The sequence below is a fragment of the Angustibacter speluncae genome (assembly GCF_054777815.1).
In genome coordinates this window covers 1-84,444 of the sequence record NZ_BAAHAF010000163.1, presented here as the reverse complement: position 1 = coordinate 84,444, position 84,444 = coordinate 1, and the positions used below count along the sequence as shown (strand labels likewise).

The following is an 84,444-nucleotide window of genomic DNA, read 5'->3' as shown; positions in this document are numbered from 1 at the left end:
CCGGCACCGCAGCCGGCCGCCCAGCCGGCACCGCAGCCGGTCGCCCAGCCCCAGCCGCAGCCCGCACCCCAGCCGCCGCAGCAGCGGCCGAGCGGGCCGACGGTGGTGGCGCGCATCCTGCTCGGGAGCGTCCCGTCGTCGACGGGGGAGGTGCTCGCCCCACTCGACCCCGCGACGGCCGGGCGGATGGCGAACGTCCCGCCGGTGCCGCAGCTGGTGCTGCCGGTGAACGGCGTCGACGTGGACCTCGGGGTGCACACCTCGCCCGTCCCGGCCGACGCGCTCGGCCCCGACCTCGGCGTCAGCCCGCTGCGGCAGACGCTGGAGCCGGCCGTCGCCGCCCACCGGGCGCACGTGAGCGTGACCGTCCCCGTCGGCGCCGACTGGCGGTCCTCGCTCACGGTCTTCGCGAACGTCGTCGCCCGGCTGCTCGACCGCGACGACGCCAAGGCCGTCTGGCTGCCGCAGCAGCGGCTGCTCACGACCGACGTGATGTTCCAGGGCGACGTGCACACCCGTCCCGAGCTCGTCTTCGCGCGCGTGCACGCGATGTGGGAGGCGGGCCAGGGTGGCCCGTCGATCGGGTTCACCCAGGGCCTGGCCGCGCTCGGCGGCACCGAGGTGCAGCTCGGCGCGAACGGGGTCGCCCCGGCGCAGCTGTTCGAGGACCTGCGTCGGGCCGTCGCCGACTCCCTCGCCGCCGGCACCCTCCCCTCGGCCGGCGGTCGCCTCACCGTCGCCGGCTACTCCCTCGGCCTCGTCCCCTCGACCAGCCGGGTCACCGGCGGACCGGTGCTCGAGCTCCGCGCCTGACCGATCACGGCGGGTCGGGGTCGGGCGCGCGCCAGCGTCGTCCGGTGGCGCGGGCGGCGCGGACGTCGTCGTGGAAGGTGTTGCGCAGCAGCGCCCCTGGTGGGTGGCCGTAATGGCGTGGTGGTCGGAGCACGGGTCGGCCGTCGCGGACCAGCAGCTGCCAGCCGTGCTCGGGTTGGGCGTGGATCTGGGTGTGGTGCCGGGTGCAGAGCAGCGCCAGGTTGTCGATCGTGGTGGGGCCGCCGCGTGACCACCAGATGACGTGGTGGGCCTCGCACAGCGCTGGGGGTGCGGTGCAGCCTGGCCACACGCACCCGCCGTCCCGAGCGGCCAGCGCAGCGCGCTGGCCCGGGGTGGCGAGCCGGCCGAGCGTGCTCATCGACACCACCCGCCCGCACGACAGCATCACCTTCTCCAGGATGGCGTCGCAGACCAGCCGCGCCAGCGTGCCGGGCGAGACCTCTTGCCCGGTCGTGGTGGTGGCGCTCTGCTGGTCGGCGTCGACGTGCACCACGACCCGCGGCACCGCGGCTCTGATCTGGTCGGCTCCGGGCACGGCCGTGGCGGCGAGCTCTGCCATGGTGACCAGGGCGTCGGCGCGGCGCTGCCCGCGGGTGCGCACGTCGGGGTCGCCGCCGGTGCGCAGGTCGTGGCGGTCCTGCTCGGCGATCGCGTCCAGGGTCGCGGTGAACGCCAGCCCGGCGGCGGGGTCGAGCTGGCCGCAGACCAGCACCATCCCGGTGGTGTCCGTGGTGACGGCGACGTGGCGGCGTTCGTGGGCGAACTCGTCGTACCGGTCGGCACCGTCGGGCAGCAACGTGTCGAGAAGGTGCTGCGCCAGCTTCTCGGCGGACTTGGGGTCCCACTCGGTCGCCCGCGTGGTCAGCTCGGCGTCGAGCTCGTCCCGCCGCTCCCGCACCAGCTGACGCGGCAGCCGCTGCAGGCACGCCCGCGCCACGGTGACGTGCTCACGGGTCACCTGCCCGGCCGTCCACGCGGCGCCGAGCCCGCGCAGGTCACCGGTCTCCGGACACGTCACCGCCGCGTTCTCCAGGTCGGCCTTCGCCCGTCCACCCGAGACCCGGCACCGGTCGGTCAGTACCGCCTTCGTGACGGCACCACGACGGCCGCGGGCGTCCGGTGCCTCCCTGGTCACTGACTCCCGCAGCAGCGCCGCCTTGGCCGCCGACAGCCGCGCCTCCTGCACCGTGATCGCCACGATCCGCTCGCGCACCTCGGCATCCGACAGCGACCACAACGGTGCACCGAGCAGGTCGTCGAGACCGTGGCGGACGAGGGTCAGCCCGACGTGCACCGCACTCTCGACCTGCCCACCCGCAGCCCCCACCGACATGCCTCAACTGTAGGTGGCACCACTGACAGTCGTTCTGCTGCAGCGGATCATGCAGTTGCGCAGACCACCCGGTCCTCGTCGGACCCGCCCGCGTCGCGGGTGGCCTGGGTGCCGCCGGAGTAGGCGTCCGACAGCCGCCGGTACGGCCGGCTGCACAGCGCGGCCACGGTCACGGCCAGACCGACCAGGCCGGCCAGGACGAAGACCAGTGCGATGCCGCGGTCGGCGCCGGTCCCGAACCAGCCGCCGATGAGCCGCGCCCCCGCGCCGTCGGTCATGAACGGGATGACGGCGAACTGGGTGACCGGCGCGATCAGGAACGCCGTCAGCGGCGACGCGGCCTGCTCGACGCTCTGGGCGAACCCGAACACCCTGCCCTGCCGCTCGAACGGGACGACCCGCTGCAGCACGGTCTGCTCGGCGGCCTCGGCGTACGGCATCACGAACATGAACACCAGCATGCAGACCGCCAGTAGCACGATCGACGAGCGCAGCGGGAAGACCACGCTCACCGTCCAGAGCAGCAGGTTCACCAGCAGCAGCGTCCGCACGGGGTTCGACCCGACGCCGGTGCGCGCCACCAGCAGCCCGCCGACGATCACGCCGGCCGACAGCACGCCCCACAGCAGCCCCCACGCCTGCACCGACACCAGCGACAGGCCGTAGGCGTCCATCAGCGCCATGAACGTCCCGCCCAGGAAGTTGTTGAAGCAGGAGAACACGATCAGCGCCATCAGCCCGGGGACGCCGCGCACGATGCGCAGCGTCCCGCGCAGGTCGACGCCGTGGCCGTCCTCACCCTTCGCCTGCGCGGCAACCGTCTCCGGGACGTCCAGCCGCGACACGTGCACGAACGACACCGCCAGCACGACGAGCGCGAGCAGCAGCGCCGACCGCATCCCGTCGTACGCGACCAGCAGGCCGCTCACCACCGACGTCACCAGGAAGGACACTCCGGAGGCCGTCCCCACGAGCCCGTTCGCCCTGTCGCGCAACGCCTCCGGGACGAGCAGCGTCACCATCGTGGGCAGCGCGATCGAGCGCAGGTTGCCGGCGATGACTCCGAGCATGAGCACCACGACGAACGTCCACAGCACCGGGCTGGCGGGGTCGCGGAACGTCGCCGGCGGCGCCACCAGGTAGATCGCCAGCGCGACCGCGTAGAAGGCCCCCGACACCACCGCCGACAGCTGCAGCACCCACTGCTTGCGGTGGTGGTCGACGACGCTGCCGAACCAGATGCCGGTCGAGGCCGTCGCGACCAGGAAGACACCGGCGATCAGGCCGGTGGCGAACACCGACCGGGTCTCGAGGTACACCCAGAACGTCACGGCGAACCAGACGGTGAAGTTCACGACCGACACGACGAGCGCGCTGGCCACGACGTGCGCGAACACGCGCTGGCTGCCGTGCCGCAGGTCGAGCCGGGCTCGCGGGGCGGTGCCGGTGGCGCTCATCGATGCTCCTCGGGGGCGTGCGGGTCGGACAGGAGGTGGACCGGGCGGCGCCGACGAACTCATCGGCGCCGCCCCGGCACCCCGTCGTCCGCACGCTAGGAGCTCGAGCCGACTTCAGGTCAAGCGACGGCGTGCTCCAGGTAGTGCACGTTGTGCATCACGCCGAGGACGTTGCCGAACGGGTCGACGAACGAGGCCGTGACGAAGCCGGGGCCGTGCTCGGTGCGCGGCAGCAGCGGCGTCGCGCCCGCAGCCGTGAGCGCGGCGATCGCCGCGTCCAGGTCGTCGACCGCCCAGTGCAGGACGACGCCGCCGGGCGTCGCGTCCGCCGGGAAGGGCGACCAGCGGCGGTCGATCAGGCCGAGCTCGGTCTCGCGGTCGCCGAACCGGAACTCGAGGTAGGCGGGGACGCCGTCGTCGCCGTCGCGGCGGTAGTACGGCTCGATCCCGAGCAGGTCGGCGTACCAACGGGCGGCGGCGGCGACGTCGTCGACGTACAGGTTCACGGTGGCGGGTCCACGCAGCATCGGAGGTGTCCTCTCGTCGGTGCGGCCCCGGCGGGGTCCGCGCTCGACACCCACGCAACCAGGCAAAGCGCTCACGTCCTGAGCACTTTGTCTGCCAGTCTCGGGACGTGCGCGCCGACCGTCTCGTCTCGACCGTCCTGCTGCTGCAGGCCCGCGGACGCGTGACGGCGGCCGAGGTGGCCGCCGAGCTCGAGGTCTCGGTGGCCACGGCGCGCCGCGACCTGGAGGCGCTGTCGTCGGCCGGCGTGCCGGTCTACCCCCAGCCGGGGCGCGGCGGCGGGTGGCAGCTCGTCGGCGGCGCCCGCACCGACCTCACCGGGCTGACCGCCGGCGAGGCCGAGGCGCTGCTGGCGCTCGTCGGACGCGCGACCGGAGCCGACCCGCAGGCCGTGTCCGCCGTCCGCAAGGTCGTGCGCGCCCTGCCCGCCACGTTCCGCGAGGTCGCCGAGGCGTCCGCCGACGCCGTGCTGGTCGACCCGGGTCGCTGGGGCGCCCGACCGGACGACGCGCCCGGCCCGCTCGCCGCGCTGCGCGCGGCCGTCGTCCACCGCCGCACCGTCCGGCTCGCGTACCGCTCGCGACAGGGCGCCCCGTCGACCCGCGAGGTCGACCCGCTCGGCCTGGTCGACAAGGACGGCACCTGGTGCTTGCTGGCGCGCACGGCGGACGGCCGCCGGACCTTCCGCGTCGACCGGATCGGCGAGGTCGTCGCCACCGGCGCGACCTTCGAGCCGCCGCGCGACCTCGACCTCGCCGAGGAGTGGACGGCGACGGTCACCGCGGTCGAGGCGCACCGGTCCGCCGTCCGCGCGCGGGTGCGGGCGCCCTCGCGGCTGCTGCCCGTGCTGCGCACCCACTTCGGCACCTACCTCGACGACGTCGAGGACGACGGCACGCACGTCCGCGCGAGCGTCGGCGCGCACTCGGTGACCGGCCTGGCCGAACAGCTCGCCGGCTGGGCGCTGCACGTCGAGGTGCTCGACCCACCCGAGGTGCGTGCCGAGCTCGCGCGCATCGGCGCCGCGCTCGTCGCGCGCCACGGACCGCCGCCCTCGTAGGGTGCGGCGCGTGGCCCTCATCCACCGCGCGACCCTCGACCCGTCCAAGCTGGACCTGCTGCGCGCCTGGCTGCCGTCGCGGCCGTGGTTCCCGGCCGGCGCCGAGGTCGAGCCCCTCGGCGCGTACCGGTTCGACGACCCCGACGGCGAGGTCGGGCTCGAGGCCTTCCTGCTGCGGGCCGGCGACGTCGTCCTGCACGTCCCGCTCACCTACCGGGCGTCCGCCCCGGACGTGCCCGACGAGCACCGGCTCGGCACCACCGAGCACTCCGTCCTCGGGACGCGCTGGGTGACCGACGGCTGCGCCGACCCGGTCTGGGTGCGCGAGCTGGTGCGCACGGTGCTCACCGGCGGCGCGCAGGCCGTCGAGGAGGTCGAGACCGACGGCGTCCTCGTCCCGCGCGACCCGAGCGCGACCGCCCGGGGGAGCGGCGCGCCGGGCACCCCGGTCCCAGACGTCACCGACGTCGTCGTCGAGGACGGCCCCGACTCCACCCGCGTGGTGGCCGGCGCGGCCGGCGTCTCGGTGGCGCGCGTAGTGGGCACGGCCCCGCCGGCGACGCGCACGCTGACCGCCACCTGGACCGGCGGGTCCGCGGTCGTGGCGGCGGTCGACGTCCCGGGCTGAGACGCGTCCGGCCTGCGACCGGTCCGACCTGCGGCCCGGCCGGGCCGTTCCTACGCTGCGGTAGCAGGCCCATCCCGACGAAGGAGACGACGTTGATCTTCATCACCGCCACGTTCCCCGTGCTGCCCGAGCACGCCGACGCCTGGCCCGAGATCTCGCGCGCGTTCACCGAGGCCACCCGCGCCGAGGAGGGGTGCCTGTGGTTCACCTGGTCGCGCGGCCTCGACGACCCCACCGAGTACGTGCTGGTCGAGGCGTTCCGCGACGGCGACGCCGGCGCGGCCCACGTCGGGAGCGACCACTTCCGGGCCGCGCAGGCCGAGCTGCCGCAGTACCTCGCGGCGACCCCGAGGATCGTCAGCCAGGAGGTCGACCAGGACGGCTGGTCCGAGCTCGGTGAGATGCGCGTCGAGCGCTGAGTCGGCGCTCAGTCCGCCAGGAGCCGCTCGACCGTCTGCACGAGCGTGCCTCGCTGGCCGGACGCGCTGAACGACGGGTCGGACGCGAGCCGGCCGAGGTAGCCGTCGAGCACGAGCAGCACCCACGCGGTGAGCGCCGTCGCCGACAGGTCGGTGCGCACCTGCCCGGCCCGCTGCGCCGCGAGCACGAACGGGCGCAGGCCCTGCGACTGCGCCCGCTCGTCGTCCGCCAGCGCCTCGGCGACGTCCGGCTCGGTCATCACCGCCCCGACCGCCCGGACGAACCCCGGCATCCGCGGGTCGGTGACGTCGTCCGCCGTCCGGCGCACCCAGTCGAGCACCACCGTGCGGGCGTCGTCGCGGCCCTGCTGCGCCTCGAACCACTCGCGCGTCTCGCGGGTGCCGAGCTCGAGCAGGCCGACCAGCACGGCGGCCTTGGTCGGGAAGTAGTGGAAGAAGGTGCCCGAGCCGATCCCGGCCGCTCGGCAGATCGCCGCCGTGGTGGTGCCGTCGTACCCGCGCTCGGCGAAGCAGGTGAAGGCGGCGTCGATGATCACCAGCCGCCGCATCGCATGCTTGGCGGGGTCGACCGTGCGGGCCATCGGGGCACCTCCTCCCCACGATCCTATTCCTAGAGCAGCCACTCGGGTAATGTGGTCGGCATGGCCGAGGTGGAGCGGTGGACGCTGGAGCGCGACGGGACCTCGCACGTCGTCGAGGTGACCCCGACGGGCCTCGGCCGCACGATCACCTGGCACCGTGGAAGCGAGGTCGTGCTCGAGCGCAGCACCTGGGACGACACGGTCCGGCTCGTCCCCGACGACCAGGGCGCCGGAGCGGTCCGGTTGCGGTTCGGTGCGTTCGGGCCGGCCCGGCGGGTCACCTGGTACGACGGGACGGGTGAGCTGGACGCCGCGACGTCCGCCGAGATCGGGGTGGGAGGTGTCGACCTGCTGCCCGAACCCGGGTCGCGGGCGGCCAGGCGCGACGAGTGGATCGACGCCCACCCGCGGCTGCACACCGCGCGGCGCACCGCGGTGGCGGTGGTGGGCGTGCTCGTGCCCCTGCTGGTGGTCTGGCTGCTCGGGCGGTTCGCGCTGCCTGCGATCCCGTGGCCCGACTGGGACCTGCCGCGCATCCCCTGGCCCGACCTGCCGAGCATCCCGTGGCCGCAGATCGACCTGCCGCAGCTCCCCTGGCCCGACTGGTCGCTGCCCGACTGGACGCTCCCGCCGTGGCTGGCGTGGGTGCGCGACCACGCGAGATACGTGACCCCGGTCGCGGTCGCGTTCGTGGTGGCCCAGGCCGAGGTGCGGCGCCGCCGCCGGCAGCGCGAGCAGCGCGAGTCGGCCGCGGCCACCGGTCGTGACGACGCGTCCGACCGCGTCGACCTGACGCACCGGTCGTGACGGACGGCGGGTCCGGACGGCGGGTCCGGCGCGGGTCAGACCACGCAGAGCTCGTCGCCCTCGGGGTCGGCGACCACGACGTGGTCGAGGTCGCCGTCGGGGCCGTCGTGGCGCGCCAGGACCGTCCCGCCCGCCGCGACGAGGCGGTCGACGTGCGCCTCGATCAGCCGCGTCCGCTCGGCGGGGTCGACCGTGCGGCCCCCGGACACCTTCACGTCGAGGTGGATGCGGTTCTTCGCCGTCTTCGGCTCGGGGACGCGCAGGAAGCTGATGCCCGGACCGCTGCCGGTGGGGTCCTGGATCGACTCGCCGCTGTCCCACTCGTCCTCGGGGACGCCCATGTCGCGCAGCCAGTCCTCCCAGGTCGTCCACCCGGTGGGTGGCGGCGCGGGTTCGTACCCCAGCGCGACGCACCAGAACGCCGCGAGCACAGCGGGTTCGGCGCAGTCGAAGGTCAGGCCGATCTCGGGACGGGTCACAGGAACGTCCTCCCCTCGCCGCGGTACGTCGGGACCGCGCCGACGTACCGGCGATCCTGCACCAGGTGCAGCTCGTCGACGCGCTCGCAGGCCTCACCGGCCTTGGCGTGCCGGAACCAGACCCGGTCGCCGACCCGCAGCGACGCGGCCGGCCGACCGCGGACGGGCGTCTGCACCTCGCCCGCGCCCTCGGTGCCGATCAGCCGGAGGCCCGGCGGCAGCACGGGCGTCGGCAGCCGGTCGCGCCCAGCCGGCCCGGACGCGATCCAGCCGCCGCCCGCCACCGTCACCACGTCCGGCGCCGGACGGCGGGTGACGTCGAGCCCGAGGAACATCGCCGGACGCGCGCGGAACGCGTCGTACCGGTCGAACAGCGTCGGCGCGTACAGCCCGGACCCGGCCGCGACCTCGGTGACGGCGTCCTCGGCCACGGTGGTCTCGATGCTGCCGGTGCCACCGCCGTTGACGAACCGCAGGTCGGCCACCTCGCGCACGGCCGCGACGACCGCCGCGCGACGCCCGGCGAGCTCGGTCACCGACCGCGCCTTCACCGCGCGCACCGCCGGCCCCCGCAGCGGCGCACCGGCGGGGCGGTCGGCCAGCCCGGCCACCTGCCCCTCGTACGCCATCAGCCCCACCAGCTCGAACCCCGGACGCGCCACGACGGCCTTGGCCAGCGCCACCGCCTCGTCGACCTCGTGGACGGGGGACCGCCGCGGCCCGAGGTGCACCCGCCCACCGAGCAGCCGCAGCGACGCGTCCAGGTCGAGGCACACCCGCACCCTCGCCCGGTCGGGCACGTCGGCGACCGCCCGATCGACCAGGTCGAGCTGCTCACGGCCGTCGACCATCACGGTCACCCGCGAGGCCGCGACCGGGTCGGACGCCAGCCGCCGCAGCGCCGCCCGCTCGGTCGAGGGGTAGGCGACCACCACGTCGGGCACCGACTCCGCGAGCCACAGCGCCTCGGCCACGGTGTACGCGAGCACCCCGGCGAAACCCGGGCGCGCCAGCACCCGGTCGAGCAGCGCCCGGCACCGCACCGACTTGCTCGCCACCCGCACCGGGGTGCCGGCGGCCCGGCGCACCAGCGCGTCGGCGTTCGCGTCGAAGGCGTCCAGGTCGACCGCCACCACAGGCGCGTCGAGGTGTCCGGTGGCGGCGTCCAGGTCCGCGCGGGAGATCACGCGCCCGACACTAGGGCGTGTCTCCCGATCCCTGGCCTGCTGCGCGACACCCGGCGGGCACCTCGCTGCGTTCTCGTCGGTCGCGATACAACACCGGTATCACTCCCTCCTCGGCCTTGCGATGCACTCCGCCGGGCGACGCTCGCGACGGCCACGGATCGAGAGACACACCCTAGGGGAAGACGGCGTTGACTTGGGCGATCGCCCAACTCCATCCTGGACGCCACCACGGAAGGGGGCGGTGTGGCCGCTCGGCAGGGATGGACGAACTGGAGCCGCACCGAGCGGGTCGACGACGTCGAGGTCGTGACCCCGCGCGACGTCGGCGAGGTTTCCGAGACGCTGCGGCGGGCCGCGGCCTCCGGCACCGGCGTGCGCCCCGTGGGCAGCGGGCACTCCTTCACCGGCCTCGCGACACCACGCCGGCCCGGCGACGTGCTGCTGCGGCTCGACCGGCTCGACGCACCGCTCGACGTCGACACCACGACGGGGCTGGTGACCGTGCAGGCCGGCATGCGCCTGCACGCGCTCAACCGCGGTCTGGCCGCCCGCGGGCTGGCGATGACGAACCTCGGCGACATCGAGGAGCAGACGGTCGCCGGGGCCATCGGCAGCGGGACCCACGGCACCGGAGCGCGTTTCGGCGGCCTGGCCACCCAGGTGCGCGGGCTGCAGCTCGTGCGTCCGGACGGCGAGGTGCTCGACTGCTCGCCGACGCAGCACCCCGAGGTGTACGACCTCGCGCGCATCGGGCTGGGTGCGCTCGGCGTCGTCACCGCGGTCACCCTGCAGACCGAGCCGCTGTTCGCGCTGCACGCCCGGGAGGGTGCCGCCCCGCTCGACGAGGTGCTCGAGCGGTTCGACGACGACTGCGCCGCAACCGATCACGTCGAGTTCTACTGGTTCCCCCACACCCGGCGGACGCTGACCAAGCACAACGTGCGACGTCCGCTGGAGGCCGGGCTCGACCCGCTCCCGCCGCTGCGGCACTGGTGGGACGACGAGCTGCTGTCGAACGTCGCGCTCGCCGCCCTCGTCGGCGCCGGTCGGCGGGTGCCCGCGCTCGTCCGCCCGTCGACCCGGTTCGCCGCCGTCGCGCTCGGCGCGCGCGAGTTCACCGACCTGTCGTACCGGGTGTTCACCTCCCGCCGCGCGGTGCGGTTCGAGGAGATGGAGTACGCGGTGCCGCGCGAGGCCCTGGTGCCGCTGCTGCGGGCGCTCGCCGACGCCGTCGACCGCAGCGACTGGCGGATCGCGCTGCCCGTCGAGGTGCGCGTCGCCGCCGCCGACGACGTCCCGCTCTCGACCGCCTACGGGCGCGACGTCGCGTACGTGGCGGTCCACGTCGCGCCCGGGTCTCCCGACCGCGCCGCGTACTTCGGGACGCTGGAACGGCTCGCGGGCGAGGTCGGCGGCCGGCCGCACTGGGGCAAGCTGCACGGCCTCGAGCACGAGCGGCTGCGCGAGCTGCACCCGCGCCTGGACGACGTCGTCGCGCTCCGCGAGCGGCACGACCCGCAGGGCGTGCTCGCCAACACCCACCTCGACCGGGTCCTCGGGCGGGTGCCGAGCACGGTGAGCGGGTGAGCACCGGGGCGGCCACGGCGGTCGGTGCGCCGCCAGTGACCCGCGGCTGGACGACCCGGTACGCGCTCGTCTGGCTCGGCGTCTGGCTCGCGCAGCTGGTGCCGGTGCAGCTGCTGCTGCCCGACCAGCTCACCGTGGTCGACCCCGCCGGTCGCGAGCAGGCGTTCGGCCTCATCAGCGGCGGCGTCGGGCTGCTGTCGGCGCTGGTGCTCCCCGTGATGGGAGCGCTGTGCGACCGCACCCGCTCGCCCTGGGGACCCCGGCGCAGCTGGGTCGCGGGCGGACTGCTGGTGCTGGCCCTCGGCCTGGTGCTGACCGGCCGGCAGGACACGGTCTCCGGCGTCGCCGCCTGCTGGGTGGTCGCCTCGCTCGGGTTCTGCGCGGCGACCACCGGGCTGACCGCCGTCGTCGCCGACCACGTCCCCGAGCGGCAGCGCGGCCTGGCGTCCGGGGCGATGTTCGGGCCGCAGGCGGTCGGCATCGTGCTCGGGCTCGTCGCCGTCGGGTTCGTCGAGGGCGCGCCCGCCCGCTACGCCCTCGTCGCGGGGCTGCTGCTCGTGCTCTCGGCCGCGTACGTGCTCGGCCCGCGCGAGGCCGAACCGGTGCTGCAGCCGCCGCCGCTGCTGGTGCAGCTCGCACCGCGGTCGGTGCTCGGCGGCCTGCTGGTCGACCCGCGCGAGCACCCCGACTTCGGCTGGGCGTTCGCGGGCCGGTTGCTCGTGCAGCTCGCCAACGCGCTCGGGACCACGTACCTGCTGTTCTTCCTGCGCGACGGCGTGCGGGTCGCCGACCCCGAGGGTGCGCTGCTGCAGCTCACCCTGCTGTACCTCGTGGCGACCGTCGCGGCGACCGTGGTGGGTGGCTGGGTCTCCGACCGCACCGGTCGCCGCCGGGTGTTCGTCGCCGTCGCGGCGGCGCTGCAGGGCAGTGCGGCGCTGCTGCTCGCCGTCGCACCGGTCTGGTCGGTCGCGCTGGTCGCGGCGGTGCTGCTGGGGCTCGGCTACGGCGCGTTCGTCTGCGTCGACCAGGCGCTGGTGACCGCGGTGCTGCCTGCCGCGTCCGACCGGGCCAAGGACCTCGCCACGATGAACGTCGGGTCGGTCGTGCCGCAGGCGGTGGGCGCGTTCCTCGCAGCGCTGCTGGTGACCCGGGTGGGTGGCTACCCCGCGCTGTTCGCCGCGGCCGGGCTGCTCTCGCTGGCCGGGGCCGTCCTGGTCTACCGGGTGCGGTCGGTGCCGTGAGCCGCGTGGGTGAGCAGCAGGTCGAGCAGCGTCGTGAGGGTCGCGCGCGCGGCGCCGGTGTCGCGGTCGGCGAGCCAGGTGGTCGTCACGCCGTCGGTGACCGTCACGACGAGACGCGCCAGGTCGGGGACGGGCACGGCCCACGCGCTGCCGCTGAGGTCGGCCACCTGCTGCAGCACCCACGCGGCCGCCTCGTGGTACATCGCGTACTGGGCGGCGGCCAGGTGCTCGAGGCCGGGGGACCGCAGCGCGAGGTGGTTCAGCTCGAACAGCACCTGCTCGTGCCCGGGGTGCGCCACGAGGTGCTGCAGGAACCCCTCGGCGGCGTCGGCCATCGTCGCGCGCAGGTCCTTGCCCGGTCCGAGCGCCTCGTCGACCGACAGCCGCTCGGACGCCGAGAGCCGTTGCACGACGAGGGCGATCATCTCGTCCCGCGAGGCGAAGCAGTAGTGGAACGTCGACACCCGCATGCCGGCCTCGGCCGCCACCGCGCGGGTCGTCGCCGCGGCGACGCCGTCGCGGGTCATCAGCCGGACGGCGGCGTCGAGCAGCCGCTCGCGCCGCTCGTCCGCACTCATCCGGCCCACGGGCCGCAACGTACCAGCGCCAGGGGAGGAGCGACGTGACCGACGAGTACCCCCAGCTGCCAACCGGTTTCGTGTTCGGGACGAGTACCGCCGCCTACCAGGTCGAGGGCTCGGTCGCCGCGGACGGGCGTCGTCCGAGCACCTGGGACGTGTTCGCCGCGCAGCCCGGCCGCGTCGTCGACGGGACGAGCGGCGAGGTCGCCTGCGACCACTACCGGCGCGTGGACGACGACGTGGCGCTGATGGCCGACCTCGGCGTCGGCGGGTACCGGTTCTCGGTGGCGTGGCCGCGGGTGGTCCCGGAGGGCACCGGCGCGGTGAACGGCGCCGGGCTCGACTTCTACGACCGGTTGGTCGACCTGCTGCTCGAGCGCGGCATCGCGCCGATGGCGACGCTGTACCACTGGGACCTGCCGCAGCCGCTGTCGGCGGCGGGTGGGTGGCTCGAGCGCTCCACCACCGACGCCTTCGCCCGCTACGCCGAGGCCGTGGCCGGGCGGCTGGCCGACCGGGTCGCGCACTGGTGCCCGGTGAACGAGCCCGTGATCCAGACCATCCAGGGCTACGCGCTCGGGGTGCACGCTCCGGGCGAGACCCTGCTGCTCGACGCGCTGCCCGCGCTGCACCACCTGCTGCTCGGGCACGGCCGGGCGGTCGAGGTGCTGCGGGCGGCAGGCGCCACGTCGGTCGGGACGGCGAACAACCACACGCCGGTCTGGGTGGCCGCGGACACCGACGACGACCGTGCCGCGGCCGAGCTCTACGACGTGCTGCACAACCGGCTGGTGTCCGACGCGCTGCTCACCGGTGCCTACCCGGCCGGCTGGGACGAGGCGCTGCCGGTGCGGGACGGCGACCTCGCGCTGGTCGGCGCCCCGCTCGACTTCTACGGCGTCAACTACTACAACCCCACACGCGTCGGCGTCGGCGGCCAGGAGTCGCGGTTCGGCGCCGGTGCGGGCCTCGACTCCGACGCGTCCGCGGCGCTGCCGTTCTCGGTCCTCGACGTCGAGGGCTACCCGCTGACCGACTTCGGCTGGCCGGTCGTGCCGGACGGGCTGCGCGAGGTGCTCGTCGGGCTGCGCGACCGGTACCCGGGGCTGCCGCCCGTCCACGTGACCGAGAACGGGTGCAGCGACGGCACGGGCCCGGGCGCCGACGGGGTCGTCGACGACCGGGCCCGGGTCGAGTTCCTGGACGGCCACCTGCGCGCCGTGGCGGCGGCGGTGGCCGAGGGCGTCGACGTCCGCGGCTACTGGACCTGGTCGCTGCTCGACAACTGGGAGTGGGCGGAGGGCTTCACCCAGCGGTTCGGGCTCGTGCACGTCGACTTCGGCACCCAGCTGCGGACGCCGAAGCGCTCCGCCGCCTGGTACCGGGCCTGCATCCGGGCCCAGGGGTGAACCTCAGCGCATGGTCGCGACGTCGATGACGAAGCGGAAGCGGACGTCGCTGCGGACCACGCGCTCGTAGGCCTCGTTGATCTGCTCGGCGCCGATCGTCTCGACGTCGGAGGCGATGCCGTGCTCGGCGGCGAAGTCGAGCATCTCCTGGGTCTCGGGGATGCCGCCGATCATCGAGCCGCTCACCGACACCCGCGGGTAGGTGAGGCTGCCGGCCTCGATCGACAGCGGGTTCTCCGGCAGGCCGACCTCGACGAAGGTGCCGTTGCGCGCCATCATCCGCAGGTAGCGGTCGAGGTCGAGGTTCGCCGACACGGTGTTGATCACCAGGTCGAAGCGGCGCGCGTTGCGCTCGAACGTCTCGTCGTCGCTCGTCGCGAAGTAGTCCGACGCGCCCATCGCGAGGCCGGCCTCCTTCTTCGACAGCGACTGGCTGAGCACGGTGACCTCGGCGCCCATCGCGGCGGCGAACTTCACGCCGAGGTGGCCGAGTCCGCCGAGGCCGATGACGGCGACCTGCGTGCCGGGACCCGCCTCCCAGTGCTTCAGCGGCGAGTACGTGGTGATGCCCGCGCACAGCAGCGGCGCGGCGACGTCGAGCCCGAGCGCGTCCGGGATGCGGTGCACGAAGTGCTCGTCGGTGACGATGCCCGTGCTGTAGCCGCCCTGGGTGACCTCGCCGCTCGGCAGCACCTCGTTGTAGGTGCCCGTCATGCCCTCGCGGCAGTAGTTCTCCTCGCCGTCGCGGCAGGCGTCGCACTGCCGGCACGAGTCGACGAGCACGCCGACGCCGACCCGGTCGCCGACCGAGAAGCGGGAGACCTCGGAGCCGACCTCGGTCACCGTCCCGGTGATCTCGTGGCCGGGGACGAGCGGGTAGTTCGCCGCGCCCCACTCGTCACGGACGGTGTGGATGTCGGAGTGGCAGATGCCGGCGTAGGCGATGTCGAGGGCGACGTCGCGCGGGCCGACGTCGCGCCGCTCGATGGTCGTGCGCTCCAGCGGGGCGCCGGCGGACGGGGCGGCCCAGGCGGTGACGGTGGTGGTCATGGGTCCATCCTCGCGGTCTACCGTCACCTCGTGCGAACCGGAGGGGTGGTCGCGGCCGCGGCCGCCCTCGCGCTGCTGGCCGCGTGCTCCGGGGGCTCCGGCGCCGGCGTGCAGGCGCCCCCTGCGCGTGGCGTGCTGAGCTACCAGCTCGCCGGCGGCTACGACCCGCCCGCCGGCACCGACCTGGTCGCCCGCGACAGCACCGACGAGCCCGCCGACGGGCTGTACTCGGTCTGCTACGTCAACGCGTTCCAGACCCAGCCCGGCGCCGACCTGGACGCCCTCGACCCCCTGCTGCTGCACGACGGCGACGAGCGGGTGGTCGACCCGGACTGGCCCGACGAGGTGCTGTACGACACCGGCACGCAGGAGCAGCGCGGTCGGATCGCCGACCTGGTCGACCGCACCTTCGCGACGTGCGCGGACAAGGGGTTCGACGCCGTCGACCTCGACAACCTCGACTCGTTCACCCGCTCCCGCGGGATGCTCGACCTCGACGACAACGCGGCGCTGGCGGGCCTGCTGGTGCAGCGGGCGCACGACCGCGGGCTGGCGGTCGGGCAGAAGAACGCCGCCGAGCACACCGCCCGGTTCCGCGAGACCGGCTTCGACTTCGCGCTCGTCGAGGAGTGCGCGCAGTACGACGAGTGCGGGGCCTACCTCGACGCCTACGACGGGCTCGTCTACGGCGTCGAGTACACCGACGCGCAGGGGACGCCCTTCGAGCAGGCGTGCGAGCGGTGGGGCGACCGGATCGGCCTGACCCTGCGCGACCGCGACCTGGAGCCGGCCGGCGCCGCCGAGCACGTCGAGCGCGGCTGCTGACCGCCGGCTACAGCCGGTCGGAGCGGCGCCAGATGTCGTGCATCGCCCACGGGACGCCGACCAGGGCGAGGACGACGACGCCGACCCAGCCGCCGGTGGCGAAGTGCTGGAGGAAGAACCAGAACGGCAGCAGCACGAGCAGGCTCATCACGATGCGGCCGCGCAGGCCGAAGGTGACGTCGGTGCTCGCGAACCGGCTCGTCGGGCGCGACGACTCCCGCCGGGTGCGGGCCTGCTCCGCCACGCTGGTGGTCTCGCGCCGCTCGGTGGCCAGGACGGACTCGGCGTCCGTCGGCGGCGCGAACCGCGCGTCGGTGACCGGGCGGTGGCACAGCGAGCACCACGCGGCCGACTCGGGCACGGCGGCGCCGCACTCGCACGTCGTCGTCACGTGCGAACCATCGGCGTCCGTCCGGGTGCGCTTGAGGGGAAAGGCGGGGACCTGTCCCGGTTCGCGCTGCCACGATGGTGCGGTGCTGCTGACCCTGACCTCGACCGCGACGGACGCGACGTCGATGGGCTTCCTGCTGCACAAGCACCCCGACAGGGTGCAGTCGTTCCGGCAGGCCGTCGGGACGGCGCACGTGTTCTACCCGGAGGCGACCGACGAGCGCTGCACCGCCGCCCTGCTCCTCGAGGTCGACCCGGTCGCGCTGGTGCGCGGCCGGCGTCCCGGTGAGGCGGGCGCCCTGTCGCAGTACGTCAACGACCGCCCGTACGCGGCGTCGTCGATGCTCGCGGTCGCGCTCGGGTCGGTCTTCCGCACCGCGCTGCAGGGCCGCTGCACGGCCCGCCCCGAGCTGGCCGGGCAGGCGCTGCCGCTCACGGTGCGGGTCCCGTCGCTGCCCGCGCGCGGCGGCCCCGACGCCGTCCGCCGCGCGTTCGAGCCGCTCGGCTGGACGGTCGAGGTCGTGCAGCCCGACCTCGACCCGCAGGTGCCCCGGTGGGGACCTGCGCGGCACCTCGACGTGACCCTCACCGGGACGCTCACCGTCGCCGCAGCGCTGTCGCACCTCTACGTCCTGCTGCCGGCGCTCGACGGCACCAAGCACTACTGGGTGAGCACCGACGAGGTCGACAAGCTCGTGCGCGCCGGCGGCACCTGGCTCGCCACCCACCCCGAGCGCGACGCCCTCACCCGCCGCTACCTCGCCCACCGCCGCGAGCTCGTGTCCGACGCGCTCGACCGGTTCGCCGAGCTCGACGACCGTCCCGCACCGGACGACGTGCCCGACGAGGACGTCGCGGCGCAGGCCGAGCGGCGGGAGCCCCTCGTGGCCCACCGCGTGCGCGCGGTCGTGCAGGCGCTCGACGACGTCGGCGCCCACCGCGTGGTCGACCTCGGCTGCGGCGAGGGCCGGCTGCTGCGCGAGCTCGTCCGCCACGCCCGCTTCAGCGAGCTCGTCGGGGTCGACGTGTCGGCCCGCGACCTCGAGCGGGCGGCCCGCCGGCTGCGGCTCGAGCGGATGGGAGACCGCCAGCGCGAACGGATCTCGCTGCGGCAGGGATCGGCGACCTACCGCGACCGCGGCCTCGAGGGCTACGACGCCGTCGTGCTGATGGAGGTCGTCGAGCACGTCGACGCCGAGCGGCTCCCCGCGCTCGAGCGGTCGGTCTTCGGCGCGGCCCGCCCGGGTGCTGTCGTCGTCACCACCCCGAACGTCGAGCACAACGTCGTCTACGACCTGCCGGACGGATCCCTGCGCCACCCCGACCACCGGTTCGAGTGGACGCGGGACGAGTTCTCGCAGTGGGCGTCCCGCGTGGCCGCGACCTACGGGTACGACGTCGAGCTGCGGGGCGTGGGCGAGGAGCACCCCGACCACGGGGCGCCGACCCAGCTCGCCGTCTTCCGGCGGACGGAGGTGCCCGCATGAGGCGGATCACGCTGCCCGACCTGTCGCTGGTCGCGCTCGTCGGCGTCTCCGGCGCCGGCAAGTCGACGTTCGCGCAGAAGCACTTCGGACGCTACGAGGTGCTCTCCAGCGACACCTACCGCGGCATGGTGAGCGACGACGAGAACAGCCAGGACGCCACGACCGCGGCGTTCGACGCGCTGCACCACGTCGCCGGCCTGCGCCTCGACGCCGGGCGGCTCACCGTGGTCGACGCCACCAACGTGACGCGCGAGGCGCGCCGGAGCCTGGTCGAGATGGCCCGCGCCCACGACGTGCTGCCGGTCGCGGTCGTCCTCGACGTCCCGGTCAAGGAGGCGGTGCGGCGCAACGCGTCCCGGCCCGACCGCGACTTCGGCGAGCGCGTCGTGCGACGCCACCACGACCTGCTGCGGCGGTCGCTGCGCGGCCTCGCCCGCGAGGGCTTCCGCCGCGTGCACGTGCTCACCGGCGACGAGATCGACGACGTCGAGGTGGTGCGGGAGCCGCTGCTGACCGACCGGCGCGACCAGCACGGCCCGTTCGACGTGGTCGGCGACGTGCACGGCTGCCTGCCCGAGCTGCTCACGCTGCTCGACCGGCTCGGCTACGCCGTGGTCCGCGACGGCGAGGGGCGTGCGGTCGACGCCGTCCCGCCGGACGGCCGGCGCGCCGTCTTCGTGGGTGACCTCGTCGACCGCGGCCCCGACAGCCCCGGCGTGCTGCGGCTCGTCATGGGCATGCACGCGGGCGACCACGCGCTCGTCGTCCCCGGCAACCACGAGCACAAGCTCGTGCGCGCGCTCGACGGTCGCAAGGTCACCGTGTCGCACGGCCTGGAGACCACGCTCGCCCAGCTCGAGGCCGAGCCCGAGGAGTTCCGCACCGCGGTGCGCGACTGGTGCCGCGACCTCGTCTCGCACCTGGTGCTCGACGACGGCCGGCTCGTCGTCGCGCACGCCGGGCTCAAGGAGGCCTACCACAACCGCTCGTCCGGACGGGTGCGCGCGTTCGCGCTCTACGGCGACACCACCGGCGAGACCGACGAGTACGGGCTGCCCGTCCGCTACCCGTGGGCGACCGAGTACCGCGGGCGCGCCACGGTGCTCTACGGCCACACGCCGACGCCGGTGCCGGAGTGGGTGAACGGCACGATGTGCCTCGACACCGGGTGCGTGTTCGGCGGTCACCTCACCGCGCTCCGTTACCCCGAGCGCGAGCTCGTGCAGGTCGAGGCGGAGCGGGTCTGGTACGAGCCGGCGCGCCCGTTCCCGACCGCCGGCGAGGCGGTGGCGTCCGACCGCCCCGACGACCAGCTCGACCTCGACGACGTGCTCGGCCGGCGGTCGGTCGAGACCGCGCACCACGGCCGCGTCACCGTCCGGGAGGAGAACGCGGCCGGCGCGCTCGAGGTGATGAGCCGGTTCGCGCTCGACCCGCGCTGGCTCGCCTACCTCCCGCCGACGATGGCGCCGGTGGCGACCTCGGTGCGCGACGGCGTGCTCGAGCACCCGGACGAGGCGTTCTCGTCCTACGCGGCCGGCGGCGTCGAGGAGGTCGTCTGCGAGGAGAAGCACATGGGCTCGCGCGCCGTCGCGCTGGTGTGCCGCGACAGCGAGACGGCGGCAACGCGTTTCGGCGACGGATCGCGCACCGGGGTCGTGCACACCCGCACCGGCCGCTCCTTCCTCGACGACGCCCTCACCGAGGAGCTGCTGGCGCGGCTGCGCGGCGCCGCCGACCGGGCCGGGCTGTGGGACGAGCTGGCCACCGACTGGCTGCTGCTCGACGCCGAGCTGCTGCCCTGGTCGGCCAAGGCCGACGGCCTGCTGCGCGAGCAGTACGCGGCGGTCGGCGCCGCGGCCCGCGCCGCGCTGCCCCCCGCCGTCGCCGCGCTCGAGCAGGCGTCCGCCCGGGGCCTGGACGTGGCCGACCTGCTGGGCCGCACCCGCGAGAGGGCTGCGGACGCCGAGGCGTTCGTCGACGCGTACCGCCGCTACGTCTGGGACACCGACGGCCTCGACGGCGTGCAGCTCGCGCCATTCCAGCTGCTCGCGACCCAGGGTGCGACGCACCACGACCGCGACCACCTGTGGCACCTCGCGCTCGCGGACCGGCTGGTCGAGGCCGACCCGGTGACCGTGCGCACCACCCGCCGGCTGGTCGTGCGCACCGGCGACCCCGCCTCGTGCGCCGAGGGCGTCGCCTGGTGGGACGACCTCACCGCCGCCGGTGGCGAGGGCATGGTGGTCAAGCCGGTCGCCGGGACGGTCCGCGGGCCGAAGGGCCTCGTGCAGCCGGGCCTGAAGGTGCGCGGGCGCGAGTACCTGCGGATCGTGTACGGGCCCGACTACACCCGTCCGGAGCACCTGTCGCGGCTGCGCGAGCGGCGGCTCGGGCACAAGCGCTCGCTGGCGCTGCGCGAGCACGCGCTCGGGCTCGAGGCGCTGGAGCGGCGGGCCGCGGGCGAGCCGCTGTGGCGCGTCCACGAGGCGGTCTTCGCCGTGCTCGCCCTGGAGTCCGAGCCGGTCGACCCGCGGCTCTGAGTCACGTCCACAGCTGCACGAGCACGAACGCCGCGATGCCGACGCCGGCGACCGCGAACGGGCCGCCGGCCCAGGCCAGGCCCCGCTGGACGCCCTCCGTGGCGCCCGCGCGCTCGAGGTCCTCGCGGACGTCGCGGTAGGCGCTCACCCTGCTCGGCACCGCGGCGAAGGCGACGGTGGCGTACGGCAGCAGCGGGAGCGAGCCGAGCACGGCCCCGAGCACCGGCCCGCCGAGCCGCTCGCCGCCGGTGGCCAGCACCGCGCTGAGGACGAAGACCACGGCGACCGCCGCGACCTGGGTGCCGGCGCCGAGCAGCGCCGCCGCCCACCACCGGCCGCCGCTGGCACGCACCTGCGCCGCCTGCAGCGGTCGCACCCGGTCGAGCGTGACCCACACGAACACCAGCACGGCCACGACCGTGAGCACCAGCCCGACGCGCACGCGCCCTCCCCTCGTCGGCGCCGATCCTCCCGCAGCGGTCGGCGTCCGCTGCGCCAGGCGTGGGGACGGGTGTGACGCAGCCCTCCCCGAAACGATTCGCCGGACACGCTCAGGTCACCTCCCGGAAACGTCGATGCACCACCCTGGGACGACCTGCACGCTGAGCGGGGAGCACGACCCGGGGAGGGACCATGACCGAGATGCACGTGCCGGCGCGCCAGATCAGGCCGTCGGACCACCTGCCGCCGCAGCGCGCGCTGCACGCCACCCGCTACCAGCGCGAGGGGTTCACCGTCGGCCCGCAGGAGTCGGACGTCTCCACCTTCGCCGTGCTGAGCGGGCGGATGGTGCTGCAGGGTCCGCAGGGCCGGCTGACCAGCGTCCCGGCCGACGCCGTCGTGCTGGTGCACCGCCACCAGTAGGACGCGTGGGTCAGCGGGACCGGTGGAGGTCCCGCAGCACGAGCACCTCGGCGCCGTGGTGGATCACCTCGCGCGAGATGTGCAGCACGAGCGCCGCGTAGGGCAGCGGCGCGAACGGGCCCTCGGCCTCGCCGACGGGCGTCCACAGCCGGTCGCCGAGCGCGGCCACCCCCTGCACCCAGTGCTCGTAGCCCGCGTCGAGCTGGGCCAGCGCCTCGTCGGCCGTCCCGGCGTACGCGAAGTCGTCGTAGGCGATCGGCGGGCCGTCGAAGTGGCTGCGGTTGCGCTCGCCGAAGATGCCGACCACCAGGTGCCCGAGCCGCCAGGCGATCGTGGTGACCGGCGGCGGCACGGGCTCGGGCAGCGCGAAGTCGACCAGCCAGTCGCCGCCCCCGGCCGTGATGGGCGCCGACGACGTCCCGCGCGGCCGCACGCCCCAGCAGCCCTCGACGGGCTCCCAGTGGTACTCGTCGTCGGTCAGGCCGTCCAGGCGCGGCCGCAGGTGGTGGTCCCAGTGCCAGGTGAGCTGCTCGAGCAGCTGGGCGCCGACGTCGGTGGGGTTCTCGCGGTCGACAGGGGTCTCGTGGTCCATGGGACCCATCGTCGAACCGAACGCGGACCGTTCCGGTCCGCAACCCGTGCCACCCTGGACGCGTGGGCGAGACGACGCAGCGGGTCCTGACCCTGCTCAGCCTGCTCCAGTCGCGGCCGACCTGGACCGGCCCCGAGCTGGCCGAGCGGCTAGGCGTCACCACCCGGTGCGTGCGCCGCGACGTGCAGCGGCTGCGCGACCTGGGCTACCCGGTGCACGCCACCCAGGGTGTCGCCGGCGGCTACCGGCTCGGCGCCGGCCAGGCGCTGCCGCCGCTGCTGCTCGACGACGACGAGGCGGTCGCGATCGCGGTCAGCCTGCGGCTCGCCACCGAGCTGTCGGCCGAGATGGGCGAGGTCGGGGTGCGGGCGCTCGCCAAGCTCGACCAGGTGCTGCCGGCCCGGCTGCGGGGCCAGGTGCGCGACGTGCACGCGTCCACCGCCTCGATCGAGGTGCCGGCCGCCGACGGCGGGCTCGACGTCCTGCTCGAGCTGTCGCGCGCCTGCGCGGCGGGCGAGCGCGTCCGGTTCGGCTACCGCGCGGGCGACGGCGCCGACAGCGAGCGCCGGGTCGAGCCGTACCGGGTCGTGCGGGCGGCCCGCCGCTGGTACCTCGTCGCGTTCGACCTCGACCGGGACGACTGGCGCACCTTCCGGCTCGACCGCGTGCACGACCTGGAGCGCACGCGCTGGCGGTTCACCCCGCGCGAGGCCCCCGACCCCGTCGAGTACGTGCGGTCCTCGCTCGCGGTCTCGCCGTACCGGTTCGTGCTGCGGGCCCGCGTGCACGCCCCCGCCGAGGAGGTCCGTCGCTCGGTGCCGGCGGCCACGGTCACGGTCACCGCGGACGGCCCGGACGCCTGCCTGCTCGAGTCCGGCGGCGACGACCCCGACCTGATGGCGCTGCACCTCGCCCGGATGCCGTTCGCGCTGGAGGTGCTCGGCCCGGACGCGGTGCGGGACGCCGCCGGTCGTCTGGCTCGCAGGTGCGCCGAGCTCGCCGCGCCTACGGTGGGCGCATGAAGAGCCCCGAGCAGGCCCTCGGCCACCGACGGCGCCTGCTCGACGGGTTCGTCGGGGCCGTCGTCGCGCTCGTCCTGCTCGCCGTGCTCGTGCTCGGCCTGCTCTGGTGGTGGGGACGCTCCGCGGACGCGCCGTCCGTGCCCGACCCGGGCGCCGCGCCGCCGGCGGCGTCCGCGCCGGACGACCTCGGCCCGGACGAGACGTGGCTCGCCGACGTGCAGCTCGGCAGCGGCGACCTGCGCACCCCCGAGGGCGCGCTCGCGGACGTGACGGCCACCGGCACCGACGTGCGGTTCGGCCCGGACGGCATGGTGGCCGGCCGGCTCGACGTCGAGGCGACGGTGCCGTTCGACCGGGTCGCGGCCGGGGTCGGCGACGGCGTCGTGATCGCGCCGGCCGAGGACGGCCAGGCCTCGCTCAGCCGCACCGTCGAGCTGCTCGGCCGCCAGGTCGGCGTCGTCGCCACCGGCACCGTGCGCGCCGAGGACGGCCTGCTGGTGCTCGAGCCCAGCTCGATCGACGTCGGTGGGCCGGACCTGCTCGCGCGCGCCGCCGCCGGCGTCGTCAACGCCCTGGTGACGATCCGCCAGCCGGTCGAGGGGCTGCCGGAGGGGCTCGTGCTGCAGGACGTCGCGGTGGTCGACACCGGTTTCCGCGCCACGCTGGCGGGCGAGGGCGTGCGCCTCGGCGGCTGACGCCGGCTGTCCACAGGCCCCCGGCGGGGGTGCCGCGCGCTCGGGCAGGATGGCGGCGACGAGGGGAGGGCGCAGGTGGCGTTCCGGTACGAGAAGGGCGCGCTGCGGCAGGCGGCGACCAGGCTCGACGACCTGCAGGGCTGGGTCGGCGAGGCGCTGGCGTACGCCGAGGACCACCTGCCCGTGCACGTGCTCGACGAGGGCGTGCTGAACACGATGATGTTCACGCACTCCAGCGTCGAGTCCACGACCACCGACTACCTGCGCGACCTGCAGACGCTGGTCGGCGAGATCGCCACCGCGTTCCGGCAGACCGACCGCACCTACCGCACCGTCGACACCGACCGGGCGCGCGTGCTCGACCACCTGGCCGGGGCGCTGCCTGCCGGCGAGGTCGAGCGGTCCAGGGCCGAGACCGACTTCGTCCCCGACTACTACTGGACGATCACGAACTGGACCGACCCCTCGGTCCACCTCACCGAGCCCGACGACGACCCCGACGTCGGCGGGCCCGACTGGTGGGACCTGCTGAGCCCCACCGCGATCATCAACGACGCCGTCTGGGGCGTCACCGAGTTCGCGGCGACGATCGGCCTGATCGACCACCCGGTGAACATCATCGAGGAGCTCTGCAAGCCGATCTCGGGCGACTGGAACGCGTTCGACCGCGCGGGCGACGCGCTGCGCCACCTCGGCTACTTCCTCGACGGCGCGAAGACCTGCTTCCGCGGCACCGGCAACTCCCTCGACACCGCGTGGGAGGGCAACGCCTCCGACCACGCCCGCGACTACCTCTACGACCTCGCGGCCGACGTCGACAAGGCGGCCGACGAGATGCGCAAGGCGGCCGACGGGTACGAGGACGCCGCCGAGTCGGCCAAGGACTACGCCGACGCGCTCGGCGAGGCGGTCGAGGTCTGCCTCGACACCGCCTCCGCCGCGCTCATCGCCGCCGGCGCCGCCGGCGCCGCCGGGGCCACGGGGTTCGGGCTCCCCATCGCGCTCATCGCCGGTGCGTACGGCCTGTCGAAGATCAAGAAGGTCGTCTCCGCCGTGAAGGCCGCCTTCTCCGCCTACGAGACGTTCAAGGGCGTGAAGTCGGCCTACGACGCCGCCACCAGCGGGTTCGGCGTCGTCAGCGGGTACCTGCCGCTGCCGCCCGTCGGGCAGTCCGACGTGCCGGTGGTGAAGCCGTGAGCGTCCTGCGTGGTCCGGGTCACGACCCCGGGCGCGCCGACCGCGAGCGCGAGCAGGCGGTGCAGGACCGCGTCGAGCAGATGCTGTCCTCGCCCGAGGCGCTCGAGGAGGGCATCGCCCGCAGCGAGGCGGGCGAGTACGCGGGCCCGGACGCCGACGCCCGCTTCGCCCGATTCCTGCGCGAGCAGCCGGACGAGCGCCTGGCCGCGCTCGGCCGCGCCCTCGAGCGCGGCGAGCGGCCGTCGGCCCTGCTCGCGTCCGAGGAGTTCGCCCCGGTCGCGGCCGCGGGGGTGCGCGCGCTGCGCGAGACCGACGGCCGCGAGCTGGTGCGCACCATCGCCGAGCACGACCGCACGCTGCGCCGCGGCTGACCGGCACCGGTGGCGGGCGCCCCCGCGCGGCCGCACCCTGGCCGCATGACGACGACCACCGCTCCCGCACGCCCGACCTCCGCCGACCGGGTGCGCCAGGTCGGCGTCACCGTCGCCAAGGTGCTCTGCGTGCTCGGCACCCTGGTGGGGGTCGGGGTGCTGGGCGAGCGGGTCGAGGAGTCGTCGGGAGGGGCGCTGGCGGCCGACGCGACGCTGCTGGCGCCGGCCGGTCCGGCCTTCTCCATCTGGTCCGTGGTCTACGCCGGTCTGCTCGCGTACACCGTCTGGCAGTGGCTGCCGGGCCAGGCGGCCGCCGAGCGGCACCGCCGCGCCGGCTGGCTCGCCGCCGCGTCGATGCTGCTGAACGCCGGGTGGCTGTTGGTCACCCAGCAGGGCTGGTTGTGGGCGAGCGTCGTCGTCATCCTCGCCCTGCTGGCCGTGCTGACCCGGATCATGCTGCTGCTCACCCGGCACCCGGCTCCCGGCGCGGTCGAGCGGGTGCTCGTCGACGGCACGTTCGGCCTCTACCTCGGCTGGGTGGCGGTCGCCACGTGCGCGAACGTCACCGCGACGCTCGTCGCGTCCGGGGTCGAGCCCGGACGACCGGTGTCGGACGTGGTCGCCGTGGTCGTGCTCGTCGTGGTCGGCGCGGTCGGCGCGCTGCTCGCCCGGGCGCTCGGCGGGCGCCTCGCGGTCGCGGCGGCGATCGCGTGGGGGCTGGCCTGGATCGCCGTCGGGCGGACGTCCGACTCGCCCTCGTCCACCGCGACCGCCGTGGCGGCCGTGGTCGTGGCCCTCGTCGTGCTCGTGGCGACCGGGCTGGCCCGCCGCGACCGGTCCGTGCCGGCCGCGCGGGCGGTGCCGGCCGCCGGTTGACGCCCATCTCGTAGCACTGTTACAACAGCGCTGTGACATCTGAGCACGGCTACGCGCCCGGGCGCTGGAGCCCCGTCTTCGCGCTGCTGCGCGCGATGGACGACGAGATCGCCGCGGTCTACGTCGCCTGGGGCCTGGCCGACGTCCGGCCGCGGTTCGCGCCCGCGGTGCTCGAGCTGCGCGCCCGTGGGCCGCGCACCATCCGCGACCTCGCGGCGGCGGTCGGCGTCACGCACTCGGCGATGAGCCAGACCGTCACCGCGATGCGCGGCGCCGGGCTCGTCGAGTCCGTCCCCGGCCCGGACGCGCGCACCCGCGTGGTCCGGCTCACCGACCGCGGCACCGAGGTGTCCGCGCGGGTGCGGGCGGAGTGGGACGCGACCGAGGCGGCGCTCGCCGCGCTCGAGGCCGAGGTCGACCACCCGCTGACCCGCGCCGCGGCCGATGTCGCGGCCGCTCTGGAGCGCCGGCCGTTCCGCGACCGCATCGCCCAGCACCTCGACGCCCAGCACCTCGACCACCGGCACCTCGACCAGCAGCCCGGATGAGGGGCGCGTTCCTCGACCTGACCCCGCTGCGCGTCCACCCGGTGTGGCGCCGGCTGTGGGTCGGCACGTCCGCGTCCGTGCTGGGGTCGACGATGTCGGCGTTCGCGGTCGCCTGGGTGGTGTGGGAGACGACCCGGTCGACCGCCTGGGTCGGCGTCACGGCGCTGGTGCAGGCGGTACCCCTGGTGGTCTTCGCGCTGGTGGGTGGCACGGTCGCCGACGCCGTCGACCGGCGCCGCCTGGTGCTCGGCGCGCGGGTCGGGCAGCTGGCCTGCGCGCTCGGGCTGGCGGGCGTCGTGCTCGCCGGGCCGTCGTCGATCTGGCCCCTGCTCGTCCTGGTCGGGCTGCAGTCGACCGCCGGCGCGCTCGGCGCCCCGGCCGCGCGCACCTTCGCGCCGCGGCTGCTGCCGCCGGAGCACCTGCCGGCAGGCCTCGCCCTGCAGCACGTCTCCTTCCAGGTCGGGATGCTCGTCGGGCCGGCGGTCGCCGGGCTGCTCACCGGGCTGTGGGGGGTCGCGGTGTGCTTCGTCGTCGACGCCGCCACGTTCGTCGTCGCCCTCTACGGCGTGTGGGGCCTGCCCCCGATGCGGCCGCTCGACGAGGGCGCCGGAGCCCCGGCCCGGCCGGGCGCCCGCGCGGTGCTCGACGGCGTGCGGCTCGTGCGCCGCACCCCGGTGCTCGGCGGCGCGTTCGCGACCGACCTGGCGGCGACCCTGCTGGCGATGCCGGTGTCGCTGTTCCCGGCCGTGAACGCCGAGCGGCTCGGTGGGGCGCCGCAGACGCTCGGCCTGCTCACCAGCGCGCTGGCGGTCGGCGGGGTGTCGGCCTCGGTCCTGTCCGGCCGGTTCACCCGCGCACCCCACCCGGGACGGGTGATGGCGGCGTCGGCGGCCACCTGGGGGCTCGCGCTCGCGGTCTTCGGTGTCGCGCAGCACCTCTGGCTCGTGCTGCTGGCGCTCGCCGTCGCCGGTGCGGCTGACACGGTCAGCGTGGTCACCCGCGCGACCCTGGTGCAGGTCGCCACCCCGGACGTCTACCGCGGGCGCGTCAGCGCGATGGACCACCTGGTCGGCGCCGGCGGGCCCGACCTGGGCAACCTGCGCGGCGGTCTGGTGGCCTCGGTCACCTCGACCGGGGTCGCGGCGGCGTCCGGCGGGCTGCTGGCGGCCGCGCTGGTGGCGCTGGTGGCGTGGCGGGTGCCCGAGGTCCGGCGCTTCCGGATGCCGGGGTCCTCGCCGGCGACCTAACGTGGACGGGTGCCGGAGGGGGACAGCGTCTACCGCGTGGCCGCCCGGCTGCAGGCCCGGTTGACCGGGGAGACGGTGCGGCGCAGCGACGTCCGCGTCCCCCAGCACGCCACCGCCGACCTGCGCGGTGCCCGCGTGCTCGGCACGGTGCCGAGGGGCAAGCACCTGCTGACCCGGTTCGACCTCGCCGGCGAGGCGCTCACCCTGCACACCCACCTGCGGATGGACGGGGAGTGGTCCGTCGTCGGCGCGGGCAAGCAGCTGCCCCGGCGGCTGCTGCCCGACGTGCGGGTGCTGCTCGCCACCGACGGCCCGACCGCGTACGCCCTGCGGATGCCGGTCGTCGAGCTGCTGCGCACCGCCGACGAGCACACCGTCGTCGGCCACCTCGGACCCGACCTGCTCGACACCGCCACGCCCGTCGACGAGCTCGTCGCGCGGGCCGTGGAGCGGCTCGCCGCGCAGCCCGACCGCACGATCGCCGCCGCCCTGCTCGACCAGCGCAACCTCGCCGGGCTCGGCAACCTGTGGGTGAACGAGCTCTGCTTCCTGCGCGGCCACCTCCCGTGGACGCCGGTGCGCGACGTCCCGCTCGAGCCGCTGGTGCGGCTCGCCGTCCGGGCGCTGCGGTTCTCCGTCGACCCGCGCGGCGCCGCGCAGGTGACCACGGGCGACACCCGGCGCGGCGAGCAGCACTGGGTGTCGGGACGGGCGGGCCGGCCGTGCCGGCGCTGCGGCACCCGGGTCGAGGTGCGCCCCGAGGTGCCGGGCGACCCCGAGCGGCGCCGCACCTGGTGGTGCCCGTCCTGCCAGCGCTGACGCATGCCCGGGCCGGCACCGGGTACCGCACCGCCGTGCTCACCTCCCTGCCCGCCCGCGGCGCCGGCGTCCTGCTCGGCGGCCTGTCGGGTGCCGTCGCCCTGGTCCGCCCCGCCGGCCGCACCCTGCACCCGCGCGGCCGCGTGCTGCGGGCGACCCTGCGACGCGACGGTGCGCGTCCGCCCACCGGGGTGCCCTGGCTCGACGGGACCGGGACCGACGAGGTGCTGGTGCGGGTGTCGCGCTCGCTCGGGCTCCCGGAACCGCTGCCGGACGTGGCGGGCCTGGCGCTGCGGGTCCCGCTCGGGACGGCGCGGCACGCGGACCTGCTGCTGTCGGCGTCCGGCACCGACGTGGTCACCCGGCACCTGCTGCGGCCGGGCACCGGCACCCGGGTGCCGATGAGCACGCTGTGGCCGTCGCCGTCGCCCACCGGACCGCTGCTGCTCGGCGTGGTGCCGGCGGGCGACGACGCGTTCACGCTGCGCGTCAGCCGCGTTGGCGGCGGCTGGCGCGACGTCGGTCGGCTCGACCTGCTCGACGACGCCGGGCCCGAGCACCAGGGCATCCGGTTCGACCCGTTCGGCCACGTGCTGCCGGGCCTGCCGACGCCGGCGTGGGAGCGGGCGCTGCGCGAGCCGGCGTACCGCGCCGCGCGGCAGGTGGCCGGCCGGGGTTACTGACCCGGCGGCTGCAGCTCGAGGAGTCCCGCGTTGGTGGGCGTGAAACCGCAGGCGCCCCAGTAGAAGTCGCGCAGCTCGTCGTCGAAGTCGACGTGCAGGTACTCGCACCCGGCCCGCGCCGCGCCGTCGCGCACCTCGGCGACCACGCGGGTGGCGATCCCGCGGCGGCGGGCGCTCGCGGCGACCATGACGTCCTGCACCCAGGCGTGCACCAGTCCGTCCGACACCACGTTCGCGAACCCGACCAGCGCGCCCGCCGCGTCGCGCGCGGTGACCCAGCCGAGGCTGTGCCGGTCGAGCAGCGCCCGCCAGTCCCACTCCTCGTCGGTGAACACCCGCGTCGAGAACGCCTCCGCGTGCAGGGTGTTCACCTCGGTGCTCGTCACCTCGCCGCGCCACTCGTACGTCGCGGTGGCCGTCCCGTCGCTCGTCACGGGCCCAGCATGCGTGCTGGGATGGTCCGGTGACCACGTCGTTGTCGCCCCGCCTCGCCGCCGTCGTCGCCGCGCTGCCGCTGCGGCCAGGCCTGCGGGTGGTCGAGATCGGGGGCGCCCCGGGCGCCGCCGCCCGCGAGGTGGCCGGACGAGTGGCGCCGGGCGGGCACGTGCTCGTCGTCGACCGCTCCGCGAAGGGCGTCGCGCTGGTCGAACGCACCTGCGCCGACGAGATCGCCGCGGGCCTGCTGTCGGTGCGCTGCGTCGCCGTCGACGACCTCGCGCTCGAGCCGGGAGAGGCGCCGTACGACCTCGCCCTCGCCTGCCGCGTGGGCGTGCTCGACGGACGGCACCCGGGCGGCCGGGCGCGTGCCGCGGTCGCGTCCGTCCTCGTCCCCGGTGGGCGGCTGTACGTCGACACCGGGACGCCGCTGACCGAGGTCGACCCGACCGCGGGGTGACCGCGGTGCCACGGATCGGGCGTCCCGCGCGTAGGGAGGGTGTGGAGCAGACCCTGCAGGCGCCCGCCGGCACCGACGACTTCGCGTCGTTCGTGGCCGCGCGCGGCGCCGCGCTGCAGCGGTTCGCGTACCTGGTGACGGGGTCGCGCAGCGAGGCGCCCGACCTGGTCCAGGACGCCCTCGAGCGCGCCTACCCGCGGTGGTCGTCGTTGTCGGCGGCGACCGCGGAGGCGTACGTGCGGCGCAGCATCGTCAACGGCTCGGTCTCGCGCTGGCGCAAGCGGCGCCGGCTCGTGGTCGTCGACGACCCCGACCCACTGCGCCGCGAGCACGCGCCGGACCACGGTCCCGCCGTCGACGACGCCGACGAGGCGTGGCGGCTGTGCCGCGAGCTCCCCGCCCGCCAGCGCGCGGCCGTGGTGCTGCGGTTCTACGAGGACCGCTCGTTCGCCGAGGTCGGCGACCTCCTCGGCTGCAGCGAGGCCACCGCCCGCTCGCTCGTGCACCGCGCCGTACGGGCGCTGCGCGAGCGCCTCGACACCCCCGATGACCCCTCCCGGAGGTCCTGATGGACGACGACACCCGCGCCGAGACCGCGCTGCGGCGGGCGCTCACCCGCGAGGCCGACGCCTTCGAGCCCGTCCCCCTGGAGCCGCGCACCGACCGACGCCGCCGGGGCTGGCTGGTCCCCGTGGCCGCCGCCGCGGCGGCGGTGCTGGTCGTGGGCGGCGGGCTGGTCGCCACCGGCGTGCTCGGCGACGACGACCCCGCCGACGGGACGGACGGGAACGCCGTCGCCGTCGCGGGCGAGGACCTGCGCACGGTCTGGTGGCGCGACGTCGCCGTCGACGTGCCGGCCGACTGGCAGGACGGTGCCGAGCCGGGTCCGGCCTGGTGCGCGGGCGGCGCGAGCACGGCGACCGGGCCGTACGTCGCGCGAGGGACCGGTGGCGTCACCCCGGCGATCGCGTGCCCACCGCAGGAGGACGGCCGGCCGGAGGCGTTCGGCCCGGCACCCCAGGACCTCTGGGCGCCGCACGTCACCTTCGCCGACGCCGAGGGGGTCGATGCGCTCGCCGACGGCGAGGAGGTCTTCGACGGGTGGACGCTCGCCGTGCGCACCCTGGGCGACGTCCAGCTGCGGGTGTGGTCGGACGCCGCCACGGCGGGCGTCGCCGAGCAGGTGCTCGCGTCGGCGCGGACGTTCGACGTCGACCCGAACGGCTGCGACGTGCGCTCACCCGCGCAGGCCGAGCAGCCGGTCCGCCCGGCCGCCGCCTTCGACGTCGGCGAGGTCGACGCGGTGGACGCGATCGCGGTCTGCCAGTACGACCGGCACCGCGGCGACGGAGCGGGGCTCGTCGCCTCGCGGAAGGTCGTCGGGGACGACGCGGCGACCCTGCTGGACGGCATCCGCTCGGCGCCCGTCGGTGGGGGCCCGGACCGGCCGGAGGAGTGCCTGCAGACGATGTCGGGCGACGCGTCGCTGGTGGTCCGGCTGCAGCGCGGCGACCGGGTCGACGACGTGTACGTGTACTACGACTGGTGCTCGGGCAACGGGCTGGATGACGGCACGAACCGGCGTGAGCTCACCGCCGCCAGCTGCGCGCCGCTGTTCGGCGGGCCGGTGCAGGCGTTCTCCTACAGCTCGTTCCTCACCGGACGCTGCGACTGAGACCCGCCGGCTGTCAGGGGTCGGCGCCACGCTGGCGAGGTGCTGCTCCACGCCGACGCCGACGCGTTCTTCGCCTCGGTCGAGGCGCGCGACCGTCCCGACCTGCGCGGCCGTCCCTTCGCCGTGGTGGCGGGCGTGGTCTGCTGCGCCAGCTACGAGGCCCGCGCGCTCGGCGTCACCGCCGGGTCGTCGTCGGCCGTGGTGGCGCGGCGCTGGCCCCAGGTCGAGCTGGTCGAGCTGCGGCCCGGCGCCTACGAGCCGGTGGGCGAGCAGCTGTTCGCCCTGTTCCACGACCTGGCCGGGCGGGTCGAGCCGGGGTCGGTCGAGGAGGCGTTCCTCGGGCCGGACGACGACGCCGACCCGGCGGCCGTGGCGCGCGCCCGCGAGGTGGCGGTCGGGCTGCGCCGCCGGGCCCGCGACGAGGTCGGCCTGCCGGTGAGCGTCGGCGTCGGCCGCACCAAGCTGATGGCCAAGCTGGCGAGCCGGCGTGCGAAGCCCGACGGCCTGGTGGTCGTCGACCCGATCGACGAGGCCGAGCTGCGTCCGCGCCTGCGGCTCGACGAGCTCTGGGGCGTCGGCCCGGCGACCGTCGAGGCGCTGCACGCCGCCGGGTTCCGCACCGTCGCCGACGTCGCGCCCCTCGGCGTCGACGGGCTGCGCCGCCACCTCGGCACCGCGATGGCGCGGCGCGTGGCGGCGGTCGCCGACGGCACCGACGACCTGGAGGTGCGTCCCCGCGGGCCGCGGATGTCGGCGTCCGCCGAGCGCAGCCTGCCGCGCGGCACCCGGTCGGCCAGCACGGTGCACGAGGTGCTGGCCGGCCGGGTGGCGACAGCGCTCGCGCGGGTCCCGGACGACGGCCGGGTGCCGAGCTGGGTCGAGGTGGTCGTCCGCTACGACGACGGCACCGACGACGTGCGCCGCCGACCGCTGCGGGTCGACGGCACCGACGTCGCCGGTGCCGTGTCCGTGCTCGCGCACGACCTGCTGGAGGCCACCGGCTTCGACGTCGACGGCCGCGCGGTCGCCCTGGTGGGCGTCGCGCTCACGCTGCCGACGCCGCGCGGCGTCGAGGGGCAGCTGCTGCTGCCCGGGCTGGCGCCCTGAGCGCTCGGATCCGGAGAGCGATCAGACCTCGAGCGAGCGCGGGACCGAGCGGTTCGCGACGCGGTTCTCGGCGTCGAGCATCCAGGCCAGCTGCTCGAGCCGCTCGAGCACGGTGTGCAGGATGTCGGCGCTGGTGGGGTCCTCGGCGTCGACGTCGTCGTGGATGCGCCGCGCGGTGCCGGTGACGGCGTAGAGCGCCTGCACGACCAGGTCGACCGTGTCGGTGGTGTCGACCTCGCCGGCCGGGAACGGCGCGATGCTGGTCTGCGCGGCGACGGTCTGCACGCGGCCGTCCGGCGCGACGTACACGGCGCGCATCCGCTCGGCGATCGTGTCGGTGAACTCGCGCGCGGCGTCGACGACCTCGTCGAGGGCGAGGTGCAGGTCACGGAAGTTGCGCCCCACCACGTTCCAGTGGGCCTGCTTGCCCACGAGGTGCAGGTCGGTGAGGTCGACCAGCAGCTGCTGCAGGTGCGCCCCGAGGCGCTCGGACGCCCGGAACGACGGGTGGGCGGTGTGGGTGGTGAGCGTGTCGGTCACGGCTCGGCTCCTTCGCTCGGACGGTGGTCTCGGACGCCTCCGACCTTACTCGTTTTCTGGAACAGTTCCAGTAAAGGAAGGCTGGCCTGAGCCCCGCCCGTGCCGTGCGACCCGAGAGGGAGCGGCCGGATGGTCCTGCGGGCGGATGCGGACGGCGTCGCGCCCTGGTGGGGTGGAGCGGTCCGCACGACCGAGGGGAAGGACCACGATGACGATCGCGAGCGAGCTGCTGCTGCTGGCCCTGGACGACGAGACGGGGAAGACCCTCGTCGACACCACCACCCTCGACTCGGCCCTGGCGGGCACCGCGGTGCTCGAGCTGGTGCTCGACGGCACCCTCGAGGTGGTCGAGGTCGACGGTGGGCCGGTGAAGAAGGGCCGGCTCCGGCGCACCGGGCAGCACGAGCCGTCCGACCCGCTGCTCGTCGACATCGCCGACGTCTGCGACGGCAAGAAGCCCAAGGACGCGATCTCGTACCTGGTCTCGTGGACCTGGACGAACAAGGGCACCAAGCTGCGCGAGCAGCTGCTCGAGGAGCTCGTCGCCCGCGGGGTGCTCACCCACGACCGCAGCAAGGTGTGGGGCCTGTTCACGCGCGAGCGCTGGCCCGAGGCCGACCCCGCCGTCGAGGCGCAGGTGCGCGAGCGCCTCGGGGCGGTCCTGGTCGACGGGCAGCAGCCCGACCAGCGCACCGCAGCCCTGGTGTCGATGGTGTCGGTGACGAAGCTGGCGCCGAAGCTGTTCCCCGACCGCGACGGCAAGGAGCTGCAGCGCCGGGCCGACGAGGTGCGCGAGAGCGACTGGGCCGCGACGGCGGTCAAGCAGTCGATCGACGAGCTGATGACCACGATGCTCGTCGCGGTGATGATCCCGGCGATCACGACCGCCACCTCCAGCGGGTCCTGACCCGCTGGCAGACTGCGCCCCGTGCCGAGGACCGTCGACGTCGCGCAGCGGCGCGCGCGGCTGGCCCGCCGCCAGCTGCTGCTGCCCGACGACCGCACCGACGACCTGCCCGCGATCGCGGACGACCTCGTCGTGCTGCACTCCTCCGACCCCGTGACGGTGTACCTGTCGCTCCTGGTGCGGATGCGCACGCCGTCGCTGGTAGCCGTCGAGCGTGCGCTGTACGAGGACCGCTCGCTGGTCCGGCACCACGCGATGCGCCGGACGCTGTGGGTCGGCACGCCCGAGGTGGTCCGGACGGTGCACGCGGCCGCGACCCGCGCGGTCGCCGCCGCGGAGCGACGTCGCAACCTCGGCTTCCTCGCCCAGAGCGGGTTCGACGACCCCGAGCGGTGGCTCGACGACGCGACCGCGCAGGTGCTCGCCACCCTGCGCGAGCACGGCCCGATGACCGCCCGCGAGCTGGGCCGGCGCGTGCCCGCCCTGACCGAGAAGGTGGTGCTCGGACGCGGGTCGCCGAACGAGGCCCAGGTGGCCGCCCACACCCGGGTGCTGCTGCAGCTCGGGTTCGACGGCGCGCTCGTCCGCACCCGCCCCACCGGTACCTGGGTCAACGGGCAGTACACGTGGGCGGCCATGGACGACTGGCTCGAGGGCGGCGTGGGCGACCTCGACGAGGCGGCGGCGAGCGCCGACCTGGCCGACCGGTGGCTGCGCCGGTTCGGGCCCGGCACCGCCGACGACCTGCGCTGGTGGGCCGGCTGGACGGTGGCGCGGACCCGGCGGGCGCTGGCGGACGCGGCTGCGGTGGAGGTCGACCTCGACGGCGTCCCCGGGTGGGTGGCCGCCGGCGACGACGAGCCCGTCGACGACCCCGGCCCCTGGACGGCCCTGCTGCCCGGCCTCGACCCGACGGTGATGGGGTGGAAGCAGCGCGACTGGTACCTGCCCGAGCACGCGGCCGACGCGTTCGACCGCAACGGCAACGGCGGTCCCACCATCTGGGTCGACGGCCGCGTCGTCGGCTACTGGGCCCAGCGCGCCGACGGCACGATCGGCCTGCACTGGTTCGAGCCCGTGCCGGCACCCCGTCGGCGGGAGGTCGAGGAGCGCGCCGACCAGGTGCGCGAGTGGCTCGGCGCGACCCGGTTCTCGGTCCGCTTCCCCGGACGCGTCCACGCGGAAGTCCGGGGCTGACGACCCCGCGACCGTGGCACGATCCGCTGCGTGGGCAGACCGCCGGAAGGGTTCGAGTACGAGGAGCGCGGGGACGACGTCGTGGTGCTGCACCACGGTCGCCGCGCCGCGACGCTGCGCGGTGCACGCGCGCGGGAGTTCCTGGCCGCGGTCGCCTCGGGCGACCCGCAGCTGCTGATGGCGAGGGTCACGGGCAGCTACAAGCACGGCAACGAGCGCGCCGCCCGGCAGCACCCGCGCAACGCCGGTCGCTGAGGCCTACCCCCGGCCGGCCTGGCGCCGCGCCCGGTCGCGGGCGTTCTGCGCCTCGCGCTCGTGCCGCTCGAGGTCCTTGACCCGGGCCTGCGCGGCCGTGCGGAGCGCCGTGGCCGACGCCAGGTCGCGCTCGGCGCGGGCGAGCGCCGTCGCCGCGACCGGCTCGGCCGCCGGTGCGGCGGGGCGGTCGCGCACCTGCGCCTCGAGGCCGTCGAGGAACAGCTGCAGGCCCACCTCGAAGTCGTCGACCGCGTCGCCCTCGCCGGGCGGGTCGCCGGTGTAGCCGCCGACCAGGAACACCGGCGCCAGGTCGGGGAACCGCTCGACCGTCACGACCTCGGCGAGCATCGCGATCGTGGCCGGGGAGATGTCCGCGTCCGCGGCGGACTCGCGGGTGTCGCGCTCGAGCTGGCCGTAGCTGCGCACGAACATGCTGAGCGACAGCAGCACCGACTGCTTGAGGCCGTCGTCGGCCGGCAGCGTGCGCATGGCGCGGTACGCGGCGTCGGCCATCTTCATGTTGTTCGGCATGAGCACGTTGAGCAGTGACAGCGGCACGTCGAGCACCCACGGGTGGTGGTCGTACACAGTCCGCTGCGCCGCGGCGAAGTCGCGCAGCCCCTGCCGCCAGTCGCGCTCGTCGACCGGCACGACCTCGGGCTCGCGCGCCACGGCGTCCTGCATCAGGACGATGAGCTCGGTCTTGCTGGAGACGTAGCGGTACAGCGACATCGTGGTGAACCCGACCGCCTCGGCGACCTTCGCCATCGTCACCGCCGCGAGCCCGCCCGCGTCGGCCAGGCCGATCGCGGCCTCGACGATCGCCTCGTGGCTGAGCTCGCGACGCGGCCCGCGGGCGGGCGCCTCGTGCATGCCCCACGCGACGGCGAGCACGCGCGGGACGACGCCCTCGTCGTCGGGGACCTGAGCCACGCCGACAGGCTATCGGACAGTGTACGGCGCAAACTGTGTACATGACAAACTGTGTATGCCACACTCTGCGTATGACGCACACAGTGATCTCCCTCGAGGGGCTGCGGAAGTCCTACGGCTCGCAGGTGGTGCTCGACCACCTCGACCTCGCCGTCGGCGCGGGCGTGCTCGCGCTGCTCGGCCCCAACGGCGCGGGCAAGACCACCCTGGTCAACGTCCTCGCCACACTCACCCGCCCGGACGCGGGCACGGCCCGCGTGCTCGGCCACGACGTCGTCCGCGAGCCGGGGGCGGTGCGCCGGCTGATCGGCGTCACCGGCCAGTACGCCGCGGTCGACGAGGTGCTCACCGGGCTCGAGAACCTGGTGATGGTGGCGCGGCTGCAGGGCCTGCGGCCCGCCGCGGCGCGGCGCCGGGCGTCCGGGCTGCTCGAGCGGTTCGACCTCGCGGACGCGGGCCGCCGTCGGGTCGGCACCTACTCCGGCGGCATGCGCCGGCGGCTCGACCTGGCGATGAGCCTGGTGCGCTCGCCGCGGGTGGTGTTCCTCGACGAACCGACCACGGGTCTGGACGCCCGGAGCCGCCAGACGCTGTGGGACGAGGTGCGCTCGCTCGCCGCCGAGGGCAGCTCGGTGCTGCTGACCACCCAGTACCTCGACGAGGCCGACGCGCTCGCCGACCGCGTCGTGGTGCTCGACCACGGCCGGGTCGTGGCCGACGGCTCGCCCGACCGGCTCAAGGCGCAGGTGGGCGCGGAGGTCGTCGAGCTGCTCGACGCGGACGGCCGGGTCGAGCGGACCCTCGAGACCGACGGGACGGCGTCCGACGTCGCCCGGGTGCTGGCCGGGCTGCCGCCGGACGCCCGGGTCGCCGTCCGCCGCCCGACGATGGACGAGGTCTTCCTCGCCCTCACAGGCCGCGAGGAGGTGGCGGCATGAGCGCCGTGACCACCGCCGTCACCGCGAGCGGCGTGTTCGTCGGTCGCAGCGTGCGGCACTCGCTGCGCGACACCGAGGTGCTCCTGATGGCCATCACGCTGCCGGTGGTGCTGATGCTGCTGTTCACCTACGTCTTCGGCGGGGCGATCTCCGACGACCAGGGCGCCTACGCCGCCTACGTCACGCCCGGGATCATCCTGCTGTGCGCCGGGTTCGGCGCCTCCTCGTCCGGCGTGTACGTCGCCCGCGACCTGGCGACCGGGACGATCGAGCGGCTCCGGACGATGCCGATCCCGGCCGCGACCGTGCTCGTCGGGCACGTGGTGGCGAGCCTGCTGCGCAACCTGGTCGCGACCGCGGTCGTCGTGGCGGTCGGCGTCCTCATCGGCTACCGGCCGGACGCCGGCGTCGGCGGCTGGCTGGCGGCTGTCGGCCTGATCACCCTGTGGATCCTCGCGATCACCACGCTGTTCGCCGTCATCGGCCTCGGCGCCGGCACGCCCGAGGCGGCCTCCGGCTACGGCTTCGTCGTGCTCTTCCTGCCGTACGTCTCGACCGCGTTCGTCCCCGCCGAGACGCTCCCGACGTGGCTGCGCGGCTTCGCCGAGCACCAGCCGATCACGCCGGTCATCGAGTCGATCCGGGCGCTGCTCGGGGGCGGCGCGCTCGACGGCGCCGTGCTGGCGGCGGCGGTCATCTGGGCGCTCGGCATCCTCGTGGTGGCCGCGGCCGCCGTGGCGTGGCTGTTCCCCCGGCGGGCGCTGCGCCGGGCTGGCTGACCCTCAGCGCAGGGGCGTGTGCGCCTCGGGCACCCGCTCGTCCGGACGCACGGGACCGGGCGGGGTGCCGTCGCCGAACGGCCTGCCGCCCAACGACTCCCGCCCGTGCGGGGTGAGCCAGCCGGACAGGTCCGGACCCTTCGGCACGACCTGGGTCGGGTTGATGTCGGTGTGCACCACGTAGTAGTGCTGCTTGATCTGGGCGAAGTCGGTGGTGTCGCCGAAGCCGGGGGTCTGGAACAGGTCGCGCGCGTAGCCCCACAGCGCAGGCAGCTCGCTGAGCTTGGACCGGTTGCACTTGAAGTGGCCGTGGTAGACGGGGTCGAACCGCGCCAGCGTGGTGAACAGCCGCACGTCGGCCTCGGTGATCGTGTCGCCGACGAGGTAGCGGCGGGTGGTGAGCCGGTCCTCGAGCCAGTCGAGCGCGGTCCAGAGCCGGTCGTACGCCTTCTCGTAGGCATCCTGGGTGCCGGCGAACCCGCACCGGTACACGCCGTTGTTCACCTCGGTGTAGACGCGCTTCGCGACCTCGTCGATCTCGTCGCGGTGCCGCTCGGGGTAGAGCTCGGGCGCGCCGTCGCGGTGGTGCGCGGTCCACTGCAGCGAGAAGTCGATCGTGATCTGCGGGAAGTCGTTGGTGACGAGCTTGCCGCTCGGGACGTCGACCACCGCCGGGACGGTGATGCCCTTGGGGTAGTCGGGGAACCGCGCGAAGAACGCCTCCTGGAGCCGCTCGTACCCGAGCACCGGGTCGCGCCCGTCCGGGTCGAGGTCGAAGGTCCACGAGCGCTCGTCGTGGGTGGGACCGGGCATGCCGAGCGAGATGGCGTCCTCGAGACCGAGCAGGCGGCGGACGATGATCGTGCGGTTCGCCCACGGGCACGCCCGCGCCGCGACCAGACGGTAGCGGCCGGCCTCGACCGGCCAGTGCCGCGCGCCGTCGCCGGCCGGGACGCCGAGGCCGTCGTCGCCGATCGCACCGTCGGTCGTGATGCGGTCGGTGACGTAGTCGGTGTCGCGGTCGAAGTCGCCGCTGCCGGAGACGTACCCGCCCTGCTGCTCAGCCATGCCTGATCGTTGCACGCTCAACGAGTCGTCGCAGGTCCGGGCCGATGAGCCGCGGCCGCGGCCGGGGTCGTTCCTGCATGACGACGATCATCGTGACCGGGTGGCTGCGGGTGGATCCCGCCGAGCGCGACGCGTACGTGGACGGCTGCCGCGCCGTCGTCGAGCAGGCGCGGGCCACCGAGGGGTGCCTCGACCTCGCGATCACCGCCTGCTCCGTCGACCCCGGACGCGTCGTGGTCGTCGAGCGCTGGACCTCGCGCGAGGCGCTGGACGCGTTCCGCGGCAGCGGGGTGGACGGTGAGCAGGCCGCGCAGATCCGGGAGGCCGCCGTCGACGAGTACGAGGCCGGGGACGGCACCCGGCTCTAGGCGGCCACCGGGCGGCGGCCGAGGAAGGCCATCGTCCGGGTGGTCTCGTCGGCGTCGGAGGGCGACTCGACCTCGGCGCCGAAACCGCCCGGGGACCGGGCCATGTCGGCCATCTGCTCGACCAGGCCGCGTGCCCACGCGAGCTGGTCGGACGGCACGTCGTTCGGCAGACCGGCCGCCTGGGTCAGGTCCCAGCCGTGCACGACGAGGTCGACGCAGTGGAACAGGCCGAGCGTGCCCTCGAGGGTGCCTCTGCCCGTCCGGCCCTCGACCTCGCGGCCGGCCCGGGCGGGGTCGTCGAGCAGGGCCTGCACGCCGTCGCGGGTCGCCGTCCACGCCCCGACGGGGTCGCGGTCGGCGTCGGGCGCGGGCGGCAGCGTCTCGCCGGCGCCCTCGACGTACCCGCGCTGGGACCCCACCACGTGCGCCACGACGTCGCGGGCCGTCCAGTCCTCGCACGGGCTCGGCGAGCCCCAGCGGTCGTCGCGCACCGCCTCGACGAAGCCGGTGAACCGCTCGGCCAGCAGGCGGTAGCGGTCGGCGGGGGACAGGTCGGCGACGTCGGTGCTCATGCCCCGATCCTGCACCCGACCCCCGTCAGGAGGTCTTGGACGAAGGCGACGCGTCCTGCTCGACCGGCTCCGACGGGTCGGCGGGCACGTCCAGCGGGTGCGCGAGCTCGTCCGCGGGCAGCCGCGCCCACAGGATCGCGACGACCGCGATCACGGGCGGGACGAGGCCGGCCACCAGGAAGGTCGCCTGCAGCCCGATCGCCGTGCTGACCGGGCCGGCGAGCGCCATCGACACCGGCATGAACGCCAGCGAGACGAAGAAGTCGAGGCTGGAGACGCGCCCGAGCAGGTGCGGGGGGACCCGTCGCTGCAGGAGGGTGCCCCAGATGACCGTGCCCACCTGGAAACCCGCGCCGACGACGAACGCCGCGGCGACCATCGGCCAGACCGACGTCGCCGTGCCGAGCACGACGAGCGGGACGCAGGACAGGCCCCAGACCAGGTTCATGACGGTCAGGTAGCGCCGCGGCAGCCGCAGCGAGGCCATGGCCAGCGAACCCAGGGCGCCACCGATGCCGAACGCCGCGAGCACCCAGGCGTGCTCGGCGGGGCCGCCGCCGGCACGGTCCTTGATCGCGAACGGGCCGAGCACCTCGAACGGGCCGAGGAAGACCAGGCACATCAGGCTCGCGAACACGAGCGTCGCGAGCAGCCACGGCGTGCGGGCCATGTAGACGAACCCGTCGCGGACGTCGACGAGCACCTGGCGCACCGGGTGGGTGCCGTCGTCGACCTGCTCACGCCGCACCGGCGTCAGCGGCATGCCGAGCACGAACGCGCCGGCGGCCAGGGCGCACAGGGCCGCCCCCGCGAGCGCCACCGCGGGCGACCAGGTCGCCACCAGCGCCGCCGCGACCGCGGGACCGCCGGCCTGCATGAGCGCCGGGCGCAGCGTCCCCTCGATGCCGTTGGCCGCGAGCAGGTCCTGCGCGGGCAGCAGCGACGGCAGCACCGCCGAGTACGCGGGGTAGTACAGCCCGGCTGCGAGGCCGGTGAGCAGCGACGCGGCGGCCAGCTGCCAGACCCGGAGCGCACCGGCGAACGCGAGGGCGGCGACGAGCCCCAGCACGGCGGCGTTCACCAGCTCGACAGCCAGCAGGATGCGCTTCTGCGGCACGCGGTCGGCCAGCGCGCCGCCGAGCAGCGTCGTCGCGACCAGCCCGAGACCCGTGGCCGTCAGGACGAACGAGACCTGGCCCGGCCCGCCGCCGAGCTCGACGATCTGCCAGAACATCGCGATGACCACCAGGCCGGAGCCCAGCACGGACGACACCAGCGACCCGAAGAGCCACCGGTAGGCCGGCGTGCGCAGCGGAACGAGGGCCTTGGGGAGTGCGGGCACGTCCCTAGTCTCGCCCCCGCGCGCGGCGGCCTCGGGCGAGCTCGGTGCCGAGCGCGTCGAGGCGCTGCTCCCAGAAGCCGCTGAACTGCCGCACCCAGGCGTCGACCTGCTGCAGGCCGCTGCCGTCGACGGCGTACAGCCGGCGGGTGCCCTCGGCGCGCACCGTCGCGAAACCGTTCTCGCGCAGCACCTTCAGGTGCTGCGACACCGCGGGCTGGGAGATGCCGAACTCGTCGCGGACGACGTCGGCCACCTCGCCGGCCGATCGCTCGCCATCGGCCAGCAGCTCCAGGACGCGGCGCCGCACCGGGTCACCGAGGACGTCGAACGCGTGCACCGTCGACGCTCAGGCGTCGGCGGGGACGCCGGTGTAGAAGGCGGTGGTGGCGGCCTCGGCGGCGCGGGCGGCCTGCTCGTCGGTGCCGTCGGCGATCGACGCGTCGGCCCAGCCGCGGCTGCTCGTCGCCATCACCGCGCGCCCCTCGTCCGAGCCGGTCCAGGCCTCGCCGTGGTCCTTCGTCACGTCCTGGCCGGAGGCCAGGTGGAGGTGCAGGCCGAGCAGCGACAGGTCCCAGCCGGTCCCGACGGCGCCGGGGCCGTAGGTGCCCCAGAACTCCTCGGGGACGTGGGCGGTGTGCACCAGCCGCAGCCGCGTCCCGTCGCCCTCGGGCTCGAGCGTCACCTCGACCCACGACGTCCCCTGCATCTCCCAGGTCAGCGAGAACGCGTGCGGCGGCTCGCAGGTGAGCACCTCCCCGCCCGCGTTGCCCTCGACCTGGTAGCGGCCGCCGACGCGCAGGTCGCCGGTGACCGGGGAGAACCAGCGCGGGATGCGCTCGGGGGAGGTGAGGGCGTCCCAGACGTCCTCGACCGGGGACGGGTACGAGCGCGAGGCCCGGACGACCTTCGCCTCCTGCCCGTCGCGGCTGGTGGTGCTGACGGTGCGGTCGATGCCGCCGACGATCTCGATGGGGGAGGTCATGGCGGCAATCTTTCAGCCAACACTTAAATAAGTCAAGACCGAATCCGGTTAGGGTGTGCAGCGTGGACAGCCTCGCCGAACTGACCTGGACCGCCGTCCTCGTGCTGGCGTTCGCCGTGTTCCTCCTGTTCGAGCAGGTGCTCAGGCTGCGGCGCAGGGTGCAGCAGCTCGAGCGGGCGACCCGGCCGACCCTGCCCGCGTCTGCCGGCGAGCTGCCCGCGGAGCTGCAGGAGCAGGTCTGGCGACTGGTGCAGCGGGGCAAGAAGATCGAGGCGATCCGGGTGGTGCGCGACCGCACCGGACTCGGCCTCAAGGAGGCCAAGGAGCTCGTGGAGCGGCTCTAGGCTCAGCCGCGCTGCTGGGCGTCGCGCCAGGCGACCCACTTCCGGACGGTCGACAGGTCGTACTCCGGACCGCCCGTGCCGACGGTGAACAGGCTGACGCCGAGGTCGAGCAGGCGCTGGCCGGTCTCGGCCGGGTCGCCCTCGACGCCCACCGAGCGCTCGATCTCGGCGGGGTCGCGGGCGACGTCGGCGCAGTGGCCGTCCAGGATCTTCACCTTCCGCTCGACCACGTCGGCGTCGCCGAAGCCGTGCCAGATGTCGGCGTGCTGCGCGACCATCTTCAGCGTCTTCTTCTCGCCGCCGCCGCCGATGAGCACCGGGATGTCGCGGGTCGGCGCCGGGTTCAGCTTGCCGAGGCGCGACTCGATGCGCGGGAGCGCCTCACCGAGGGCGTCCAGGCGGCCGCCGGCGGTCCCGAACTCGTAGCCGTACTCGTCGTAGTCCTTCTCGAACCAGCCCGACCCGATACCCAGGATCAGCCGGCCGTCGCTGACGTGGTCGACGGTGCGGGCCATGTCGGCCAGCAGCTCGGGGTTGCGGTAGCTGTTGCAGGTCACCAGGGCGCCGATCTCGACGCGCGAGGTCTGCTCGGCCCAGGCGGCGAGCATCGTCCAGCACTCGAAGTGCTCGCCCTCGGGCTCGCCGTAGAGCGGGTAGAAGTGGTCCCAGTTGAAGACGACGTCGACGCCGAGCTCCTCGGCCTCGGCCACCGCGCGCCGGATGCCGGCGTAGTCGGAGTGCTGCGGCTGGATCTGGACGCCCACGCGGATCGTTCGAGAGGTCATGACCGCCACGCTAGGACGGCCCGCCTGCCCCCGCGCGCCCGGTGGGGCAGGCTGTCGCCGGTGAGGACACCGACGACGCCCGGCGTCACCGACGCCGACCGGCTGCGCGCCCTGCGCCGGATGCAGGCGGTCGCCCTCGGCCTGCTGCTGCTCGCCGCCCTGGTCTACGTGCTCACGTTCGAGCGGGACGGCTTCCTCGGGTACGTCAACGCCGGCGCCGAGGCGTCGATGGTCGGTGCGGTGGCCGACTGGTTCGCCGTCACCGCGATCTTCCGCCGCCCGCTGGGCCTGCCGATCCCGCACACCGCGCTCATCCCGCAGCGCAAGGACGCGCTCGGCGCGAGCCTGGAGCAGTTCGTCACCGAGAACTTCCTCACCGCGGACGTCGCCCGCGGCCGCGTGCTCGCCGCCGAGCCGGCGCTGCGGGTCGGTCGCTGGCTCGCCGTCCCCGCGAACGCCGAGCGGGTGGTGCGGGAGGTCGCGCCGGCGCTCGGCCGCGGCCTGCGCGCGCTCGACGAGGACGAGGTGCGCGCGTTCGTCGAGCAGGCGCTGCTGCCGCGGCTCGCGTCCGAGGACCTGGCGCCCGTCGCCGGGCACCTGCTCGAGGGCGTCGTCGAGGACGGCGCGCACCGGGCGCTGGTCGACCTGCTCGTCGCGGAGGCGCACGACTGGCTGCTCGACAACGAGGACGCGGTGCAGCGCATCGTCCGCGACCGGGCGCCGTGGTGGTCCCCGTCGTGGCTCGACGACCGGGTCGTCGACAAGGTGCACGACGAGGCGGTGCGCTGGGTGCGCGACGTGCGCGACCACCCGAACCACCGGGTGCGGCTCGCGCTCGACTCGCTGCTCACCCAGCTCGCCCGCGACCTGCAGCACGACGAGGCGACCCGCGAGCGGGCCGAGGCGCTCAAGGTGCGGGTGCTGTCGAACCCCGGGACGGCCGACGCCGCCACCGCCGTCGCCGAGTCGGTGCGCTCGGCGGTGGTGGAGTCGCTGCTGTCGCCCGGTGGCCCGCTGCACGAGCGCGCGGCCGCCGCGCTGGGGGACGTCGGACGACGGCTCGTCGACGACGCCGAGCTGCGGGCGCGCGTCGACGCCCGGACGGCCGACGCGGTGGTGTTCGCGGTCGAGACCTACGGCTCCGAGCTGGCGTCCGCCATCTCGCACACCGTGCAGCAGTGGGACGGGCAGGACGCCGCGCGCCGGATCGAGCTGCACGTCGGGCGCGACCTGCAGTTCGTGCGGATCAACGGCACCGTCGTCGGCGGGCTCGTGGGCGTGACGATCCACGCGGTGTCGCAGCTGCTCTGAGGGGCCGTCTCACTCAGCGACGTCGGCGAAGACGCCCTCGCCCGGGCGCCAGCACATCCACACGCGCTCCGACGTCTCGGTGGCAGGCACGTCGAGCAGGGCGATCTCGGGACCCCCGAGCTCGCACGCTGCGGGGCGCACCACGAGCTCCCCGGCCTCGAACCGCAGCACCAGCCCGGACTCGGACGACTCGGTGGTGGATGTCACGGGGTGCCCGATGAGGCTGCAGAGCACGTCTCGGTACCCGGGGTCCCCGAAACGCGAGATTCCGGTGCCGGTCACCACGACCGGCCACACCAGCAGCGTCAACCGCCCGGCGTCGAGGTCGAGCTGGAGGTAGTCGCGGACGAACACGACCGAGCCCAGGTCGGACCCGATGAGACGGTCGAGCACCGAGTGGTCCATGGCAGCACCGTTCCACACTCACGGCGGGTCGGGGTCGGGCGCGCGCCAGCGTCGTCCGGTGGCGCGCGCGGCGCGGACGTCGTCGTGGAAGGTGTTGCCCAGCAGCGTGCCTGGTGGGTGGCCGTGGTGTGCGGGTGGGCGGAACACCGGTCGACCGTCACGGACCAGCATCACCCAGCCGTGCTCGGGTTGGGCGTGGATCTGGGTGTGGTGCCGGGTGCAGAGCAGCGCCAGGTTCTCGATCGTGGTGGGACCGCCGCGGGACCACCAGATCACGTGGTGGGCCTCGCAGAGACTGGGTGGTGCGGTGCAGCCTGGCCACACGCACCCGCCGTCCCGTGCGGCCAGCGCAGCGCGCTGGGCTGGGGTGGCGAGCCGGCCGAGCGTGCTCATCGACACCACCCGGCCGCACGACAGCATCACCTTCTCCAGGATCGCGTCGCAGACCAGCCGCGCCAGCGTGCCGGGCGAGACCTGTTGACCGGTCGTGGTGGTGGCGGCCTGCTGGTCGGCGTCGACGTGCACCACGACCCGCGGCACCGCCGTCTTCACCCCGTCCTCGTGCGGCAGACGCAGGTGCGCGCCGGCGAGCTCGGCCATGGTGACCAGGGCGTCGGCGCGGCGCTGCCCGCGGGTGCGCACGTCGGGGTCGCCGCCGGCGCGCAGGTCGTGGCGATCCTGCTCGGCGATCGCGTCCAGGGTCGCGGTGAAGGCCAGCCCGGCGGCGGCGTCGAGCTGCCCGGAGACCAGCACCATCCCGGTGGAGTCCGTGGTGACAGCGACGTGGCGCCGTTTGTGGGCGAACTCGTCGAACCGGTCGCTACCGTCGGGCAGCAACGTGTCGAGCAGGTGCTGCGCCAGCACCTCCGCGGACTTCGGGTCCCACTCGCGCGCCCGCGTGGTCAGCTCGGCGTCGACCTCGTCCCGCCGCTCCCGCACCAGCTGACGCGGCAACCGACCCAGGCACGCCCTCGCGACCGTCACGTGCTCACGGGTCACCTCGCCGGCTCCCCACGCCGCCCCCAGCGCGCGAAGGTCCCCGGACTGCGGGCACGTGACCGCCGCGTTCTCCAGGTCGGCCTTCGCCCGTCCACCGCTGACCCGGCACCGGTCGGTCAGCACCGCCTTCGTGACCGCACCACGACGCCCACGGGCGTCCGGTGCCTCCCTGGACACCGACTCCCGCAGCAGCGCCGCCTTGGCCGCCGACAGCCGCGCCTCCTGCACCGTGATCGCGACGATCCGCTCGCGCACCTGCGCGTCCGACAGCGACCACAACGGGGCACCGAGCAGGTCGTCGACACCCTGCTCGACGAGCGCGAGACCACCCGCACCCTGCCCACCCACGGCCCCCACCGACATGCTCCGACCCTAGACGCCACCACTGACAGTCGTTGTCCTGCAACCGCACAGAGGAGTAGCGTCCGGCGGCATGACCGACCAACCGGCACCACCGCGCGACGCGCAGCAACGACGCGACGACACGCTGCGGCTGCTCGCCGCCGAGGTCGATTGCTGGGTCGCGACCGCCGGCCCTGGCGGTTCGCCGTGGATGGTGCCGCTGTCGTTCCTGTGGCACGACGGCGAGCTCGTCCTCGCGACGAACGCGTGCAGCCCCACCGCGCGCAACTGGGCGGGCGGTGCGCCGGTGCGGATCGGGCTCGGCCAGGTGCGCGACGTCGTCCTCGTCGAGGGGACGGTCCGGCTGGTGCCGGCCGCCGAGGTCGACCGGGACCTCGGCGACGCGTTCGCCGCGAAGTCGGGCTTCGACCCGCGGGTGCTGCGGACGCCGTACGTCTACGCGTTCGTCCGGCCGACCCTGGTGCAGGCGTGGCGCGAGGAGAACGAGCTCGCCGACCGCGACCTGCTGCGCGACGGCCACTGGCTCGGAGGACCCGGCGAGGCGTGAACGAGCGCGCGGTGCCCGTGGAGGCCACCGGTGCGGGACCCGTGGTCGATGAGGGTGGCGAGACGGTGCTGCGGCTGATCGGGGCCGGCCTGCCGCGCACCGGCACGTCGTCGCTGCGGGAAGCGCTGCGCCACCTGCTGGGTGCGCCCGTCCACCACATGAGCGAGGTGATGGCGCACCCCGAGCAGGCGAGCACCTGGGCCGCCGCGATCACCGGCGACCCTCCGGTGTGGGACGAGTTTCTCTCCGGCTACGCGGCCGGCGTCGACGCGCCCTTCTCGACCTGCTGGCGCGAGCTGGCCGCCACGTACCCCGACGCACCGGTGCTGCTGTCGCTGCGCGCCGACCCGCAGGTGTGGCTGCAGAGCATGCAGGCGACGGTCCTGCCCCGGACGCGCGAGATCCTGGCGGGCGACCCCCGTGACCCGCTGGTGCCGCTGTTCGAGGTGCTGTTCCGCGACCTCGGCGACCTCGGCGACCTCGACGACCTGGACGGGCTCCTGGCCGGCTACCGGCGGCGCGCGGACGAGGTGCGGGCCGAGGTCCCGCCGGACCGCCTGGTCGAGTGGCAGCCCGGCGACGGCTGGGAGCCGTTGTGCCGCGCGCTCGGCCTGCCTGTGCCGGATCTGCCCTTCCCGCACGAGAACAGCACCGCCGACTACCTCGCCCGTCGCGCGACGCGGCTGGAGCGCGACGCACGACGACGGGCCCGACCCGGGACGTCCGCACCAGGGCAGGATGTCGTCCCTTGACCCTCGAGCAGGTCGAGACAGGAGGGTGCTCGACGTGGAGAACGAGCTGCTCGGCATCGGCCGGCTGGCGAGCCTGAGCGGGCTGCCCGTCAGCGCGCTGCGCTTCTACGACGGGGCGGGGGTGCTGCCGCCGTCGGTGGTCGACCCCTCGTCCGGGTACCGGTACTACGCGCCGGACCAGGTCGTCGACGCGCGGCTCGTGGCGCACCTGCGCCGGGTCAGCCTGCCGCTGGAGGAGATCCGGCGGGTCCTGACGGACCCGTCGGCCGCGGGGCCCGTCCTGGCCGCGCACCTCCGCCGGCTCGAGGCCGGCCTGGCCGACGCCCGCAGGGAGATCTCCCACGTCCACCGCCTGCTCGAGCACCCGGAGACCACCATGCACCGCTGCACCCTGCCCGCCGCCGACCTCCTGCGCGCCCTGCGCGACGTCCGCTTCGCGATGTGCGACGACCCCGACCAGCCCCGCCTGCACGGCGTCCTGCTCGACGGCGGACGCGACCGCGTCCGGGTGGTCGCGACCGACCGGTACCGGCTGGCGACCAGCGCGGTCGCGACGCCCGCGCCGACCGGGCTGCACGTCGTCGTGCCCGCCGGGGCGGTCGACGAGCTGCTCGCGGCCGACCTCGCCGGCTCCGTCGAGGTCACGGTGGCCGACGGCACGGTCACGTTCACCAGCGGCGCGACGACCGTCCACGCGGAGGTCCCCGACGTCGACTTCCCCTCGTACGAGGTGCTGCTCGACCACGGTCACCGCACCGTGCCCGTCGACGCCGGCGCGCTGCGGGCGGCGCTGCGCGCCGGCGCGACGGAGCCGCACGTCCGCGAGGACGACGGCGTCACCTACGACGTCAGCCGGATCAGCATCGGGGCGGACGGCGTGCGCGTCGGACCCAGCGAGGACCCGGACGCGGTCGTCGTCGCCGTCAACCGCGACTTCCTGCTGCAGGCGCTGCAGGACGGCGACCAGCTCACCCTCGGCCTCGACGACCCGATCGCGCCGCTGGCGATCCGCGACCCCGCCCGGGTCGGCACGATGTCGGTCCTGATGCCCGTCCGGCTCGACCAGCCCGCCTGACCGGTGGCCGGAGGCTGCCCGGCAGTCCGTGGACGGGCGTCCCGGTCGAGGAGCAGGCTGGCCACCCCACCACCACCCCGAGGTCGGAGGCGACCATGGCCCGTCGGACCATCAGCACCCCGGACGCCCCGCAGTCGCCGCTGTTCGCGCAGGGCGTCCGCGTCGGGAACCAGATCCACGTGTCGGGCATGACCGGGCTCGACACCGCCACGGGCGAGATGGCGGGTCCGGGGGTGGTCGAGCAGGCCCTGCAGGCGATGCGGAACTGCGAGCGGGTGGTCGCCGCCGGCGGCGGCACGCACGACGACGTCGTCGAGGTGGGTGTGCTGCTCGCGAGGCCGGACGACTTCGCCGGCCTGAACGAGGCGTTCGCGCAGCACTTCCCGGTCGACCCGCCGGCCCGGTACGTGGCCCGCCTCGGACCGGAGATCCCCGGCGTGCTCGTGTCGGTGCGGATGACCGCGATCGTCGGCTGAGGGCCTGGCTCAGCCCTGCGGGACCTCCTGGAAGGCACGGACCTCGATTCGGCCGCCGAGCGCCTTCGACGCGCGCGCGGCCCAGTCGAGGGCGGTCGCCTCGTCGGCGACGTCGATCACCCAGAAGCCGCCGAGGTACTCGGAGGCCTCGGTGAAGGGTGCGTGCACGGTGGACAGCGCGTCGCCGGTGGCGTCGACGGTGATCGCGGACGACGGCGGCATCAGGCCGCCGGCGAACACCATCGCGCCGGACGCGCTGAGCTCGGCGATGATCGCGCCCGTGGCGGCCAGAGCCGCCTCGAGCTCGGCCGGGTCCATGGTGGCCATGGTCGGCTCCTCGTCGGAGTCGTGGGGGACGGAGAGCAGGTACTGGGTCATGCAGGTCGGACCGTGCCCCGCTCCCGGACCCATCGGTGCCGGGAACACGGCCCAGGGCACCAGGGTTGGCAGGGGCATGAGCGCAGTCCCGCAGGACCTGGTCGACCTGCTCGAGCGCCCGCTGTTCGCGGCGCTCGGCACGGTGCGGCCCGACAGCACGGTGCAGGTGAACCCGATGTGGTTCGAGTACGACGGCGAGCACCTGCTGTTCACCCACACCACCTACCGGGCCAAGTACCGCAACCTGCAGGCGAACCCGTCGATGAGCCTGCTCGTGGTCGACCCGGACGACCCGATGCGGTTCGTCGAGGTCCGCGGCGCGCTGGTCGAGACGCGGCCCGACCCGACGGGGGCGTTCTACGTCCGGCTCGGGCAGCGCTACGGCGACCCGGACCAGCAGCCGCCGCCCGACAGCGCGGACCGCGTGATCCTGGTGATGAGCGTCGACAAGGTCACCCGCAAGTAGCCGACCCGTCCGCGGGTAGCGTTCGGGCGTGGTCACCAACTGGGCCGGCAACGTCACCTTCGCCGCCGAGCGCGTCGTGCGTCCCGCGGACGTCGACGAGCTCCGCCGGATCGTCTCGTCGTACAGCCACGTGCACGCGCTCGGCACCGGGCACTCGTTCTCGACCGTCGCCGACACCCGCGGCCTGCTCGTCTCGGTGGCCGACCTGCCGCACGAGGTCGAGGTCGTCGACGGCGGCGACGCGGTGCGCGTCTCGGCCGGCACGACCTTCGGCGAGCTCGCCCTCGCGCTCGACCCGCACGACCTCGCGCTCGCGAACACCGGGTCGCTGCCGCACATCTCGGTGGCCGGCGCCGCCGCGACGGGCACCCACGGATCGGGCGACCACAACCAGTGCATCGCGGCCACCGTCCGCGAGGCCGAGCTGGTCACCGCGTCCGGCGACCTGGTCACCGTGCGCCGCGGCGACGACGGCTTCGAGGGCACGGTGCTCTCTCTCGGCGCGCTCGGCGTGCTCACCCACCTGACGCTCGACACCCGGCCCACGTTCGACGTCCGCCAGACGGTGTTCGACGGCGTCGGCTGGGACGTGCTGCTCGACCGCGACGGCCTCGACCGCGTGATGGGGTCCGGCTACAGCGTCAGCGTCTTCACCCTCTACGGCGACGAGGTCGGCGACGTCTGGGTCAAGCAGCGCGTCGGCGACCCCGACGACGACCTGGGCTGGGCCGGCGGCCGTCCCGTCGACGGCGCCCGGCACCCGATCCCCGGCCTGAAGGGCGAGACCTGCACCGTGCAGGGCGGGGTGCCCGGACGCTGGCACGAGCGGCTGCCGCACTTCCGGATGGAGTTCACGCCGAGCAGCGGCGACGAGCTGCAGACCGAGTACTACGTCGACCGCGAGCACGGCGCGGCCGCGGTCGCCGCCGTCCGCGCCGTGGCCGACGACGTGCGGCCGGTGCTGCAGGTGTCGGAGCTGCGCACGGTCGCCGCCGACGACCTGTGGCTGAGCCCGACGCGCGGGCAGGACCTGCTCGGCCTGCACTTCACCTTCGCGCCGGACGCCGTGGGCGTCGCGCGCGCCACCGCCGCGCTCGAGCAGGCGCTGGCGCCGTTCGAGGCGCGGCCGCACTGGGGCAAGGTGTTCTCGCTCGACCCGGCCGTCGTGGCCGACCTCTACCCGCGTCTCGGCGACTTCCGCTCGCTCGCAACGCGTCTCGACCCGGACGGTGTCTTCACCAACGACTTCGTCGAGACCTACGTCCGCCGCTAGCCGAGGTCAGGTCGGCGCCGCCAGCCACGACAGCACCCGTCCGCGCGACCAGCACCGGCCGACCACCTCGACCTGCGGGCCGCCCGCGTCGACCAGTGCGACCGCGACGATCGAGTGCCCCGAGGCCGGCCGGTCTCCGAGCGTCGGCACCGAGGGCGCGACGCCGACCCCCTCGACCGACACCCACGCGAGCGGACGGGACGACGCGGCGTCGCGCAGCGCCGCGAGGAACGCCTCCCGCCGCGCCGGCCGCAGCCGCGACAGCGCCCACGTGCTCGTCACCACCGGCAGCGCCCCGGCGGGCACGGCGTCGACCACGGCGTCGACGACGTCGACCTCGGCCGCCGCCCGCGCGACCACCGGCGGCAGCGGGTGCCCGGGCAGGCGCCCGGGACCCACGACCCGCGACACGACCTGCACGTCGGCGTCCGGGTCGCCGAGCACCGGCCCGTCGCCGTACCGGACGCCGACGCGGTCGAGCTCGAGGTCGAGGCCGACCGGTGCCCCGAGCGACACCAGCCCGACGGCGTCGGCGCCCGCCCGGTGCGCGGCGTGCGCCACGGCCGGACGCAGCACCGCGCACCGCGGCGCGTCGGACGACTGCTCGAGCGCCTCGCGCCGTGACGTCACGGGGTCCAGTCGGGGCGCAGCGGGAACTCCGTCTCGCCGCGCGGACCGACCTTCGAGGCGAGCACCTGGTGCAGCTGCAGCCCGTTCGTCTCGAAGGCGAGCCGCGACCCGGCCATGTACAGGCCCCACACCTTGGCGGTCGCCTCGCCGACCTCGGCCACGCACTCGTCCCAGCGCTCGACCAGGTTGCGGTTCCACGCGGCGAGGGTGTGCGCGTAGTGCAGCCGCAGGTTCTCGTCGTGGTGCACCTCGAAGCCGGCGTCGTGCACCTCGGTGACCACGCGCCCCGGCGAAGCGAGCTCGCCGTCGGGGAAGACGTACCGGTCGGTGAACGGCTCGGTGCGTGCGCCGACCCGGCCGTGGGGTCGCGTGATGGTGTGGTTGAGCAGGCGCCCGCCCTCGCGGAGCCGGCTGCGCAGGAACCGGAAGTAGGCGGGGTACCTGCGCACCCCGATGTGCTCGGTGAGACCGATGGAGGAGACCGCGTCGAACTCCTCGGCCGGGGCCGCGCGGTAGTCGAGGTGGCGCACCTCGGCCAGGTGCGAGAGCCCCTCGCGCTCGATCGCGGCCTGCGCCCACGCCGCCTGCTCGGCCGACAACGTCACCCCGAGCGCGCGCACGCCGTGCTCGCGGGCCGCGTGCCGGACCATCCCGCCCCACCCGCACCCGACGTCGAGCAGCCGCATGCCGGGACGCAGCGCGAGCTTGCCCGCCACCAGCTCGTACTTGCGCGCCTGCGCCTGCTCGAGGGAGTCGTCCGGCGTGTCGAAGACGGCGCAGGTGTAGGTCATCGACGGGCCGAGCACGTGCTCGTAGAAGGCGTTGCCGACGTCGTAGTGGTGGTGGATCGCCTCGCCGGCACGCTGCGCGCGGCTCGCCCGCTCGCGCAGCTGGTGCGCCGTGCGCCGCCAGCGGGCCGGCGCCTCCTGCGGCGGGGGTGGCGGTGGGCGCAGGAAACCGGCACCGAAGGTGCGGGTCAGACCCCGTGCCAGACGGGCGATCTCACCGGCGGTGGGACGATGCGTGCGCACCTGCCGCAGCGTCTCGAACAGCGGGTACGGGTCGCCCGGGTGCACGCCGTCGACGCGCAGGTTGTCGGTGAGGTAGGCGCGGGCGAGACCCAGGTCGCCCGGCGCCGTCACGACGTACTGCAGTCCCTGCGGCGTCCGCACGTCGAGCACGATGCCCGACCCGTCGTTGCCCGTCTCGGAACCGTCGAACGCCCTCACCCGCAACGGGATCGGACCCTCGACCACTGCCTGCACCAGGTCGGCCACCCGCACGGGTGCCTCTCCGGTGCCCTGGTCGGTCTTCAGCAACCCGGTCACCCCCGGCCCACCACCTTCTCGAACAGACCCGGCAGCCGCTGCTGCGGGTCGTACCTCTCCTTGACCGCCCGGTGGTGCGACCCCCCGTACAGGCGGTCGAACTCGTCCCGGTCGTAGTACGCGTCGGAGTAGAGCGACTTGTGGCCGCCCACCCGCGTGACCTCCCGCTCGACCAGCCGGTTCACGTCGCCGTCGGTGCGCGGCGGCACGACGGGCACCGTGCCCCAGAACCCGACGTTCACATAGGTGCGGTCGGGTTCGAGCGGGTACAGCGGCCAGCTGCGGGCGGCCGCACCGCCGCGCAACCGCAACGGGCACAGCCAGATCGGCGCGATCGGCACCTCGCGCAGGAACCAGCGCAGGAAGTCGGCGGTGCGCTCGACCGGCACCTCGACGTCCTGCACGACCCGCTCGCGCGCAGGCAGCCCCCGCCACCGGTCGACCGCGGCCGCCACGTGGTGGCGGTGCTCGAACCCCACCAGGCGGTGGTAGACGTCGCTGCGCCGGTACCGCCGCGGCCACAGGCGCCGGACGACGGGGTGCTGCGCGCCGAACGCCCGTGAGCACCAGAACCAGTCGGTGTCCCAGCGCCAGAGGTAGTCGTACGCCGTCAGCCGGTCGGTCTCGCGCACCTGCAGCGAGCGGTAGTAGGGCACCTGCCCCGTCCAGTCGCTCGGCGGGCCGAGCCGGCGGGCCTCGTCGAGATCCGCGGACCGGCCGACCACCAGGTACGACTCGTCGGCCGAGAACACCACGCCGTCGAGGAAGTCGACCGGCTCGCCGTCCCACACGGGGTCGTCGACGAGGGCGCCGACCGCGGTCTGCAGGTCGTCGAGCGAGGTGAAGCGGACGTTGCGGGTGAGCACCGCCGGCCCCACCTCGTGCAGCTCGATCCGCAGCCGGGTCGCGTACCCGAGCGTGCCGTAGGAGTTGGGGAACGCGGCGAACAGGTCGGCGTGCTCGCCGTCGGGGGTGGCGCGCACGACCTCGCCGGCGCCGGTGAGCACGTCCATCTCGAGCACCGACTCGTGCGGCAGGCCGTGCCGGTACGAGGTGGACTCGATGCCGAGCCCGGTGACCGCCCCGCCGAGGGTGATCGTGCGCAGCTGCGGGACGACCAGGGGCGCCAGGCCGTGGGGGAGGGTGGCGTCGACGAGGTCCTCGTAGGTGCACACGCCCTGCACGTCGGCGGTGCGCGCGACCGGGTCGACGCCGAGCACCCCGCCCAGACCGGACACGTCGAGCCCGGGCCGCGTCGCGGCGCCGCGCGGGCGGAACAGGTTGGAGGTGCGCTTGGCGAGCCGCACCTGCTCGCCGGGCGGCACGGCCGCGTAGGAGGCGAGCAGCCGGTCGACCGCGTCGTCGTGGCGGGTGCGGACCGCGGGGTCGAGGACCACCATGCCGTCACTGTGGCACCCGCCACCGACGACGGTCACCCCCGTTCGGGCGGATCAGGCGGGGACGCCGCCCCGGGCGGTGCGGGGGGCGGGGACGCCCGGACCGGGCCCGCGGATCAGCGACGCCAGCTCCGACGCCGGCACCGGCCGGCTCCACAGGTAGCCCTGCCCGAGGTCGCACGACGCGCGCCGGAGCCACTCGTGCTGCTCGACCTGCTCGACGCCCTCGGCGACGACCACGAGCCCGAGCCGGCGACCCATCTCGATGACGGTCTCGGTGATGGAGGCTCCCCCGCCGTCGGGCGAGGTCACCTGGTCGACGAAGGACTTGTCGACCTTGAGCACGTCGACCGGCAGGTCGGACAGGTACTGCAGCGAGCTGTAGCCCGTCCCGAAGTCGTCGATCGCCACGCGCACGCCGTGCTCGCGCAGCGCCGCCAGGCGCGGTGCGGCGGAGGACAGGTCGCCCACCAGGACGCTCTCGGTGAGCTCGACCACGAGCCGCTGCGGGGGCAGCCCGGTCGCGGCCAGCACCCCGAGCACCTCCTGCACGAACGCGGGCTGCAGCAGCTGCTGCGCCGCGACGTTCACCGACACCGTCAGCGGGCCGTGCTCCTGCAGCTCCGCGCCCACCCGGCACGCCTCGCGCAGCACCCACGACCCCAGCCGCCCGATCAGCCCGGTCTGCTCGGCCAGCGGCACGAACTCGCCGGGCGGCACGAGCCCGCGCTCGGGGTGCTGCCAGCGCACGAGCGCCTCGACGCCGGTGACGGCGCCGCCGCGGATGTCGACGGTCGGCTGGAAGTGCAGCACCAGCTGGTCCTCGTCGAGGGCCCGGTGCAGCTCCGAGCGCAGCTCGAGCCGGCGGACCGCGTCGACGTGCATCGACTCCTCGTACGCGACGACGGTCGAGCGTCCGAGCGCCTTGCCGGACGACTTGGCCCGGTACATCGCGAGGTCGGCGTCACGCAGGAGGCCGGCGCCGTCGCGTCCGCTGCCCGCCGTGGTCGCGACCCCGATGCTCAGCTGCAGCGGGACGGTGGTGTCGCCGGCCCGTGCGGGCCGGCTCATCGCGTCGACGAGCGCGGTGGCGAGCTCGGCCGCGGTGGCGGGGTCGGTGTCCTCGAGCAGCACGGCGAACTCGTCGCCGCCGAGACGTGCCGTGGTGTCGCCCGGTCGCACCGCGTCGCGCAGCCGCTCGCCGACGGTCGCGAGGAGCGCGTCGCCGGCGCCGTGGCCGAGGCTGTCGTTGACGGTCTTGAAGTCGTCGAGGTCGCAGAACAGCACGGCCACCTCGCGCCCCAGCGCGAGCGCGTGCTCGAGCCGGTCGGTGAACAGCTGGCGGTTGGCGAGCCCGGTGAGGCCGTCGTAGAAGGCCTGGTGCGCGAGGCGCTCCTGCAGCGCGTGCCTCTCGGTGACGTCGCGCAGGCTCAGCACCAGCCCGCCCACCGCGGGCTCGTCGAGCAGGTTGGTCAGCGTCCCCTCGAGCACCCGGACGCCGCGGTCGGCGTCCTGCACCCGGGTCTGCACCTGGCCCACCTCGCCGGGGCCGAGCCGTGACAGCGCCGCGACGAGCGCGGGGGCGTCGTCCGCGACGAGCAGGTCGGGCACGCTGCGGCCGAGGACCTCCTCGGGCGCGAGCCCCAGCACGACCCGCGACGACGGGCTGACGAACGTCGCACCGCCGCCGGCGTCGAGCACCATCACCAGGTCGGTGCCGTTCTGGACGAGCGCGAGCAGGCGACGCTCGCCGACCGCCGACGCCTCCTGCTCGGTCACCCGCTGCTGCAGGGCGCGGTGACGCGCGACGAGACGGCGGAACCAGAAGAACCAACCGATCGAGACCACGACGAGCAGCACCACGTAGACCGCGGCCGCCTGGCCGTCGACCCGCTCGCTGCGGGCGGCGAGACCGGCACCGACCTCGCGGCCCGCCTCGCGCCCTGCCGCGACGCGACCGTCCGCCACGTCGTCGACGGCGCGCTCGAGCGCCTCGACGTCGTCGGCCGCCAGCCCGGCGGCGGCGAGCCCCTCGACCTGCGCCCGGGCGCGGTCGGACCACGCCGCGTCCTCGTCGCCGGTGGCCGACTCCAGCGCCCCCTGCAGCGCGGCGTGCACGACGCGCTGCTCGCGCACGTCGTCGCCGCGGTGGTAGACGGCCTGCAGCAGCAGGAACTCCCCGGCCACGAGCAGCACGGTGAGCACCGCCGTGAGGGCGACGCGCCACCACGGCCGTGCGGCGCGGGTGCGCTCGCTGGGCGCCATGCAGCCTCCTGCCGGGTCGGTGCGCTCGGACGGTCCACCCTGTGTGTCGGCGCGCGAGGAGGCCGCCTTGACCGGTTCCCCCGTTGTTCACCTGCAGCGAGCAGGATGGGCGGTATGCGCCCACCGCTCCGCCGCCCGCTCACCGTCCTGGCCGCGGCCGCCCTCGCCGTGCCGCTGACCGCCCTCGCCGTGCTCCCCGCGAGCGCCGACGACGCCGAGCGGGCGGGTCCCCCGCGGCACGACCCCGTGCGGTTCGCGACCTTCAACGCGTCCCTCAACCGCGCCGCCGCCGGCCAGCTGGTGAGCGACCTGTCGACGCCGGGCAACGCCCAGGCGCGCACGGTGGCCGAGATCGTGCAGCGGATGGACGCCGACGTGCTGCTGGTGAACGAGTTCGACTACGTCCCCGGCGGCGTCGCGGCCGACCTGTTCCGCGACAACTACCTCGAGGTCTCGCAGAACGGGGCCGCGCCGGTCGAGTACCCCTACGCGTACGTGGCGCCGTCCAACACCGGTGTGCCGTCGGGCTTCGACCTCGACAACAGCGGGACGGTCGGCGGCGGCAACGACGCGTTCGGGTTCGGCGAGTTCGAGGGCCAGTACGGGATGCTCGTGCTGTCGAAGCTGCCGATCGACACCGACGCCGTGCGCACCTTCCAGACCTTCCGGTGGGCCGACATGCCGGGTGCCCTGCTGCCGGACGACCCCGCCACGCCGGCCCCCGCCGACTGGTACTCGGCCGACGAGCTCGAGGTGGTGCGGCTGTCGAGCAAGTCGCACTGGGACGTGCCCGTGCTCGTCGGTGCCGACCGCGACGGCGAGGGCGGCACCCCGGTGCACTTCCTGGTGTCGCACCCCACGCCGCCCACCTTCGACGGGCCCGAGGACCGCAACGGCACCCGCAACCACGACGAGATCCGGTTCTGGGCCGACTACGTGCGCGGCGGGCGCCACGCGCGGTACGTGTACGACGACGCCGGGACGCGCGGCGGGCTGCCCCGCGGCGAGCACTTCGTGATCGCGGGCGACCAGAACAGCGACCCGGTCGACGGCGACTCGGTCGACGGCGCGATCCAGCAGCTGCTCGACCACCCGCGGATCCAGGACCCGCTGCCCACCTCGGCAGGGGCCGTCGAGGCGTCCGCGCTGCAGGGCGGGGCGAACGCCTCGCACCAGGGCGACCCGCGGTACGACACCGCCGACTTCGCCGACACCCAGCCCGGGAACCTGCGCGCCGACTACGTCCTGCCCTCGCGCGACCTGCGGGTGAAGGGCGCCGGCGTGTTCTGGCCGGTGCAGGCCGACCCGCTCTCGCGCCTCACCGGCGTCTTCCCGTTCCCCTCGTCCGACCACCGCGCGGTGTGGGTGGACGTGCGCGCCCGCCGCTGACCACTGTCCGTTCACCACGTTCAGTTGGTGACCGCCACCTGGACGTGGCGTGCGGGCCTCGCGAAGCAGCCGCTCGCCTCGCTCAGATGCCGTGTTGCGATACATAGGCTATCTATATAGACTGCCGATATGATCGATGGCCTCGGGGACGCCCTGCTGCGCACCACCGCGCGGCTCACCCGCTGGGCGTCGCAGCGGGCGCGGTTCGACGTCCCCCCGGCGCAGGCGCGGCTGCTCGCCCTGGTCGACGAGCTGGGCCCGGCCCGCGTGGGCGACCTCGCCGTCGCCGACCACACCAGCCAGCCGTCGATGAGCGCCCAGCTCGCCCGGGTCGAGGAGCACGGGTGGGTCACCCGTGCCGCCGACCCCGCCGACTCCCGCGCCTGGCTCATCTCGCTCGCGCCCGCGGGTGCGGACGCCCTCGCCCGCGTCCGCGCGGCACGCGCCGAGGTGCTCGCCCCGGTGCTCGACGGGCTGGACGACGACGAGCGCGCCCGCCTCGCCGAGGCCGTCGACGTGCTCGAGGGCCTCCTGGCCCGGGCCGCGTCCGTCCCCACCCACGCCTGACACCCGTTCTCCAGCAGAGGAAGTGACCGCCCCGTGTGGCGCCAGTCCCGTACCGTCTACGCCGTCGCGTTCGCCTGCGTCGTCGCCTTCATGGGCATCGGCCTGGTCGACCCGATCCTGCAGCCGATCGCCGAGGAGATGGGCGCCGGCCCGTCCGAGGTCTCGCTGCTGTTCACCAGCTACATGGCGGTGATGGGCGTCGCGATGCTCGGCACCGGCTGGCTCTCCAGCCGGATCGGCGCCAAGTGGACGCTGCTCGCCGGGCTCGCCGTCATCATCGTCGGCGCCACCCTCGCCGGGACGCAGGACTCGGTCGCCGGCATCGTCGCCTTCCGCGCGCTCTGGGGCCTCGGCAACGCGATGTTCATCGCCACGGCGCTCGCGACCATCGTCCAGGCGGCGAAGGGCTCTGTGGGACAGGCGATCATCCTCTACGAGGCCGCGCTCGGCCTCGGCATCGCCGCCGGCCCGCTGCTGGGCGGGGCGCTCGGCTCGGTGTCGTGGCGCTGGCCGTTCTTCGGCGTCGGCGCGCTGATGGCGGTGGCGCTCGTCGTGACCGCGTTCTCGCTGCCGGCCACCCCGCGTCCGGCGCACCCGACCCCGCTGTCGGCGCCGCTGCGCGCGCTCGGCCACCGCGGCCTGCTGTCGGTCGGCCTGGTCGCACTGCTCTACAACTTCGGCTTCTTCACGCTGCTCGCGTTCACCCCGTTCCCGCTGGACATGTCGGCCGGCGGCATCGGCCTGGTGTTCTTCGGCTGGGGCGTGCTGCTCGCGTTCGCGTCCGTCGTGGTCGCGCCGCGGGTCCAGCGCGCCGTCGGAACGGTCACCGGGACGGCGCTCGCGCTCACCGGGTTCGCCCTCACCCTGGTCGCGATGGCGGTCTGGACGGACCACAAGCCGGTGCTCGTCGTCGGCGTCGTGCTGGCCGGCGGGTTCCTGGGGGTGAACAACACGCTCATCACCGAGACCGTCATGCGGGTGTCACCGGTCGAGCGCGGGACGGCCTCGGCCGCGTACTCGTTCGTCCGGTTCTCCGGTGGTGCGGTCGCCCCCTGGCTCGCCGGGACGCTGGGCGAGCGCAACCTGCACCTGCCGTTCTGGGTGGGAGCATCGGCGGTCGTGGCCGCCGTCCTGCTCCTGCTCGCCGCCCGCCCGCTGCTGCGCGGCGCCGAGGGCGAGGACGCCCACGCGCCCGTCCCGGCGCGCACCGAGGCCGAGGCCGTCACGGTCGGCGATGCCTGACGCGCGGGTGCTCGCCGTCAGCAGCGACGGCGAGCACCGGTTCAGCAAGGTCGTCCGCCCGGTCGTCGAGCTGGTCGAGGGGCTCGGTGTGCGAGGCGACGCCCACCTCGGCGAGACCGTGCGGCACCGGTCGCGGGTGCGTCGCGACCCCACCGTCCCGAACCTGCGGCAGGTGCACCTCGTGGCCCGTGAGTTCCTCGACGAGGCGCGCGAGGCAGGGTTCGAGGTCGGCCCCGGCGAGCTGGGCGAGAACGTCCTCACCGAGGGCCTCGACCTGCTCCGCCTCCCGCGCGGCACCCGGCTGCGGCTCGGCCCCGACGCCGTCGTCCGGGTCACCGGCCTGCGCAACCCGTGCGTGCAGATCGACCGGTTCCGGCCGGGTCTGCTGAAGGTGGCGGTGCGTCCCGGTCCCGACGGGCCCGACCTGCGGGCCGGGGTGATGTCGGTCGTCGAGACCGGCGGCGAGGTGCGCGCCGGCGACGGCGTCACGGTCGAGCTCCCGGACGGCCCGCACGTCCGCCTCGAGGTGGTCTGACCCGCGACGGATGTGGAGTACCGGGGCGTCCGCAGGCCCCGTTCGCCCCTGTACTGCGCATGCGCGAACGAGGTCGCCAGCGGCGGCGATCGGGCGTCCGTCCGCCCGGCTCGCCCGACCACGGCGGTCCGGGCGGCGATGAGTTCCGCGGGCGGCGCCGGTCGGTCCTGCATGAGCGGAACCCGGTACGTCCTGGTGCCCGGCGGCGGCGGCAGCGCCCACGACTGGCACCGCGTGGTGCCCCTTCTCGAGGCCCGCGGGCACGAGGTCGCAGCGGTGCAGCTGCCCGCGGCCGACCCCGCAGCCGGCCTGCAGGCGTACGCCGACCTGGTGGCCGAGGCGGTCGGCGACCACCCGCACGTCGTGGTCGTCGCGCACTCGATGGGAGCGCTGTCGGCGCCGCTCGCCTGCGCGCGGCGTCCGGTCGACCTGCTGGTGCTGCTCGCGCCGATGGTGCCCGTACCCGGGGAGTCGGGCTCGGACTGGTGGGACGCGGTCGGGCAGCCGGAGGCGGCGGCCGCGCTCGCGCGCGAGCAGGGCCGCGACCCCGGGGTCTTCGACGAGGACGCGCTGTTCTGGCACGACGTCCCGCCCGAGGTCGTCGCCGAGGCGCTCGCGCACGCGTCCGACGAGGTGGGCGCCTTCGACGAGCCGTGGCCCCTCGACGCCTGGCCCGACGTGCCCACCCGCGTGGTCGCCTGCCGCGACGACCGGCTGCTGCCGCTCGACCTGGTCCGCCGGTACACGCGCGACCGGCTCGGCATCCACCCGGACGAGACCGCCGGCGGCCACATGGCCGCGCTGTCGCACCCGGACGAGCTCGTCGCCGTCCTGGAGTGGGTGCGCTGGCAGGAGGGCCGGGCCGCCGGACGCCCTGGGCACCGTCGGGGGGACGGTCTAGGGTCGGCGGCGACGTCGAAGGAGGCGCCCGCATGACCGAAGTCGCACCCGCCGAGGGCACCGTCGCGGTGGACCAGCCCGACCCGCGCGAGGGCGGCCCCCAGCAGCTCGAGCGCTACCGGCGCGAGCTCACCGGCTACTGCTACCGCATGCTCGGCTCGTCGTTCGACGCCGAGGACGCCGTGCAGGACACGATGGTCCGGGCCTGGAAGGCGTGGGACAAGTTCGAGGGACGCTCGTCCGTCCGCTCCTGGATCTACCGGATCGCCACCAACGTCTGCCTGACCATGCTCGAGCAGTCGGGCCGCCGGGCCGTGCCGATGGAGTTCGGCGGTCCGTCCGAGCCGGTCGTGGGCTCGCTCGGCGAGCCGGCGCCCGAGGCCACCTGGGTCACCCCGGTGCCGGACGGCCGCATCGACCTCACCGCCGCCGACCCGGCCGACGTCGCCGTCGCCCGCGACTCCGTGCGGATGGCGTTCGTCGCCGCCCTGCAGCACCTGCCGGCCCGCCAGCGCGCGGTGCTGATCCTGCGCGAGGTGCTGCGCTGGAAGGCCGACGAGGTGGCCGCCCTGCTCGACACCACCGTCGCGTCGGTGAACAGCGCCCTGCAGCGCGCCCGCGCCACCATCGGCGAGACCGGGCTCGGCGAGACCCCGCTCGACCCGCTCGACGAGGCGCACGAGGAGCTGCTCACGCGCTACGTCTCGGCCTTCGAGCGGTACGACATGCAGGCGCTGGTGCAGCTGCTCGCCGACGACGTCACGCAGAACATGCCGCCGTTCTCGCTGTGGCTCGAGGGTCCCGACGACGTCACCGCGTGGATGGTCGGCCCCGGTGCCGCCTGCCGCGGCTCGAAGCTGGTGCCGGTGATGGTGAACGGGCGTCCGGGCTTCGCGCAGTACAAGCCGTCGGCGAACGGCGGCTACGAGCCGTGGGCGATCCAGTCGCTCGAGGTGTCGGGCGGGCGCATCACCGGCATGACGTTCTTCCTCGACACCCGGCTGTTCGCCGAGTTCGGCGTCCCGTCCCGCCTCGACTGACCGCGCGGCGCCGGGACGCTCAGGCGTCCTGGCGCCGGCGCACCGAGACCAGCGCCGCCGTCTCCAGCCCGGGGTTGTGCAGCTCGGTGACGTCGAGCCCGGTGAGCCACAGCAGGTCGCGGGCCGCGAACGTGCGCCGCACGCCCGAGGCCAGCCGCACCTCGACCACGCCCTCGCGCACGACCACGATCGCGCCGCGCCACTGCGCCGGGTCGTAGACCAGCGAGTCGCCGGGCGGCAGCTCGGTGACCCGGCGCACGAACGCCGCGGGCAGCTGCGGGGCGGCTGCCAGGCGGGCGAGCAGGTCCTCGGTCACGCAGGTACGACCGGCGGCCGACCCGCGACTCATCGCAACGGGACGAACCGGTAGCTGCCGTGCTCCTCGACCTCGGTCCCGGACGCCGTGCGCGCCACCCGCAGCAGCCGCCCGTCGACCGGGCACACCATCACCCCGCCCACGACGAGCTGCGCCACCAGGTCGGCGGGCAGCTCGCGCGCCGCCGCCGACACCAGCACCCGGTCGAACGGGGCCAGGTCCGGCCGCCCGAGCACCCCGGGCACCGCCTGCTCGAGCACCGCCCACGGCACGTCGGCCGCCTCGAGGTTCGCCGCTCCCCAGCGGGCCAGGTCGGGCTCGAGCTCGACGCCGACGACCTCGCCGGTGGGTCCGACCAGGTGCGCCAGCAGCGCCGTCGTCCACCCCGACCCCGCACCGACGTCGAGCACCCGCGCGTCCGGGTGCACGTCGAGCAGCGTCAGCATGTCGACCACCGTGCGCGGCTGCGAGCTGGTCTGCCCGTGCCCGATCGGCAGCGGCCGGTCGGCGTCGGCGAGCGGGCGCTGGTCGGGCGGGAGGAAGCGGTGCCGCGGCGCGAGCCGCAGCGCGGAGTCGACCGACGTGGGGTCGGTCCCGGGGCCGTGCGGTGCCGCGGGCACGGAACCCAGTGTGCTCCGGGCGCCCCGGCACGGCACCCTGCCGCCATGAGCGAGCGTCCCCTCGACCTGTCCGCGCTGCGTCCGCAGCCCGAGCTCGCGACCGAGCGCCTGCGGCTCGTGCAGCACGGACCCGAGCACCTCGACCACGCCTGGGCGGGCCTGCAGGACGCGGAGGGCATGCGGCACACCGGCACCCACGCCACCTTCACCCGCGAGCAGGTGCTCGCGTTCCTCACCCGCCTGCCGGACGCCGACGACCGCGCCGACTGGGCGGTGCTGCGGGCCGACGACGGCGCCTACCTCGGCGAGGTCGTGCTGAACGAGCTCGACCCCGACAACCGCTCGATGGGCTTCCGGATCGCGCTGGGGAGCCCGCTGGTGCGCGGGCAGGGCTACGGGACGGAGGCCACCCGCGCGGTCGTCGCGTTCGGCCTCGACGTGGTCGGGCTGCACCGGATCGAGCTCGAGGTGCACGCGAGCAACCCGCGCGGCCGCCGGGTCTACGAGAAGGCCGGTTTCGTGCTCGAGGGGACGCGCCGCGACGCCCTGCGCTGGGACGGCGCCTACGAGGACGTGCACACGATGGCGGTGCTGGCGAGCGACCCGCGCCCCTGAGAGGGGGGGCGACTCCGCGAGGCGAGCACGCACTCCACGGGGCCCACACGCCACGTTCGGTAGGCGATCGCCACCTGAACGTGGTGAACGGACGAGCGCAAGATGAGAGCCGTCTCATCGAGCCCTCATCATGGGTTCATGCCGCCCGCCCACGCTGCCGCGGTGACCACCGCGCAGGCCCCCGGCACGGCCACCAGGAGCACGGGCACCACGAGCACGGGCACCACGAGCGACCTCGAGCTGCTCACCGGACCGTCGGCGCACGACCTGCTCGCGGCGGCGGTGACCACCGGCGGCGGCGAGCTGGTGCGCTGGCGGGTGCGCCAGGTCGACCACCGCCCGGGCCGCAGCGTCACCGCCTCGTACACCGCCCGGGTCCGCTGGGGCGCGCACGAGCAGGACGAGACGCTCGGGGCGAGCACGGGCACGTTCCCCGGCCCGGCGCCGAGCGCGCCCGACGGCGTCCTCACCCTGTCGGACGGCGTGCGGGACGTGCAGGTCTGGCGGCTGCCGCTCGACCCGGCGCTGCCCGGGCTCGCCGCCGCCTGCGACCCGGTGGCCGTGGCGGCCGCCCTGTCGCGGTTCGGCGCCGCGTGCGCGCCCGACCAGGTGCGGCTGACGATGCGCGCGTACCGCCCGCGCCGCGGCGCGGTCGTGCAGGCCGACGTGCCCGGCGGGCGGCTGTTCCTCAAGGTGCTGCGCCCGCACCGGTCGGCCGAGCTGCACGACCGGCACCGGCTGCTGCACGGCGCCGGGCTGCCGGTCCCGCGCAGCCTCGGCCACACCCCGGACGGCGTCGTCGTGCTCGAGCCGCTGCTCGGCGAGCCGATGCGGCCCCGGCTGCTGTCCGGGGGCCCGGTGCCGTCCGGCCGCGCGCTCGTCGACCTGGTCGACCGCCTCCCCCGCGCAGTGCTCGACCTGCCCCAGCGGCGGTCGTGGAGCCACGGTGCGGCCCACTACGCCGGCGTCGTCGCCGCCGCGCTGCCCGAGGCGGGCGACCGCGTGCGGGCCGTGGCCGACGCCGTGCTCGACGCCGTCCGCGACGTCCCCGCCGACGAGCCCTGCCACGGCGACCTCTACGAGGGGCAGCTGCTGCTCGACGGGCCGCGGGTGAGCGGCCTGCTCGACGTCGACTCCGTCGGCCCCGGGCGGCGCGCCGACGACCTGGCCTGCCTGCTCGCGCACGCCCACGTGCTCGGGCTGATGCGCCCGCGCCGCGAGGAGCGGCTCGCCGCCGTGCGCGCCGACTGGCTCGCCGCCGCCGACGCCGTGCTCGACCCGGCCGAGGTGCGGGTGCGCACGGCAGGTGTGCTGCTCTCGCTCACCACCGGCCCGCACCGCGTGCAGGAGGACGGCTGGCAGGAGGCCACGCTCGCCCGGGTCGCGGCCTGCGAGCGCTGGCTCGGGGCCGCCGGGTGAGCGAGGAGGCCACCCGCCGCCGGCGCTGGACCGTCCGCGCCAAGGTGCTCGCGTCGGTGCTGCTCGTGACCGCCGCCGGCACGACCGTCACCGGCGCCACCGTCTACGTGCTGCAGCTGCAGCGGCTCGACCGCGACATCCGCGGGGCGCTGGTGCAGGAGGTCGAGGAGTTCCAGACGCTCGCCGAGCAGGGCGTCGACCCCGAGACCGGGCGGCCGTTCGACAGCGTCGAGCAGCTGCTGCGGGTCGCCCTGGCGCGCAACGTCCCGTCGGCGAACGAGACCAGCCTGACCCTCGTCGGCGGCGAGGTGTACGCCCTGCCCGGCGGCGACCGCCCGCTGCGCCTCGAGGACGAGCCGGCGGCGATGGCCGCGATCACGGCCGTGGCGCCCGACTCGCCGTCGCGCTTCCGCGACGTGCAGACCAGCGCGGGCCTGGTGCGCCTCGTGATCGTCCAGGTCGGCGTCGCCGGGACGCCGACCACCGGCACCTACGTCGTCGCCTACGTCGTCGACCAGCCGCGCACCGAGCTGAACGAGCTGATGCGCCTCTACGCGCTGGTCGCCGCCGGCACGCTGCTGCTCGTCGCGCTGGTCGGGTGGGTCGTGGCCGGGCGCCTCCTCGGTCCGCTCCGCGCCCTGCGCGAGGCGGCCGGCCGCATCGACGAGCACGACCTGACCGAACGCATCCCCGAGCGCGGGGACGACGACGTGACCGAGCTGACCCGCTCCTACAACGCGATGCTCGACCGCCTGCAGACGGCGTTCGAGAGCCAGCGACAGTTCCTCGACGACGCCGGCCACGAGCTCCGCACGCCGGTGACGATCCTGTCCGGCCACCTGCAGGTGCTCGACGCGAACGACCCCGCGTCGGTCGAGGAGACCCGGGCGCTGCTGCTCGACGAGACCGACCGGATGGCACGGCTCGTCGAGGACCTCATCCTGCTGGCGAAGTCGAGGCGCCCCGACTTCGTCCGCCCCGGCGCGGTCGACCTGGCCGGACTCACCGACGAGGTGCTCGACAAGGCCCGCGCCCTCGGCGACCGGGCCTGGCACCTCGACGCGCTCGCCGACGCGCGCGTGCGCGGCGACGAGCAGCGCCTCACCCAGGCCGTGCTCCAGCTCTGCCACAACGCGGTGAAGTTCTCCGAGCCCGGCAGCACCGTCGGCATCGGCAGCCAGGTCGTCACCGCGGCCGACGGGACGCGCGAGGCGCACGTGTGGGTGCGCGACAGCGGGGTCGGCATCGCCGCCGAGGACGCAGACCGCGTCTTCGAGCGGTTCGCGCGCGCCGAGACCGGCCGGGGCGTCGAGGGTTCCGGGCTGGGGCTCGCGATCGTCGCCGCCATCGCCGACGCGCACGGCGGCCGCGTCGACGTCGACTCCGACCCCGGACGCGGCTCCACCTTCACCCTCGTCCTCCCGGTCGACGCACCGGGCGACGGGACCACCGAGCCCGAGGAGGACGTCCCGTGAACCGCATCCTGATCGCCGAGGACGAGCAGCGCATCGCCTCGTTCGTCGAGAAGGGCCTGCGCTCCAACGGTTTCACCCCGACCGTCGTGGCCGACGGACGCACGGCCTACGACTACGCGTCGTCGGGCGAGTTCGACCTGCTGGTGCTCGACCTCGGCCTGCCGCTGCTCGACGGGCACGCCGTGCTGCGCCGGCTGCGGGAGGACGGCAACGCGATCCCCGTGGTCGTCCTCACCGCCCGGGTCGGCCTGGAGGACACCCTGCAGGTGCTCGAGGGCGGTGCCGACGACTACATGGCCAAGCCCTTCCGCTTCGACGAGCTGCTCGCACGGATCCGGCTGCGGCTCAAGGCGGATCGCGCGCCCGAGAGCACGGTGCTGGCGGTCGACGGGCTGCAGCTCGACCTGCGCACCCGGCGGGCCGACGTCGACGGCGCCACGGTCGAGCTGTCGGCGCGCGAGTTCGCGCTGGCCGAGACGTTCCTGCGCAACCCCGACCAGGTGCTGACCCGCGAGCAGCTGCTCAGCCACGTGTGGGGGTACGACTTCGACCCCGGCTCCAACGTCGTCGACGTGTACGTGCGCTACCTGCGCCGCAAGGTCGGCGCCGAGCGGATCGAGACCGTGCGCGGCGTCGGCTACCGGCTGCGGGCCGGACGATGAGCGTCCTCTCACGGTCGTCTCCTGGTGACCTCATCCGGGCCCGCGAACGTGGTTCCCACGACGGCAGGACGCCGGACCGGGACCCCGACCCGGCGGCGACGACCAGAGGAGGAACGCGATGAACGTCCGCAGGCAGTGGATGACCGTGGGTGCGGTGGCGGCCCTGGGGGTGAGCGGTGCCGTGGGCAGCGCGGCCCTCGCGCTCGACGGCACCGACGACCGCGACGCCGGCGCCGCGGTGGTGCTGGCCAGCGGGTCGGACGACACCACGTCGGCCACCGACACCAGCCCCGAGAGCGCGGACTCGCCGACCGAGTCGGCCACCGAGTCGGCGGACTCGCCGAACGACAGCCCCGGCGACCCGGGCTGGGTGGACCCCTCGCCCGAGAGCGCGGACTCGCCGAACGAGTCGGCCACCGACTCGGCCGAGTCGGCCTCGGACAGCGCCGGCGACCCGGGCTGGGTCGACCCCTCGCCCGAGAGCGCGGACTCGCCGAACGCCTCGGCCGCGGACTCTCCGGCCCCTGCCCCGGCCCCCGCGCCGGCGCCCGCCCCCGCGCCTGCCCCGGCCCAGGTCGACTCCGCGCCGAGCGCGGCGTCGGCGCCGAGCGCCCCCTCGGCCGCCAGCGGCAGCTCGGCCGACTCCGGCGACTGACCGGACCCCGAGCGGTGGTGCCGGCGGGACCCCCGACCCGTCGGCACCACCACCACCCACCCACCCGTCCCGACCGAAGGGAGCACACGATGAGACCCCCGCCCTCCTGGGTCGTGGTGACCGCGACGGCGACCTTCGGCCTCGGGCTGACGATGTCGGCCGTGACCCTCGCGAGCAGCCTGCTCGACCGGCCGGCCGACGGGGCCGACCTCGGCCCGGTGCTGCTCGACCCGGCGCTGGTCGGGTCGGCGGGCGCCCCGGTCGTCGACGACGGCACCGTGCCGGCGGTCCCCGTCCCGGCCCCCGCACCCGCGCCCGCCCCGGCTCCCGCTCCGGCGCCCGCTCCGGCCCCGGCTCCCGCTCCGGCTCCCGCCCCCGTCCCGGCCCCCGCCCCGGTGGTCGTCGGCGACGACGACGGCGACGACAGCCCGGACGAGCCGGACGACGACGACGCCGAGCCCGACGACGACTGACCGGGTCGCCGGTCGGGTTCGACAGCGCAGGTTAGGGAAGGCTAACTTGGGTCGCGTGACCGTCACCGAGACCGCCGAGACCACCACCGTCCCCGAGGCGCAGCCGTGGCGGCTGTTCGGGGTGCAGGTGCGCGCCGTGCGGCGGCTGAGCCCGTCCTACGTCCGGATCACCTTCACCGGCCCGGACCTCGACCGGTTCGCCGACCCGGGCCTGGACCAGCGGATCAAGCTGGTGCTGCCGGCCGAGGGTCGCGACGGCTTCGACGGCGTCCCGATGGACCGCGGCTGGGCCGGGCTCTACGAGCTCCCCGACGAGGTCCGCCCGCGCATCCGCACCTACACCACCCGCGCCCTGCGGCCGCAGGCCCGCGAGCTCGACGTCGACCTGGTGCTGCACGGCGACGGCGGCCCGGCGTCCCGGTTCGCGGGGTCGGCCGCCCCCGGCGACGTCGTGGCCTTCCTCGGCCCGAACGCCGACTTCGGCGGCGACCCGGGCGGCCTGGAGTTCCGCTGCCCGGAGAGCACGCCGGTGCTGCTCGTCGGCGACGAGACCGCGCTGCCGGCGATCGCCCGCATCCTCGAGGAGCTGCCCGCCGGTGCCACCGGGGAGGCCGTCGTCGAGGTGCCCACCGGCGGCGACCGGCTCGACCTGCGCCGGCCGGAGGGCGTCCGGGTCACCTGGCTGCCCCGCGACGAGGCCGGCCTCGACCCGCACGAGCCGGCCGGCAGCCTGCTGCAGGCGGCCGTCGTCGACGCGCTCGCCCGCACCTGGCCGTCGCTGATCGGCGCCGCCCACACCGGTGAGGACGTGCCCGAGAACGACGAGGAGCTCCCCTGGGACGTGCCGCAGGCCGTCGTCGGTGAGGACCTCTACGCCTGGATGGCCGGCGAGTCCGGCGCGATCACCCGGCTGCGGCGCTACCTGGTCCGCGACCTCGGCATCGACCGCACCAAGATCGCGTTCATGGGCTACTGGAAGCACGGCCGCGTCCTCGACTGACGCCCGACCGGTCGCCCTCAGGTCGCTCCGCGCAGGTGCGCCGCCATCCGGTCCATCAGCGCCTCGGCCCGGGTGAGGTCGCCGTCCAGCACGTAGTGGTCGGCCCCGGGCACGACGACGTGCTGGACGTCGACGCCCGCCTCGACCAAGCGGGCGGCGTACGCGTCGCCCTCGTGCCGCAGCGTGTCGCGCCCGGCCGTGACGACCATCGTCGGCGGCAGGCCGGACAGGTCCGTCGCACGCAGCGGTGACGCGTACGGTTCGCCGCGGCGCCCGGCGTCGCGGAAGTACGTCGACCGGACCAGGCGCAGCAGCCGGACGTCGACCATGCCGCCCGGCGAGCGCGCCGCCTTGGTCCGCGGGTCCTCGGCCACGTCCAGGCTGGGGACGACGAGCAGCTGCGCGTGCGGCACCACCGAGCCCAGGTCGCGCGCCTGCAGGCAGGCCGCCGCGGCCAGGTTGCCGCCGGCGCTGAACCCGCCGACCGTGGTGCGGGCCGCGTCCACGCGCAGCTGGCGGTGGTGGCGCGCGACCCAGGTGAGCACGTCGTGCGCCTGCTCCTGCGCGACGGGGTAGCGGGCCTGCGGTGCGACGTCGTAGTCGACCGCGACCACGGCGAGTCCGGCGCGGGCGGCGACGAAGCGGGCGAAGAAGTCGTCCATCCGCGGGTACCGCATCACGAACGCCCCGCCGTGCAGGTGCACGTAGGTGCCCACCGGCTCCGCGTCCGGCCGGTACACCTCGCACCGCACGTCCCCCCGCCGGGTCGGGACGACGAGCGGCACGGGTTCAGGGAGGTCGGCGCCCGCGAGCAGCAGCCGGTCGCCGTAGCGGGCGGTGCGCGGCGCGCTGCGCTGCACCGCGCGGGCGGTCAGGTCGGCGAGCAGGCCCATGGCAGGGGTTCGGCGCCCGACCACCCGCGGTTCGCTCAGGCGGGCAGCACCCAGGTGCGGCGCTCGCGGGCGTCCCAGCGCCGGACGGCGACGACCGTCCCGTCCAGGTCGTCGAGGGTGCCGAGCGCGGTGACCGCCGTCCCCACCTGGTCGGGCGCGAGCCCGCGCGCGAGCGTGACGTGCGGCGTCCAGGTGCCCGGCGACAGGTGGGGGGCCGAGGACCCGCACCCGGCGAGCGCGTCGTCGACGCGCGCGTGCGCGTCCAGCAGGCCGGACGACGGGACGACCGCCAGCGCGAGCACGCACCGCCGCCGCGCGAACACCAGCAGCCCGCCGAGCCGGACGGGCAGCGGCAAGGGGCCGACCGCCTGGCCGAGGGCGCCGTCGAGGTCGCCCGGGACCTCCTGGCGCACCGCGAGGGTCACGTGCGGCGCGTTCGAGTCGCCGCTGTGCCGGGCCTGGCTCGGCAGTCCGGCGGCGGCGAGGGCGTCCCAAAGCGCGCGGACGCGGTCGTCGGTCGCGGGGTCGAGCAGTGCCTCGACCGACTGGACGGGACCGTTCATCCCGCCTTCGCCGCGGCCTTGGCCGCCTTCTTGTACTCGCGCACCTTCAGCCGGGACGCGTCGTCGGTGACGTCGGCGATCGAGCGGAAGCCCTCGGTGCCGTAGTCGCCCGCGGCCTGCTCCCACCCAGGGGGACGGACGCCGTAGCGCTTGCCGAGCAGCGCGGTGAAGATCTTCGCCTTCTGCGCCCCGAAGCCGGGCAGGCTCGCCATCCGGCGGACGACCTCCTCGCCGGTCGCGGCGTCGTCCCACACCCGCTCGGCGCGGCCGTCGAACCGGTCGACCAGCGCCTGGCACAGGGCCTGGGTGCGCTCGGCCATCGAGCCCGGGAACCGGTGCAGCGCAGGGGGAGTGCGGAAGACCTCGAGCAGGGCCTCCGGGTCGTACGACGCGATCTGCGCGGCGTCGAGCCGCTCGACGCCCAGCCGCTCGGCGAGCACGTGCGGGCTGGTGAACGCCTTCTCCATCGGGATCTGCTGGTCGAGCAGCATGCCGAGCAGCAGGGCCAGCGGGTCGCGCTCGAGCAGCGCGTTCGCGTCGGGGGTGGAGGCGAGGTGCAGGGCCATGCCGACAGTCTGCCGCAGCGGGCTGTCGGGGGCCCTGGGCAGGATGGGGCCGTGAGCACCATCGTCTTCGTCCACGCCCACCCCGACGACGAGGCCAGCCAGACCTCCGGGTCGATGGCCCGCGCGAGCGCCGAGGGGCACCGTGTCGTCGTCGTGTTCGCCACCAACGGCGACCACGGCGAGGCCCCCGGGGACCTCGCGCCCGGCGAGACCGTGGTCGAGCGGCGGCGGGCCGAGGCGGCGGCGTCGGCCGCGGCCACCGGCACCGCGCGCGTCGCCTGGCTCGGGTACGCCGACTCGGGGATGACGGGGTGGGAGCAGAACGGCCACCCGGACTCGTTCCACTCCGCCGACGTCGACGAGGCCGCGCGCCGCCTCGCCGACCTGCTCGACGACGAGGACGCCGACGTCGTCGTCGGGTACGACTGGCACGGCGGCTACGGCCACCCCGACCACGTGAAGGTGCACCAGGTGCTGCACCGCGCGGCCGGGCTGGCCCGGCGGCGTCCCCGGCTGCTGGAGTCGACGATGAACCGCGACGCCATGCGCCGCGCGTACGAGCAGGCGAAGGCGGCCGGCCAGGCGGCCGACGACTGGGACCCCGACGCGCCCGCCGACGACGGCAACCCGCTCGGCACCCCGGAGGCCGAGCTGCACTGGCAGGTCGACGTGGCGGCGCAGCTGCCGCAGCGTCGGGCCGCGCTCGAGGCCCACCGCAGCCAGACCAGCGACGTCGGCATGATGCTCGCCATGCCGGAGGAGGTGTTCGCGCAGTTCTTCGGCACCGAGTACTACGTCGAGCCCGGACGCCCCGCCGGCATGGTGACCGGCTGGTGGCTCGAGGACGGGGCCGGCCGGTGACCACCACGGCCACGGTCGTCACCGACCTCGCGCGGGCGATCGACGGCCGCGACTGGGACGCCCTCGAGGCGCTGCTCGCCACCGACTTCACCTGCCGCTACGTGCACACCGGCGAGGTGCTCGACCGCGCCGGGTACGTCGCGCTGAACCGCGACTACCCCGGTGCGTGGCGGTTCGAGCCCGTCGACGAGGTGGTGTCGGGCGAGCGCGCGTGCGCGCTCGCGCGGGTCAGCGACGGCGACGAGATCCACCACGTCGCGATGTTCCTCACCCTCCGCGACGGGCTGGTGGGCGAGCTGGTCGAGGTGTGGGCCGAGCTCGTCGAGCCGCCGGCCGACCGCCGCCCCGCTCCGTCCGACGGGTAGCCCGACGGCAGAGGGCTACGGTGGGCGGGTGCCGAGCCACTCTGCGACCGACAACCCGCGCGTCGCGGTCTACATCGACTTCGACAACGTCGTGATCTCCCGGTACGACCAGGTGCACGCGACCGGCTCGCGCGACGCGTGGCGGTCCGACAACGCCTGGCGGCACGGCGGTCCCGGCGACGAGGACCACCCGGTGACCGCCAAGATCGACCAGGCGCGGGTCGACGTCGGCGCCCTGCTCGACTACGCGGCCTCGTTCGGACGGGTCGCCATGGCCCGGGCCTACGCCGACTGGTCGGTGCCCGCCAACGCCACGTACCGGCACCAGCTGGTCGACCGGGCCGTCGACCTCACCCAGCTCTTCCCGGTCAGCGGGACGAAGAACGGCGCCGACATCCGGCTCGCCGTCGACGCCGTCGCCGACCTGATGCAGTACGACGACCTCACCCACGTGGTGCTCGTCGCCGGCGACTCCGACTACGTCGCGCTGGCGCAGCGGTGCAAGCGCCTCGGCCGGTACGTCGTCGGCATCGGCGTCAGCGGCTCCACCGGCCGCGCCCTGGTGGCTGCGTGCGACGAGTTCACCTCCTACGACGCGGTTCCCGGCATCAGCGAACCGCCGGCGCTGATCCCGACGTTCTCGTTCGGCGCCGAGCACGACACGGTGGCGCCGGTGGCGCGCCGGACCTCGAAGCGCACGTCGAAGCGCGCGGCGGCCGTCGAGCCCGAGGTGGTCGCGCCGGAGCCGGCGGCGGAGCCCGACGACGTGCCGGAGCCCGCGGTCGAGCCCGCCACGTCGGGGCGGGCGACGAAGAAGGCCGCGGCGAAGAAGACGACCGCCAAGAAGGCGACCGCGAAGAAGGCGGCGGCGAAGAAGGCCGCAGCGCCCGAGCCCGACGAGCCGCCGGAGCAGCAGGCCGCCACGAGCCTGCTGGTGCGCGCCCTGCAGATCGTGCAGGACCGCGCCGACAACGCCGACGACTGGCTGAACGGCGGCGGCGTGAAGAGCCAGATGCAGCGCATGGACGCCGGGTTCAAGGAGAAGGCCCTGGGGTTCAAGACCTTCACGGCGTTCGTCGAGTCCCGCGCCGAGGTCGTGGAGTCGAGCGTCGAGTCCGGCGGCCAGCTCCGGCTGCGGCTGCGCTGACCCCTACCGGGAGAGGTGCGCGAGCACCCGCTCCACGTGCGCGCCCGCGTCCCCCACGTTGTCGACGAGCAGCCGCTCGTCGGTGAACGGCTCGAACCCGGCGTTGCGCACGGCCTCCCACGTCGGCGGCTCGTGGCCGGGCCAGTCGCCGGTGCGGCCCTCGACCCGGCGGCGGTGCTCGTCCTCGTCGGTGCAGACGACCTCGACCCAGCGCAGCCGCGCGCCGGTGCCGGCAGCCAGGCGGCGCCACCCCTCGCGGGCGAGGTCGACGGCGTTGACCGCGTCGACCACCACGTCGCGCCCGGAGACCAGCTGGTCGTGCGCGACCTGCGCGGCGGCGACGTAGCCGACGGGACTGCCACCCACCGGCGCGAGCCACGTCTGCACGGCCGACTCGATCGTGTCCACGCGCAGGAAGGTCGCTCCGAGCCGGTCGGCCACCGCGCGCGAGACGGTGGTCTTGCCGGAGCCGGGAAGGCCGGCGAACACCACCAGGAGCGCCGTCACGCGCGTCCGGTCCAGTCGAGGACGTCGTCGACGTCCCACGTGGTGAGGATGCGGTCCCACGGCACGCCCAGCCGCTCGGCCCGCTCCGCGCCGTAGGCCTTCATCTCGAGCTGACCGGGGGCGTGCGCGTCCGAGTCGATGGTGAACGTGCAGCCGAGCTCGAGGGCCAGCTGGACCAGCTCGTCGGGCGGGTCGCACCGCTCGGGGCGGGAGTTGATCTCGACCGCGGTGCCGTGCTCGGCGCAGGCCTCGAACACGGCGCGGGCGTCGAACTGGCTCTGCGGTCGCGTGCCCCGGCCACCGGTGACCAGCCGGCCGGTGCAGTGGCCGAGCACGTCGACCCGGGGGTTCTTCACCGCGTTCACCATCCGCCGGGTCATCGCCGTGCGCTCCATCTTCAGCTTCGAGTGCACGCTGGCCGTCACGACGTCGAGCCGGTCGAGCATCTCGTCGGTCTGGTCGAGCGAGCCGTCGTCGAGGATGTCGACCTCGATGCCCTTCAGCAGCCGGAACCGCCCGTCGACGCGCTCGTTCAGGCGGTCGACCAGCGCGAGCTGCTTCTTCAGCCGCGCCGCGGTGAGGCCGTTGGCGACCTTGAGGCGCGGCGAGTGGTCGGTGAGGGCGGTCCAGGTCTGGCCGACCTCCATCGCGGTCACGAGCATCTCCTCGACGGGCGAGCCGCCGTCGCTCCAGTCGGAGTGCATGTGCAGGTCGCCCCGGATCGCGGCGAACAGCTCCTCACCCCCCTCGACCAGCGGCCCCGCGGCGTCCTGCAGCTCGGCGAGGCGGGAGGGCACCTTGCCGGCGACGGCCTGCTCGACCGCCGTCGCGGTGGAGCGGCCGATGCCCGGCAGCTCGGTGAGGGCCTTGCGCTGCGCCCGGCTCGCCACCTCGTCGGGCGACAGCTTGGCCAGGGTGGCGCACGCCTTGCGGTACGCCTCGACCTTGTACGAGCTCTCCCGGGCGCGCTCGAGCAGGAAGCCGATGCGCCGCAGCGCGGCGAGCGGCGAGACGGGCGCCTCCAGCGGCTCCAGCGCGTGCACCCGCCCACCCTGCCACGGCCGCGTGCGCACACCGAGGGGAGTCGGCGCTGCGATAGGGCCCGATCCGGCTCCCGCGGCCACGGACTCCCCTCCGCGTGCACATGTCAACATCCGTTGACAGGCGGCCGATGTCAACCTACGTTGACGTCGTGGAGGTGGACGAGATGGTGACGTTGGTGCGGCAGGCGTCCGACGACGACCCGTGGGCGGGCCTGCGGGCTGCGGCCAGGCTGCGGTCGGAGGCGGACCGGCTCGAGGGGGTGCAGGTGCGGCGGGCCAGGGTGCGAGGGCTGTCGTGGGCCGAGATCGCCGGCCAGCTCGGCGTCAGCCGGCAGGCCGTGCACCGCAAGTACAGGGACGGGAGCCGGCGGTGAACCCTCGCGGGGCCACCGTCGCCGACCTGCGCCGGTTCGCCGAGCGGCTGCCCGAGGTCGAGACCGGCACGTCCTGGGACGCCGAGGCCTACCTCGTCCGCGGCAAGGCGTTCGTCGTGTTCCGCACCCCGCGGCCGGACGCGCTGGGCGACGACGGCGAGCGGCTCACCGACGTGATCGTGCTCTCCACGCCGGACGTCGAGGCCAAGCGGGCGCTGGTCGACGACCCCGGCACGCCGTTCTTCACCACCCCGCACTTCGACGGCTACAAGGGCGTGCTGGTGCGCGGCGCCCACCTGCACCAGCTCAGCCCGGACGAGCTGGAGGAGGTCGTGGTCGAGGCCTGGCTCGCCCGCGCACCGAAGCGGCTGGCGAAGGAGTGGCTCGCCGACGAGGGGTGAGGCGCGGGCGCCTACCCTCGTCCTGTGCCCGATCCGTCCCTCGAACCGCAGCCGGTGCCCGTCCCCCTCGTCGACGGGCGGATCGCCCCGGACGACCTGGCGCACGCCCTGGCGGTGCTCGCCCGCGTCGAGGACCTGCCGGCCGAGCACCCCGACGCGGTCACGATCCGGCGCGGCACCGCGAGCATCTACAAGGCGTACAAGCGCAACCGGCGCGACGAGCGGCGGATGGCGCGGCAGGAGGCCGACGCGGCCGTGGTCGCCGCCACCGCCACCGGGTCGCCCCAGCGCATCGACGACGAGACCGCCGGCATCGCGCTGGTGAGCAACGCGCGGGGCGCGACGGCGGGCGAGTACCTGCAGCCGCGGCCCTGCTACATCTGCAAGCAGCCCTACACGGTCGTCGACGCGTTCTACCACCAGCTCTGTCCCGACTGCGCCGCGACGAGCCACGAGAAGCGCCACGCCCGAGTCGATCTCACTGGACGCCGCGCGCTGCTCACCGGCGGTCGCGCCAAGATCGGCATGTACATCGCGCTCAAGCTGCTGCGCGACGGCGCCCACACCACGATCACCACGCGGTTCCCGAACGACGCCGCCCGCCGGTTCGCCCAGCTCGAGGACGCCCACGAGTGGATCGACCGGCTGCACATCGTCGGCATCGACCTGCGCGACCCGGCGCAGGTGGTCGCGCTCGCCGACAGCGTGGCCGAGGCCGGGCCGCTCGACGTCCTGATCAACAACGCGGCGCAGACCGTGCGCCGCTCGCCCGGTGCGTACGCGCCGCTGATCGCGGCCGAGTCCGAACCGCTGCCCGACGGCCCGCTGCCCGAGATCCTGACCTTCGACCGGATCAGCGAGGCCCACCCCGCCGCACTCGCCGGCTCGCTGTCGCACCACCCGGTGCCGCACCTGCCGGCGGGGTTGTCCGGCAACGAGATCAGCCGGATGTCGCTCATGGCCGGGCACGCCTCGCTCGAGCGGCACCAGTCGGGGACGGCGATCGACGCCGGCGGCCTGCTGCCCGACATCGCCACCGCCAACTCCTGGACCCAGGTCGTGCACGAGGTCGACCCGATGGAGCTGCTCGAGGTGCAGCTGTGCAACCAGACGGCGCCCTTCATCCTGATCAGCCGGCTGCGCGCGTCGATGGCGGCGAGCCCGCACCGGCGCACCTACGTTGTCAACGTGTCGGCGATGGAGGGCGTGTTCGGCCGCGGCTACAAGGGCCCCGGTCACCCGCACACGAACATGGCCAAGGCCGCGCTGAACATGCTGACCCGCACCAGCGCCGGCGAGATGCTGGCCAGCGACGGCATCCTGATGACCGCCGTCGACACCGGCTGGATCACCGACGAGCGCCCGCACGTCACCAAGCTCCGGCTCGCCGAGGAGGGCTTCCACGCCCCGCTCGACCTGGTCGACGGCGCTGCCCGCGTCTACGACCCGATCGTCCAGGGCGAGGCCGGCGTCGACCTGCACGGCGTCTATCTCAAGGACTTCCAGCCGTACCGCTGGTGACCGGCCGACTTCGCGAGGCGAGCACCCACTTCGCGAGGCCCGCCCACCACGTTCAGGTGGCGACCACCAACTGAACGTGGTGAACGAACAGGGGCCTCAGAGGGCGACGGTGCCCTCGACGCAGGTGACGGTGGCGCCGCCGATCCACAGGTCGTCGCCGTCGGCGTCGACGTGGACGCGCCCGGCCCGCCCGATCGCCGTCCCCTGCGCGGCGACGTAGGGGGCGGCCAGCCGCCCGGACGAGGTGAGCCACTGCGCCACACCGGCGTTCAGGCTGCCGGTGACGGGGTCCTCGGTGGTGGCGTCGCCGACGGGGAAGAACGCGCGCACCTCGACCGCGCACTCCGAGCCCTCGGGGTGCAGCCCGACCACCCCGATGTCGAGGCCGTCGAGCGGGCCGGGCTCGACGGCGAGCACGGCGTCGGCGTCGCGCAGCAGCACCGCGACCCACCCCGGTCCGTTGTCGGCCCAGGCGGCGTCGAGCACGTCGCCGCGGTCGAGCCGCAGCACCCGCAGCACCCGCTCGAGGTCGGCGTCGTCGACCGGGCCGGACCGGCGCAGCGGCGGCGCCCGGAAGGCGAGCCGGTCGTCCGAGCGGCGGACGGGCACGAGCCCGGCGTCGCACTCCTGGACGACGACCTCGTCGTCGCACGGGTTCGCCCCGAGCCAGGCGTGGCAGGTGCCGAGCGTGGGGTGCCCGGCGAACGGCAGCTCGGTCGAGGGCGTGAAGATTCGGACGCGGTAGTGCGCGCCCGGCCGCGTCGGGGGCAGCACGAACGTGGTCTCGGACAGGTTCGTCCAGGTGGCGAAGCCCTGCATCTGCTCGGTCGTGAGCCCCTCGGCGTCGAGGACCACCGCCACCGGGTTCCCCCGGTACGCCTCGCCGCCGAACACGTCCACCTGCCGGAATGCGCGTCCCATGCCGGCGATCATGCCGGACGCGCCTAGAGGGACGAGAGCTGCTTCTGCAGCTCGATCGCGCACAGCACGACGAACAGCAGCCCGGCGGCGACGAGCAGCGTGTTGCTGAGCCACCGGTTGCGCCACTCCCGCGGCACCCGCGACGAGTTCAGCAACCAGATCAGCGTGAGCGCGAGGAACGGCATGAAGAACGCGCCCAGCGCACCGTAGGCGATCACCAGCGCGAACGGCCGGTCGATCAGCAGCAGCAGCATCGGCGGGAACGTCAGCCACAGCGCGTAGCCCCGGAACGCCCACGACTTCTCGGCGGCCAGCGCCTCCCGGGTGGCGTCACCGGACTCGGACCGGCCGCGCAGGTTCGACACGAAGTCGGCGAACATCAGCGAGACGCCCTGCCACACACCGAGCACCGACGTGAACGCGGTGGCGAGGAAGCCGACCAGGAAGACGGTCGAGACGAACCCGCCGAACCGCTCCTCGAGCACCGCGTCGAGGTCGAGCAGGCCGCGGTCGCCCTCGGCGAGCGCGATCTGCGCGGAGTAGAGCACCTCGGCGCCGACGACCAGCATGGCGATCACGAAGACGCCGGTGGTGACGTAGGCGACCTGGTTGTCGAGGCGCATCACCTTCATCCAGGACGAGTCGCTCCAGCCCTTGGCGTTCACCCAGTACCCGTAGGCCGCCATCGTGATCGTGCCGCCCACGCCGCCGATCAGGCCGAGGGTGTAGACGACGGACCCGTCCGGGACGGACGGCACCAGCCCCGCGAGCATGGCCGGGACGTCGGGCACGAGCATCACGGCGAGGCCGACGACGGTGACGAACATGATGCCGACCAGCGCCGTCATGACCTTCTCGAAGACCGCGTACCTGCCGAACCACACGAACGCCAGGCCGGCGAGGCCGGCCAGCACCGCGAACACGTTGAGCGGGACGGACGGGAAGAGCGCGTTGAGCGGCAGCGCCGTCGCCGTCATCGCGGTGGCGCCGAAGACGAAACCCCAGACCACGACGTAGATCGCGAAGTAGACGGTGGTCCAGCGACCGAGCGAGCGCCAGCCCTCGAAGATCGTCTTCCCGGTCGCGAGGTGCCACCGCCCGGTGGCCTCGGCCAGCGCGATCTTCACGACGCAGCCGATGACCGCCGCCCACAGCAGCGTGTACCCGTACTTCGAGCCCGCGACCAGCGTGGCGACGAGGTCGCCGGCGCCGACACCCGTTGCGGCGACGACCATTCCGGGCCCCACGTACTTGAGCGACGCCTTGCGCATCGCGCTCGAGCGCCCCTCCGTGCCGTCGTGCACCTGCTCGTCCGTGCCGGCCATCGCCGCCTCCTCGCGCTGGGTCCAGGCCGGACACGCTAGCCGGATTCGCCCGTTCTGCGGCGTTCCAGCCGTGCGCGAGCCGGACGTCGCGCACCTAGCCCGGCCGCGCACCTAGCCCGGCCGCGCACCTAGCCCGGGAGCACGAGCCCGTCGTCCTGCATCGTCAGGTCGCCGCAGGTCACCTGCGAGAGCAGGTCGGCCTGCGCCTGCTCGGCGGGCAGCGCGTACGCCCCGGTGTCGGTGGCCCCGTTGCGCGCCTGCAGCCCGTCGAGCTCGACGACCGTGCGCGACCACTCGACGGCGGTGTCGGACCGTCCGGTCGCGTTCAGCCCCACGAGGTGCCGCGACCCACCGACGTCGGTGCAGCCGAGGCCCGTCCCGTTGCCGCGGAACCCGAGGTCGAACTGGTAGTCGGTCCCCTCCCGGTTCAGCACCGGCTGCACGGCGCAGCCGTCGAAGGCGTAGAGGTCGACGGTGCGCCCGTCGGAGACGAACAGCTCGGACCGGCCGTCGCCGTCCGCGTCCGCCACGAGCAGCGAGCGCGCCGACGGCCCGGTCAGCGTCACGTCCGCGGCGGACGACCCGCCGGCCGCCGTCCGGATGCCGACCGACACCGCGCCCCCCGCGGCCGGGGCGAGCCAGGCGGTGTCGGGGCGCCCGTCGCCGTCGACGTCGCCGACCTCGCGGGTGACCGCGCCGTCCGGCGGCACCGGGCCCGCGGTGGTGCATTCGGTCGCGGCGGCCGACGTGGGTGGCCGGCTCGTCGCCGGTGGCGGCGAGGACGACGGGGAGGGGGCCGACGACGCGCTCGGCGCGGCAGCCGGTGGCGGCTCGTCCGAGGTGGACGAGCACCCGGCGAGCAGGACGACGGCGAGGGCGGCGGCGGGCAGCAGGCGGAGGGTGCGCATGGTCCCTCGACCGTAGGCACGCGCCCCGGACGGCGCCCCTGACAGACGTCACGCCCGTTCCCGGTGCACCGGATCGAACAGGTGTACGATCGCGGGCATGGCGGAGACGCTGACCTGGCAGGGCTCCCTGCTCGACCTGGCCGACGAGGGCGGCTCCGGTGTCGAGCCGCTGGCGGGCCGGGTCACCCGCACGCACCTGTCCCGCGGCGCCTGGGTCGACACCGTCCCGGGCTGGCTGCACGGCGCCGACGACCTGTTCGAGCGCCTCGTCGAGGCGGTGCCCTGGTACGCCGAGCGGCGCGAGATGTACGACAAGGTCGTCGAGGTCCCCCGGCTGCTCTGCTTCTACGGCGAGCGCGACCCGCTGCCCGACCCCGTCCTCGCCGACGTCAAGCAGGCGCTCGACCGGCACTACCGCGACGAGCTGGGCGAGCCGTTCGCCACCGCGGGCCTGTGCTTCTACCGCGACGGGCGCGACTCGGTGGCCTGGCACGGCGACCGGATCGGGCGCTCGCGGCTCGAGGACACGATGGTCGCCATCGTCTCCGTCGGGGCGCCGCGGGCGCTGCTGCTGCGCCCGGACGGCGGCGGCGGCCCCACCGTGCGGCACCGGCTCGGTCACGGCGACCTGCTGGTGATGGGCGGTTCGTGCCAGCGCACCTGGGAGCACTGCGTCCCGAAGACCGCGCAGCCGGTGGGGCCGCGCATCAGCATCCAGTTCCGGCCCCGCGGCGTACGGTGAGGTGTGCGCCGCCGCCGGCACGACCTCGGTCCGGCAGCGGCGCTCGCCGTCCTCGTCCTCGGTGCGGCCATCGGCTGCGGCTCACCGGCGCAGGCGCCGCCCGACCCGCGCGCCTGCCCGCCCGACCCCGCCTGGACGACCCTGCTCGACGACGACCCCGCCTCGCTCGAGGCCTGGGAGCAGGCCGGTCCCGGCGGGTTCGAGCGGCTCGACGACGGGTCGGTCCGGACCACCGGCGGCCTCGGGCTGCTGTGGCACCGGACCCCGCTGGAAGCGCCCTACCTGGCCGAGGTGGAGTGGTCGGTGGCCGGCGACGACAACTCCGGGGTGTTCGTCGGCTTCCCCGACCCCGGCGGCGACCCGTGGGTCGCCGTCGAGCAGGGCTGGGAGGTGCAGGTCGACGCCAGCGACGCACCCGACCGCACCACGGGCGGCCTCTACGGCGTCGCCGGCCCCGACGTCGCGGCCCGCGACGCCGCGCTCCGTCCGCCCGGGGAGTGGAACACCTTCGAGATCGAGGTGCGCGACGACCGGATCGCCGTGCGGCTCAACGGGTCCCAGGTGCTCGACCACCCGCTCGACGACGGACGTCCGCCGGCCGACCCCGGTCACCTCGGCCTGCAGAACCACGGCGACGGCGACGACGTGCGCTTCCGGTCCGTGCGGGTCCGCCCGCTGGTGTCGACCGACGTGCCGGGCTGCTCGTCGTCCTGACCCCTGGTCCCGGGCGCCGCGTGGTGCTGAGATGGGGGCAGCGCCTCGGCGCCGTCGAGGCGGGTCGGAGGACTCCGGACGGAGGAACGGATGAGCGCGAGCGAGGTCGAGACCGACGGGAAGCAGGACGGCGTCCAGGTGGTGCGCACCGTGGACGCCCCCGTGGCGCAGGTGTGGCAGACCCTGATCAGCAGCAGCGGCGCGGAGGCGCTGCTCGGCCCGGGCGCCGCGTTCGGCGGCAAGGGCGAACCGTGGCACAGCGACGAGGGACCCAGCGGCGTCCTGCGCAGCTACCACCCGCAGGAGCAGCTGCGGCTGTCGTGGCACGAGCACCCCGACGCCCCCGCGTCGATCGTCGAGCTGGACCTCGCCGACGACGGCGGTGCCACCCGCATCGACCTGCGGCACGACCGCCTCGACGGCGACCGCTCCGCCTACGAGCAGCGCTGGAACGGCGCCCTCGACCGGCTCGACCAGGCCGTCCGCGGCTGACCTCCCTTCCTCCTCCCCGAATCGCCGCGTTCCCGGGGATCCGACACGTGCCGGCGCCCGGGAACACGGCGATCCGGGACCGCGAGCGGCCCGCTCAGCCGCGGTGCCGCGCACCGGGCGCCAGGTGCGCGAGCACCCGGCCCCACAGCGGCAGCAGCACCAGGTGCCCGGCGCCGGGCACCACCTCGAGCCGCGCGGACGCCAGCGAGCGCTGCCACCAGCGGCCGTGGGCCGTCCCGATCACGGGGTCGGCGTCGCCCTGCACGACGAGCGCCTTCGCGTGCACGTCGGCCGGGTCGAAGCCCCAGGGCCGCAGGCTGTAGCCGGCGATGTCCTGCGCGACGCCGACCGCGCCCTGCGCCGACGCCGCCGCCAGCATCGCGAGGAGCCGCTCGCGCGCGGCGGGCAGCGCGAGCGCGGCCTCGTCGGACGGGCCGGCGCCGAGCAGCGCCATCGGGTCGCCGCCGTCCGCCTCGCCGTCGT

At 75.1% G+C, this 84,444-nt stretch carries 98 protein-coding genes and 1 pseudogene; 61 read left to right on the top strand and 38 right to left on the bottom strand.

What is annotated here, in order from left to right; translation table 11 throughout:
- Positions 1-813, top strand: a pseudogene (locus ACYVKY_RS18550) (hypothetical protein); the annotation flags it as partial.
- 4 nt (positions 814-817) lie between these two features.
- Here the strand turns inward: ACYVKY_RS18550 and ACYVKY_RS18545 are convergent.
- The 3 genes from ACYVKY_RS18545 to ACYVKY_RS18535 all read right to left on the bottom strand — a co-directional run bounded on the left by ACYVKY_RS18545 (position 818) and on the right by ACYVKY_RS18535 (position 4,151).
- The gene (locus tag ACYVKY_RS18545) at positions 818-2,167 is read right to left on the bottom strand and encodes an HNH endonuclease signature motif containing protein (RefSeq protein WP_460436467.1); all 1,350 of its coding nucleotides are present in this window, start codon (positions 2,165-2,167) and stop codon (positions 818-820) included.
- 47 nt (positions 2,168-2,214) lie between these two features.
- A complete protein-coding gene (locus tag ACYVKY_RS18540) occupies positions 2,215-3,624 on the bottom strand; it encodes an MFS transporter (protein ID WP_460436466.1) in 1,410 nt (469 codons plus the stop codon).
- Positions 3,625-3,743: 119 nt separating this feature from the next.
- The gene (locus ACYVKY_RS18535; protein WP_460436465.1) at positions 3,744-4,151 is read right to left on the bottom strand and encodes a VOC family protein; all 408 of its coding nucleotides are present in this window, start codon (positions 4,149-4,151) and stop codon (positions 3,744-3,746) included.
- A gap of 107 nt (positions 4,152-4,258) precedes the next feature.
- Here ACYVKY_RS18535 and ACYVKY_RS18530 point away from each other — a divergent pair, with 107 nt between their 5' ends.
- From ACYVKY_RS18530 to ACYVKY_RS18520, 3 genes are all read left to right on the top strand, one after another.
- A complete protein-coding gene (locus ACYVKY_RS18530) occupies positions 4,259-5,209 on the top strand; it encodes a helix-turn-helix transcriptional regulator (protein ID WP_460436464.1) in 951 nt (316 codons plus the stop codon).
- Positions 5,210-5,219: 10 nt separating this feature from the next.
- Positions 5,220-5,837: a maltokinase N-terminal cap-like domain-containing protein gene (locus ACYVKY_RS18525; protein WP_460436463.1), complete on the top strand. Its 618-nt coding sequence runs from the start codon at positions 5,220-5,222 to the stop codon at positions 5,835-5,837.
- 92 nt (positions 5,838-5,929) lie between these two features.
- The gene (locus ACYVKY_RS18520; protein ID WP_460436462.1) at positions 5,930-6,256 is read left to right on the top strand and encodes a putative quinol monooxygenase; all 327 of its coding nucleotides are present in this window, start codon (positions 5,930-5,932) and stop codon (positions 6,254-6,256) included.
- 8 nt (positions 6,257-6,264) lie between these two features.
- On the opposite strand, the gene ACYVKY_RS18515 is transcribed toward ACYVKY_RS18520, so the two are convergent.
- Complete coding sequence (locus ACYVKY_RS18515; protein ID WP_460436461.1) at positions 6,265-6,858, bottom strand: TetR/AcrR family transcriptional regulator; 594 nt, start codon at positions 6,856-6,858, stop codon at positions 6,265-6,267.
- Between the two features lie 60 nt (positions 6,859-6,918).
- On the opposite strand from ACYVKY_RS18515, the gene ACYVKY_RS18510 reads away from it, so the two are divergent.
- Positions 6,919-7,665, top strand: a complete 747-nt coding sequence (locus tag ACYVKY_RS18510) for a hypothetical protein (RefSeq protein ID WP_460436460.1) — start codon at positions 6,919-6,921, stop codon at positions 7,663-7,665.
- 35 nt (positions 7,666-7,700) lie between these two features.
- Here the strand turns inward: ACYVKY_RS18510 and ACYVKY_RS18505 are convergent, their stop codons facing one another.
- Together ACYVKY_RS18505 and ACYVKY_RS18500 are read right to left on the bottom strand one after the other, a co-directional pair.
- Entirely contained in the window at positions 7,701-8,144 is a 444-nt protein-coding gene (locus tag ACYVKY_RS18505) for a VOC family protein (protein WP_460436459.1), read from the bottom strand.
- Complete coding sequence (locus ACYVKY_RS18500; RefSeq protein ID WP_460436458.1) at positions 8,141-9,331, bottom strand: amino acid deaminase/aldolase; 1,191 nt, start codon at positions 9,329-9,331, stop codon at positions 8,141-8,143. Before ACYVKY_RS18500 ends, ACYVKY_RS18505 begins: the two co-directional genes overlap by 4 nt.
- Positions 9,332-9,574: 243 nt before the next feature.
- On the opposite strand from ACYVKY_RS18500, the gene ACYVKY_RS18495 reads away from it, so the two are divergent.
- Positions 9,575-10,918: an FAD-binding oxidoreductase gene (locus ACYVKY_RS18495; RefSeq protein ID WP_460436457.1), complete on the top strand. Its 1,344-nt coding sequence runs from the start codon at positions 9,575-9,577 to the stop codon at positions 10,916-10,918.
- Positions 10,915-12,159, top strand: a complete 1,245-nt coding sequence (locus ACYVKY_RS18490; protein WP_460436456.1) for an MFS transporter — start codon at positions 10,915-10,917, stop codon at positions 12,157-12,159. Before ACYVKY_RS18495 ends, ACYVKY_RS18490 begins: the two co-directional genes overlap by 4 nt.
- Here the strand turns inward: ACYVKY_RS18490 and ACYVKY_RS18485 are convergent.
- Positions 12,135-12,737 (bottom strand): TetR/AcrR family transcriptional regulator, encoded by a 603-nt coding sequence (locus tag ACYVKY_RS18485; protein WP_460436468.1) that lies wholly within the window; start codon positions 12,735-12,737, stop codon positions 12,135-12,137. The genes ACYVKY_RS18490 and ACYVKY_RS18485 overlap by 25 nt on opposite strands.
- Positions 12,738-12,781: 44 nt before the next feature.
- On the opposite strand from ACYVKY_RS18485, the gene ACYVKY_RS18480 reads away from it, so the two are divergent.
- The gene (locus tag ACYVKY_RS18480; protein ID WP_460436455.1) at positions 12,782-14,149 is read left to right on the top strand and encodes a glycoside hydrolase family 1 protein; all 1,368 of its coding nucleotides are present in this window, start codon (positions 12,782-12,784) and stop codon (positions 14,147-14,149) included.
- 3 nt (positions 14,150-14,152) lie between these two features.
- Here ACYVKY_RS18480 and ACYVKY_RS18475 read toward each other — a convergent pair whose 3' ends face one another.
- Positions 14,153-15,199, bottom strand: a complete 1,047-nt coding sequence (locus tag ACYVKY_RS18475; protein WP_460436454.1) for an NAD(P)-dependent alcohol dehydrogenase — start codon at positions 15,197-15,199, stop codon at positions 14,153-14,155.
- A 30-nt stretch (positions 15,200-15,229) separates the two neighbouring features.
- Between ACYVKY_RS18475 and ACYVKY_RS18470 the strand changes: the two genes are divergently transcribed.
- Positions 15,230-16,024, top strand: coding sequence for an endo alpha-1,4 polygalactosaminidase (locus tag ACYVKY_RS18470; RefSeq protein ID WP_460436453.1), 795 nt, complete (start codon positions 15,230-15,232; stop codon positions 16,022-16,024).
- A gap of 7 nt (positions 16,025-16,031) precedes the next feature.
- Here the strand turns inward: ACYVKY_RS18470 and ACYVKY_RS18465 are convergent, their stop codons facing one another.
- Positions 16,032-16,415 (bottom strand): hypothetical protein, encoded by a 384-nt coding sequence (locus ACYVKY_RS18465; protein ID WP_460436452.1) that lies wholly within the window; start codon positions 16,413-16,415, stop codon positions 16,032-16,034.
- Positions 16,416-16,497: 82 nt separating this feature from the next.
- Here ACYVKY_RS18465 and ACYVKY_RS18460 point away from each other — a divergent pair, with 82 nt between their 5' ends.
- Together ACYVKY_RS18460 and ACYVKY_RS18455 are read left to right on the top strand one after the other, a co-directional pair.
- Positions 16,498-17,901, top strand: a complete 1,404-nt coding sequence (locus ACYVKY_RS18460) for a 3' terminal RNA ribose 2'-O-methyltransferase Hen1 (RefSeq protein WP_460436451.1) — start codon at positions 16,498-16,500, stop codon at positions 17,899-17,901.
- The gene (locus tag ACYVKY_RS18455) at positions 17,898-20,444 is read left to right on the top strand and encodes a polynucleotide kinase-phosphatase (RefSeq protein WP_460436450.1); all 2,547 of its coding nucleotides are present in this window, start codon (positions 17,898-17,900) and stop codon (positions 20,442-20,444) included. Before ACYVKY_RS18460 ends, ACYVKY_RS18455 begins: the two co-directional genes overlap by 4 nt.
- Before the next feature lies 1 nt (position 20,445).
- Here the strand turns inward: ACYVKY_RS18455 and ACYVKY_RS18450 are convergent, their stop codons facing one another.
- Positions 20,446-20,886, bottom strand: a complete 441-nt coding sequence (locus ACYVKY_RS18450; protein ID WP_460436449.1) for a hypothetical protein — start codon at positions 20,884-20,886, stop codon at positions 20,446-20,448.
- A gap of 191 nt (positions 20,887-21,077) precedes the next feature.
- Here ACYVKY_RS18450 and ACYVKY_RS18445 point away from each other — a divergent pair, with 191 nt between their 5' ends.
- Positions 21,078-21,308: a hypothetical protein gene (locus ACYVKY_RS18445; protein WP_460436448.1), complete on the top strand. Its 231-nt coding sequence runs from the start codon at positions 21,078-21,080 to the stop codon at positions 21,306-21,308.
- 10 nt (positions 21,309-21,318) lie between these two features.
- Here ACYVKY_RS18445 and ACYVKY_RS18440 read toward each other — a convergent pair whose 3' ends face one another.
- Positions 21,319-21,900 carry a DinB family protein gene (locus tag ACYVKY_RS18440; protein WP_460436447.1) on the bottom strand — a complete coding sequence of 194 codons (582 nt, stop codon included), beginning with the start codon at positions 21,898-21,900 and terminating at the stop codon, positions 21,319-21,321.
- Positions 21,901-21,962: 62 nt separating this feature from the next.
- On the opposite strand from ACYVKY_RS18440, the gene ACYVKY_RS18435 reads away from it, so the two are divergent.
- From ACYVKY_RS18435 to ACYVKY_RS18395, 9 genes are all read left to right on the top strand, one after another.
- Complete coding sequence (locus ACYVKY_RS18435; RefSeq protein WP_460436446.1) at positions 21,963-22,922, top strand: helix-turn-helix transcriptional regulator; 960 nt, start codon at positions 21,963-21,965, stop codon at positions 22,920-22,922.
- Positions 22,919-23,617 carry an LmeA family phospholipid-binding protein gene (locus ACYVKY_RS18430; protein ID WP_460436445.1) on the top strand — a complete coding sequence of 233 codons (699 nt, stop codon included), beginning with the start codon at positions 22,919-22,921 and terminating at the stop codon, positions 23,615-23,617. Before ACYVKY_RS18435 ends, ACYVKY_RS18430 begins: the two co-directional genes overlap by 4 nt.
- A 75-nt stretch (positions 23,618-23,692) precedes the next feature.
- Entirely contained in the window at positions 23,693-24,814 is a 1,122-nt protein-coding gene (locus tag ACYVKY_RS18425; RefSeq protein ID WP_460436444.1) for a hypothetical protein, read from the top strand.
- Positions 24,811-25,185: a polysaccharide deacetylase family protein gene (locus tag ACYVKY_RS18420; protein ID WP_460436443.1), complete on the top strand. Its 375-nt coding sequence runs from the start codon at positions 24,811-24,813 to the stop codon at positions 25,183-25,185. Before ACYVKY_RS18425 ends, ACYVKY_RS18420 begins: the two co-directional genes overlap by 4 nt.
- 45 nt (positions 25,186-25,230) lie before the next feature.
- Positions 25,231-26,061, top strand: a complete 831-nt coding sequence (locus ACYVKY_RS18415; RefSeq protein WP_460436442.1) for a TspO/MBR family protein — start codon at positions 25,231-25,233, stop codon at positions 26,059-26,061.
- 32 nt (positions 26,062-26,093) lie between these two features.
- Positions 26,094-26,609, top strand: a complete 516-nt coding sequence (locus ACYVKY_RS18410) for a MarR family winged helix-turn-helix transcriptional regulator (protein WP_460436441.1) — start codon at positions 26,094-26,096, stop codon at positions 26,607-26,609.
- Positions 26,606-27,856, top strand: a complete 1,251-nt coding sequence (locus ACYVKY_RS18405; protein ID WP_460436440.1) for an MFS transporter — start codon at positions 26,606-26,608, stop codon at positions 27,854-27,856. The genes ACYVKY_RS18410 and ACYVKY_RS18405 overlap by 4 nt, the downstream gene beginning before the upstream one ends.
- Positions 27,857-27,865: 9 nt before the next feature.
- The gene (locus ACYVKY_RS18400; RefSeq protein WP_460436439.1) at positions 27,866-28,675 is read left to right on the top strand and encodes a DNA-formamidopyrimidine glycosylase family protein; all 810 of its coding nucleotides are present in this window, start codon (positions 27,866-27,868) and stop codon (positions 28,673-28,675) included.
- A gap of 35 nt (positions 28,676-28,710) precedes the next feature.
- A complete protein-coding gene (locus ACYVKY_RS18395) occupies positions 28,711-29,358 on the top strand; it encodes a hypothetical protein (RefSeq protein WP_460436438.1) in 648 nt (215 codons plus the stop codon).
- Here the strand turns inward: ACYVKY_RS18395 and ACYVKY_RS18390 are convergent.
- Positions 29,352-29,792: a GNAT family N-acetyltransferase gene (locus tag ACYVKY_RS18390; protein WP_460436437.1), complete on the bottom strand. Its 441-nt coding sequence runs from the start codon at positions 29,790-29,792 to the stop codon at positions 29,352-29,354. The two genes, ACYVKY_RS18395 and ACYVKY_RS18390, sit on opposite strands and share 7 nt — an antisense overlap.
- Before the next feature lie 29 nt (positions 29,793-29,821).
- On the opposite strand from ACYVKY_RS18390, the gene ACYVKY_RS18385 reads away from it, so the two are divergent.
- The 4 genes from ACYVKY_RS18385 to ACYVKY_RS18370 are packed head-to-tail and all read left to right on the top strand — an operon-like array spanning position 29,822 to position 33,035.
- The gene (locus ACYVKY_RS18385) at positions 29,822-30,253 is read left to right on the top strand and encodes a methyltransferase domain-containing protein (RefSeq protein ID WP_460436436.1); all 432 of its coding nucleotides are present in this window, start codon (positions 29,822-29,824) and stop codon (positions 30,251-30,253) included.
- A 41-nt stretch (positions 30,254-30,294) separates the two neighbouring features.
- Positions 30,295-30,822 carry a SigE family RNA polymerase sigma factor gene (locus ACYVKY_RS18380; RefSeq protein WP_460436435.1) on the top strand — a complete coding sequence of 176 codons (528 nt, stop codon included), beginning with the start codon at positions 30,295-30,297 and terminating at the stop codon, positions 30,820-30,822.
- Positions 30,822-31,928: a hypothetical protein gene (locus tag ACYVKY_RS18375; RefSeq protein ID WP_460436434.1), complete on the top strand. Its 1,107-nt coding sequence runs from the start codon at positions 30,822-30,824 to the stop codon at positions 31,926-31,928. The genes ACYVKY_RS18380 and ACYVKY_RS18375 overlap by 1 nt, the downstream gene beginning before the upstream one ends.
- A 39-nt stretch (positions 31,929-31,967) precedes the next feature.
- A complete protein-coding gene (locus ACYVKY_RS18370; protein WP_460436433.1) occupies positions 31,968-33,035 on the top strand; it encodes a DNA polymerase Y family protein in 1,068 nt (355 codons plus the stop codon).
- Positions 33,036-33,056: 21 nt separating this feature from the next.
- Here ACYVKY_RS18370 and ACYVKY_RS18365 read toward each other — a convergent pair whose 3' ends face one another.
- Positions 33,057-33,575, bottom strand: a complete 519-nt coding sequence (locus ACYVKY_RS18365; protein ID WP_460436432.1) for a Dps family protein — start codon at positions 33,573-33,575, stop codon at positions 33,057-33,059.
- A gap of 208 nt (positions 33,576-33,783) precedes the next feature.
- Between ACYVKY_RS18365 and ACYVKY_RS18360 the strand changes: the two genes are divergently transcribed.
- From ACYVKY_RS18360 to ACYVKY_RS18350, 3 genes are read left to right on the top strand one after another with little or no spacing between them, the layout of a single operon-like run.
- Positions 33,784-34,482 (top strand): GOLPH3/VPS74 family protein, encoded by a 699-nt coding sequence (locus ACYVKY_RS18360; protein ID WP_460436431.1) that lies wholly within the window; start codon positions 33,784-33,786, stop codon positions 34,480-34,482.
- Between the two features lie 21 nt (positions 34,483-34,503).
- A complete protein-coding gene (locus ACYVKY_RS18355) occupies positions 34,504-35,679 on the top strand; it encodes a winged helix DNA-binding domain-containing protein (protein ID WP_460436430.1) in 1,176 nt (391 codons plus the stop codon).
- 30 nt (positions 35,680-35,709) lie between these two features.
- Complete coding sequence (locus tag ACYVKY_RS18350) at positions 35,710-35,934, top strand: hypothetical protein (protein WP_460436429.1); 225 nt, start codon at positions 35,710-35,712, stop codon at positions 35,932-35,934.
- A 3-nt stretch (positions 35,935-35,937) separates the two neighbouring features.
- Here the strand turns inward: ACYVKY_RS18350 and ACYVKY_RS18345 are convergent, their stop codons facing one another.
- Positions 35,938-36,867 carry a TetR/AcrR family transcriptional regulator gene (locus ACYVKY_RS18345; RefSeq protein ID WP_460436428.1) on the bottom strand — a complete coding sequence of 310 codons (930 nt, stop codon included), beginning with the start codon at positions 36,865-36,867 and terminating at the stop codon, positions 35,938-35,940.
- 71 nt (positions 36,868-36,938) lie between these two features.
- Here ACYVKY_RS18345 and ACYVKY_RS18340 point away from each other — a divergent pair, with 71 nt between their 5' ends.
- On the top strand, positions 36,939-37,805 hold the full coding sequence (locus ACYVKY_RS18340; protein ID WP_460436427.1) for an ATP-binding cassette domain-containing protein: 867 nt from the start codon (positions 36,939-36,941) through the stop codon (positions 37,803-37,805).
- Positions 37,802-38,584 (top strand): ABC transporter permease, encoded by a 783-nt coding sequence (locus ACYVKY_RS18335; protein WP_460436426.1) that lies wholly within the window; start codon positions 37,802-37,804, stop codon positions 38,582-38,584. The genes ACYVKY_RS18340 and ACYVKY_RS18335 overlap by 4 nt, the downstream gene beginning before the upstream one ends.
- A gap of 3 nt (positions 38,585-38,587) precedes the next feature.
- On the opposite strand, the gene ACYVKY_RS18330 is transcribed toward ACYVKY_RS18335, so the two are convergent.
- A complete protein-coding gene (locus tag ACYVKY_RS18330; protein ID WP_460436425.1) occupies positions 38,588-39,652 on the bottom strand; it encodes a glutathione S-transferase family protein in 1,065 nt (354 codons plus the stop codon).
- A 77-nt stretch (positions 39,653-39,729) separates the two neighbouring features.
- On the opposite strand from ACYVKY_RS18330, the gene ACYVKY_RS18325 reads away from it, so the two are divergent.
- Positions 39,730-40,020 carry a putative quinol monooxygenase gene (locus tag ACYVKY_RS18325; protein ID WP_460436424.1) on the top strand — a complete coding sequence of 97 codons (291 nt, stop codon included), beginning with the start codon at positions 39,730-39,732 and terminating at the stop codon, positions 40,018-40,020.
- On the opposite strand, the gene ACYVKY_RS18320 is transcribed toward ACYVKY_RS18325, so the two are convergent.
- The 4 genes from ACYVKY_RS18320 to ACYVKY_RS18305 are packed head-to-tail and all read right to left on the bottom strand — an operon-like array spanning position 40,017 to position 42,916.
- A complete protein-coding gene (locus tag ACYVKY_RS18320) occupies positions 40,017-40,592 on the bottom strand; it encodes a DinB family protein (protein WP_460436423.1) in 576 nt (191 codons plus the stop codon). The genes ACYVKY_RS18325 and ACYVKY_RS18320 overlap by 4 nt on opposite strands.
- A 25-nt stretch (positions 40,593-40,617) precedes the next feature.
- Positions 40,618-41,934 (bottom strand): MFS transporter, encoded by a 1,317-nt coding sequence (locus tag ACYVKY_RS18315; RefSeq protein WP_460436422.1) that lies wholly within the window; start codon positions 41,932-41,934, stop codon positions 40,618-40,620.
- 4 nt (positions 41,935-41,938) lie between these two features.
- On the bottom strand, positions 41,939-42,271 hold the full coding sequence (locus tag ACYVKY_RS18310) for an ArsR/SmtB family transcription factor (protein WP_460436421.1): 333 nt from the start codon (positions 42,269-42,271) through the stop codon (positions 41,939-41,941).
- A gap of 9 nt (positions 42,272-42,280) precedes the next feature.
- Positions 42,281-42,916 (bottom strand): SRPBCC family protein, encoded by a 636-nt coding sequence (locus tag ACYVKY_RS18305; RefSeq protein WP_460436420.1) that lies wholly within the window; start codon positions 42,914-42,916, stop codon positions 42,281-42,283.
- 62 nt (positions 42,917-42,978) lie between these two features.
- Here ACYVKY_RS18305 and ACYVKY_RS18300 point away from each other — a divergent pair, with 62 nt between their 5' ends.
- Positions 42,979-43,260 (top strand): RNA-binding protein, encoded by a 282-nt coding sequence (locus tag ACYVKY_RS18300; RefSeq protein ID WP_460436419.1) that lies wholly within the window; start codon positions 42,979-42,981, stop codon positions 43,258-43,260.
- A gap of 2 nt (positions 43,261-43,262) precedes the next feature.
- Here ACYVKY_RS18300 and ACYVKY_RS18295 read toward each other — a convergent pair whose 3' ends face one another.
- Entirely contained in the window at positions 43,263-44,045 is a 783-nt protein-coding gene (locus tag ACYVKY_RS18295; RefSeq protein ID WP_460436418.1) for an LLM class F420-dependent oxidoreductase, read from the bottom strand.
- 60 nt (positions 44,046-44,105) lie between these two features.
- Between ACYVKY_RS18295 and ACYVKY_RS18290 the strand changes: the two genes are divergently transcribed.
- Positions 44,106-45,356, top strand: a complete 1,251-nt coding sequence (locus ACYVKY_RS18290; RefSeq protein ID WP_460436417.1) for a DUF445 domain-containing protein — start codon at positions 44,106-44,108, stop codon at positions 45,354-45,356.
- A gap of 9 nt (positions 45,357-45,365) precedes the next feature.
- Here the strand turns inward: ACYVKY_RS18290 and ACYVKY_RS18285 are convergent, their stop codons facing one another.
- Both ACYVKY_RS18285 and ACYVKY_RS18280 read right to left on the bottom strand, forming a co-directional pair.
- Complete coding sequence (locus tag ACYVKY_RS18285) at positions 45,366-45,761, bottom strand: hypothetical protein (RefSeq protein WP_460436416.1); 396 nt, start codon at positions 45,759-45,761, stop codon at positions 45,366-45,368.
- 18 nt (positions 45,762-45,779) lie between these two features.
- Positions 45,780-47,123, bottom strand: coding sequence for an HNH endonuclease signature motif containing protein (locus tag ACYVKY_RS18280; protein ID WP_460436415.1), 1,344 nt, complete (start codon positions 47,121-47,123; stop codon positions 45,780-45,782).
- A gap of 70 nt (positions 47,124-47,193) precedes the next feature.
- Between ACYVKY_RS18280 and ACYVKY_RS18275 the strand changes: the two genes are divergently transcribed.
- From ACYVKY_RS18275 to ACYVKY_RS18260, 4 genes are all read left to right on the top strand, one after another.
- Positions 47,194-47,670, top strand: coding sequence for a pyridoxamine 5'-phosphate oxidase family protein (locus ACYVKY_RS18275; RefSeq protein ID WP_460436414.1), 477 nt, complete (start codon positions 47,194-47,196; stop codon positions 47,668-47,670).
- Positions 47,667-48,422, top strand: coding sequence for a sulfotransferase family protein (locus tag ACYVKY_RS18270; protein WP_460436413.1), 756 nt, complete (start codon positions 47,667-47,669; stop codon positions 48,420-48,422). Before ACYVKY_RS18275 ends, ACYVKY_RS18270 begins: the two co-directional genes overlap by 4 nt.
- Before the next feature lie 34 nt (positions 48,423-48,456).
- Complete coding sequence (locus tag ACYVKY_RS18265) at positions 48,457-49,497, top strand: DNA polymerase III subunit beta family protein (protein ID WP_460436412.1); 1,041 nt, start codon at positions 48,457-48,459, stop codon at positions 49,495-49,497.
- Between the two features lie 95 nt (positions 49,498-49,592).
- Complete coding sequence (locus ACYVKY_RS18260; protein WP_460436411.1) at positions 49,593-49,973, top strand: RidA family protein; 381 nt, start codon at positions 49,593-49,595, stop codon at positions 49,971-49,973.
- A 9-nt stretch (positions 49,974-49,982) separates the two neighbouring features.
- On the opposite strand, the gene ACYVKY_RS18255 is transcribed toward ACYVKY_RS18260, so the two are convergent.
- Positions 49,983-50,351, bottom strand: a complete 369-nt coding sequence (locus tag ACYVKY_RS18255) for a YciI family protein (protein ID WP_460436410.1) — start codon at positions 50,349-50,351, stop codon at positions 49,983-49,985.
- A gap of 76 nt (positions 50,352-50,427) precedes the next feature.
- On the opposite strand from ACYVKY_RS18255, the gene ACYVKY_RS18250 reads away from it, so the two are divergent.
- Both ACYVKY_RS18250 and ACYVKY_RS18245 read left to right on the top strand, forming a co-directional pair.
- Complete coding sequence (locus tag ACYVKY_RS18250) at positions 50,428-50,817, top strand: PPOX class F420-dependent oxidoreductase (protein WP_460436409.1); 390 nt, start codon at positions 50,428-50,430, stop codon at positions 50,815-50,817.
- A gap of 28 nt (positions 50,818-50,845) precedes the next feature.
- The gene (locus ACYVKY_RS18245) at positions 50,846-52,090 is read left to right on the top strand and encodes an FAD-binding oxidoreductase (protein ID WP_460436408.1); all 1,245 of its coding nucleotides are present in this window, start codon (positions 50,846-50,848) and stop codon (positions 52,088-52,090) included.
- A gap of 6 nt (positions 52,091-52,096) precedes the next feature.
- On the opposite strand, the gene ACYVKY_RS18240 is transcribed toward ACYVKY_RS18245, so the two are convergent.
- Genes ACYVKY_RS18240 through ACYVKY_RS18225 form a run of 4 tightly spaced genes read right to left on the bottom strand, consistent with a single transcriptional unit; the run spans position 52,097 to position 57,710 of the window.
- Positions 52,097-52,720 (bottom strand): DUF2332 family protein, encoded by a 624-nt coding sequence (locus ACYVKY_RS18240; RefSeq protein WP_460436407.1) that lies wholly within the window; start codon positions 52,718-52,720, stop codon positions 52,097-52,099.
- Entirely contained in the window at positions 52,717-54,048 is a 1,332-nt protein-coding gene (locus ACYVKY_RS18235; RefSeq protein WP_460436406.1) for a class I SAM-dependent methyltransferase, read from the bottom strand. Before ACYVKY_RS18235 ends, ACYVKY_RS18240 begins: the two co-directional genes overlap by 4 nt.
- The gene (locus ACYVKY_RS18230) at positions 54,045-55,448 is read right to left on the bottom strand and encodes an FAD-binding oxidoreductase (RefSeq protein WP_460436405.1); all 1,404 of its coding nucleotides are present in this window, start codon (positions 55,446-55,448) and stop codon (positions 54,045-54,047) included. Before ACYVKY_RS18230 ends, ACYVKY_RS18235 begins: the two co-directional genes overlap by 4 nt.
- A 51-nt stretch (positions 55,449-55,499) precedes the next feature.
- Positions 55,500-57,710: a putative bifunctional diguanylate cyclase/phosphodiesterase gene (locus tag ACYVKY_RS18225; RefSeq protein ID WP_460436404.1), complete on the bottom strand. Its 2,211-nt coding sequence runs from the start codon at positions 57,708-57,710 to the stop codon at positions 55,500-55,502.
- Between the two features lie 114 nt (positions 57,711-57,824).
- Between ACYVKY_RS18225 and ACYVKY_RS18220 the strand changes: the two genes are divergently transcribed.
- The 6 genes from ACYVKY_RS18220 (at position 57,825) to ACYVKY_RS18195 (ending at position 63,383) form a co-directional block, all read left to right on the top strand.
- Positions 57,825-59,099: an endonuclease/exonuclease/phosphatase family protein gene (locus tag ACYVKY_RS18220; RefSeq protein ID WP_460436403.1), complete on the top strand. Its 1,275-nt coding sequence runs from the start codon at positions 57,825-57,827 to the stop codon at positions 59,097-59,099.
- Positions 59,100-59,228: 129 nt separating this feature from the next.
- Entirely contained in the window at positions 59,229-59,666 is a 438-nt protein-coding gene (locus ACYVKY_RS18215) for a MarR family winged helix-turn-helix transcriptional regulator (RefSeq protein ID WP_460436402.1), read from the top strand.
- A 33-nt stretch (positions 59,667-59,699) separates the two neighbouring features.
- Positions 59,700-60,908: an MFS transporter gene (locus ACYVKY_RS18210; RefSeq protein WP_460436401.1), complete on the top strand. Its 1,209-nt coding sequence runs from the start codon at positions 59,700-59,702 to the stop codon at positions 60,906-60,908.
- Positions 60,901-61,443 carry an MOSC domain-containing protein gene (locus ACYVKY_RS18205; protein WP_460436400.1) on the top strand — a complete coding sequence of 181 codons (543 nt, stop codon included), beginning with the start codon at positions 60,901-60,903 and terminating at the stop codon, positions 61,441-61,443. The genes ACYVKY_RS18210 and ACYVKY_RS18205 overlap by 8 nt, the downstream gene beginning before the upstream one ends.
- 171 nt (positions 61,444-61,614) lie before the next feature.
- On the top strand, positions 61,615-62,379 hold the full coding sequence (locus ACYVKY_RS18200) for an alpha/beta fold hydrolase (protein WP_460436399.1): 765 nt from the start codon (positions 61,615-61,617) through the stop codon (positions 62,377-62,379).
- On the top strand, positions 62,376-63,383 hold the full coding sequence (locus tag ACYVKY_RS18195; RefSeq protein WP_460436398.1) for a sigma-70 family RNA polymerase sigma factor: 1,008 nt from the start codon (positions 62,376-62,378) through the stop codon (positions 63,381-63,383). The genes ACYVKY_RS18200 and ACYVKY_RS18195 overlap by 4 nt, the downstream gene beginning before the upstream one ends.
- Before the next feature lie 19 nt (positions 63,384-63,402).
- On the opposite strand, the gene ACYVKY_RS18190 is transcribed toward ACYVKY_RS18195, so the two are convergent.
- Complete coding sequence (locus ACYVKY_RS18190; RefSeq protein WP_460436397.1) at positions 63,403-63,699, bottom strand: hypothetical protein; 297 nt, start codon at positions 63,697-63,699, stop codon at positions 63,403-63,405.
- 29 nt (positions 63,700-63,728) lie between these two features.
- Complete coding sequence (locus ACYVKY_RS18185; RefSeq protein WP_460436396.1) at positions 63,729-64,319, bottom strand: protein-L-isoaspartate O-methyltransferase family protein; 591 nt, start codon at positions 64,317-64,319, stop codon at positions 63,729-63,731.
- 45 nt (positions 64,320-64,364) lie between these two features.
- Here ACYVKY_RS18185 and ACYVKY_RS18180 point away from each other — a divergent pair, with 45 nt between their 5' ends.
- From ACYVKY_RS18180 to ACYVKY_RS18150, 7 genes are all read left to right on the top strand, one after another.
- Positions 64,365-64,934, top strand: a complete 570-nt coding sequence (locus ACYVKY_RS18180; RefSeq protein ID WP_460436395.1) for a GNAT family N-acetyltransferase — start codon at positions 64,365-64,367, stop codon at positions 64,932-64,934.
- Between the two features lie 162 nt (positions 64,935-65,096).
- Positions 65,097-66,353: a phosphotransferase gene (locus ACYVKY_RS18175; protein ID WP_460436394.1), complete on the top strand. Its 1,257-nt coding sequence runs from the start codon at positions 65,097-65,099 to the stop codon at positions 66,351-66,353.
- Positions 66,350-67,828: a sensor histidine kinase gene (locus tag ACYVKY_RS18170; protein WP_460436393.1), complete on the top strand. Its 1,479-nt coding sequence runs from the start codon at positions 66,350-66,352 to the stop codon at positions 67,826-67,828. Before ACYVKY_RS18175 ends, ACYVKY_RS18170 begins: the two co-directional genes overlap by 4 nt.
- A complete protein-coding gene (locus ACYVKY_RS18165; protein WP_460436392.1) occupies positions 67,825-68,490 on the top strand; it encodes a response regulator transcription factor in 666 nt (221 codons plus the stop codon). The genes ACYVKY_RS18170 and ACYVKY_RS18165 overlap by 4 nt, the downstream gene beginning before the upstream one ends.
- 118 nt (positions 68,491-68,608) lie before the next feature.
- A complete protein-coding gene (locus ACYVKY_RS18160; protein ID WP_460436391.1) occupies positions 68,609-69,145 on the top strand; it encodes a hypothetical protein in 537 nt (178 codons plus the stop codon).
- Positions 69,146-69,234: 89 nt separating this feature from the next.
- Positions 69,235-69,618, top strand: a complete 384-nt coding sequence (locus ACYVKY_RS18155) for a hypothetical protein (RefSeq protein ID WP_460436390.1) — start codon at positions 69,235-69,237, stop codon at positions 69,616-69,618.
- 55 nt (positions 69,619-69,673) lie between these two features.
- Entirely contained in the window at positions 69,674-70,618 is a 945-nt protein-coding gene (locus ACYVKY_RS18150; protein ID WP_460436389.1) for a siderophore-interacting protein, read from the top strand.
- Between the two features lie 17 nt (positions 70,619-70,635).
- Here the strand turns inward: ACYVKY_RS18150 and ACYVKY_RS18145 are convergent, their stop codons facing one another.
- The 3 genes from ACYVKY_RS18145 to ACYVKY_RS18135 are packed head-to-tail and all read right to left on the bottom strand — an operon-like array spanning position 70,636 to position 72,640.
- Positions 70,636-71,535 carry an alpha/beta hydrolase gene (locus tag ACYVKY_RS18145; RefSeq protein WP_460436388.1) on the bottom strand — a complete coding sequence of 300 codons (900 nt, stop codon included), beginning with the start codon at positions 71,533-71,535 and terminating at the stop codon, positions 70,636-70,638.
- Positions 71,536-71,546: 11 nt separating this feature from the next.
- Positions 71,547-72,074 (bottom strand): 2'-5' RNA ligase family protein, encoded by a 528-nt coding sequence (locus ACYVKY_RS18140; protein ID WP_460436387.1) that lies wholly within the window; start codon positions 72,072-72,074, stop codon positions 71,547-71,549.
- The gene (locus ACYVKY_RS18135) at positions 72,071-72,640 is read right to left on the bottom strand and encodes an HhH-GDP family DNA glycosylase (protein ID WP_460436386.1); all 570 of its coding nucleotides are present in this window, start codon (positions 72,638-72,640) and stop codon (positions 72,071-72,073) included. The genes ACYVKY_RS18140 and ACYVKY_RS18135 overlap by 4 nt, the downstream gene beginning before the upstream one ends.
- 51 nt (positions 72,641-72,691) lie before the next feature.
- On the opposite strand from ACYVKY_RS18135, the gene ACYVKY_RS18130 reads away from it, so the two are divergent.
- From ACYVKY_RS18130 to ACYVKY_RS18120, 3 genes are read left to right on the top strand one after another with little or no spacing between them, the layout of a single operon-like run.
- Positions 72,692-73,501, top strand: coding sequence for a PIG-L family deacetylase (locus ACYVKY_RS18130; protein ID WP_460436385.1), 810 nt, complete (start codon positions 72,692-72,694; stop codon positions 73,499-73,501).
- Entirely contained in the window at positions 73,498-73,866 is a 369-nt protein-coding gene (locus ACYVKY_RS18125; protein WP_460436384.1) for a nuclear transport factor 2 family protein, read from the top strand. Before ACYVKY_RS18130 ends, ACYVKY_RS18125 begins: the two co-directional genes overlap by 4 nt.
- A gap of 28 nt (positions 73,867-73,894) precedes the next feature.
- The gene (locus ACYVKY_RS18120; protein WP_460436383.1) at positions 73,895-75,013 is read left to right on the top strand and encodes an NYN domain-containing protein; all 1,119 of its coding nucleotides are present in this window, start codon (positions 73,895-73,897) and stop codon (positions 75,011-75,013) included.
- A 3-nt stretch (positions 75,014-75,016) separates the two neighbouring features.
- Here the strand turns inward: ACYVKY_RS18120 and ACYVKY_RS18115 are convergent, their stop codons facing one another.
- Both ACYVKY_RS18115 and ACYVKY_RS18110 read right to left on the bottom strand, forming a co-directional pair.
- Positions 75,017-75,520 carry a P-loop nucleotide/nucleoside kinase family protein gene (locus ACYVKY_RS18115; protein ID WP_460436382.1) on the bottom strand — a complete coding sequence of 168 codons (504 nt, stop codon included), beginning with the start codon at positions 75,518-75,520 and terminating at the stop codon, positions 75,017-75,019.
- Positions 75,517-76,563, bottom strand: a complete 1,047-nt coding sequence (locus ACYVKY_RS18110; RefSeq protein WP_460436381.1) for a PHP domain-containing protein — start codon at positions 76,561-76,563, stop codon at positions 75,517-75,519. The genes ACYVKY_RS18115 and ACYVKY_RS18110 overlap by 4 nt, the downstream gene beginning before the upstream one ends.
- A gap of 149 nt (positions 76,564-76,712) precedes the next feature.
- On the opposite strand from ACYVKY_RS18110, the gene ACYVKY_RS18105 reads away from it, so the two are divergent.
- The 3 genes from ACYVKY_RS18105 to ACYVKY_RS18095 are packed head-to-tail and all read left to right on the top strand — an operon-like array spanning position 76,713 to position 78,859.
- Positions 76,713-76,937, top strand: coding sequence for a hypothetical protein (locus ACYVKY_RS18105; RefSeq protein WP_460436380.1), 225 nt, complete (start codon positions 76,713-76,715; stop codon positions 76,935-76,937).
- Positions 76,934-77,338 carry an MmcQ/YjbR family DNA-binding protein gene (locus ACYVKY_RS18100; protein WP_460436379.1) on the top strand — a complete coding sequence of 135 codons (405 nt, stop codon included), beginning with the start codon at positions 76,934-76,936 and terminating at the stop codon, positions 77,336-77,338. The genes ACYVKY_RS18105 and ACYVKY_RS18100 overlap by 4 nt, the downstream gene beginning before the upstream one ends.
- A gap of 24 nt (positions 77,339-77,362) precedes the next feature.
- Positions 77,363-78,859, top strand: coding sequence for an SDR family NAD(P)-dependent oxidoreductase (locus tag ACYVKY_RS18095; protein WP_460436378.1), 1,497 nt, complete (start codon positions 77,363-77,365; stop codon positions 78,857-78,859).
- A 96-nt stretch (positions 78,860-78,955) separates the two neighbouring features.
- On the opposite strand, the gene ACYVKY_RS18090 is transcribed toward ACYVKY_RS18095, so the two are convergent.
- The 3 genes from ACYVKY_RS18090 to ACYVKY_RS18080 form a co-directional block, all read right to left on the bottom strand.
- Positions 78,956-79,780 (bottom strand): PhzF family phenazine biosynthesis protein, encoded by an 825-nt coding sequence (locus tag ACYVKY_RS18090; protein WP_460436377.1) that lies wholly within the window; start codon positions 79,778-79,780, stop codon positions 78,956-78,958.
- A 23-nt stretch (positions 79,781-79,803) separates the two neighbouring features.
- Positions 79,804-81,105: an NRAMP family divalent metal transporter gene (locus ACYVKY_RS18085; RefSeq protein ID WP_460436376.1), complete on the bottom strand. Its 1,302-nt coding sequence runs from the start codon at positions 81,103-81,105 to the stop codon at positions 79,804-79,806.
- A gap of 128 nt (positions 81,106-81,233) precedes the next feature.
- The gene (locus tag ACYVKY_RS18080; protein ID WP_460436375.1) at positions 81,234-82,013 is read right to left on the bottom strand and encodes an FG-GAP repeat domain-containing protein; all 780 of its coding nucleotides are present in this window, start codon (positions 82,011-82,013) and stop codon (positions 81,234-81,236) included.
- A 97-nt stretch (positions 82,014-82,110) separates the two neighbouring features.
- Here ACYVKY_RS18080 and ACYVKY_RS18075 point away from each other — a divergent pair, with 97 nt between their 5' ends.
- The 3 genes from ACYVKY_RS18075 to ACYVKY_RS18065 all read left to right on the top strand — a co-directional run bounded on the left by ACYVKY_RS18075 (position 82,111) and on the right by ACYVKY_RS18065 (position 83,961).
- Positions 82,111-82,755 carry an alpha-ketoglutarate-dependent dioxygenase AlkB family protein gene (locus tag ACYVKY_RS18075; protein ID WP_460436374.1) on the top strand — a complete coding sequence of 215 codons (645 nt, stop codon included), beginning with the start codon at positions 82,111-82,113 and terminating at the stop codon, positions 82,753-82,755.
- A 3-nt stretch (positions 82,756-82,758) separates the two neighbouring features.
- Positions 82,759-83,469 (top strand): 3-keto-disaccharide hydrolase, encoded by a 711-nt coding sequence (locus ACYVKY_RS18070; protein ID WP_460436373.1) that lies wholly within the window; start codon positions 82,759-82,761, stop codon positions 83,467-83,469.
- A gap of 90 nt (positions 83,470-83,559) precedes the next feature.
- Complete coding sequence (locus tag ACYVKY_RS18065; protein WP_460436372.1) at positions 83,560-83,961, top strand: SRPBCC family protein; 402 nt, start codon at positions 83,560-83,562, stop codon at positions 83,959-83,961.
- A gap of 94 nt (positions 83,962-84,055) precedes the next feature.
- On the opposite strand, the gene ACYVKY_RS18060 is transcribed toward ACYVKY_RS18065, so the two are convergent.
- On the bottom strand, positions 84,056-84,444 hold a 389-nt coding region (locus ACYVKY_RS18060; RefSeq protein ID WP_460436371.1), incomplete at its 5' end, for an alpha/beta fold hydrolase.

What these genes read in the sequence shown, in the direction of transcription:
- ACYVKY_RS18545 (WP_460436467.1), bottom strand. Translation starts at nt 2,167, where the DNA reads ATGTCGGTGGGGGCTGCGGGTGGGCAGGTCGAGAGTGCGGTGCACGTC.
- ACYVKY_RS18540 (WP_460436466.1), bottom strand. Translation starts at nt 3,624, where the DNA reads ATGAGCGCCACCGGCACCGCCCCGCGAGCCCGGCTCGACCTGCGGCAC.
- ACYVKY_RS18535 (WP_460436465.1), bottom strand. Translation starts at nt 4,151, where the DNA reads ATGCTGCGTGGACCCGCCACCGTGAACCTGTACGTCGACGACGTCGCC.
- ACYVKY_RS18515 (WP_460436461.1), bottom strand. Translation starts at nt 6,858, where the DNA reads ATGGCCCGCACGGTCGACCCCGCCAAGCATGCGATGCGGCGGCTGGTG.
- ACYVKY_RS18510 (WP_460436460.1), top strand. Translation starts at nt 6,919, where the DNA reads ATGGCCGAGGTGGAGCGGTGGACGCTGGAGCGCGACGGGACCTCGCAC.
- ACYVKY_RS18485 (WP_460436468.1), bottom strand. Translation starts at nt 12,737, where the DNA reads ATGAGTGCGGACGAGCGGCGCGAGCGGCTGCTCGACGCCGCCGTCCGG.
- ACYVKY_RS18475 (WP_460436454.1), bottom strand. Translation starts at nt 15,199, where the DNA reads ATGACCACCACCGTCACCGCCTGGGCCGCCCCGTCCGCCGGCGCCCCG.
- ACYVKY_RS18455 (WP_460436450.1), top strand. Translation starts at nt 17,898, where the DNA reads ATGAGGCGGATCACGCTGCCCGACCTGTCGCTGGTCGCGCTCGTCGGC.
- ACYVKY_RS18445 (WP_460436448.1), top strand. Translation starts at nt 21,078, where the DNA reads ATGACCGAGATGCACGTGCCGGCGCGCCAGATCAGGCCGTCGGACCAC.
- ACYVKY_RS18440 (WP_460436447.1), bottom strand. Translation starts at nt 21,900, where the DNA reads ATGGACCACGAGACCCCTGTCGACCGCGAGAACCCCACCGACGTCGGC.
- ACYVKY_RS18430 (WP_460436445.1), top strand. Translation starts at nt 22,919, where the DNA reads ATGAAGAGCCCCGAGCAGGCCCTCGGCCACCGACGGCGCCTGCTCGAC.
- ACYVKY_RS18415 (WP_460436442.1), top strand. Translation starts at nt 25,231, where the DNA reads ATGACGACGACCACCGCTCCCGCACGCCCGACCTCCGCCGACCGGGTG.
- ACYVKY_RS18405 (WP_460436440.1), top strand. Translation starts at nt 26,606, where the DNA reads ATGAGGGGCGCGTTCCTCGACCTGACCCCGCTGCGCGTCCACCCGGTG.
- ACYVKY_RS18375 (WP_460436434.1), top strand. Translation starts at nt 30,822, where the DNA reads ATGGACGACGACACCCGCGCCGAGACCGCGCTGCGGCGGGCGCTCACC.
- ACYVKY_RS18360 (WP_460436431.1), top strand. Translation starts at nt 33,784, where the DNA reads ATGACGATCGCGAGCGAGCTGCTGCTGCTGGCCCTGGACGACGAGACG.
- ACYVKY_RS18340 (WP_460436427.1), top strand. Translation starts at nt 36,939, where the DNA reads ATGACGCACACAGTGATCTCCCTCGAGGGGCTGCGGAAGTCCTACGGC.
- ACYVKY_RS18335 (WP_460436426.1), top strand. Translation starts at nt 37,802, where the DNA reads ATGAGCGCCGTGACCACCGCCGTCACCGCGAGCGGCGTGTTCGTCGGT.
- ACYVKY_RS18330 (WP_460436425.1), bottom strand. Translation starts at nt 39,652, where the DNA reads ATGGCTGAGCAGCAGGGCGGGTACGTCTCCGGCAGCGGCGACTTCGAC.
- ACYVKY_RS18325 (WP_460436424.1), top strand. Translation starts at nt 39,730, where the DNA reads ATGACGACGATCATCGTGACCGGGTGGCTGCGGGTGGATCCCGCCGAG.
- ACYVKY_RS18320 (WP_460436423.1), bottom strand. Translation starts at nt 40,592, where the DNA reads ATGAGCACCGACGTCGCCGACCTGTCCCCCGCCGACCGCTACCGCCTG.
- ACYVKY_RS18305 (WP_460436420.1), bottom strand. Translation starts at nt 42,916, where the DNA reads ATGACCTCCCCCATCGAGATCGTCGGCGGCATCGACCGCACCGTCAGC.
- ACYVKY_RS18295 (WP_460436418.1), bottom strand. Translation starts at nt 44,045, where the DNA reads ATGACCTCTCGAACGATCCGCGTGGGCGTCCAGATCCAGCCGCAGCAC.
- ACYVKY_RS18285 (WP_460436416.1), bottom strand. Translation starts at nt 45,761, where the DNA reads ATGGACCACTCGGTGCTCGACCGTCTCATCGGGTCCGACCTGGGCTCG.
- ACYVKY_RS18280 (WP_460436415.1), bottom strand. Translation starts at nt 47,123, where the DNA reads ATGTCGGTGGGGGCCGTGGGTGGGCAGGGTGCGGGTGGTCTCGCGCTC.
- ACYVKY_RS18275 (WP_460436414.1), top strand. Translation starts at nt 47,194, where the DNA reads ATGACCGACCAACCGGCACCACCGCGCGACGCGCAGCAACGACGCGAC.
- ACYVKY_RS18260 (WP_460436411.1), top strand. Translation starts at nt 49,593, where the DNA reads ATGGCCCGTCGGACCATCAGCACCCCGGACGCCCCGCAGTCGCCGCTG.
- ACYVKY_RS18255 (WP_460436410.1), bottom strand. Translation starts at nt 50,351, where the DNA reads ATGACCCAGTACCTGCTCTCCGTCCCCCACGACTCCGACGAGGAGCCG.
- ACYVKY_RS18250 (WP_460436409.1), top strand. Translation starts at nt 50,428, where the DNA reads ATGAGCGCAGTCCCGCAGGACCTGGTCGACCTGCTCGAGCGCCCGCTG.
- ACYVKY_RS18230 (WP_460436405.1), bottom strand. Translation starts at nt 55,448, where the DNA reads ATGGTGGTCCTCGACCCCGCGGTCCGCACCCGCCACGACGACGCGGTC.
- ACYVKY_RS18225 (WP_460436404.1), bottom strand. Translation starts at nt 57,710, where the DNA reads ATGGCGCCCAGCGAGCGCACCCGCGCCGCACGGCCGTGGTGGCGCGTC.
- ACYVKY_RS18220 (WP_460436403.1), top strand. Translation starts at nt 57,825, where the DNA reads ATGCGCCCACCGCTCCGCCGCCCGCTCACCGTCCTGGCCGCGGCCGCC.
- ACYVKY_RS18215 (WP_460436402.1), top strand. Translation starts at nt 59,229, where the DNA reads ATGATCGATGGCCTCGGGGACGCCCTGCTGCGCACCACCGCGCGGCTC.
- ACYVKY_RS18205 (WP_460436400.1), top strand. Translation starts at nt 60,901, where the DNA reads ATGCCTGACGCGCGGGTGCTCGCCGTCAGCAGCGACGGCGAGCACCGG.
- ACYVKY_RS18200 (WP_460436399.1), top strand. Translation starts at nt 61,615, where the DNA reads ATGAGCGGAACCCGGTACGTCCTGGTGCCCGGCGGCGGCGGCAGCGCC.
- ACYVKY_RS18195 (WP_460436398.1), top strand. Translation starts at nt 62,376, where the DNA reads ATGACCGAAGTCGCACCCGCCGAGGGCACCGTCGCGGTGGACCAGCCC.
- ACYVKY_RS18180 (WP_460436395.1), top strand. Translation starts at nt 64,365, where the DNA reads ATGAGCGAGCGTCCCCTCGACCTGTCCGCGCTGCGTCCGCAGCCCGAG.
- ACYVKY_RS18160 (WP_460436391.1), top strand. Translation starts at nt 68,609, where the DNA reads ATGAACGTCCGCAGGCAGTGGATGACCGTGGGTGCGGTGGCGGCCCTG.
- ACYVKY_RS18155 (WP_460436390.1), top strand. Translation starts at nt 69,235, where the DNA reads ATGAGACCCCCGCCCTCCTGGGTCGTGGTGACCGCGACGGCGACCTTC.
- ACYVKY_RS18140 (WP_460436387.1), bottom strand. Translation starts at nt 72,074, where the DNA reads ATGAACGGTCCCGTCCAGTCGGTCGAGGCACTGCTCGACCCCGCGACC.
- ACYVKY_RS18135 (WP_460436386.1), bottom strand. Translation starts at nt 72,640, where the DNA reads ATGGCCCTGCACCTCGCCTCCACCCCCGACGCGAACGCGCTGCTCGAG.
- ACYVKY_RS18090 (WP_460436377.1), bottom strand. Translation starts at nt 79,780, where the DNA reads ATGGGACGCGCATTCCGGCAGGTGGACGTGTTCGGCGGCGAGGCGTAC.
- ACYVKY_RS18085 (WP_460436376.1), bottom strand. Translation starts at nt 81,105, where the DNA reads ATGGCCGGCACGGACGAGCAGGTGCACGACGGCACGGAGGGGCGCTCG.
- ACYVKY_RS18080 (WP_460436375.1), bottom strand. Translation starts at nt 82,013, where the DNA reads ATGCGCACCCTCCGCCTGCTGCCCGCCGCCGCCCTCGCCGTCGTCCTG.
- ACYVKY_RS18075 (WP_460436374.1), top strand. Translation starts at nt 82,111, where the DNA reads ATGGCGGAGACGCTGACCTGGCAGGGCTCCCTGCTCGACCTGGCCGAC.
- ACYVKY_RS18065 (WP_460436372.1), top strand. Translation starts at nt 83,560, where the DNA reads ATGAGCGCGAGCGAGGTCGAGACCGACGGGAAGCAGGACGGCGTCCAG.